General features: G+C 43.0%; 104 protein-coding genes and 2 pseudogenes (2 of these 106 cut by a window edge). 43 read left to right on the forward strand and 63 right to left on the reverse strand.

Annotation, left to right across the window (positions count from 1 at the left end; translation table 11 throughout):
* Positions 1 to 1089 carry the 3' portion of an MATE family efflux transporter gene (locus VTAP4600_RS24475; RefSeq protein ID WP_231897954.1) on the forward strand. The gene continues 330 nt to the left of window position 1, outside the view, so 1089 of the gene's 1419 nt are visible here — the last part of the coding sequence; the start codon falls outside the window, past its left edge; the stop codon is at positions 1087 to 1089.
* Between the two features lie 15 nt (positions 1090 to 1104).
* On the opposite strand, the gene VTAP4600_RS24480 is transcribed toward VTAP4600_RS24475, so the two are convergent.
* A complete protein-coding gene (locus VTAP4600_RS24480) occupies positions 1105 to 2016 on the reverse strand; it encodes a LysR family transcriptional regulator (RefSeq protein WP_102525292.1) in 912 nt (303 codons plus the stop codon).
* Between the two features lie 189 nt (positions 2017 to 2205).
* Between VTAP4600_RS24480 and VTAP4600_RS24485 the strand changes: the two genes are divergently transcribed.
* From VTAP4600_RS24485 to VTAP4600_RS24500, 4 genes are all read left to right on the forward strand, one after another.
* Positions 2206 to 3402, forward strand: a complete 1197-nt coding sequence (locus tag VTAP4600_RS24485) for a glycine C-acetyltransferase (protein ID WP_102525293.1) — start codon at positions 2206 to 2208, stop codon at positions 3400 to 3402.
* Positions 3402 to 4433 carry an L-threonine 3-dehydrogenase gene (gene tdh, locus VTAP4600_RS24490; RefSeq protein ID WP_102525294.1) on the forward strand — a complete coding sequence of 344 codons (1032 nt, stop codon included), beginning with the start codon at positions 3402 to 3404 and terminating at the stop codon, positions 4431 to 4433. Before VTAP4600_RS24485 ends, tdh begins: the two co-directional genes overlap by 1 nt.
* A gap of 300 nt (positions 4434 to 4733) precedes the next feature.
* A complete protein-coding gene (locus VTAP4600_RS24495) occupies positions 4734 to 5834 on the forward strand; it encodes a Fic family protein (RefSeq protein ID WP_102525295.1) in 1101 nt (366 codons plus the stop codon).
* Positions 5835 to 6001: 167 nt separating this feature from the next.
* Positions 6002 to 6787 carry a MipA/OmpV family protein gene (locus tag VTAP4600_RS24500; RefSeq protein WP_102525534.1) on the forward strand — a complete coding sequence of 262 codons (786 nt, stop codon included), beginning with the start codon at positions 6002 to 6004 and terminating at the stop codon, positions 6785 to 6787.
* 51 nt (positions 6788 to 6838) lie between these two features.
* Here the strand turns inward: VTAP4600_RS24500 and VTAP4600_RS24505 are convergent, their stop codons facing one another.
* Positions 6839 to 7396: a PhnA domain-containing protein gene (locus VTAP4600_RS24505; protein WP_102525296.1), complete on the reverse strand. Its 558-nt coding sequence runs from the start codon at positions 7394 to 7396 to the stop codon at positions 6839 to 6841.
* Positions 7397 to 7633: 237 nt separating this feature from the next.
* Between VTAP4600_RS24505 and VTAP4600_RS24510 the strand changes: the two genes are divergently transcribed.
* Entirely contained in the window at positions 7634 to 8125 is a 492-nt protein-coding gene (locus tag VTAP4600_RS24510) for a hypothetical protein (protein WP_102525297.1), read from the forward strand.
* Positions 8126 to 8190: 65 nt separating this feature from the next.
* Here the strand turns inward: VTAP4600_RS24510 and VTAP4600_RS24515 are convergent, their stop codons facing one another.
* The 3 genes from VTAP4600_RS24515 to VTAP4600_RS24525 form a co-directional block, all read right to left on the reverse strand.
* Positions 8191 to 10749, reverse strand: coding sequence for a VolA/Pla-1 family phospholipase (locus VTAP4600_RS24515; RefSeq protein WP_102525298.1), 2559 nt, complete (start codon positions 10747 to 10749; stop codon positions 8191 to 8193).
* Between the two features lie 19 nt (positions 10750 to 10768).
* Complete coding sequence (locus tag VTAP4600_RS24520; RefSeq protein ID WP_102525299.1) at positions 10769 to 12001, reverse strand: outer membrane protein transport protein; 1233 nt, start codon at positions 11999 to 12001, stop codon at positions 10769 to 10771.
* A gap of 278 nt (positions 12002 to 12279) precedes the next feature.
* On the reverse strand, positions 12280 to 13059 hold the full coding sequence (locus tag VTAP4600_RS24525; protein WP_102525300.1) for a M48 family metallopeptidase: 780 nt from the start codon (positions 13057 to 13059) through the stop codon (positions 12280 to 12282).
* Between the two features lie 83 nt (positions 13060 to 13142).
* Between VTAP4600_RS24525 and VTAP4600_RS24530 the strand changes: the two genes are divergently transcribed.
* The 4 genes from VTAP4600_RS24530 to VTAP4600_RS24545 all read left to right on the forward strand — a co-directional run bounded on the left by VTAP4600_RS24530 (position 13143) and on the right by VTAP4600_RS24545 (position 15913).
* Positions 13143 to 13577 (forward strand): hotdog fold thioesterase, encoded by a 435-nt coding sequence (locus VTAP4600_RS24530; protein WP_102525301.1) that lies wholly within the window; start codon positions 13143 to 13145, stop codon positions 13575 to 13577.
* Complete coding sequence (locus tag VTAP4600_RS24535; RefSeq protein ID WP_102525302.1) at positions 13577 to 13810, forward strand: DUF3389 family protein; 234 nt, start codon at positions 13577 to 13579, stop codon at positions 13808 to 13810. The genes VTAP4600_RS24530 and VTAP4600_RS24535 overlap by 1 nt, the downstream gene beginning before the upstream one ends.
* Positions 13811 to 13914: 104 nt before the next feature.
* Positions 13915 to 15603, forward strand: a complete 1689-nt coding sequence (locus VTAP4600_RS24540; RefSeq protein ID WP_102525535.1) for an SgrR family transcriptional regulator — start codon at positions 13915 to 13917, stop codon at positions 15601 to 15603.
* 58 nt (positions 15604 to 15661) lie between these two features.
* The gene (locus VTAP4600_RS24545; protein WP_102525303.1) at positions 15662 to 15913 is read left to right on the forward strand and encodes a hypothetical protein; all 252 of its coding nucleotides are present in this window, start codon (positions 15662 to 15664) and stop codon (positions 15911 to 15913) included.
* 48 nt (positions 15914 to 15961) lie between these two features.
* Here VTAP4600_RS24545 and VTAP4600_RS24550 read toward each other — a convergent pair whose 3' ends face one another.
* Together VTAP4600_RS24550 and VTAP4600_RS24555 are read right to left on the reverse strand one after the other, a co-directional pair.
* Positions 15962 to 17491 carry a winged helix-turn-helix domain-containing protein gene (locus VTAP4600_RS24550; protein WP_102525304.1) on the reverse strand — a complete coding sequence of 510 codons (1530 nt, stop codon included), beginning with the start codon at positions 17489 to 17491 and terminating at the stop codon, positions 15962 to 15964.
* 165 nt (positions 17492 to 17656) lie between these two features.
* Positions 17657 to 18703 (reverse strand): hypothetical protein, encoded by a 1047-nt coding sequence (locus tag VTAP4600_RS24555; protein ID WP_102525305.1) that lies wholly within the window; start codon positions 18701 to 18703, stop codon positions 17657 to 17659.
* 395 nt (positions 18704 to 19098) lie between these two features.
* Between VTAP4600_RS24555 and cutA the strand changes: the two genes are divergently transcribed.
* A complete protein-coding gene (gene cutA, locus VTAP4600_RS24560) occupies positions 19099 to 19422 on the forward strand; it encodes a divalent-cation tolerance protein CutA (RefSeq protein ID WP_102525306.1) in 324 nt (107 codons plus the stop codon).
* Here the strand turns inward: cutA and VTAP4600_RS24565 are convergent.
* A complete protein-coding gene (locus VTAP4600_RS24565) occupies positions 19409 to 20032 on the reverse strand; it encodes a DUF2238 domain-containing protein (RefSeq protein WP_102525307.1) in 624 nt (207 codons plus the stop codon). The genes cutA and VTAP4600_RS24565 overlap by 14 nt on opposite strands.
* 103 nt (positions 20033 to 20135) lie before the next feature.
* Entirely contained in the window at positions 20136 to 20651 is a 516-nt protein-coding gene (locus VTAP4600_RS24570) for a GNAT family N-acetyltransferase (RefSeq protein ID WP_102525308.1), read from the reverse strand.
* Between the two features lie 169 nt (positions 20652 to 20820).
* On the opposite strand from VTAP4600_RS24570, the gene VTAP4600_RS24575 reads away from it, so the two are divergent.
* Together VTAP4600_RS24575 and VTAP4600_RS24580 are read left to right on the forward strand one after the other, a co-directional pair.
* Positions 20821 to 21444: a DNA-J related domain-containing protein gene (locus tag VTAP4600_RS24575; RefSeq protein WP_102525309.1), complete on the forward strand. Its 624-nt coding sequence runs from the start codon at positions 20821 to 20823 to the stop codon at positions 21442 to 21444.
* A 77-nt stretch (positions 21445 to 21521) separates the two neighbouring features.
* Positions 21522 to 21995: a LabA-like NYN domain-containing protein gene (locus VTAP4600_RS24580; protein ID WP_102525310.1), complete on the forward strand. Its 474-nt coding sequence runs from the start codon at positions 21522 to 21524 to the stop codon at positions 21993 to 21995.
* Here the strand turns inward: VTAP4600_RS24580 and VTAP4600_RS24585 are convergent.
* The 7 genes from VTAP4600_RS24585 to VTAP4600_RS24615 all read right to left on the reverse strand — a co-directional run bounded on the left by VTAP4600_RS24585 (position 21984) and on the right by VTAP4600_RS24615 (position 30543).
* Positions 21984 to 22181, reverse strand: coding sequence for a DUF2986 domain-containing protein (locus VTAP4600_RS24585; RefSeq protein WP_102525311.1), 198 nt, complete (start codon positions 22179 to 22181; stop codon positions 21984 to 21986). The genes VTAP4600_RS24580 and VTAP4600_RS24585 overlap by 12 nt on opposite strands.
* 115 nt (positions 22182 to 22296) lie before the next feature.
* Positions 22297 to 23457 (reverse strand): MFS transporter, encoded by a 1161-nt coding sequence (locus tag VTAP4600_RS24590; RefSeq protein ID WP_102525312.1) that lies wholly within the window; start codon positions 23455 to 23457, stop codon positions 22297 to 22299.
* Between the two features lie 220 nt (positions 23458 to 23677).
* Positions 23678 to 24940 (reverse strand): SGNH/GDSL hydrolase family protein, encoded by a 1263-nt coding sequence (locus VTAP4600_RS24595; RefSeq protein ID WP_102525313.1) that lies wholly within the window; start codon positions 24938 to 24940, stop codon positions 23678 to 23680.
* 207 nt (positions 24941 to 25147) lie between these two features.
* Complete coding sequence (gene trxC, locus VTAP4600_RS24600) at positions 25148 to 25582, reverse strand: thioredoxin TrxC (protein WP_102525314.1); 435 nt, start codon at positions 25580 to 25582, stop codon at positions 25148 to 25150.
* Between the two features lie 62 nt (positions 25583 to 25644).
* Positions 25645 to 26910, reverse strand: a complete 1266-nt coding sequence (locus tag VTAP4600_RS24605) for a sigma-54-dependent transcriptional regulator (protein ID WP_102525315.1) — start codon at positions 26908 to 26910, stop codon at positions 25645 to 25647.
* Positions 26903 to 29248: an ATP-binding protein gene (locus tag VTAP4600_RS24610; RefSeq protein ID WP_102525316.1), complete on the reverse strand. Its 2346-nt coding sequence runs from the start codon at positions 29246 to 29248 to the stop codon at positions 26903 to 26905. Before VTAP4600_RS24610 ends, VTAP4600_RS24605 begins: the two co-directional genes overlap by 8 nt.
* Positions 29245 to 30543: an ABC transporter substrate-binding protein gene (locus VTAP4600_RS24615; protein ID WP_102525317.1), complete on the reverse strand. Its 1299-nt coding sequence runs from the start codon at positions 30541 to 30543 to the stop codon at positions 29245 to 29247. The genes VTAP4600_RS24610 and VTAP4600_RS24615 overlap by 4 nt, the downstream gene beginning before the upstream one ends.
* 294 nt (positions 30544 to 30837) lie before the next feature.
* On the opposite strand from VTAP4600_RS24615, the gene VTAP4600_RS24620 reads away from it, so the two are divergent.
* The 3 genes from VTAP4600_RS24620 to VTAP4600_RS24630 all read left to right on the forward strand — a co-directional run bounded on the left by VTAP4600_RS24620 (position 30838) and on the right by VTAP4600_RS24630 (position 35151).
* Positions 30838 to 32178, forward strand: coding sequence for an MFS transporter (locus VTAP4600_RS24620; protein WP_102525318.1), 1341 nt, complete (start codon positions 30838 to 30840; stop codon positions 32176 to 32178).
* A gap of 90 nt (positions 32179 to 32268) precedes the next feature.
* Entirely contained in the window at positions 32269 to 33732 is a 1464-nt protein-coding gene (gene pyk / locus VTAP4600_RS24625) for a pyruvate kinase (protein WP_102525319.1), read from the forward strand.
* Positions 33733 to 34062: 330 nt separating this feature from the next.
* Positions 34063 to 35151 carry a ketoacyl-ACP synthase III gene (locus VTAP4600_RS24630; RefSeq protein ID WP_102525320.1) on the forward strand — a complete coding sequence of 363 codons (1089 nt, stop codon included), beginning with the start codon at positions 34063 to 34065 and terminating at the stop codon, positions 35149 to 35151.
* Between the two features lie 100 nt (positions 35152 to 35251).
* On the opposite strand, the gene VTAP4600_RS24635 is transcribed toward VTAP4600_RS24630, so the two are convergent.
* Positions 35252 to 36388 carry an MFS transporter gene (locus VTAP4600_RS24635; protein ID WP_102525321.1) on the reverse strand — a complete coding sequence of 379 codons (1137 nt, stop codon included), beginning with the start codon at positions 36386 to 36388 and terminating at the stop codon, positions 35252 to 35254.
* 258 nt (positions 36389 to 36646) lie between these two features.
* Positions 36647 to 36955, reverse strand: coding sequence for a DUF1289 domain-containing protein (locus VTAP4600_RS24640; protein ID WP_102525536.1), 309 nt, complete (start codon positions 36953 to 36955; stop codon positions 36647 to 36649).
* Between the two features lie 139 nt (positions 36956 to 37094).
* Between VTAP4600_RS24640 and VTAP4600_RS24645 the strand changes: the two genes are divergently transcribed.
* A complete protein-coding gene (locus VTAP4600_RS24645) occupies positions 37095 to 37703 on the forward strand; it encodes a DsbA family protein (protein ID WP_102525322.1) in 609 nt (202 codons plus the stop codon).
* Positions 37704 to 37756: 53 nt separating this feature from the next.
* Here VTAP4600_RS24645 and VTAP4600_RS24650 read toward each other — a convergent pair whose 3' ends face one another.
* Together VTAP4600_RS24650 and VTAP4600_RS24655 are read right to left on the reverse strand one after the other, a co-directional pair.
* Complete coding sequence (locus tag VTAP4600_RS24650; RefSeq protein ID WP_102525323.1) at positions 37757 to 39457, reverse strand: FAD-dependent oxidoreductase; 1701 nt, start codon at positions 39455 to 39457, stop codon at positions 37757 to 37759.
* Between the two features lie 35 nt (positions 39458 to 39492).
* Positions 39493 to 39678: a YgaP family membrane protein gene (locus tag VTAP4600_RS24655; RefSeq protein WP_102525324.1), complete on the reverse strand. Its 186-nt coding sequence runs from the start codon at positions 39676 to 39678 to the stop codon at positions 39493 to 39495.
* A 153-nt stretch (positions 39679 to 39831) separates the two neighbouring features.
* Between VTAP4600_RS24655 and VTAP4600_RS24660 the strand changes: the two genes are divergently transcribed.
* The 3 genes from VTAP4600_RS24660 to VTAP4600_RS24670 all read left to right on the forward strand — a co-directional run bounded on the left by VTAP4600_RS24660 (position 39832) and on the right by VTAP4600_RS24670 (position 44633).
* A complete protein-coding gene (locus VTAP4600_RS24660) occupies positions 39832 to 40125 on the forward strand; it encodes an ArsR/SmtB family transcription factor (RefSeq protein WP_102525325.1) in 294 nt (97 codons plus the stop codon).
* A gap of 126 nt (positions 40126 to 40251) precedes the next feature.
* The gene (locus VTAP4600_RS24665; RefSeq protein WP_231897955.1) at positions 40252 to 43578 is read left to right on the forward strand and encodes an efflux RND transporter permease subunit; all 3327 of its coding nucleotides are present in this window, start codon (positions 40252 to 40254) and stop codon (positions 43576 to 43578) included.
* Positions 43575 to 44633 (forward strand): efflux RND transporter periplasmic adaptor subunit, encoded by a 1059-nt coding sequence (locus VTAP4600_RS24670; protein WP_102525326.1) that lies wholly within the window; start codon positions 43575 to 43577, stop codon positions 44631 to 44633. Before VTAP4600_RS24665 ends, VTAP4600_RS24670 begins: the two co-directional genes overlap by 4 nt.
* Positions 44634 to 44792: 159 nt before the next feature.
* On the opposite strand, the gene VTAP4600_RS24675 is transcribed toward VTAP4600_RS24670, so the two are convergent.
* The 3 genes from VTAP4600_RS24675 to VTAP4600_RS24685 are packed head-to-tail and all read right to left on the reverse strand — an operon-like array spanning position 44793 to position 47157.
* Positions 44793 to 45719, reverse strand: a complete 927-nt coding sequence (locus VTAP4600_RS24675) for a 5-oxoprolinase subunit C family protein (protein ID WP_102525327.1) — start codon at positions 45717 to 45719, stop codon at positions 44793 to 44795.
* Positions 45707 to 46363 carry a 5-oxoprolinase subunit PxpB gene (pxpB, locus tag VTAP4600_RS24680; RefSeq protein ID WP_102525538.1) on the reverse strand — a complete coding sequence of 219 codons (657 nt, stop codon included), beginning with the start codon at positions 46361 to 46363 and terminating at the stop codon, positions 45707 to 45709. The genes VTAP4600_RS24675 and pxpB overlap by 13 nt, the downstream gene beginning before the upstream one ends.
* A 44-nt stretch (positions 46364 to 46407) precedes the next feature.
* The gene (locus VTAP4600_RS24685; RefSeq protein ID WP_102525539.1) at positions 46408 to 47157 is read right to left on the reverse strand and encodes a 5-oxoprolinase subunit PxpA; all 750 of its coding nucleotides are present in this window, start codon (positions 47155 to 47157) and stop codon (positions 46408 to 46410) included.
* A gap of 748 nt (positions 47158 to 47905) precedes the next feature.
* On the opposite strand from VTAP4600_RS24685, the gene VTAP4600_RS24690 reads away from it, so the two are divergent.
* Complete coding sequence (locus VTAP4600_RS24690; RefSeq protein WP_102525328.1) at positions 47906 to 48838, forward strand: LysR family transcriptional regulator; 933 nt, start codon at positions 47906 to 47908, stop codon at positions 48836 to 48838.
* On the opposite strand, the gene VTAP4600_RS24695 is transcribed toward VTAP4600_RS24690, so the two are convergent.
* Complete coding sequence (locus VTAP4600_RS24695) at positions 48790 to 51471, reverse strand: bifunctional acetate--CoA ligase family protein/GNAT family N-acetyltransferase (protein WP_102525329.1); 2682 nt, start codon at positions 51469 to 51471, stop codon at positions 48790 to 48792. The two genes, VTAP4600_RS24690 and VTAP4600_RS24695, sit on opposite strands and share 49 nt — an antisense overlap.
* 218 nt (positions 51472 to 51689) lie before the next feature.
* Here VTAP4600_RS24695 and VTAP4600_RS24700 point away from each other — a divergent pair, with 218 nt between their 5' ends.
* Together VTAP4600_RS24700 and VTAP4600_RS24705 are read left to right on the forward strand one after the other, a co-directional pair.
* Entirely contained in the window at positions 51690 to 52274 is a 585-nt protein-coding gene (locus VTAP4600_RS24700; RefSeq protein WP_102525330.1) for an SPOR domain-containing protein, read from the forward strand.
* A gap of 170 nt (positions 52275 to 52444) precedes the next feature.
* Positions 52445 to 53437, forward strand: coding sequence for a D-alanine--D-alanine ligase (locus VTAP4600_RS24705; protein ID WP_102525331.1), 993 nt, complete (start codon positions 52445 to 52447; stop codon positions 53435 to 53437).
* Here the strand turns inward: VTAP4600_RS24705 and VTAP4600_RS24710 are convergent, their stop codons facing one another.
* The gene (locus VTAP4600_RS24710; RefSeq protein ID WP_102525332.1) at positions 53438 to 54397 is read right to left on the reverse strand and encodes a tyrosine-type recombinase/integrase; all 960 of its coding nucleotides are present in this window, start codon (positions 54395 to 54397) and stop codon (positions 53438 to 53440) included.
* 101 nt (positions 54398 to 54498) lie between these two features.
* On the opposite strand from VTAP4600_RS24710, the gene VTAP4600_RS24715 reads away from it, so the two are divergent.
* The 3 genes from VTAP4600_RS24715 (at position 54499) to VTAP4600_RS24725 (ending at position 56256) form a co-directional block, all read left to right on the forward strand.
* Positions 54499 to 54861: a DUF3319 domain-containing protein gene (locus VTAP4600_RS24715; RefSeq protein ID WP_102525540.1), complete on the forward strand. Its 363-nt coding sequence runs from the start codon at positions 54499 to 54501 to the stop codon at positions 54859 to 54861.
* Positions 54862 to 54896: 35 nt separating this feature from the next.
* Positions 54897 to 55208, forward strand: a complete 312-nt coding sequence (gene yciH / locus VTAP4600_RS24720) for a stress response translation initiation inhibitor YciH (protein ID WP_102525333.1) — start codon at positions 54897 to 54899, stop codon at positions 55206 to 55208.
* Between the two features lie 208 nt (positions 55209 to 55416).
* The gene (locus VTAP4600_RS24725) at positions 55417 to 56256 is read left to right on the forward strand and encodes an isopenicillin N synthase family dioxygenase (RefSeq protein ID WP_102525334.1); all 840 of its coding nucleotides are present in this window, start codon (positions 55417 to 55419) and stop codon (positions 56254 to 56256) included.
* 219 nt (positions 56257 to 56475) lie between these two features.
* On the opposite strand, the gene VTAP4600_RS24730 is transcribed toward VTAP4600_RS24725, so the two are convergent.
* The 5 genes from VTAP4600_RS24730 to VTAP4600_RS24745 all read right to left on the reverse strand — a co-directional run bounded on the left by VTAP4600_RS24730 (position 56476) and on the right by VTAP4600_RS24745 (position 58650).
* A complete protein-coding gene (locus VTAP4600_RS24730) occupies positions 56476 to 56688 on the reverse strand; it encodes a plasmid replication protein RepB (RefSeq protein ID WP_102525335.1) in 213 nt (70 codons plus the stop codon).
* A 73-nt stretch (positions 56689 to 56761) separates the two neighbouring features.
* Positions 56762 to 56986 carry an RstC protein gene (locus VTAP4600_RS24735; RefSeq protein WP_102525336.1) on the reverse strand — a complete coding sequence of 75 codons (225 nt, stop codon included), beginning with the start codon at positions 56984 to 56986 and terminating at the stop codon, positions 56762 to 56764.
* 66 nt (positions 56987 to 57052) lie between these two features.
* On the reverse strand, positions 57053 to 57220 hold the full coding sequence (locus VTAP4600_RS26050) for a hypothetical protein (RefSeq protein ID WP_172443222.1): 168 nt from the start codon (positions 57218 to 57220) through the stop codon (positions 57053 to 57055).
* The gene (locus VTAP4600_RS24740) at positions 57217 to 57498 is read right to left on the reverse strand and encodes a single-stranded DNA-binding protein (protein ID WP_102525337.1); all 282 of its coding nucleotides are present in this window, start codon (positions 57496 to 57498) and stop codon (positions 57217 to 57219) included. Before VTAP4600_RS24740 ends, VTAP4600_RS26050 begins: the two co-directional genes overlap by 4 nt.
* Before the next feature lie 9 nt (positions 57499 to 57507).
* Positions 57508 to 58650 carry a phage/plasmid replication protein, II/X family gene (locus tag VTAP4600_RS24745; RefSeq protein WP_102525338.1) on the reverse strand — a complete coding sequence of 381 codons (1143 nt, stop codon included), beginning with the start codon at positions 58648 to 58650 and terminating at the stop codon, positions 57508 to 57510.
* A gap of 121 nt (positions 58651 to 58771) precedes the next feature.
* On the opposite strand from VTAP4600_RS24745, the gene VTAP4600_RS24750 reads away from it, so the two are divergent.
* On the forward strand, positions 58772 to 59287 hold the full coding sequence (locus tag VTAP4600_RS24750; protein WP_102525339.1) for a helix-turn-helix domain-containing protein: 516 nt from the start codon (positions 58772 to 58774) through the stop codon (positions 59285 to 59287).
* Between the two features lie 996 nt (positions 59288 to 60283).
* On the opposite strand, the gene VTAP4600_RS24760 is transcribed toward VTAP4600_RS24750, so the two are convergent.
* The 5 genes from VTAP4600_RS24760 to VTAP4600_RS24775 all read right to left on the reverse strand — a co-directional run bounded on the left by VTAP4600_RS24760 (position 60284) and on the right by VTAP4600_RS24775 (position 62458).
* A complete protein-coding gene (locus VTAP4600_RS24760; protein ID WP_102525341.1) occupies positions 60284 to 60496 on the reverse strand; it encodes a plasmid replication protein RepB in 213 nt (70 codons plus the stop codon).
* Positions 60497 to 60569: 73 nt separating this feature from the next.
* Positions 60570 to 60794: an RstC protein gene (locus VTAP4600_RS24765; protein WP_102525336.1), complete on the reverse strand. Its 225-nt coding sequence runs from the start codon at positions 60792 to 60794 to the stop codon at positions 60570 to 60572.
* A gap of 66 nt (positions 60795 to 60860) precedes the next feature.
* Positions 60861 to 61028, reverse strand: coding sequence for a hypothetical protein (locus tag VTAP4600_RS26055; RefSeq protein WP_172443222.1), 168 nt, complete (start codon positions 61026 to 61028; stop codon positions 60861 to 60863).
* Positions 61025 to 61306 carry a single-stranded DNA-binding protein gene (locus VTAP4600_RS24770; protein ID WP_102525337.1) on the reverse strand — a complete coding sequence of 94 codons (282 nt, stop codon included), beginning with the start codon at positions 61304 to 61306 and terminating at the stop codon, positions 61025 to 61027. Before VTAP4600_RS24770 ends, VTAP4600_RS26055 begins: the two co-directional genes overlap by 4 nt.
* Before the next feature lie 9 nt (positions 61307 to 61315).
* Positions 61316 to 62458: a phage/plasmid replication protein, II/X family gene (locus tag VTAP4600_RS24775; protein ID WP_102525338.1), complete on the reverse strand. Its 1143-nt coding sequence runs from the start codon at positions 62456 to 62458 to the stop codon at positions 61316 to 61318.
* Between the two features lie 121 nt (positions 62459 to 62579).
* Here VTAP4600_RS24775 and VTAP4600_RS24780 point away from each other — a divergent pair, with 121 nt between their 5' ends.
* Entirely contained in the window at positions 62580 to 63095 is a 516-nt protein-coding gene (locus tag VTAP4600_RS24780; RefSeq protein ID WP_102525339.1) for a helix-turn-helix domain-containing protein, read from the forward strand.
* Between the two features lie 734 nt (positions 63096 to 63829).
* Here the strand turns inward: VTAP4600_RS24780 and VTAP4600_RS24790 are convergent.
* Together VTAP4600_RS24790 and VTAP4600_RS24795 are read right to left on the reverse strand one after the other, a co-directional pair.
* Complete coding sequence (locus VTAP4600_RS24790; RefSeq protein ID WP_012396984.1) at positions 63830 to 64057, reverse strand: hypothetical protein; 228 nt, start codon at positions 64055 to 64057, stop codon at positions 63830 to 63832.
* A gap of 296 nt (positions 64058 to 64353) precedes the next feature.
* The gene (locus VTAP4600_RS24795; RefSeq protein ID WP_102525343.1) at positions 64354 to 64812 is read right to left on the reverse strand and encodes a hypothetical protein; all 459 of its coding nucleotides are present in this window, start codon (positions 64810 to 64812) and stop codon (positions 64354 to 64356) included.
* Between the two features lie 612 nt (positions 64813 to 65424).
* On the opposite strand from VTAP4600_RS24795, the gene VTAP4600_RS24800 reads away from it, so the two are divergent.
* The gene (locus VTAP4600_RS24800) at positions 65425 to 66009 is read left to right on the forward strand and encodes a hypothetical protein (RefSeq protein WP_145958618.1); all 585 of its coding nucleotides are present in this window, start codon (positions 65425 to 65427) and stop codon (positions 66007 to 66009) included.
* A gap of 874 nt (positions 66010 to 66883) precedes the next feature.
* On the opposite strand, the gene VTAP4600_RS24805 is transcribed toward VTAP4600_RS24800, so the two are convergent.
* The 10 genes from VTAP4600_RS24805 to VTAP4600_RS24850 all read right to left on the reverse strand — a co-directional run bounded on the left by VTAP4600_RS24805 (position 66884) and on the right by VTAP4600_RS24850 (position 77429).
* Positions 66884 to 67036 (reverse strand): YoaH family protein, encoded by a 153-nt coding sequence (locus tag VTAP4600_RS24805; RefSeq protein WP_102525345.1) that lies wholly within the window; start codon positions 67034 to 67036, stop codon positions 66884 to 66886.
* 39 nt (positions 67037 to 67075) lie between these two features.
* Positions 67076 to 68209, reverse strand: coding sequence for a conjugal transfer protein TraF (locus VTAP4600_RS24810; protein ID WP_102525346.1), 1134 nt, complete (start codon positions 68207 to 68209; stop codon positions 67076 to 67078).
* 63 nt (positions 68210 to 68272) lie between these two features.
* Positions 68273 to 69142: a DUF2861 family protein gene (locus VTAP4600_RS24815; protein ID WP_102525347.1), complete on the reverse strand. Its 870-nt coding sequence runs from the start codon at positions 69140 to 69142 to the stop codon at positions 68273 to 68275.
* Positions 69143 to 69144: 2 nt separating this feature from the next.
* Positions 69145 to 69804: a response regulator transcription factor VxrB gene (vxrB, locus tag VTAP4600_RS24820; RefSeq protein ID WP_102525348.1), complete on the reverse strand. Its 660-nt coding sequence runs from the start codon at positions 69802 to 69804 to the stop codon at positions 69145 to 69147.
* Positions 69779 to 71224 carry a sensor histidine kinase VxrA gene (gene vxrA / locus VTAP4600_RS24825; protein WP_231897957.1) on the reverse strand — a complete coding sequence of 482 codons (1446 nt, stop codon included), beginning with the start codon at positions 71222 to 71224 and terminating at the stop codon, positions 69779 to 69781. The genes vxrB and vxrA overlap by 26 nt, the downstream gene beginning before the upstream one ends.
* Positions 71225 to 71381: 157 nt before the next feature.
* A complete protein-coding gene (pntB, locus tag VTAP4600_RS24830; RefSeq protein WP_102525349.1) occupies positions 71382 to 72761 on the reverse strand; it encodes a Re/Si-specific NAD(P)(+) transhydrogenase subunit beta in 1380 nt (459 codons plus the stop codon).
* A gap of 10 nt (positions 72762 to 72771) precedes the next feature.
* Positions 72772 to 74322 (reverse strand): Re/Si-specific NAD(P)(+) transhydrogenase subunit alpha, encoded by a 1551-nt coding sequence (gene pntA, locus VTAP4600_RS24835; protein ID WP_102525350.1) that lies wholly within the window; start codon positions 74320 to 74322, stop codon positions 72772 to 72774.
* 341 nt (positions 74323 to 74663) lie between these two features.
* Positions 74664 to 75947 (reverse strand): group II intron reverse transcriptase/maturase, encoded by a 1284-nt coding sequence (gene ltrA / locus VTAP4600_RS24840; RefSeq protein ID WP_102525351.1) that lies wholly within the window; start codon positions 75945 to 75947, stop codon positions 74664 to 74666.
* Positions 75948 to 76769: 822 nt separating this feature from the next.
* Positions 76770 to 77051, reverse strand: a complete 282-nt coding sequence (locus tag VTAP4600_RS24845) for an HlyU family transcriptional regulator (protein ID WP_102525352.1) — start codon at positions 77049 to 77051, stop codon at positions 76770 to 76772.
* A gap of 9 nt (positions 77052 to 77060) precedes the next feature.
* Positions 77061 to 77429 carry a late competence development ComFB family protein gene (locus tag VTAP4600_RS24850; protein WP_102525353.1) on the reverse strand — a complete coding sequence of 123 codons (369 nt, stop codon included), beginning with the start codon at positions 77427 to 77429 and terminating at the stop codon, positions 77061 to 77063.
* A gap of 240 nt (positions 77430 to 77669) precedes the next feature.
* On the opposite strand from VTAP4600_RS24850, the gene VTAP4600_RS24855 reads away from it, so the two are divergent.
* A complete protein-coding gene (locus VTAP4600_RS24855) occupies positions 77670 to 78905 on the forward strand; it encodes a GGDEF domain-containing protein (RefSeq protein WP_102525354.1) in 1236 nt (411 codons plus the stop codon).
* 73 nt (positions 78906 to 78978) lie between these two features.
* On the opposite strand, the gene VTAP4600_RS24860 is transcribed toward VTAP4600_RS24855, so the two are convergent.
* Positions 78979 to 79917, reverse strand: coding sequence for a diguanylate cyclase (locus tag VTAP4600_RS24860; RefSeq protein ID WP_102525542.1), 939 nt, complete (start codon positions 79915 to 79917; stop codon positions 78979 to 78981).
* Positions 79918 to 80078: 161 nt separating this feature from the next.
* Here VTAP4600_RS24860 and VTAP4600_RS24865 point away from each other — a divergent pair, with 161 nt between their 5' ends.
* The 3 genes from VTAP4600_RS24865 (at position 80079) to VTAP4600_RS24875 (ending at position 83065) form a co-directional block, all read left to right on the forward strand.
* A complete protein-coding gene (locus VTAP4600_RS24865) occupies positions 80079 to 80516 on the forward strand; it encodes a DUF3069 domain-containing protein (protein ID WP_102525355.1) in 438 nt (145 codons plus the stop codon).
* Positions 80517 to 80733: 217 nt separating this feature from the next.
* Complete coding sequence (locus tag VTAP4600_RS24870; RefSeq protein WP_102525356.1) at positions 80734 to 81738, forward strand: OmpA family protein; 1005 nt, start codon at positions 80734 to 80736, stop codon at positions 81736 to 81738.
* Positions 81739 to 81838: 100 nt separating this feature from the next.
* Entirely contained in the window at positions 81839 to 83065 is a 1227-nt protein-coding gene (locus VTAP4600_RS24875; protein WP_102525357.1) for a methyl-accepting chemotaxis protein, read from the forward strand.
* A gap of 74 nt (positions 83066 to 83139) precedes the next feature.
* Here VTAP4600_RS24875 and modC read toward each other — a convergent pair whose 3' ends face one another.
* From modC to VTAP4600_RS24895, 4 genes are all read right to left on the reverse strand, one after another.
* The gene (gene modC, locus VTAP4600_RS24880) at positions 83140 to 84240 is read right to left on the reverse strand and encodes a molybdenum ABC transporter ATP-binding protein ModC (protein ID WP_102525358.1); all 1101 of its coding nucleotides are present in this window, start codon (positions 84238 to 84240) and stop codon (positions 83140 to 83142) included.
* Positions 84233 to 84931, reverse strand: a complete 699-nt coding sequence (gene modB, locus VTAP4600_RS24885; protein WP_102525543.1) for a molybdate ABC transporter permease subunit — start codon at positions 84929 to 84931, stop codon at positions 84233 to 84235. Before modB ends, modC begins: the two co-directional genes overlap by 8 nt.
* A gap of 100 nt (positions 84932 to 85031) precedes the next feature.
* Positions 85032 to 85826, reverse strand: a complete 795-nt coding sequence (gene modA, locus VTAP4600_RS24890) for a molybdate ABC transporter substrate-binding protein (protein ID WP_102525359.1) — start codon at positions 85824 to 85826, stop codon at positions 85032 to 85034.
* A complete protein-coding gene (locus tag VTAP4600_RS24895) occupies positions 85819 to 87285 on the reverse strand; it encodes a cobyric acid synthase (protein ID WP_102525360.1) in 1467 nt (488 codons plus the stop codon). The genes modA and VTAP4600_RS24895 overlap by 8 nt, the downstream gene beginning before the upstream one ends.
* Positions 87286 to 87448: 163 nt before the next feature.
* On the opposite strand from VTAP4600_RS24895, the gene VTAP4600_RS24900 reads away from it, so the two are divergent.
* From VTAP4600_RS24900 to ltrA (VTAP4600_RS24910), 3 genes and pseudogenes are all read left to right on the forward strand, one after another.
* Positions 87449 to 87820: a YgiW/YdeI family stress tolerance OB fold protein gene (locus VTAP4600_RS24900; RefSeq protein ID WP_102525361.1), complete on the forward strand. Its 372-nt coding sequence runs from the start codon at positions 87449 to 87451 to the stop codon at positions 87818 to 87820.
* Positions 87821 to 87929: 109 nt separating this feature from the next.
* On the forward strand, positions 87930 to 88466 hold the full coding sequence (locus VTAP4600_RS24905) for a hypothetical protein (protein ID WP_102525362.1): 537 nt from the start codon (positions 87930 to 87932) through the stop codon (positions 88464 to 88466).
* Positions 88467 to 89259: 793 nt separating this feature from the next.
* Positions 89260 to 90544 (forward strand): annotated as a pseudogene (ltrA, locus tag VTAP4600_RS24910) (group II intron reverse transcriptase/maturase).
* A 107-nt stretch (positions 90545 to 90651) separates the two neighbouring features.
* Here the strand turns inward: ltrA (VTAP4600_RS24910) and VTAP4600_RS24920 are convergent.
* From VTAP4600_RS24920 to nrdD, 4 genes are all read right to left on the reverse strand, one after another.
* Complete coding sequence (locus VTAP4600_RS24920; RefSeq protein ID WP_102525363.1) at positions 90652 to 91311, reverse strand: ATP-dependent zinc protease family protein; 660 nt, start codon at positions 91309 to 91311, stop codon at positions 90652 to 90654.
* Between the two features lie 12 nt (positions 91312 to 91323).
* Positions 91324 to 92508, reverse strand: a complete 1185-nt coding sequence (locus tag VTAP4600_RS24925; protein WP_102525364.1) for an amino acid aminotransferase — start codon at positions 92506 to 92508, stop codon at positions 91324 to 91326.
* A 91-nt stretch (positions 92509 to 92599) separates the two neighbouring features.
* Positions 92600 to 93067, reverse strand: a complete 468-nt coding sequence (gene nrdG, locus VTAP4600_RS24930; RefSeq protein ID WP_102525365.1) for an anaerobic ribonucleoside-triphosphate reductase-activating protein — start codon at positions 93065 to 93067, stop codon at positions 92600 to 92602.
* The gene (gene nrdD / locus VTAP4600_RS24935) at positions 93067 to 95190 is read right to left on the reverse strand and encodes an anaerobic ribonucleoside-triphosphate reductase (RefSeq protein WP_102525366.1); all 2124 of its coding nucleotides are present in this window, start codon (positions 95188 to 95190) and stop codon (positions 93067 to 93069) included. The genes nrdG and nrdD overlap by 1 nt, the downstream gene beginning before the upstream one ends.
* A gap of 282 nt (positions 95191 to 95472) precedes the next feature.
* Between nrdD and VTAP4600_RS24940 the strand changes: the two genes are divergently transcribed.
* Positions 95473 to 96348 carry an endonuclease/exonuclease/phosphatase family protein gene (locus VTAP4600_RS24940; RefSeq protein WP_102525367.1) on the forward strand — a complete coding sequence of 292 codons (876 nt, stop codon included), beginning with the start codon at positions 95473 to 95475 and terminating at the stop codon, positions 96346 to 96348.
* Between the two features lie 25 nt (positions 96349 to 96373).
* Here VTAP4600_RS24940 and VTAP4600_RS24945 read toward each other — a convergent pair whose 3' ends face one another.
* The 3 genes from VTAP4600_RS24945 to VTAP4600_RS24960 form a co-directional block, all read right to left on the reverse strand.
* Entirely contained in the window at positions 96374 to 97822 is a 1449-nt protein-coding gene (locus tag VTAP4600_RS24945) for an FAD-dependent oxidoreductase (RefSeq protein WP_102525368.1), read from the reverse strand.
* 288 nt (positions 97823 to 98110) lie between these two features.
* Entirely contained in the window at positions 98111 to 100543 is a 2433-nt protein-coding gene (locus tag VTAP4600_RS24955; RefSeq protein ID WP_102525370.1) for an ABC transporter permease, read from the reverse strand.
* Entirely contained in the window at positions 100540 to 101217 is a 678-nt protein-coding gene (locus VTAP4600_RS24960; protein ID WP_102525371.1) for an ABC transporter ATP-binding protein, read from the reverse strand. Before VTAP4600_RS24960 ends, VTAP4600_RS24955 begins: the two co-directional genes overlap by 4 nt.
* On the opposite strand from VTAP4600_RS24960, the gene VTAP4600_RS24965 reads away from it, so the two are divergent.
* From VTAP4600_RS24965 to VTAP4600_RS24980, 4 genes are all read left to right on the forward strand, one after another.
* Entirely contained in the window at positions 101216 to 101851 is a 636-nt protein-coding gene (locus VTAP4600_RS24965; protein WP_102525372.1) for an arylesterase, read from the forward strand. The two genes, VTAP4600_RS24960 and VTAP4600_RS24965, sit on opposite strands and share 2 nt — an antisense overlap.
* 154 nt (positions 101852 to 102005) lie before the next feature.
* Entirely contained in the window at positions 102006 to 103205 is a 1200-nt protein-coding gene (fabV, locus tag VTAP4600_RS24970) for an enoyl-ACP reductase FabV (protein WP_102525373.1), read from the forward strand.
* A 297-nt stretch (positions 103206 to 103502) separates the two neighbouring features.
* Positions 103503 to 105395 (forward strand): sensor domain-containing phosphodiesterase, encoded by a 1893-nt coding sequence (locus VTAP4600_RS24975; protein ID WP_102525374.1) that lies wholly within the window; start codon positions 103503 to 103505, stop codon positions 105393 to 105395.
* Positions 105396 to 105502: 107 nt separating this feature from the next.
* Complete coding sequence (locus tag VTAP4600_RS24980; RefSeq protein ID WP_102525375.1) at positions 105503 to 107152, forward strand: ABC-ATPase domain-containing protein; 1650 nt, start codon at positions 105503 to 105505, stop codon at positions 107150 to 107152.
* A gap of 106 nt (positions 107153 to 107258) precedes the next feature.
* On the opposite strand, the pseudogene ltrA (VTAP4600_RS24985) reads toward VTAP4600_RS24980, so the two are convergent.
* Positions 107259 to 108543 (reverse strand): annotated as a pseudogene (ltrA, locus tag VTAP4600_RS24985) (group II intron reverse transcriptase/maturase).
* A 1029-nt stretch (positions 108544 to 109572) separates the two neighbouring features.
* Positions 109573 to 111300: a bifunctional metallophosphatase/5'-nucleotidase gene (locus VTAP4600_RS24990; protein ID WP_102525376.1), complete on the reverse strand. Its 1728-nt coding sequence runs from the start codon at positions 111298 to 111300 to the stop codon at positions 109573 to 109575.
* 316 nt (positions 111301 to 111616) lie between these two features.
* Here VTAP4600_RS24990 and VTAP4600_RS24995 point away from each other — a divergent pair, with 316 nt between their 5' ends.
* Positions 111617 to 113248 (forward strand): ATP-dependent endonuclease, encoded by a 1632-nt coding sequence (locus VTAP4600_RS24995; RefSeq protein WP_102525377.1) that lies wholly within the window; start codon positions 111617 to 111619, stop codon positions 113246 to 113248.
* Positions 113249 to 113366: 118 nt separating this feature from the next.
* Here VTAP4600_RS24995 and VTAP4600_RS25000 read toward each other — a convergent pair whose 3' ends face one another.
* A complete protein-coding gene (locus VTAP4600_RS25000; protein ID WP_102525378.1) occupies positions 113367 to 113873 on the reverse strand; it encodes a DUF1097 domain-containing protein in 507 nt (168 codons plus the stop codon).
* Between the two features lie 226 nt (positions 113874 to 114099).
* Complete coding sequence (locus VTAP4600_RS25005; RefSeq protein WP_102525379.1) at positions 114100 to 115011, reverse strand: LysR substrate-binding domain-containing protein; 912 nt, start codon at positions 115009 to 115011, stop codon at positions 114100 to 114102.
* A 239-nt stretch (positions 115012 to 115250) separates the two neighbouring features.
* Here VTAP4600_RS25005 and focA point away from each other — a divergent pair, with 239 nt between their 5' ends.
* Positions 115251 to 115343: the 5' end (the start) of a formate transporter FocA gene (gene focA / locus VTAP4600_RS25010; RefSeq protein WP_102525380.1), read on the forward strand. The gene runs 1362 nt beyond the window's last position; only the first 93 of its 1455 coding nucleotides appear in the window; its start codon is at positions 115251 to 115253; its stop codon lies off the right edge, out of view.

A 115343-nucleotide genomic window follows, 5' to 3' on the forward strand; every position in this document is an offset into this window, starting at 1 on the left:
GTGGCAACCGCAGATCCGGTGTTTAGATTACTCGGCACACCTGAAGACAGCTTGGCATTGGTTAAAAGCTACATGCTTCCTTTGTACGTGGGCATGTTCGCTTTAGTCGGTGGGTTAATTGCGAACTCTGTGTTAATGGCTAAAGGCATTATGCTAAAACCAACGTTAGTCATGGCGGCTGGTGGTGTAATCAATTTAGTTTTTGACTATCTATTGATATTTGGTGTCGGTCCTTTCCCAGCATTGGAGCTTAACGGGGCTGCGTTGGCGACGGTGATTTCCTGGAGTTGTATTCTATTGTTAATGATTGCCTTGTTAATTAAGGAAAAGTTAATAACGCTTTCTGGGGGCGATCAATGGAGTCACTCGTTAAAGGTATTAAAAAAGATAATGACGATGGCATCGCCGGCAATCGCAGCTCAGCTTTTGAATCCTATTGCCATCGCGTTTGTTACACGGGCTATTTCTAGTCATGGTGACAATGCGGTAGCGGCTTTTGGTATTGTCACTCGGATGGAATCATTGGTACTCACAGGGATTTTAGCCTTAAGTGTTATCTTGACCCCATTTATGGCGCAAAACTTTGGTGCTAACCAGCAGCAACGGATTGATAATGCCATTGCTACTTCCGGTAGAATGACCGTTTACTGGGGAATGGCTTTTTACATCATAATGATAATGAGCGCATCATCTTTGATGCACCTCTTTACCGACAATGATCAAGTTATTCAATACGGTCAACAATACTTTATGATCGTTGGCTTTTCTTTTCCTGCTTTTGGGTTGGCTCTCATTACAACGTCACTTTTTAACGGTGTAGAGCAGCCAAAACAGTCACTCAAAATTATTCTATTTAGAGCCATTGGGTTAACGATTCCTTTGGTGCTGATTGCTAACCAGTTCGGAGTGGTGTTTATTTGGGTAGCGCTGGCGGTTTCAAATGTTATCGCAGCATGGTACGCAGGAAAACAGTTGAATAGATGGTTGGTTGAGAGAAATTCAAGTTTAACCAAGCAAAAGCCAATTGATGATTATCTTGCCGACTTTCGTTGGTTACGCTTCCAAGTGAGTAAAAATTTTAACGGCTGATGGCGTCGAGAGCTCTTATATTTTTAGGTTCTCGACGACAAAGTCAATAAACACTCTAAGCCTTGCAGGCATGTACTTAGTTTGTGCATATTGAAGAGCGATAGCGCCATGATAGTTACTTTTGATTGTCCAATCGGCTAGAACTTCAACGACACTGCCTTCGGACAATGCATCTTTGATCACAAAATCGTGAAAAATACCAATACCTAAACCGCTTTTTACTCCGCTTAGCCTCATTTGAGAATGGTTAACCGCATAACGCCCAGACACCGCGATGGTGTGAAAGTCGTCGTCCTTTAGAAAATCCCAAATGTTGTCGCGGTTTGTTTCTGCCAAATACAAACAATCATGGTTGATGAGTTCGTTTGGTGTATTAGGTTGACCTTTGGACGCAATATACTCAGGGCTAGCACACAGTACCAAATTGGTTTTTGCTATTTCTTTTGATACCAAATTCTCATCGGGTTTGTCGGTTAACCTAAACGCGATGTCGATATTGTGCTTGAAGATATCTATCGCACCATCGGCGGCTCTAAGTTGTAGTTGGATCTCTGGGTATTTAGAAAGAAAAGGCAAAACAAACGGTTGCAGAACTGAATTCAAAAATGCCTCAGGCGCGGCGACCGTTAACGCGCCGGACGGCTCGGTGTGATCCGATGTTGAGATGTCGACGGCTTGCTGCGCCGCATTCACCATTACAACGCTCTGATCATACACTTTTTGCCCAGCTTGAGTGATGATGAGTTTGCGCGTTGTGCGTTCCAACAGCTTAACGGACAGGGCTTTCTCTAACCGCGTAATGAGTTTACTTAGTGCTGAGGGCGTCACGTTCAATTTTCGCGCAGCGGCGGTGAAACTCCCTTCGTTTACGACTAAGATAAATGAAGCTAAGTCGGGTAGTAGCGCAATTAATTTTTGGTTTAGCATCTATTTGTGCCTGTCATTCACTAATGTTTTTCCATGATAAGGCATTATCCTTTTCATTGGGATACTTTATTATCAAATGAATGATTTCAAGCGGCTGATTTTCCCACCTAAAATGTGTGTAATTAGTCGTTTTCCCTACAAGGTCGGCTTTGAAACGACCCACTTAGAATAATTAGGAAGGATAGACCTATGTCTTCTGCATTTTATAATCAGATCCAAGACCAAATTACTGAAGTCAAATCGGAAGGTTTGTATAAGTCTGAGCGTATCATTACTTCGGCGCAAAAAGCCGCGGTAAAAATCTCGACAGGCGAAGAAGTCCTTAACTTCTGTGCAAATAACTACTTAGGCCTTGCGAATCACCCAGCACTTATCGAAGCCGCTAAGCAGGGCATGGATGAGCACGGTTTTGGTATGGCATCGGTACGTTTTATCTGTGGCACTCAAGATTCTCATAAAGAACTCGAAGACAAGCTTTCAACATTCTTGGGTAAAGAAGACACGATCCTTTACACATCTTGCTTTGATGCAAATACTGGCCTATTTGAAACGATTCTAGGCAAAGAAGACGCGATCATTTCTGACGCACTAAACCATGCTTCTATCATCGATGGTGTACGCCTTTGTAAAGCAATGCGTTTCCGTTATTCAAATAACAACATGGAAGAGCTAGAGCAGCAACTTATCGCAGCGAAAGAAGCGGGTGCTCGCCATACTTTGATTGTTACCGATGGCGTATTCTCAATGGACGGCGTAGTCGCGAACCTTCCTGCTATCTGTGACCTTGCAGACAAATACGACGCTCTAGTCATGGTTGATGATTCACATGCAGTTGGCTTTATGGGGCCAAATGGCGCAGGTACGCATGAGTTTCACGATGTTGTAGACCGTATTGACATCATTACGGGCACCTTGGGTAAAGCAATGGGTGGCGCGTCAGGTGGTTACACTTCTGGTAAAAAAGAAGTAATCGACTGGTTACGTCAGCGTTCGCGTCCTTACTTGTTCTCTAACTCGGTGCCTCCTGCAATCGTATCTGCATCTATCCGTGTTCTTGATCTATTAGCGGAAAGTGGCGACCTACGAGATCACCTATGGGAGAACTCCGCGCATTTCCGTACTCGTATGGAAGCGGCTGGTTTCACTATGGGTGGGGCTGATCACGCAATCATTCCAATCATGTTGGGCGACGCAAAAGTTGCGGCAGAGTTTGCCGAGCGTGCTCTAGAGAAAGGCATTTACGTTGTTGGCTTCTCTTTCCCTGTGGTACCTAAAGGCCAAGCGCGTATTCGTACTCAAATGTCTGCAGCGCATAGTCGTGAACAGTTAGATAAAGCAATCGATGCATTTATCCAAGTTGGTAAAGACATGGAGATCATCAAATAATGAAAATTAAAGCGCTCTCTAAGCTTAAGCCTGAAGAAGGCATCTGGATGAACGAAGTCGATATGCCTGAAGTAGGGCACAACGACATTCTTATCAAGATTAAGAAAACCGCTATTTGTGGTACTGACGTCCATATTTACAACTGGGACGAATGGTCACAAAAAACCATTCCAGTACCTATGGTTGTTGGCCACGAGTACGTAGGTGAAGTTGTTGGTATGGGCCAAGAGGTTCGTGGCTTTACCGTTGGTGACCGTGTTTCTGGTGAAGGTCACATTACTTGTGGTCACTGCCGCAACTGTCGTGGTGGACGTACTCATTTATGCCGTAACACAACGGGTGTTGGCGTAAACCGCACTGGCGCGTTTTCTGAATACTTAGTGATTCCTGCGTTTAACGCATTTAAAATTCCCGCTGAGATCTCTGATGATCTAGCGTCGATCTTTGACCCGTTTGGCAACGCAGTTCATACCGCATTGTCTTTCGACTTGGTCGGTGAAGACATTTTAATCACAGGCGCAGGCCCAATCGGCATCATGGCTGCAGCCGTTGCTAAGCACGTTGGTGCTCGTCATGTTGTTATCACAGACGTAAACGAATATCGCCTAGATCTTGCTCGTAAAATGGGTGTGACCAGAGCGGTAAACGTGATGGAAGAAAAACTTGAAGACGTGATGGCAGAGCTCGGCATGACTGAAGGTTTTGATGTGGGCATGGAAATGTCTGGTAACCCATCTGCGTTCAATAGCATGTTAACGAACATGAATCATGGCGGTAAGATCGCGTTGCTCGGAATTCCACCATCGGATATGGGTATTGATTGGAACCAAGTGATCTTTAAAGGTCTTGTGATTAAAGGCATTTACGGTCGTGAAATGTTTGAAACTTGGTACAAGATGGCGAGCTTGATTCAATCTGGCTTAGACTTAACGCCAATCATCACTCACCACTTTAAGGTCGATGACTTCCAAGCAGGCTTCGACGCAATGCGCAGCGGTTTGTCTGGTAAAGTTATTCTTGATTGGGAATAATCTGAATTAAATCCGAACAACGGATGATAAAGTGATTGAATAAAGTAGCCCCGAGAGTTCTTGGGGCTATTTTTTTGTCTGCAATTAATACTATAAAGCCTTCAATCGTGATAACTACTCGCTCAATAGTGATGCTGTCTAAACGTCCTATTCCCCTTACCATTTGAAGGGAACCTGGCACACGGTTCAAGTAATTGATGGGAAAGTTAATTCTAATCGAATCAAATTATGATTTGAAAATATACTATAAAGAAATCATACTGTGATTTGAATATGTTGTTTTCAAATCAAGGACTCGTTATGTGGATCTGGAAGCAGGCAGACTGGCCTAACTTTAGTTGGGATAAAAACACCATCGAACCGATGATAAGACAAACTCGTCTGAATCAAGGGATCTTGCTGGGGAAAATGATGAGTCAGCCCCAAGATGAAAAGCAAAGCATGCTCGATACGTTGCTTGCGAACATCGTTCATTCAAGTGCCATAGAAGGCGAAAAGTTGAACGCCTTTTCTGTACGTTCGTCCTTGGCTAACAAACTGGGCCTAATTGAAGAAAGACCTTTTCCTACTACGCAGCAAACCGATGGACTCGCCGAGATTATGCTTGATGCGGTGAGCAACCTTGATACCCCGCTAACCCTTGAAAGAGTGCTTCACTGGCATGACAGATTGTTTCCTTCTGATTACACCCTGTTCAACCCTGCTATTGGCGGTAAACTACGCGGAGATGCTCCAATGCAGGTGGTATCAGGCCGTATAGACAGACCTGTTGTTCATTTTGAAGCGCCAGGAAGAGACACTCTTGAGCAAGAGATAGAGTTATTCATTCACTGGTTTAATCGTTCTAAAGATGACGTGTCTCTGGATCCATTACTAAGAGCCGCGATTACCCACTTATGGTTCGTGACGCTGCACCCCTTAGATGATGGTAATGGGCGCATCACACGTTTGCTTACCGATTTGGCATTGGCACAAGCTGAGCAACAATCTGTTCGGTTCTACGCCATGTCTGTGGGCATACTGGCAAATCGTAAAAGCTATTATGAAACCTTGGAGCGAACGCAAAAGGGAGGAGTAGATATTACCATCTGGATGGAGTGGTTTCTGAAAACCTTAAACGACACATTTGATGAAGTGTTAAAAGAGATAGAACAGACCGTTTTCAAAACCAATTTTTGGCGTCACGTTGATCAAACCCAGTTAACTGCCGAGCAGGTTAAAGTGTTAAACCGAATGCTAGATGGAGATTTCTCAGAAGGGATCAACACTTCTCAGTACCACAAAGTCGCGAAAGTGAGCAAACCTACGGCGACTCGGCACTTGGCTGCGTTGGTAAAGCTAGGTTGTTTAGAGAAATCGGGCTCAGGAGGGAGGAGTACCCGTTATCTATTGGCTCGTTAATCAAGCTTTCGGTCATATCTTCGGACCAAATGTGACATAAGAACTACCTATAACGACAATCTCGCGACAAATTCTAGATATATTGCGGTCACCTTATTTTGTACAGTGTTCATTAAGTTAACACGCCAATGACACAACTGTAATTCATTAAGGAAAATGCAATGAACTTGAAAAAAACAACGCTTGTAATCTCTTGCCTAAGCGCGCTAACAGCGGGGTCGGCATTCGCAGATGCTAATACAACATATATACGCAATGGCAACATCTATACAAATGAAGGCGCTTGGTTTGTAGAAGCGGGCGGGGCGAAGTCTAGTGAGTTTTACGACGGTCAAGACAAAACCGCGGGATTCTTGCTCAATGGCGGCTACCACGGTGAAGACTTCAATATTGATGCCGCAGGGATCAACTACCGCTTTTATAGCACTCAAAGCCAAATATTCCAATTAAGTACGTTTGTTGCACCAGGAGGATTAGGTTACAGCGCAGATGATGCATCAAGCTTGAAAGGAATGGATAAGCGTAAAATGAGCCTAGATTTGGGGCTTAACCTCGATGTTGTATTAGGAGACGGCACAATTTCGACCTCTATTCGTCGAGATGTAACCGGCGCTTCCAAAGGACTTCAGTCTAGCCTGGCTTACTACCACCCATTTGCAATGGGCAGTGTAGACTTGGTTCCGTTTGTAGGCTTGAGCTATGCCGACAGTAAGTATGTCGATTACTACTATGGCGTTAAAGCGTCAGAAAAAACAGCAAGTCGCGCAGCCTATAGCGGCAAAGGTGGCGCTGCGTACCATTTAGGTTACAAGTTGGTATTCCCAATCAATGAGAACATCAATATTTCACAAACAACCAAGTACACACGTTTAGGATCTAATATTAGTGACTCACCAATCGTGAAGAGCTCGAATCAGTGGGTCACGAGTTTGAGCGTGTCATACCATTTCTAATAGCTAATAAAAAAGGCACCGATAATCGGTGCCTTTAAAGACTAATTGCATTTACTTTTTACGGCAGAACTCAGCGATAACGTACATAGATTGACCGCCGTTTGCTTTACCAGAAACAAGTTTCGGGTCATCACCAATGCTGATGCCACGGATAACAGTACCTTGTTTGATCACTTGGTTTGTGCCTTTTACTGGCAAATCTTTTGTAACTGTTACGTCGTCACCTTTTTTAAGCTCAACGCCATTGATGTCTAATGGTTTGTCATCTGCGGACATACCAATTTGAGCCCAGTTAGACGTCTCTTCTTCAAGGTACATCATTTCTAAAAGGTCTTGTGCCCACGTTTCAGCTGAAAGGCGAGTCAGTTGACGCCATGCCGTCACTTGAACAGGAGGCTCTTGGCTCCACATGCTGTCGTTAAGACAACGCCAGTGGTTCACGTCTTGTGGATCATCGATTTCGCTCATGCATTTGTCGCAAACCATCATGCCGTGGTCAACCGTTAGGTGGCTGTGCGGTGGTACAACAAATGGAGTCAGAGATGTTTCAGCAGAACATAGTTCACATTTAGAACCACAGCGATTAAGGAGCGTCGTTTCAGTAGACATTAGGTCTCACCTTATACATGTATTATTTGCGTGTATTATCCACTTTATCCGTATTAATTAAAGGGGTAGCACGAAATTTGATGCCTTATTAATTGTTTTAGCAGTATTGATGGTCTTTGTTTTACCAAACGGTTAACAGTTTAACAAAACGGCGACAAAACATGACCAAACTAGGATGGTAATAAAACACGAGATTGCTAACGTGTCCGATTAAACTGAACTAATCCAAGGCTCAAAATGAAAAGATACCTTTCTATTTTCCTCTTATTTTCCTTCTCTTGTCTGGCTCAGGAATCTACTGAACCGACCCAAGTGTCTTATTCGGTCGTTGCAGAAACACCTGAAGCGCAAGTTATGATTGAAAAAGAGATCAAGAAGCGCTTTGAACAAAATACCAAGTTAGAAATATCAAATGACGTGTATTGGTCGAAACTGATCATTCTCGCGGCTCCAACCGTCGAGAGTCAAATTAATCCAAAAGGGTGGGTGTTTAGTATTGCTCACGCGAGCAATTACCCGACGGTGATTGTCGCATCTAACGTATTGGGAAATGAAGACCCTAAATTTCAATCTCACGTTAAAGACGTCACCCCAGTTCTGGAATACATGCTGGGAGAGGAAGGGCTATTCACCTACATGAACGCAGCCCACTTAGATGAGTTGTCTGAGCAGAAGCTCAATCTGTTACTTGATTCGGTGATGGAAAACTTCACGTCTAGGTTGCGGTAATATTTAGTTTAGCGGAACTGTGACAAAGAAAAGGAGCCGAATGGCTCCTTTTTGGTTATGACTTATTATTTAGTCGTATCAAGCATATTTGTATCCCCAGCAACCAGCTGTTTACCAAGAGAATTACTGAATGAAACTATTTGTTTATGCATTTCGGCTGTCACTCCACCACCGATAGATACGGCACTCGAATGTGAAGCAGATGAGCTAGCATTGTAATATGAAGCTTGACGCAAATCCGCTGTACCTGCTGCGATGTCGACGGAAACTGTAGATAGCGATAATCCGTGTTTAAGTAACGGGTACGTACCTGCCGCAGGAATCTTTGTAGTATTCGGAATCGTAGTGTCGTTTTCAGATTGAATACCCAAAACAGAACCAGTTGATAGGGTCGATACGTTTACCGGGTCAACTGGAGCTAGTACTGTTTGCGCTGCAAACATGAATCCAGTCAGTGTCGAGTTTACATCTTTAACTTTGTTAGCGTCAGTAGAAATCGAAGTTAGATATGCAGGAACGCACGCTGCACCAGAAGTACTTGCAGGTTTACACGTTTCTGAATAATAAGTCGCGTAGTCTGCAAGCGATAACAATACATTATGTTGAATCGTGTACTTAAAGCTGCCAGATTCTAGCAAGAATGGGGCTATCCCCCCTCCGGCATTTGCGTACGTAGTCGCGCCAAATGCAAACATATTATCAAGTAACGTCACACCAACAGTTTTATTGGCAACAGAGCTCGTTCCCATTGCGGTGATACCACCAATCGAATGGCCTAATAAAGAGACTTTACTTGTGTCTAGTTTATTTAGCACAGTATTCGAGTGGCTTGCCAGTTTACTTATGGCAAACCGCAAACCTAACCCATCCAGTGAGCCTTGACGAATGTTGTCTCTCGCAACAGGTAGATACTTCAAGTTCATGAAAATAGTAGGATTGCTCGGTGTAGTAACAATTGTCCCATTTGCTAGGCCACGCTCTCCATGTAATGGTTGGTCTATAGCCAAGATAGCGTATGGTTTGTTGGATTGAGAAAGAGCTGTCAACGCATGGTTAGCGGCGAAGTTATAAGCAGACTCTTTTCGGCTCGTAATACCGTGTTGGTAGATCATAACGGGGATATTGCTTTCAAAACTTCCATTTAACTCGGGCATTATTAGGACATAGTTGAGATTCTCAACTGATCTTAACTGAGGGAATGGGCTGTATTTAGTCAAAATTCGAGGAGAATCAAGTTGATTACCATTAGATAGCGTGAAGCTTTGTCCGAGAAGTTTTAGTTGTTCACTTTGATCTGTTTGTAATTTAGTTGAATCTATAGACAAACCACTTAGATCTGAAGTCAATTTTGCTTTATCAGCATCAGATCCACTTTTAAGTGTATTTAAAAGAATCGATACACTTGGCATACCGCTTCTCATCGGAGTCTTAGAGAAATTCAGATCTGTTAAATCTCGAGATAAAAAGTGAGGGAGTGACACCGTTCCCTTAAACACTTTCAATTTATAGTTAAAGTTCGTATTTAACCCGCTTAACTGGCTCGTGATCGCTGCTTTTGCTCCTGCAAAGTTAGCATCTTGCACCGCAGTACTTTGACTAGGATCATCAAAGACTCGACGATAGAAGTTATTGGGGTCGGTTGAAAGTTCTGTCTCTAAAGCTACGCCAGCTATATCAGTCATGTTAAAGGTAAGCATTCCATCAATCGTAGTACTTGCGATCGAGTTAGGGTTTGCAGTACCTGTCCATAAGGTAGATAAAGCCTGAGGTGTTACAGGGTGAACTGACGTTACATATGCGTTTTTAACTGCTTCTTGTGTAGTTGCAGTTGAAGACGTTGTAAACCATGAAGAGTAGACAATTTGGTCTTCTGTCACTGAAGAATTGTCGGCAATAATTGATTCTGCTTGCTGCGTTATCAATTGTGGCTTATCTAGCACTCCGCTTTGATCTGTCAATTTAGTTTTTAAAATAGCATAAGACTGAGACATACCGATCGACTTATCATTACTGTCTTTAATCGCACTTGTCAGTGCGAAAATATAGTCAGTTTTTGGCTTTAATCCGGCTTTTAAAGGAACAACCTTAATATTGTTTAATGAGTCATCGGTGGTAACAGTGTAATCAGAATTCACTGTGAGTGTATTAACATGTGTCATGACACCTGTTGTTGGGTTATAGACGACTTCTGCTACCACTACACCGGACAATAATTGAGGGCTTACCTTTACTGTCGGGTTGTTAACTGGATCCGGTACGATTCGATCATCTTTTAGTGTTGTTGTACCTTCAAATTTCAAGTCAATAGAAAAGGGCATGATGGTGCTCCAGCCATCCGCTTCTCCCATTGCAACTTGTGGATTATCTAGACCAGAGCTAGAGCCTGAAGACAACGGAATATTCAATGTTGCATCTGTCGTATCCAAAAGCATAAAGCTTGGCAACGGCAATGCTGCGTCTTTACCATTTAAAACAAAATCAATTTTTGAAGGTTGAGCTAATGACTCTTTGATCGCGGCTTCAAAATTACTGTTCGTCTCACTACCAGTGCGTTCCGAACTATCTCCACAGCCAGCTAAAACAAGCGAGGCTGCGAGAAGTGATAGGGTAAATTTAGAATTCATTTTTATTTCTCCGCTTCACTTAGTTGAAGGTGTAGTTAACTTGAATTGCTGATAAATAAGCTGCACCTTCCGCTTCAAAAGTGGAAGTGTTACCTAGCTTATTCGTTTCAGTAAACGAACCTTCAACGCTATGTACGTAAGCGAAACCAGCGTCAATTGTTGTTGATTCATTGTATCTATATGTCAAACCTGCCGAATACCAATAGCGATCTGAATCTGGGATACTAAGTGTAGCTTCACCACCTTTCTCATCTAAAGCAACGCCAGCACGCCAAGTCCATTTCTCGTTGTGAGAGTAGGTAGCACCGACTGAATAGCGATTACTGTCAGCGTAGTGTTCCTTTTTATAGAAACACTCGCTATTAACACACTCCGAACTTGTCGCTTTAAGTTCTTTAAATTTGCTCCACATAGTTCGTTGAATACTATAATGTGCAGCCCACTTATCGTTCAATTGATGGAATGCTGATAGCTCGGCGATGTCAGGTAGATCGACGTTCAGATTAGCAGTAACTTTGTCTTTTCCTGAATTAATAATGCCATTGCCGTAGTCAGAAAAATCACCTTCGAAATCGAGCTTTATTGCAGATCTATATCCAAAGCCAAATCGGTTATTCTCGTTATATTCGTACAGCGCACCAACATTCCAACCGTAACCAAAGGTTGTACCTTCCATGGAAATTAGCTTGTCACTTGGATTTCCCCCTAATGGTAAATTACCATGGTGGCGGTCAAGCTCAGCCGTCGCGTAAACAAGGTTTACGCCTGCACCGACGCTCAATTGTTCATTAACTCGGTATGCGATATTAGGGTTAAAGTTGACGGAAACCAAAGCAGTGTTACCAGCTAAATCACCGGCAGCGATATCGTCAGGGTAATCAGTTGCGACCCCATAAGTAGTAAACAATCCAACTCCCCAAGCCCATTGATCATTTATTGGGGCTATATAGTAGCCGGCAGGAACTATTTGCATTGGAGCGACATCTTTAGATGTTTGATTTGCTGTTACGTCTTTAACATTTACTTCTGGATCAACAACAGTCAACGCACCAGAAAATTGCGCCGTATCGAACAACGTCATGGCGGCAGGGTTGCGAGCGAGAACACTGGCGTTATCCGCAACTGCGGCTTCCCCCGAGAAAGCGCGTCCAAGACCAGAAGCTGAGTGTTCGGCAACTTGGAAACCAGCAGCGTTAACATTACACGCTAACAGTATCGAAACTGTCAGCAGAGAGCAGTGCTTAATATTCATCCTTGACCCCCTAGGGTATGGTTATTATGTTTTTTAGATTTGTGTTTCACCATTAGGCTACATTCCATACTAGACGAATGTAAATGAATTGTTAAACACATGTTTTAATGAAATATAAATTTTGAGACATTTGATGGGTTTTTATATGCAGGGGATCGTTGAGAGAAAAACAATAAAACCGTTCTATATTAATTAGATAGAATCTATTTATAAATTAAATTATGGTAAGACCAGTATTTTAACAAATGCTGGTCTAGGTTTTACTTATATAAGGGGTGTTATTGGCAGTTTGGAGCTTTTACTTGAGTATTTGGCAGGGTACCTATTCGAGCTTGTAGATCGTTAATTCTAGTCGAGTGAGAAGGGTGTGTAGACAAGAGTTCCGGTGGCTGATTCCCACCCGACTCTTTTGCCATATTCTTCCATAATTCAACGCTTTGGTTAGGGTTGAAGCCTGATTTTGCCATTAAATCTAACCCGACAATATCGGCTTCAGATTCTTGCGTACGACCATATGGCAAAATCACCCCGTACTGCACACCAAGCCCTAAAGCACTCATGGCGGTATCGTGATATTGTTGGTCTTTTAGTACGGCGCTGCTTATTTGAAGCCCCGCGTTGGCAAGTTGGCTACTCGACAGTCTTTCGTTGCTGTGATCCGCTAAAACATGTGCAATTTCATGGCCTATAACAGTAGCAAGTTGGTCTTGATTTTTAGCGACTGACAGTAAGCCGGTGTAAACGCCAATTTTTCCACCGGGTAGGGCGAATGCATTAACTTGGTTGCTATCAAATACCACGACTTCCCATTCTTTAAAGCCGGGTTGAGCTGGAACATGAGCCGTTATAGAATCTGTCACACAACGAACGTAAGCGTTTGTTTTGCGGTTTGTCGATATCTTTTGTTCTTTTTTCATTTGTTCAAAAGACTGTGCGCCCAACTGTGCCATGTCTTGATCCGAAAACATGATCAATTGATTTCGTCCCGTAGGGGAAGTAGAACAAGCAGTAAGAGCGCTAAGCAAAATAGCAGTGGATACGACACGAAAATCAACCATTCGCTATCTCCATATTATTGTAAGTAATTATCCTGCTTTGATTATATATTGAATTGCAACTGGCTTCACCATAAGGAAACCAAATGAGTATCTGGAAAAAAGAGATCGGCTTAGAGATCTTGAATGGCTCATCAAAAAACACATTAATGGAACACCTTGATATCGTATACAGCGAGATAACCGATACCACCATTTCAGCCACTATGCCTGTTTGCTCTAAAACACATCAGCCACTGGGTATGCTACACGGAGGGGCTTCTGTTGTGCTTGCGGAATCACTAGGGTCAATAGCGGCGAACTTTTGCGTAGATGATAACGCCTACTGTGTGGGCTTAGACATCAATGCCAACCACGTAAGAGCCATGCGGAAGGGTTACGTAACGGGCACCGCGTCCCCTATTCATATCGGTGTTTCAACCCAAGTTTGGCAAATAACCATGGTAGACGAACAACAAAGGCTCGTTTGCACCAGCCGATTAACCATCGCAGTAAAACAAAAACGTAAGGCAAACAACTAGTGGTTATTGAATTTAGCGCAGGAAAAATCATCGTAACTCAATTTGAAATCGTGGTTCGCATTACAGGGGATCACCATATCGCTATGCAAGCTCAAACTGACGCGATTTCACTTATTGGCCGAGGCGCGAATGTTATTGCAGTGCAAGGTGCAGAGTCTACATGGTCAATAAAACTAGATGATGAGCACCAACTAAAAGCGGTAGCGGATGCGCTAGGCGTTGGCATAAGGTGAGCGTTTTTTGGCCTAGGCTGTATGTAAGATCATAGAGTTAACTCTACTTAGATGCTAAAATAAGGAAATCGTATATTTATAATTTCTAAATGGATTTCCTCATTATGAGCAGCCCTCGACTTCGTAGCCAATTTGAAACCCTATTTGAGCACTACCAAGGTGAAAATAGCGGCGTACAATTAGAAGAAATTACCGAGGTCTTGTTTTGCACAAGGCGAAATGCACGCATTGTGTTAAACAAATTACAAGAAGAAGGCTGGATAGAATGGCACCCAGCGGCGGGTCGAGGAAAGCTGTCTTCGCTGGTTTTTAAACAAAACAAACAAGATGTCAGCGAAAACTTGGCAAAGCGCTATTTGGAAGAAGGTAAAATAGGCCAAGCGCTTAATGTGTTAGAAAGAGACGCAGGTCGGCTAACGCAAGTAATACAAGACTATCTCGGCCTACAGCATCAAGAAGGTCAACAAGTGGTGCGCTTGCCGTATTATCGGCCACTCTCTATGCTTAACCCACAAAAACCAACTCGTCGATCTGAACAACACATTATTCGTCAGGTATTCAGTGGCTTAACCCGCCTTGATGAAAATGAAAATCTACAAGGCGAGCTCGCACACAATTGGGAAGAGATAAACGAGACACATTGGCGGTTCTACTTACGCTCAGGGGTGAGGTGTCATAATGGTAACTTACTACAGTGTAGCGATATCATTGCCAGTTTAACCGAATCGGCTAAGTTGCCTCTTTTTAGTCACTTAATTGGATTTGAACAGCCATCCCCTTGGGTCATCGACATACACCTTTCTCAACCTGATTGGCATTTGCCCGTTTTACTTGCCGAGACTAAGGCCAAGATTGTTCCTTCAATACACAATCTCCCCGAGAATTTCGATTTGCTGCCCATCGGAACCGGGCCATTCAAAGTGGTAATAAACGATGAAAAGCAACTTATTTTAGAAGCGTTTGATGGTTATTATGGTTTCCGACCGTTACTTGATAAAGTCGAAGTCTGGGTGATAGATGAAGCGTTCTCTACCTTGGTTTACCCGAGCTTACAGCATCCAGTGAAACCTGATAATCATGATCACGAAGAAGTTGAGTTAGATCCCGGCTGTACTTATCTGTTACTCAATAAAAAGAGTGGTCTTGCTCAAGACGAAGATTGGGCAACGTATTTTTGCGCGACCCTTAACAGTATCGCTATTTTCGAATTGCTCCCTAAAGACAAAATCGGAGAACTCGGTTTATTGCCTGCGTATGGCTTAAAGCCAGGATGGTTCCATACTAAGCCGGCAATCAAAAAACTCGATCCTCCTGCACAACGTAAAGTGAACATCGCCTATCACTGTTATCACCCAGGCTTTAAGTTACAGTCTAAAGCCATAGAAACCCTGCTTAAAAGAGATGGACTCGACGTAAACTTCGTTCGTTACGATGTCGATCTCCCCCATGATGCCGAAGTCGACATTTGGATGAAGCCAATGGGAATTTGCAATAACCGCGACGACGGGTTACTCGGTTGGCTATTGGGGTACGGTGATATTGAACGTATGAGCGAAGAGCAGGACTTTGAACAATGGCGAACTTTGGTTAATGAATGGCGTCATTCGCCAAACACCTCTTTCCCTGCGCGCCAGCTAGGCAAAAGTCTTGTCGAAAACAAACAACTGATCCCACAATTTCATTGTTGGTTAGGACTCAGTAAGGATCACTGTGGTTCGTTGCAAAACGCAAAAGCAAACGCACTGGGTTGGTTTGATTTTCATCGGGTATGGGTAAAACCAGACATTAGCTAAAACCTAACGAACCACGAGCGAGCCATTCCAATCCATCAAGCTTTATCGAGTGACTAATATGGCAAGACCAAACAAAAAAGGGCCAACCCAGACGGTTGGTATTTATTGCAGTAAATGCAAACAACACCTCTATAAATACAGAAAAGGCGGAAAAGGGGCGTTGGTTAAGTGTTTCATCGAACGTATTGTCGAAAACCACACTCTGGTGCCGTGTATTTGTCCATCTTGCGGAAGTGAATTTGCACGAGAAACGCTAATAAAAGGTGTACCAGCGTTTAAAATGATTGGCGGTAAAGTAAGAATGAAGTAGTGCCTATCGACTGCCTATATTCTCTCGCAAACAAAAGAGCGACGAACCTTATTGTTTACTCCCCGACAGATAGATCTCCGCCCTTTGACAATAATTAGAAAACGTATCGAGCCAGGTTTTCGCGTTGTGCTGAACCGATGGCACATCAACAATACGTAACCAAGGACTCAAACACGCTTGTTGGTCTTCGGGTTTAGACAACCTTTTAAAGATAACGTCGGAGGGCACTGATTTACTCAGGGCTACCATGGATTTTAGGTAGTTAATTCTAAAATCATCGGCTTGTTGTGTCTCCAAAGCAATATGAGACAGAACAAGGTACAGAAATGCATTATCGACCTGCTGATTAAATCGAGACTTGATAAGGTAGTCGTGAGAAGTGGCAAAGTTTCCTAGTTTAAAGTGCAGTAATGCTAACCAGATATCGGTTTCTTCGCTATGAAACTTAAAGCTATTCTCGACAAGCATTACCCATTGCGCAATCTCGCTCTGATCAAAAGTATCAGATGCTAAAATTTCTCGCGTCAGGTAACCGACGGTGAGTTCACTGACAAACCCTTTGTTGAGTGTTTCATTCAGAACGATATCAAGAGGCCGTTGAAGTGACTGCTGTAGGTTAGATGATGCTTCTTTAGGTTGTTCCAACTGGGGTAACTGAAAAAACTTAACTAAATCTTGGCCAATTTGTTGAACACCATTAATCAATCGATTGGGATCAAGCTGATACGACGCACGGTAAGCTAACTTTCCATTTTGGTCGTAAACAATATCAACGATGGCATTAAGTCGCTGCTCTGTCTCACTGTGGGTCAATTTAACATTGAGTCGATAATCGCTAGAAATGATGTTTCTAGCGCCTGGCCAATATCGCCCCTCACCAATCGGTGCTAAGAAATAGTCTGGTGCGTCTTGATTAACAATATTGGTGTAAGGATAGTTAACCTGCTGCTCAAGCAGGAGTATCTTTAATTCTTTGCGGTAGCGGCGCGACTCTTTATCGCCGACTTCAACTTTACTCAATAGCAACTCAACCACGGGGATGGTGATGTTTGATGTGGTTGCCGTAGGTAAAGCAGTTTTCTCGCCTGAAGAGAATAATAGCCAACCGATTAGTGCAAAACACGCGATTAAGGCGAGCAGATACATTGAATGGATCTGCTTTAAGTTTACATCGGCTTTAGCAACCAAAGAGATCGGTGTTTGGTTAGAGAGATCTCTTTCGATCAGTTGAACTTTATCTTGGCTAAAAAAATAGCCTTTTTTGGGATAAGTGACGAGCAGTTTGTTCGGGTCAAGGTTCGGTGCATGCTGTTTGAAGAGGGCTCTGAGCGTACTAATACGATTAGTTAGGACATTACGAGAGATATATTCACTTTGCCAAACCTCAGAAATAATCTTATCTGCGGATAAAGGGCTGCCCACATGCGACAACAGTACCTCAAGCAATTCTATCGCTCTTGGTTCTAGCTCTATCTGGACTTCATCGCAAAACAATTGTTTAAGTTCAGGGTTGTAAGTGAGGCTATCAAGGGCGATCAGCTTTCCCGTATTTCTTGCTTGAGTTAAAACGTCATTCATAGAGAGTTAGCAGAATAGTAGTGATGAGTATAAGAATAGATGGATATACATGGGTAGGGTGAATGTTATCAACTATAACAACAAAAATCATTTTTCATTATGAGCATTACCCAGACTCAGTGAACTTGGGTAATGCTGTTATTGGGTCAATACGGCCGCAACACGTTACAGTGAGGCTGGCTCCAACCAATTGTTTGCGCTTAACACTACGGCTTTATCATTGTCTTCTTCAATTGCTAAGTGCATAACTGCGAGGATATCAGAACCATTTAGCGACGTAGGCTTTGTCAACAAAAGAGTGTGGTTTTGAGTTACGACTCTGGACATAGCCAATTTAGTCGCTGGATCTAAACTAGTGCCTTGAACGTACGTTAAGCAAGAGTGCGCGTCTGCAGGAATCATTTGCTTTGAGATAAACATTAATGTGTCCGCTTGCTTGCCTTCAATGGTTGCGACGATAGAGCAATGGCTTTGACCTGAATCCACAATGCTCGCACGGATAGATAAGCTGTCTCCATCATTGACGAGTTGATACTGGTTGTACTTAGATGGGATAGAGTAGTCCGTCAAGGTTTGCCAGTTGGTAGTAGAAATCGACTGAGTATTCCAATCGTCCGTTTCAACTTTGAAAAGCAAACTATTTGGAATCGTCGTTAAGGGATTAGCACTTCCGGCAATCGTCAAACCTATGTCTTGAAAGACCAAACCATACTTAGCACTGAATGATTCGGACTGAATCTGAGAACGATGAATGGAACTCAATGAGCTAAGACGGGAATCGGCATATCCACTATGGGTATCATATTTAATACCGCAGCCATCGTACTCATTACACAAGTACCCAAAAGTATCGATACTGTGAGAGTTTTTAGAACCACCAACGGTTAATTCACTTTCAATGGTTAAGTGTTCAGCTTGGCCAAGTTTTGAGTGATCCGATACGCTCATTACCATAAATTCATGGTTACCATCTTCTTCGACAGCAAAAGCTGCGCCCAAGTATTTGGCGTTACTTTGACTATTTCGTACGATATCACCTTCGTCTTCAGCAAGGGTTGATAAATACAGGCCTTGAGGATATTTAGATTGCTGGAGGTTTGGTTTGGGTTTGATCTTATTGGCATCAACTGACGGGCCATTAGAACCGCCACAACCAGTGACTGTCGCCATTATCATAAGAAACGCGGAAGACTTAAATGAAGAAGTTAGCATGTAGATCCTAATTAAAATGAGGTTTAAAAGTGGCCAAATGTCAGCCCAAAATGGCTTAGCCTGTTTGAGATGGCACGGACTTTAGACCTAAGTGATGGGGGACGCAAAAAACAAAATCACATTCAAAGAAAATAAATCTTAATTTATATTTAACCATCTGTATTTATGGAGGAAATTTACTATTTCCGTTAGGTGGTCCATGCCGATTATTTTACTAAATAGAGTGCATTTTCTATCAACAGTTTTGGTTAAATCTCAAGTAAACAATGGTTCTCGAGGATAGGCTCAAGGTGGAAGAGACGTTATAATCATTATTGTCAGTAGATCTGAGGCGCTAAAGGCCGTGCCTAGCAAACAGGGTGAGATATATTTTATTAGAGTGAAGAGGATTCAATGTGGGCAGTCATCAATGCTGTACAGTACTAACGACTTGTAATAATCAACAGACGGAGAAGAATCTTATACATGCACTACTGCAATTGAAACTCGTCGCGTGTATCCAGGTGATGCCAATTGAAAGCCATTACCTTTGGAAAGGGGAAGTATGTTGTGACAACGAGAAACTCTTGATTATGAAATCAACAAGCGAACGGTTTGAGCAACTCAAACAAGAAATTGTAAAACTGCACGATTACGATGTTCCGCAAATCGTGCAGTTGCCCATTACAGCGGGTTTGACTGAATACTTAGATTGGGTTCAATCGTCTACCGATAGTTAACTTCTCTTGCCATCGATTTACTGTTGAAACTAAATAGGGCGAGGGCAGTGATGGCGCCGAGTGTGTCGCATAGCATATCTTTTTGGGCATCCCATATATCACCTTGAGAGCCTAAGAATGCGATGCCTTCGTCGCCGCCGGCTAACTCGGCATACCACCACTCAATAATCTCATAGCTTGCAGCCACACTCATTAACGCGAACAGGCCAAACATGGATGCCAAAACAGCGTTACAGTGTCCCTTACGATATAAGTACTCGGCAATTGGGTAGGCATAAAATCCAATGGAGAAATGAGCAACTCGGTCGTAGTGGTTTCTCTCCGATCCAATTAGGTCATTAAACCAATCAAAAGGGACTTCAGCAAAGGTATAGCGCGCTCCTACCGTGTGCATAACTAACCAAACAAACATCAGGATATAAGCGGTTTTGCTAAATTGAAACTTAGAATGAGTAACGATGATCAGTGTAAAAACGGCGAGAACAGGAATGATCTCAGCAATCCAGACCGCCCAAGACATCGGGTTTATCATCGAAAAAATCAAAACCGCGACATACATGCCGCTTAATGATAGTAGTGTGGGGTTCTGTTTTATACTTAGCTTTTCCATTTTTCATCCTGATGAATCATGATTGACTGAATATAGTCTCCCACACAATCGAACGGTGTACAATTGATATTTTGAACGCATCTACATTAGGCGAACTTGAGGATTACGTTCGAATCCAGTAACGGGCAATATTTGATTCGAATTCTGTAGAATAAACAATGGTATCGAGCTTTCCACCGTTACGTTCAATCACCTTTCTTGAAGGAAAGTTATCTTCGTCTGCGGATATCAAAACGGAATCGATGGACAATTGGCTTGCCATTTTTAGCCCTAATCCGAGCATGAGGGTAGCGTAGCCTAAGTTGCGATAGGCCGGAGCAATATCATAACCAATATGGCCGCAAAATTTTTCTAGGATAGGTGTGCTAATGTTATGTCTGATCCGAATAACACCGACGATACGAGAGTTTGAATCACACAGCCATCTATGGCTGCATGGGACATGTTGAGGCCGCAAATTTTGCCCTTGTTCTTCATCTTCTAGGCTTTTGATGTAACGGGAAAAACTCTCATTGGCGAGCGAATAGTAGTCAGCATTATCGGGGTCGTTGTCTGCCAAGTCGTAATAGAAGTCCAAAAATTGAGATTTTTGTTCCATACTCGGTATAACTAATTCCATGCAACCTCCTAAACATAACTAACTGATTTATTGTTATAAAAATTATTCTGTCATAGATTAAACCCCGTTACAAACTCAATTATGTGATGCCAATAGCTGAAACAAAAGTGACAAACGAGCCGTAATGGCTTTGAATAGTAGAGAGAATAAACTTATATAATAGAGCACTATGCCCGATACCAATCTTGTAAGCAGTCAAGACTCTCACATTGAAAACCCGTTAGTATGGCCAACGTTGGAAGTACTGCGTAAGCAGACCAGCGGCTGGAAGGTGCACACTTTGTGCTCCCATCTAGCGGAGTTAGGCTTTATCCCTTTTTTAGACGACAGCCCTGAAAAAGATCTGTTCAAAAGAAATTTCTTGATGATGAACGCTTTGTATCAACTACAGGATTTTATGTACCCAGATGCGTGGATACAAGTACAAGCGATGGACATTCAAATGATGAACGCAGCCGCTGCGACGGGGCATAGCATCGATTTAGAAGACCCTCTGAGGGATTACTACACCTGCTGGAGTAACTACGAAGCTCAAGATGGAGAAGTCAAACGCCTGCTGAACGAATTCTGGACTCGTTATCAGCACCATGTTGGCAGCTCAAACAACAAGGATATGGGGAGAGAAAAAGCATTAAGGTTATTAGAACTCGATAGTGATGCAACTCGGTTAGAAATCCGAAAGCAATGGCGTCGTATGGCCTTGAAGTGGCACCCGGATCGAGACGGTGGTAATACCGACAGATTTAGAGTGCTTTGTGAAGCTTGGAACGTGTTACGCGATGAAAAATTCTAACCGTCAATGACCTAAGCATTTCTTATTAGAAGCCTTTACGGTATTCTTCAAGCATAACTTTACTTGTGAGATATCCCGTGGAAAAAGTTGCTATTTTAGTTGATGTGCAAAACGTCTATTACACCTGCAAAGAAACTCACCGAAAAAACTTTGATTACAACACATTTTGGCGCCAGGCAACTCAAGGGAAAGAAGTCGTACAAGCCTTTGCTTATGCCATTTCAAGTACTCAAGAGAAGCAGCGCCAATTTCATCATATTTTGCGTGGTATCGGATTTAAAGTGCAACTCAAGCCTTGTATTCAACGTAGTGACGGCAGTACAAAAGCAGATTGGGATGTCGGTATTGCTATTGACGCAATTGAAATTGCACCAGAAGTTGACACTATCATCCTTGTATCAGGAGATGGCGATTTTGATGTGTTAGCCAGAAGAGTAACAGAAAAGTACGGTAAGCGTTTTGAAGTGTATGGTGTGCACGCATTAACGGCTCAATCTTTAATAGAAGCCGCTACGCAATACACACCAATAGAAGGCGAATTACTGCTCTGATGGCGCTTCGCTTTCAATGTTCTCAGTTTGTTCTGTCTCGACAGAAGCCGATGCAGCCTCTTCTAACTCCATTTTAGCTCGGTCAGCCTTAGATACATACTTTGGCTTGTTGCTAGTGTGCAGTTTAGAGTTCATCTTCTTTTGTTTTTTCTTAAGGATCTGGTTGATCTTCTTTTTACGGTTCATGTCAGTACTCGTCAAGACAGTCAGAATTTACAGAGCGCGCAGCTTACTGTTATTTTCACAAATTAACAAGCTCGGCACATCAAGGGCACTGAGTTAAGTGCCCTTATTTATCTCGTTACTCCCCAGCCATGACGGTCGGTTGATGGTTTAAGCTTGCGAGCAACATGTAAATGCTGGTGGCTAACAATGCAATAAACAGATACCCCATCAATCCTTCTGCGCTATTCATAAACTGATTCGCAACGATAGGTCCTGACACAGAGCCAACGCTGTAGCTGAACAGCATGACTTGAGTCGCCGACACGATGTTGCTTTCATGTAATTTGTCGCAACCCAAGTTGATAGCAATTGGGTAGAGCGCAAATGTCGCCATACCAAGAAGCGCCAACGCAAACGACAAAATCACTTCACTGTTTGATACGGTGGTTAAACCTACGGCAAATACTCCAACTAAGCAGAACAGCGCCATTAGTAGGGTACGAGCAATGTGCTTTAACAGCCAAGTGACGATAGGTTGCACTATCATGCCACCCAAGATCACCAATGCCATTAAGCTACCAATGTGCGATGTTTCGATATTGCGTTGCTTTAATTCAATCGGCATTAGCCCATAAATCGCCCCCAACACTAAGCCAGACACTATGCAGCCAATTAACGCCGCTTTGTTCATCTTCATAATTTGACGAAGCGTTAGGCTCTCATGACCACTTGAAACCGGGTTCACTGTTTTAGCCGCAAACAGAATAAGGATCGCTACGCCAATTAGGCTCACAATAGTAATGAACGGAGCATAACCATGTACACCGATAACGTTGATACCAAGCTGTCCTATTGAAGAGCCACCGTATAGCGCAGCCATGTAAATACCAAGTCTCTTACCTCGGCTGGTTTCATCACCGGTCAATAACCAAGACTCGACAATTACGAAGACTCCTGCAACTGCGATACCAGCAACGAATCGAGCAAACAGCCAAATAGCTTCTACTGGAAATAGCGGCTTAACAATTACGGTAACGGCGAGCACAACCAGGCAAAAAATAAATGATTGGGTGTGCCCCAATTTACTGACCAAGCTTTCAATGCAAACAGCGCCTACAAGTAAACCAGCATAGAAACTGCTCGCCAACCAACTCGCGAGATGCGTGCCCATGCCATATTGTTGAAGCATCAATGGGATCAAACTCATTAAGTATCCCGTCGCCACTGCGAATAAAGCAAGAGCGAGAACAGGTACAGTGATCGTATTTTGAGTTTGATTGGTTAACGTATTTTCCAACGCTGGAGCCTCCGAAAGTGAATAAATTTCAACGTATTTCGGGGCGAATATGAGGCTTAGACGGTAAAGAGTACAACGAATAATATTATTGTTTACGACAAAAATAATTTATCGAGGGAAAAGGGAAATGAGCTTAAGAATTGGGGGTGGTTTTGCAGGCAAGATAGAAAGATTAATAGAGAAGGGAGCACAAGGATGCCCCCTCAATTACTGAACACATTTAAAGCGCGTAACTCGCTAGCGATTGCTTCAAAATCTGATTTGCGATGTATTTATGCATTGCTGTAGTCGGGTGAGTTACCCCCCAAAATACATACTTGTCAGACCCATGATAAGCACAATCATTGGTCAAGCTGTGGCGATAAAGGTAATCCAGAGCATTACTACGATTGATGTTCATACAGGCATCACTAGAATTTTCGAAACCAAACTGTTTGGGATCGTCTGTGATTTGGCCAAACATTTTGTTTGCATCAACTAACACGACGTTGATGTCTTTGCTTTGGTAGTAGCGAGCTTGTTCATGGATAAACACGTTAAACTTGTTTATCTTTGCTCTGACGTTTTCGATCTCTTGTGCGGTTGAATACTTAAATTGCGGAGCTCGAGTCGCGTCAGGTAAGGTTAAAAGCAAAATGTTAGTGGCTCCTGAGTCTGTTAACCGGATCATTGCGCTACTGAAATCCGCTTTTACATCAGATACCTCTCGGTTGTAGTTCATAAAGTCATTAAGGCCAAACTCCAAGGTAAAGAGGGTATTTTTAGGCTGGTAGTTTTTGGCCATTTTCATATAGGTTAGATAGGACGTTACTTGATCGTAAATACCGGTAAGCGCGACGTACTGGTTGGTGCCTGCAGCTCCACCAACAGCCCAATTATAAAGCGGTATATTTTTAGCTCGAGCGACGTATTCAGTCCAAACTAAACCATTTGAGAATCGCCCCAAAAACCAAGAATCTCGGTTTGGGAATAACCACTGAGAACCATTGAACATATTGCCAGTGTCTGAAAGGCTGTCCCCAAACACGACCATTTTGTTGATCATCTCAGGCTGGAATGCATGGTCGTTTGTCCAAATAGAATGGTTGTAAGACATTCTGTGATCCGCAGCGTAATAACTTATGTCTGCGGCTTGGTTGTCGACGTTTAAGGTTTCATCACAACGCTGTTTGATCTGCGTTTGTGGGGTATTGGTATAAAACATGTTTTTGAACGAAATTGAGGAATACCAATAGCCATCCAGCGTAAAATCGCTGCCATCTGGGTTTTTAGCCCATTCCCATGTCGTCGCAGGATCATCATTATTGAAATGTGTTCTGTACCAGCAACGAACATAAGTATATGTCTCTGAACCCTGAATACTACTGACTTCAGCAGCAGTGATGGCTTCAGGAGTAACGATATTATCTCTATTTTCTAAAGCTATGGCATTGAAAGAAAAAGTCGGGATCAGAGCGGAAAGTAACAATAATGATTTATTCATAGTATTCATCTTATAAAATCGAGCCAACAGTGACAGTGTAGAGTATTTGCTCCACTCATGGAAGGCGTCAATATATTCGTATACGGCTCACGTTATAGATGGTACGAAGATCGAAAAATAAACAGAAAGAGGGAAAAGAGAATAGAAACTGAACAAACGTTGCCTAACACACTGAGTTATCAGGCAACGTAAAAGGGACGTCGTGGATTATTTCGAGATAGCTTGAGAAAGCCATTCGTTGAACTGAGACTTAGGAAGTGCTCCATTCAACATATCTACGCGTTGCCCATTTTTAAATACCATTATGCAAGGAATACTACGAATCTGATATTGTGCAGCTAATGCTTGCTGAGCCTCTGTGTCCACTTTAATAAAACGAACATTGCCTGATTGCTCTTGAGCGACATCCGAAAAAACAGGCGCAAATCCGACACATGGGTTACACCAAGGCGCCCAAAAATCTATCACCACCGGTTGCTCGCTATTTAGTAATGCAGAAAGGTTGTTTTCTGTACCCTCAATAGGTGCACCGTCTAGCAAAGAAGACTGGCAACGGCCACAGGTAGCAGATTCTGAAACGCGCTCGTTAGGAATGCGGTTTAGCCCTTGGCAAGAAGGGCAACGTGTGTTGAAACTGGTCATATACTTTCTCTTTTTATTATGTATTTTCGACAGCTGTGCTGTTCCAAAGAATCATATCAAAGCTAACCCCGAGTTTTGAAATTATCTTTGTCTATGCCATGCTTTTTCATTCTAAGGTAGAGTTTCTTTCTCGGCACTTGCAAATAAACAGCGACGTCATTGACTCTGCCTGAAAACAGAAATAACGCATCTTCAATCAGTTGTTTTTCGTAGCCGTCTACCAAACAATCTAACGGGAGCTTAGTCGCTTCCTCATGCTTAATTCGGTCTTGACCCGCGAGTTTAATGATACCAATCGCGTAAAGCTCTGCGACGTTACGTAGCTCTCTCACGTTACCCGGCCAACTGTGATTTCTTAAGCTCTGTAAGTATTGAGAGCTGACCTCTGGTATTGCTTTTGCCAGTTTATTGCAGCTGATCTTTAAGTAATAATGAAACAAAGTCGCAATGTCATCAGGACGAAGCCTCAAAGGTGGCACCTCAATGATGCCTTGGCTTATTAGATAATACAGTTCTGGATGTAATTGCTGGTTTTGAATCAAGGATTCGGGATCTTGTCTAAAGAGACCAATCAGCCTAATCTTATTTTTCGTCAAGCGCTCTTGCCGCAGTAAATACTGAGTAAGATGTTGCTGTATTGATTCATCTAACTTCTCTAGCCGACTTAGAATGATGGTTCCAGAATCGATGGCATCGAGTTGTTGGTCAAGTTGCTCAATATTGGTAACTTGGCTGCCTTCTAATTCGATAAGTGTGCCTGAATCATGAGTCTCATTCAGTTGGTGGATCAAATACGCAATACTGCGTCTGCCTACTCCAGATTCTCCCGTTATCACAACATGGCTTCGCAACATGGCAAGCTGAGCAATATGCTCTCGTATATTCTCCATTTGAGCCGATTTACCAATTAACTCCTTCTTTATCGATTTGTCCAAATTGCATTTCTGTTGAACAAATAATTGGCGGCGACCCAAGTGTTTTTTTATCAGTTCGAGTAATTGGCTCGGGTTTATTGGTTTTTCTAGAAAATCATTTGCGCCGATCTTTACAGCTTCTACGGCCATGGGTATATCGCCATGTCCTGTGATAACGATAACGGGAATATCGCTATCAATAGTTTTGATAATTTTAAGCAAATCCATACCGTGCATCTGGGGCATGTACATGTCGATTACCACGACTCCAGACCAACGAGTATCAATATGGTGGCAAGTAAGCGTAGGATCTATCAAGGCTTTAGACTTTAAGTTTGCGATAGACATTAAATGTGAATACGAATCTAAAACATCTTGGTCATCATCGACGAGTAGTACGGAATAATCAGACATGAGGGAACTCCAAAACAACCATCGCACCTTTGTCTATGGTGGAGGCCAAATAAATAGAACCGTTATTTTTTTCAATCAGTGAGCGACTGATACTGAGACCTAGACCCAAGCCAACTTCTTTTGTTGTAGTGAAGGGCGTAAACAACTTTGCGATGACTGAGGGCCTAAAACCGCACCCCGTATCGCTAATGAAAATAAGGTGGCGATCTACGTTATTAGCGTTAGATATCGTGACTGTCCGTTGTTCTACTTCTAGTGTTGCATCTAATGCATTAACGAGGACATTCACTAACACTTGCTCAATACTGATCGCATCGGCATAAATCATTGGGTCTTCATCAATGATGTTGACTATCGCGGTTTGTTGGCGCTTGGCCCGAGTTGAAATCAATAGCTCTGCTTGTTCTATAACAGACACGAGCGATATCGGACTAGAGGGGGATTCATTTAAGGGTTTTTTAGCGAAATGGCGCAAATTATTGATGATCTTACTCATTCTTGCCGCCATCGCTTCCACTTGTACAATGGCATGGATTGCGGAATCTGGCTGATTTAATTCAAGCCCTAATTTGGCACTAAACAGGTAAGTATTTATCGAAGTCAGCGGCTGATTTAGCTCATGTGCCATGCTTGTCATTGTTTGGCCGACCACGGCCATTTTAGCGGCTTGTATCAGTTTACTTTGTGTTTCCTTTAAATGGCTTTCTGCTTGTCGTCTAACATCCACCTCTTTCTGCAGATCCTGGTTTGCTAATCGTAACGAGTGAGTTTTTTCCATCACTCTTTGTTCTAGTAAATAGTTGGCGTGAGCTTGTTCGGTAATGTCCGCCACCGTGATCATTATCTTACTCGTATTTCCATGGGCAAAAACCCGTAAATAAAAACGTAGATAGTGCGGATAGGACTCTGTACCTAACGAAAGCGTAACGCTATCGGCGCCATTAAGGGTCAACTTTGCACTGTTAACAAAAACGCATTTTAGTTGTGTACTTTGTTCGGCAGGTAACCATTCCCAAATAAGACCGGTATAACTGAATTCGCCATCACCAAATAGCTGCTTTGCACTAGAGTTAACCGACTCAACATGGCCATCCAAATTACACGTAATCAAACAAGCGTGGGTATTGTTGATTAGATTCAACGCGTTCGTACGCTCCATTTCCTGCATGGTGTCATACAAAATGTGCAGCTTATCGCTAAGGCGCGCGATCTCGTCTTTGCCATCTATGGATATTGGTTTTTCCGACTGATTATAGGTAATCGCATCGATGTTGTTACTCAATGCCGCGAGCCTGCGTACGATGCGCCGATTAATGAAGTAATAGGTCAAAAATAGGCTGATCAATATCGACAGACTAAAGCAGACGACGAGAATATGGTTTCCGTAATTAATCATCGCAGTCGTATCTTGTTTAACCAACCTAAATTGGGTGTCGGTGACTTTAACTAAGTTCGCAATACGGCCGTGCAACTTATTAAGAGAATCATTTATTATGGTTTTTCTTTTCGTAATACTCTGTTCAAGCGTTACTTTTTGTTCCAGTTTCTTATGTAAACTGCCATTCGTTGCTAACAAGGTAGAAAGCTCATTTAACAATTGTTGATAAGCAATAGCAGATGGCTGACTAAAAATCGGCTTACTTCTGAGTAATAACTCTTCGACTTTGTACTGTATGACTTTCACACCGTTATCTACTTGACTTAAATGCTTTGCTGTTAACACATCTTCCGTGAGTGCTATTAAGGTTTCCTCATCATCGAGTAGAGTTTGAATAAGGTTCCAATGCTCGAGCAAAACATCAAACGAATGACCATGAACATCGCGTTGAAGTTGCCATTGAACTTCTTGCCTCAATGGTTTGAGTTCTGAGCTAATGTCCTGATGAATCCACTGAATTTGCTCCTTAAGAAGATCCAACTGCCTTGTTAAATCAATGCTTTGAGAAACATCTCGGTAATAGCTTTCTATGATGACGGAAAGTGAGAAGTAGTTACCTTGTAACGATAATGAGTCACTGCTATTGGATAGGCTAGTTAATGTAGAGTTGATAAAGTTCAACTCGCTCTGTACCTGATGCAGGTTAGCTTGTAATTCTGATTTGGTTTTCGTTTCAGAAACTTGGTTAGTTAAACTTCTAATTTGTGCACTTCTACTTTCTAACAGAAAACTCGCATTGTATGAGGGTAGGCTACTACTAAAGAGCGAGCTCACTCTTCTATCCAGGCTATTCCATGTTCCCCATGCCACAACGCTAACGATCATTAATAACAATGTACTTGTCGCAAAGGCGAGCACCAGTTTTGTGCCGATCGTATGGTATCGAGAGTTGCTCATCATTGATTGACACTTCCGTTAAGCTGTTTAAGCAACGCGTTTGCTCTTGTCTGATGTTCATTAAGCTCTGATCGTATTTGGTGTAGCCACTCTTCCTTGCTTGCCAAAAACTGTGCATTTCCTTGTACTGAATTGTCGCTTTGTAGCTCTGCAAATATCGCCATCTTTTGATCAAACTCATTCAATGAAACAGGCATCATAAAAATATGCTCTTTTGCTTGCTGTATGAGCAGCAATTTATCGGGATCAAGTTGAAAACGTTGCTCTGAATTAATGATCGCCAGCCAAGTATCACTGAGAAACGCTAATCTCTTTGTTATTGCAAGGTCAAAAAGTAAATTGATGCCGACTTCACGGCGCATCAACGTATCGACATCTAAGGATACATGTGGGTTTTTAACTAACTGATCGTCGGTTATTGAGTATTTTGAAAAACTATTTTTCAACATTTGTGATTGGATTTTATGAGACAAAAGCATTTCTACGAAAGCCAAGGCGTGTTCATCGTTCGTGGTTTGCTTGATCATACCAACGTAGGTCGGCATTAAGGTAAAGTCTTTGTCGTAGCTGAATCTGACGTAGTCCAGTTTACGTTGCAAAATATGAGCATAGCTGTCTATTGTCGGCCCTACACCTAGTCCGCCACGTGAGATTGTGTCACTCACCCCGAAACTCCGAGACGAAATAGTCGCAAAGTTTGCTGCGACGTTTAGTATGATTTGCCAACCCTGATTCCAGCCATATTGCGCTAAGATACTTTCAAGCATCATTTGTGTCGTCCCAGATCGCGATGGCGTACTCATGGTAACGTGACCAAAATAAATAGGATCAATTAACGACACAAATCCTTGCGGTAATGGCAGCTGGTGGCTATCAAAATAATCTTGATTCCATACAATACCGGCCCCTGAGTAACCAATGGTTACAACCTTATTCGTTAAAGGAAGAACATACGGCATAAGCCATTCTGGCGCTTTGAACCTCCTTGGCATATCGACCAGTTTATTTGCTTTAATCAAATGGCTCATTAGGTAAGGTGAAGACGTCAATATCAAGTCAATGTTATCTATATAGCTCTTACTTAATAGCTGAATACTCGAAGACGTCCTTCTGTGTATTATCTTAACTTCCAGATCTTGATGGATTTTATTGAATTCAGAGACCAATGGCAGCAGTGGTTCTTGTGAAAAAGTAGTGAGAATCACTAATTGCTCTTTTTTTGCGTATGCCGATGAGAAAAAGCCCATACCAAAAATGAATAGCAAGGACGAAAGATAGCCATAAATAAGCCGCTTCATTGCACAAAACCCTAATAAATGTGCGCCCCTTCAAAACTCGAATAGAAACCACCAAAAAAGTATTTTTTAAGTTGAGTCATTCGTGACGCATGTAAAACATCGAGAGTTAGAATTCTATCAACAAATCCGATGAATCCGAGCGCTTGTTTCCCATTTTTGACCCATAACGAAAGCCAATATGAGTCATTTTTGTCTCAAAATGACATTTTTAACAATAGTGAGCAATATCGACATACTCAATCCGTCAACAGAACACGGCCAAGCAGTGGCCTATACATTTGAATGGAGAGCGATATGCTTAATTTCTTTAAAACCCGTACAGACCTTCCGCTTTCGGATGGTTCAACGGACGCAATGCAGTCCCGCTTTAAGCGGTATCAATGGCAAGTATTCTTAGGTTTGGTTTTTGGGTACGCGACGTTTTATGTCGTTAGGATGAGCTTAGGTGTTGTAAAAAAACCGATGCTCGATGCGGGTATCGTTTCGATTGAAGAGCTTGGCATCATGGGTTCGGCTTTCTTCTTCACCTATGCTATCGGTAAGTTTTCAAACGGCTTCCTTTCTGACTATGCCAATATTGGCCGGTTTATGTCGTTTTCTCTGCTGTTATCGGGCATAACAGCCATCGCTATGGGCTTAAATACCACTGCGTTCTTCTTTGTATTGCTTTGGGGTCTCAATGGTTGGTTCCAGTCTGTTGGTTCTGCACCTTCTTGTGTGTCTTTGTTCCAGTGGTTCTCTCCTAAGCAACGTGGTAGTCGGTACTCGATTTGGGGTGGTTCTCGCAATATTGGAGAGGGGATTACTTGGGTTCTAACAGCGACTCTAGTGAGTTACTTCGGTTGGCGTGCTGGTTTTATTGGCGCTGGTATTGCGGCGATTGCGGCGGCACTTTGTATGTTCTTTGTACTAAAAGATCGCCCTCAGACTTATGGACTTCCTGATGCTGCTACCGCATTCGGGGAAGAAACAGAAATCAAAAAGTCAAATGACCCAGATGCAACTCGCAAGGCACAGTTGTTCATTCTTAAGCAACCGACAGTATGGTTAATTGCAGCCGCGTGTGCGTGTATGTATATCTCTCGTTATGCCATGTCTTCTTGGGCGGTGCTTTATCTCCAAGAAACAAAAGGTTACTCGCTTATCGACGCTGGTTTTGCTATGTCTACTTACCCAATTGCAGGGCTAGCCGGTGCAATCTTATCAGGTATCGTTTCTGACAAAATATTTAATGCTAACCGCCATATTCCAACGCTGTTATACGGATTCGCAAACATCGCCGGTATGTGTTTGATGTTCTTTGGTCCTGATAATCGCATGGTTGATGCTGTTGCGCTTGGGCTAATTGGTTTTGCAATCGGTGGGTTGGTCGTATTCCTTGCTGGTCTTACTGCTTGTGACTTGATGCCAAAAAATGCAGTTGGAGCGGTGAAGGGCTTCATTGGTTTGTTCTCGTACATGGCAGCATCTGGTCAGGAGCTAGTTTCGGCTTCTCTTATCAAAATAACCGAAGTTGATGGCGTTCAAACCTACGACTTTAGTCAAGCCCAATATTTCTGGCTCGCAGCAGGGGTGTTATCCATGATTCTTGCCACTACAGTATGGAACGCTAAAAAAGTAACCGACGTCAATTGATTTTAACGTAAACATCGAGCAGGGGCTTCGGTCTCTGCCGATTACCATTTTTAACTCCCTTTTTTAGTTGTCGTTAATAGGATCATCATGATGTGCAAAACCAAAATAGTAGCCACTCTTGGCCCGGCGTCACAAAGCCCTGAAATGATCAGTAAGCTAATCAATGCCGGTGTCAACGTAGTAAGACTTAACTTCTCTCATGGCACAGCCGAAGAACATATCGAGCGCGCTAATATGGTGCGCCTACTCGCGGCAGACATGAACAAACATGTTGGTGTTCTTGTCGACCTTCAGGGACCCAAAATTCGTATTTCGAGTTTCAAAAACAACGCCATACACTTAACGCAAGGCGATACATTTTATTTAGATGCGAAACTCGATGCCACTGCTGGGGATAAGGAGCGTGTGGGATTAGATTTTCCAGATTTAATTCAAGATCTTGAGGTTGGCGATACCTTGTTGTTAGACGACGGGCGTATTCAACTAAAAGTAATACAAGTTAACAAAGAAGAGCAGTGGGCCAAGACGAAAGTTCTCAACCAAGGAAAGCTATCAAACCGTAAAGGGATTAACCTACTCGGGGGTGGGCTTTCCGCGCCTGCACTCACAGAAAAAGATAAGCAAGACATTGTAACTGCATCAAAAATAAAAGCTGACTTTGTGGCGGTTTCGTTTCCTAGAAACGGAGCAGATATCGAACATGCGAGAGCTCTGTTACACAAGGCTGGTTCTGATGCACAGATTGTCGCTAAAGTAGAACGAGCTGAAGTCGTAGAGAGCCAAGCTAACATGGATGACGTGATTAACGCCTCCGACATAGTAATGGTTGCTCGTGGTGACTTAGGGGTTGAAATTGGCGATGCTCGCTTACCTATTGTACAAAAACAACTGATTAGCCGTGCAAGGTTTTTAGGTAAGCCTGTTATTACAGCAACTCAAATGATGGAATCTATGATTGAAAACCCACTACCAACCCGCGCTGAAGTGCTCGATGTTGCTAATGCGATTATCGACGGAACGGATGCCATCATGCTTTCTGCTGAATCCGCGGCAGGAAACTACCCAGTTGAAGCGGTTGAAGCGATGGTACGAATTGCGAAGGGTGCAGAAGAAGAACAAACTTGTGCTCAAGGATGCTGGGATCAACTGCAGCATTTATGTAGTGATGCTGGTAAAAGTTTTGCGCTTTCTTCCATGATATCTGCAACGAAAGTGCATCAAGACCTTGGTGTCGCGATATTAACGCAACTAGGCGAAACCCCATTGCTAATGTCACGTTGCCGCAGTAACGCGGTGATCTGGGCCTTATCTGATAACACGACCATCCTGAATCGACTTACTATTTTACGCGGTGTAATACCCAAATACTTCAGTGCTAGCCCTTATAAAGATGAAGCGCTAGCCAAGCAGGTTACAGGAGCACTTCAAGATGAGGCTAAAAAGGAAAATATCCAGTCAATTCTAATGACGCAACTAGAATCCATGGAAGGCGTGGGCAGTATTAATGTGTGCTGGCTTATTGACGTACCTTCAGAAAAGCTCGTCGCAGCTTAAAAGCGGCAGATTGTTTCAAACGATGCCGATTGAAGCAATTTTCCAACAGTCATGGCATCCATTTGGCTTTGTATTTTAAGTCTAAGCAATCACTCCCCCGTAGGTGATCTGTCCTTGCTCCACGAGGAATTCGGTCTGCATTTCGATGTAGACCATTTTTTTGTGTGCTAACCATCACGAAGCAAACGTTTACGTTTTATTTGGTACGCAGTTTCGGTAATCTGTTTAGCACTATTCGTTATCTTTATCTGTTTTTCTTCAGTAATATCTAATGCTACGCGATTCAGATCAGAACAACACACTATAAAAACATAGATCAAGAGAGGAACTATGAGCCGAGTTTTTGCAGAAATTACAGGTTGGGGCAAATGCCTTCCACCCGCTGCACTTTCAAATCATGACCTAGGTACGTTCCTAGAAACGTCAGATGATTGGATTCGTTCTCGTACGGGAATTGAAAGCCGTCGTATCAGTCACGTTAACACATCAGAGCTTGCAACCGTCGCTGCTAAGCAAGCTATCGCTTGTGCAGGAATTAATGCAAGTGACATCGATTGCATCATCGTTGCAACGTGTTCTCCAGACACTTTAATCCCAAATATCGCATCTAAAGTGCAAGCCAACTTAGGTATTCGTACTGCTGCTTCATTTGATTTGAACGCGGCATGTACTGGCTTTGTGTACGGGCTTGAAACCGCAACTCGACTTATTCAAGCCGGTAATTACCGCAACGCGTTGGTGATTGGCGCTGAACGTTTATCGTTCTACATTGACTGGACACAGCGCGACACGGCTGTCCTGTTTGGTGATGGTTCAGGAGCGGTGGTACTTAGCCGTACTGAAGAAAAGCCAGTTGGCCTTCAAGAAGCCCAATTAGGTTGTGATGCTAAAGGACGTGATATTTTAGCGGTTCCTGGATATGGAACCGCAATGGATCGCTTTGCAGCAGACAACGGTTACTGGGATTTCAACTTCGTCGGGAAAGAAATATTCAAACGTGCTGTTAAGGGAATGGGCGCCGCAGCGCATCAAGTTCTTGAACGCTCGCAACTGAGCACAGACAAAATCGACGTTGTCATTCCGCACCAAGCGAATATTCGTATTATTCAAACCTTGTGTGATTTTGCTGGTATCGAACAAGAAAAAGCTTTTGTTAACATCCAAAAGTACGGCAACACCTCTGCAGCTACAGTGCCGATCGCATTATGTGAAGCCGTAGAGCAAGGACACATAAAAGCAGGGGATAACATTCTTACTGCTGCATTTGGCGCAGGCCTTACATGGGCTGCCGGACATATAAAGTGGGGTGACAGGGTAACAGCTGTCGCTGAGTCTGATGCCCAATTACCACCTTGTGAGCAAAGCGCATTAGAATTGCTCGATCAGGCAATCACACATTGCAAAAATCGCCCTGAGTAATATTCAAAGATAGCTTACTAACCTTTCACCTTCTTTAGGTTAGGCAATACTAAAAAAGCCGCGATCGCGGCTTTTTCTATTTAGCAGGCCACAACTGATGTCAAGTTTGCTGGGTATGTGAGCGATGCGGGTAATTAATTACCGCGTAGATCAGACCCATATTGATGACCAAAAAGCCTATTAACTGAACCATACCCCAGCCCTCAATGAGTATTGACGGACCAAACGCCGCACCCACAGTCTGAGCAGTAACGGCAAATCGAATCGTTGTTCCAGAGTGATCCGCGTCTGTAATCGCCCCCATCAACAGAGGTAAGATTAAATTCCATAAAAACATAAAGGCAGAGACGGAAACTATATACCCCACGACTCCGTTAATGTTAAACAGCGCTGCTATACACAATACCTGCGCAGAAACTGCCGAAAATAAGACAACTCGAGCGAGTCTATGACTTATATTGGAAACATATACTGAAGAAGATGCTCCAATAAGGCTAAATATGGTGCCTAATGCCAATATGTTACCTTGCTGTTGCCCCGTAATGTTAATTGAAGCACTGATCTGGTTAAGCGAAGCCCAAGTTGCAGAGTGTGTCATTAAAAATACGAATAGTGCGAGTAAACAAACAACCAACAGTGGGGTACTTGGTTTGGTTCCTAGATCATCATTGCTTACATGCACCTTAGGTAATCTAGGCAACGCGTATAACAAAGCGGATAGTATTGCCAACAGCAGAAAGAAAGCATGGACACCAAATTGAGACGTTAAAGACGGCATAATAAAGAATGCAGCGGCACTGAATATCATTTGGGTCGCAATGGCTTTACCAAATGCAGCACTAGGTCTGTCTAATTTGGATAACGCGTCATAGGTAAACATTGTAATTAACCCAGCGCAAATCCCTGCGCCGACTCTTAATCCATAGAAGTACGCAATATCCTGGCAATAGGCGCTAGTAACATGAAACAAAGCGAGGGCGATGATGGTTGTTCGTTCGTTGATGACGAGAAGGGATGTCTTCTGAATCAGCAGATATAAGAATGGTGCGATGGCAAAACCGAGCAATTCAATAGTCGCCAGACGGGTCATTGTTTGTTGGCTGGCATTAAATTGAGTCGTAATCGTTTCTAAGTAACTCGGGAGCAACAAGAATACGCTGGTTGCAATTGTCATCTTAATGCTGGCATTTAGCCAAGGGTATCGGCGCAAATCAAAACTCCCTTGTATATCGTCCATGAATACTATTTGAGTATAAGGTCAATGACACGGTTGTCGCATCGTTATTTTTCATTGATGCATTATTATTAGCCTTAGTTACGACGCTTTACAACAGGGTCATGCAACAAAGAAAACCTCGTCCAATGAGCAGGTAATTGAGTTGCCAAAAAATCATAAACTCACACTGAGCGTTGGCATTACCTTCTAAAAGGTCTTCGCTCTAAAATGCGCTTAGTTAGAAAAGCCAAGGGAGTATCATGCTCCCTTACTTTCTTGTTATTGAATCGGTAAGCGAGATAAACACTTCCTACACAAACAAGGATCACCTTTTTTCAGATCAGAAGTGTCACGCTTTTCCAGTTTGAAGCACCAGCAAGTTTCATTTCCGGCGCTGATGTCACATTGGGCATTTTCACCACATTGCGGGCAGACGTGCGAGCTTAATTCACCAGATAAAGCTTTCATCGCGAGATCTCGCTCTTGCTCAGTCACATGCTGCCATTGAACGATTTCATCTATCGTTCTGTAGCACCCACTACAAATACCGCCTTCATTTTTACAGGCAGCCACACAAGGTGTTTTCACTGAATTATCCATTCACTATCGAAATTTGGGGGCACTATACCAAGCCTTAGAATCATTTGCTCAAAAATCGACAAAGAAATCCCCGTACTAGATTGGTACACTGGACGTAGAGGCCCAATGTCAAACCAAGGAAAATAGAATGTCTACTTCAATAAAGCTCTATTACGTTTACGACCCAATGTGTTCTTGGTGTTGGGGCTATAAGCCCATTTGGGAGCAGATTGAACAAGCAGTACATGACAAAGTGGACATTAAATACCTATTGGGCGGCTTAGCACCAGATTCAGACATTCCGATGCCGTTAGAAATGCAGCAGCAAATCGCTTCCTACTGGAAGAAAATCGAAAATTACTTAGGCACCCAGTTTAACTACGATTTTTGGACAAACAACACACCACGACGTTCAACTTACCCATCCTGTCGAGCAATACTTGCCGCTCGCTCACAAGGTAAAGAAATTGAATTGTATGAGGCGATTCAAAAAGCTTACTACTTAGAAGCGTTGAACCCGAGCGACGATCAAGTGTTGCTTGAGTTGGCAGATAGGATAGGGCTCGATAACAGCAGGTTTAGTCACGAGTTTTTGTCCGATACCACTCAGCAACGCTTGCTAAACGAAATATCGTTCGCACGCTCAATTGGCGGTAACAGCTTCCCATCACTATTTGTAGAAAAGGGCGGTGTTATTACGGAGCTTTCAATCGATTATCAACATTCTGAAAATACAATACGCGCGATCTTAAGTTAACTAAGGAACCAAAAGGCCCTTAGTTAACTCATAAGCACGGGCTACAATAACAATTACGCCTGAGCAAACTTATAAGTGCGGTAGCCACCAATCATATTTCGTGCTCTAAAGCCGTTGTTAACTAATTGACGATATGCTACGTGACCGCGTAACCCAACTTGACAGCAAATGACGATTTCCTTGTCTTTGGGCAGTTCATCCATACGCTGACGAAGTTGGTCAACAGGGATGTTAATAGCACCTTCAATACAGCCGTTCGCGACTTCGCCTGGCGTACGCACGTCGATCATGATCTGATAATTACTTAACGTATCGACGTCATGATAGTGAATGCCTTTTGCTGTGTTATTCATTAGGTTGGTTGCCACAAACGCAGCCTGATTAATCACATCTTTTGCACTCCCGTAAGGAGGAGCATACGTTAGTTCAAGGTGCTGTAATTGCTCTATTGTCATTCCAGCGCGTTGGGCTACTGCAAGAACATCAATACGTTTATCGACTCCATCTTTACCCGTCGCTTGAGCACCTAAGATTTTCCCGCTGTTTGGTGCATAAATGAGTTTTAAAGACACGATTTCTGCGCCTGGGTAGTAACTCGCGTGGCTTGCGGTGTGCACGTAGACTTTTTCGTAATCAATGCCTTCTTTAATAAGTTGTTTTTCATTCTTACCGACAGAGGCCACCGCCAAATCAAATATTTTACATATTGCCGTGCCTTGTGTTCCTTGATAGGTTTCATTTCGACCTAGCATGTTGTCTGCAGCCATTCTGCCTTGACGATTCGCCGGGCCAGCAAGAGGAACTAATGTTTGCTCACCCGTTACAAAATCTTTCTCTTCAATAGCATCACCGACCGCATAGATTGCGGGATCACTGGTTTGCATTTGCTCATTGGTATAAATTCCGCCTAATGTGCCGATCTGCAATCCAGCTTCTATAGCAAGGCTGGTTTCAGGACGAACACCAATTGCCATAATTAAAACATCAGTGTCGAATGAGTCACCATTATTTAAGCTGAGGGTCAACTGGCCCGTGAGGTGTTGATGATCAGTACTTTCACCTGAATCAACACTGGCAATCGACGTATTTGGCTGAAATTCGATAGACTCTAATGCTACACCTAATCGTAAATCGACACCTTTGTTCCGAATTTCGGCATGAGCATAACCGGCCATTTCTTTATCAACAGAAGTCATTACTTGGTCAGCCATCTCTACTAACGTGGTTTTGATTCCAAGTTGGTGAAAGGCTTCCATCATCTCTAGTCCAATAAAGCCACCACCCACGACAGTCGCGTGTTCTGGTTTATTCATTTCTAAAGTACGTAAAATTCTATCCATATCGGGAATATTACGCAGGGAATGAGTAAGCGGGTTATCAATTCCTGGTATCGGTGGAACAATAGGCGCAGCTCCAGGGCTTAACAAAAGAAAATCGTAATTTTCAGTGTACTCAGAGTTATCTAGTAAGTTCTTTATCGTCACTGACTTGTTTTGTCTGTTAATACCGACAACTTCATTCATAACACGAACATCAACATTAAAGCGTGCTAGGAAACTTTCCGGTGTTTGTAGCAATAGCTTGCTACGCTCTTGAATGTCTCCACCGATATGGTACGGCAAACCGCAATTGGCGAAGGAAACAAAAGGGCCACGCTCAAACATGATAATTTCTGCATCTTCACTTAAACGACGAGCGCGAGCAGCGGCAGATGCGCCACCAGCAACACCACCAACAATTACAATTTTGGTCATTTCACGATTACTCCGATATTAAATTTCTTGGCCTATCACTGAAAACCGAGCTTTTTTAGTACAAAAGCAGCGGGACATAGGCCGGTAAAAGCGCTTTGAATGAGGTTCACACCGACAAAAACGGTTAGCCATACAAATTGAGGACTAACGAAGGCTGTTAATACTATCGACAGTATTACCATTGATCCTGCTAAAACTCGAATACCATTTTCTAATTCCATGATTATGTCCTCCATCAATCTTACTTAACTATATTTAACTAAATTAGATTTGTCTAATAAAATATTAATTAGTTAAGGTTTTACTAATTAATATTTGACACCCACATCTAATTTAATAATATCTAAATTAGATGTGACAAGTAAGGTGTCTATATGGAACTGGAAATCATGAAGGCCAATGCTACTGAAGTGGCAGAGATCTTGAAAATAATGTCTCACCCAGACCGGTTGATGGTGCTATGCCAACTGGTTGATGGCGAAGTTGGGGCGGGGCAATTACAAAGCCAATCGCCACTAAGCCAATCTGCATTTTCTCAGCACTTAACGGTATTACGAAAACACAAATTGGTGAAGGTACGTAAAGAATCTCAACAAGTCTTTTATTCATTGGCAGACCCAAGAGTCGAAAAACTCATTACCAATTTACATGACGTATTTTGTAAATAGCGCCACGGTTAACTCAAACCATTTAGTCCACTTCTGGCGACGTAACAGCCTCTGGGTGTACTTATAAGAGATAGGATCTGACACTAAAAATGAATTTCGCAAAATTGAACTTGGCAAGGAGGCAAAATGAAAAAGGCGACTAATCAAGGGTTTGTTCATAAAGTCATGAACAGCTACTTACCACCGATACTCATTGTGTTGGCGCTTGTTGTCGGTGGCATCTCATTATGGTTAACGCCGAAGGAAGAAGATCCTCAAATCATCGTTCCTATGGCTGATGTACTTATTCAAGCGCCAGGTTTGAGTGCCAAACAAGTAGAAAACCAAGTAACAGAACCCTTGGAAAAGTTATTAAGCCAAATTGATGGTGTGGAAGATGTGTATTCCTCATCAATGGAAAATGGTGCACAAGTCATTGTTCGATATTACGTAGGAGAGAGCCGAGAAGGCGCACTCATCAAACTGTATAATAAGATCTACTCGAATCAAGATAAGATCCCCCCGTCGGTCACCAATTGGGCAATAAAGCCTGTTGAAATAGACGATGTTCCTATCGTTGTCGCATCCCTTTATTCAACCCAACCAGATAATATCTCGACCTACGAGCTACGCCGGATTGCACAACAAGCAACGCAGCGTCTAAAAGCACTCGACAGCACCAACATCGTAAAAGTATTTGGTGGGCAACCGCGCATCATCGAAGTCGCGCTTGATCCTAGTGCGATGGCGAGCAGAATGACGACCATAGATGACCTCCAGAATGCATTTAAACTCAGTCATCAAAAACAAAGTGCCGGGATCACTCATCAAGCTGGCAACGTCTTCCAACTTGAATCAGGTCAGTTTTTCAATGACGCATCTGAATTGGGCTCTCTTGTCGTAAACGTCGTAAACGGTAAGCCGGTTTATCTTCGGGACGTTGCGCTCATTACCGATGGGCCGAGCGAAGCAGAAAATGACACTTGGTATCAAAAAGGGTCAGCCAGCGGACAAGTAAGTGAAACCCATCCCGCGGTTTTTCTCTCCGTCGCCAAACAAAAAGGCTCTAATGCTGTATCAGTCGCCAAAGACGTACTGGCCGAATTGGATACACTTAAAAGTGAGCAACTACCAGAAGGCGTAGAAATCGACATTATCCGTAATTACGGACAAACCGCCGACGATAAAGTATCAAACTTAGTGTCTAGTTTAGGTATTTCAATTCTAACCGTTGTGGTCTTTGTCGGTTTATTTTTGAACTGGCGAAGTGCCTTGGTCGTAGGGATTGCAATACCAATTAGCTACGGTGCAGCGCTAGGCATGGATTTAGCTTTTGGCTACTCGATCAACCGCGTTACCTTATTTGCGCTTATATTAGCGTTAGGCCTTATTGTTGACGACCCGATTGCAAGTATTGATAACATCGAGCGTTACCTAAAACGAAAAGACCTCAGCCGCACAAAAGCAATTGTCTTAGCAATGGCGGAGATCCGCAGCGCGTTATTGATGTCAACTGTGGCCATCGTTATCGTGTTTACTCCAATGTTTTTCATTACGGGAATGATGGGCCCATACATGGCGCCGTTAGCGTTTAATGTGCCTATCAGTGTGGTATTCAGTACGGTCGTTGCGTTTATGATTACGCCTTGGTTGGCCAAGAAGATCCTGAGATCCGCCCAAGATCAAGGTGAATATAATGTTCAGACGACTTTCTTATATAAGATTTACAAAAAAGGCTTAACGCCGTTGCTTGCGAGCCGCAAGAAAAGCTGGATGTTTTTAGGTGTGGTCGCATTGCTGTTCATCTCGGCTGCAATGTTACCGGCAATGAGGTTAGTACCACTAAAGCTATTACCTTACGACAACAAAAATGAATTCCAGTTGGTATTGAATATGCCCGACGATAGCAGTTTTGTGAGTACGTCGAATGCCTTACGTGATTTCTCTGCGTACTTGGTGAATGTACCAGAGGTAGAATCTGTCTCTGCATTTTCAGGCTTAGCGTCACCCATGGACTTTAACGGTATGGTTCGTCATTACTTTATGAGAAGCCAGCCAAGCCAAGGGGAATTGCGAATTGTACTGGCGGATAAAGACCGAAGAGAGATGCAGTCTCATGGCATTGTTACTCGGCTAAGGACTGATCTTGAAGCCATCGCACCGGGCTACAACGCCCATATACAGTTAGTAGAAGTACCTCCGGGCCCGCCTGTTATCGCAACATTGACCGCCGAAGTGTACGGCAAAGAAACCACAAGCTATGAACGCTTACAACAGCAAGCGAAAATTGTGGTTGATAGACTCAATAGGGAAGAGTTCGTATCAGAAGTCGATAGCTCAGTGCAAGGGAACACCCAAGTTTGGCAATTTGTGGTCGACCGTGAGAAGGCCGCGCTTTCGGGAATTTCAGTTGCCGACATCAATCGGACAATTTCCGCAGCTAATCAGGGTTTCGTGCTCGCCAACTTAAAAGCAGAGCGTGAGCTTGAGCCATTGCCTGTAAGCGTTAGACTGCCATCGAATGAACGAGACAAGTTAGATAGCTTATTGGCACTGTACGTTCGTGGTCAAGCGGGTATTACTAAGGTTTCCGTTAATGGTGCGCTAGAAGATACACCACAACCTTTGGTTCAAATTTCTGAGTTGGGGCAGTTTGAAGTTCGTGACCTAGATCAGCCGATTTACCATAAGAATCTAAAGCCTGTTGTTTACGTCTACGCCGAAAGCGTTGGACGAGTTCCCGGTGAAATCATTGCCGATGTGTTGTCGGATCAAGATCGAGATACACAGCCTGACCATGTGCGAGTTCCAACATCTGAGCGTACCTATTTCAACAATGGCGCAGGCGATGGCTGGAGTGTAGACAAAGACATAGAAGTTGTTTGGTCTGGGGAAGGCGAATGGAAAATCACGGTAGACGTGTTTAGAGATCTCGGTATTGCCTATGGCGCCGCGTTATTGGGTGTGTTCATCGTTATGTTGATACAAACCGGATTACCAGCGGTTTCCGGCATTATTATGTTGGCCATTCCGTTAACGGTGATCGGAATAATGCCCGGTTTTTGGGTATTGAACATGATGGGAAGCGATATTAATGGCTATCCAAATCCTGCATTATTTACGGCTACGGCCATGATTGGCATGATTGCGTTGGCCGGGATAGTGGTTCGTAATTCCTTGGTATTGATTGAATTTATTCATCAGTCACTGGCTGAAGGAAAAAAACTTCAAGATGCACTAATTGAAGCCGGAGCAGTAAGAATGAGACCCATCCTATTAACGGCAGGAACCACATTGTTAGGAAACATCGTAATTACATTAGACCCTATTTTTAACGGCCTAGCATGGTCAATCATATTTGGTATTACCGCATCAACGGTATTTACATTAGCGGTTATCCCCATTGTTTACCATTTAGCGTATCAAAACGTTGAAGGCCATGGTTTACCCGTTCATAAGGAGGAAGAAGCATGAAATCATCAAAACTAACGTTAGGGATAGGGCTATTTTCACTACTGGGTGTTTTGTTTCTCTATATGGCTGGGTTCTTTACCGCAAAGATCAACCCACAAGAAAGTGCTCTCACGCTGTCTGCTAGCGAGATTTCAGCTCTAGAGACAGTCGAGCTGCAATCTTCAGTTCATAACCAATATAGGCAATTTACAGGGACCGTAGTGGCCGATCAAAAGGCTTCACTGTCTGCCTTATTAACGGCACAAGTTGCGGAAACTCTGGTTGACGCGGGAGCCAGTGTCACTAAAGGCGATGTCTTAATGCGCTTAGAAAGCGATGATCTGGATGCTCGAGTGATGCAGTCAGAACAAGGGCTTTCATCTGCCCAAGCGCAACTGAACGCCGCTCGTAAGGAATACCAACGAGTGAGTGAACTGGTAAACAAAAAGCTGTTACCTCAATCAGAGTATGATCGAGTAAAAAGCCAACTGGACACCACTACCGCCAAATATAAACAGACTCAAGCCGCCGTGCGAGAAGCGGAAACCACATTTGGGTTCAGTATAATTACGTCTCCGTTTGATGGGGTTATTACCACTAGGCCAATTAACCAAGGAGATACCGCAGGCCCAGGGACGTTATTGGTTACCCTGTATAACCCAAAAACACTACAACTTGAGGTAAACATTTCGGAGTCATTGATCAACGATATTCAAATTGGCACCGTATTGCCGTTCGAATTGCCGACGTTTGAAAAATCCGGAGCCGGAAAAGTGGTTGAAATTGTACCAGCGGCAGACTCTACCTCTAGAAGCTTTTTGGTCAAAATTGCTCTAGAGGGAATAGACAAGGTGTACCCTGGTGTTTTTGGTAAAGTATCGGTAAAAAGTGAAACTTTACAGGCATTACATTTACCGGAAGAGGCTGTCTATCGCGTAGGCCAACTTGATTACGTCAAAGTACTCAAAGAGGATCAAGTTCGAACCCAATTAGTGCAGCTTTCAAGCAATAACATCGTCCGAAAAGGCGTTGAAGTAGGGGACGTAGTCATACTAAATCCATTAGATATCCATTAACTCAGATAAACGTTTGTACAAAACTACGTTCTAAAAAAAGCGTTCAGTTATCATAAAACTGAACGCTTTTTTGTTGTGACTTCCGATCACATAAGGCTCAATAGGTGATTAGTCACGACAAACCGTTGGTCGCCGAAAGCGGTGATCTATCAACCAGTACTAATAGCCAAAAAACCTTGCCCACTTACACCAAACCTTTTGTAAACCTTCTCTATCACCTTGTGCAAAAAATACTTTTTGCCCCGGCTTTGCTTGTGCTAAACGCGGTAAGTCGATTCGAGCAACACAACCTACCTTCGGATAACCTCCTAATGTTTGCCTATCATTTAACAAAATGATGGGGTGGCCATCTGGTGGGATCTGGACAGCGCCTAATGCAATGCCTTCTGAAAGACAGCTTTCCTTGGGGGTGTCTAATGCCGCTCCTTCTAATCTATACCCCATACGATTAGAAGATTGGCTAACCATATACTCACTTTCGTACAGCGTCGATTTTGCAGCATTGCTGAAGGTTTCAGCTTGATATGACTCAATAAGACGAAGTACAAGTGGCAAGTTATAATCCGGCGTGAACCTAAAGGTGACATGTCTTTGTTTGGCTTTCGTTTCGTGTTGGTGAAAAGGAATGAGATCGCCTGCGTTTAAGCTTTGCCCATCACAATTAAGCCCGCCAAGTTGATCTCGCTGGACGGTAGAACAGCTCCCATAATGCTCAGGCGCTTCAAACCCTCCTTTAACAGCCAAATAGGATCTAAGTCCGTTACGTGGTAACGAAAAAGACAGTAGTTGACCTTTTTTGGCGACAAAAGAGGACCAATTAAGGACCGGTTTGCCGTCCAGCTTGGCCTGTAAATCGCCCCCACATATCGCCAGTCGGCATTCGTGGTGAATAAAGAAGGCCGCTTGCCCCAATGTAATTTCAATAACGACGCTGTTCTTCGTATTTTTTAAGAGAAAGTTAGCCCAACTGTAAGCATAATCATCAATGGGGCCTCCTTGAGTTAACCCCAATTGACTATGTCCAAAACGACCAAAGTCATGGATAAGACTTAACTGTCCAGGTTTTATGACTTCTATAAGTCCCATAACTTACCTCCCAATTCATCAAATTCCTCTCTTTCGATGGCACAAAAAGACACCGTATCACCAATACTAAACGGGCTTATTACATCTCCAGTAGGGTTGTAAAGCGCAATTGGGCAGTTACCTATTATATTCCATCCTCCGGGAGAACTTTCTGGGTAAACCCCCGTTTGGTTTGCCGCTATGCCAACACTGCCAGCAGGGACAGACAGGCGAGGTGTACTATGCCGTGGTAAAACAAGCTCTTTGGGCACTTCAGCTAAAAAAGCGAAACCAGGGGCAAACCCCATCGCACAGACATGGTAAACATGATTGCCATGAAGCTCGATAACGTCATCGGTCGACAAACCGCTCTCTTGTTCATAACGCTTGAGATCGGGGCCTACACTTTCGTGATAATAAACGGGAATTTCAATATGATGAGCAGGTTGTGTTGGAGGGTATTCAAGCTCTCGTTTAACGATGGTGTCGAGCCTAGCGATCATTTCTTGTTCTGACATAAGAAAAGGTAGGTAATCAACGAGAATATTTGCGTAAGAAGGGGTCACATTCATTATGACATCCATTAGCTCTAACCTAATGGTGTCGGCAATGTGCCCAATATGTAAAGAAAACTTGGGATCAATGCGATCGCCAAGCTGAACCATGACACTGCATTCTGCTACAGGATCAATACGAAAAGATTTCACATCTAGCCTCCTAAGCTCTTTAGCCCTTGAGAGATTCTTTGCACCATCGCAATTGAGTCAGCATTGTCACCATGGACACAGATAGTATCTGCTTCTAGCATGATCTTCGCACCGTTAAGGCTCGTTATGCTGCCATACTGGGCCAATTGAATGACTTGATGGTAGATATCATCTTGCAAATGATGTACCGCTTTAGGATGAGACCTCGGAAGCAGTAAACCATTATCTTGATAAGCACGGTCAGCAAAGGCTTCAAACAATAAAGGGACGTTAAACTGATCGGCAAGGTCAAGGTAACGGTTGTTATTAACACCCGCTAAAATCATTACAGGTAGGCCAAAGTTTTCCGCGGCGGCCAATATGGCAACAAAAATCGACTCATTACTCATCATGTCGTTATAAAGCGCACCGTGTGGCTTAATATATTCGACTTTGCAATCGTACATTCTTGCCATCGCGACCAGTGCGCCAACTTGATAGATGACGCAGTGAGTAATTTCATCGTCTGAAAGGGGAATACTTCGCCTGCCAAAACCTTGTAGATCTTGATAGCTTGGGTGAGCACCAACCATAACGTCGTGTTGTTTTGCTAATAGGAGTGTCTTCGCCATGATATCTGGGTCAGAGGCATGAAATCCGCACGCGATGTTCGCCATGTCAACCCATGGCATGACGTCCTCATCCATTCCCATAGACCACAGACCAAAGCTCTCACCCATATCGCAGTTAAGTTTTAATCTCGATTTATTGATCGTCACTTTATTAATCATCCGATTACTGACATTGCTTTCATTACATAGAGCTTAATCATTCGAGTGAATAAATATTAGTCGAAGATCTTAAAAATATGATACTTGTTGCGAAAACAACGTTTTTGAACAAATTTTAGACCCTAATTCCACAAATTGTAGTCAAATATACGAAACTCAACTCATTATGTTTTTACTCAGCTAAGAGCGAACCTTTACGTGAACTCACCACTTTTTGAAGGGAACTGTTTTACAAATGGTTGCGAGCAATAAATTTGAAAAAGGACTGTATTGGTTCTTTTTTGATCTAAATCGACATTTTCACTAATAATTGGATTTGTTACTTCCTATAACAATTTGAGCTGCTAGAATATGCGTGTTGCTTATTTTTAGAGGTTAAAAAACATTTTTTTAACTACTCTAACTCAAGTCGTTAATCAACCGATTGTGGAGATTGCTCATGGAGCTCGCGCTAATCATCACTTTTATCGTTGCTGCAGTAGTAATGGTAAAGAAAGAGATGACAGGAAAATAACTGTACAGATCTAAGTTCATTCACTTTTATTTTACTTTTTATGAACTTAATCGAAAGAAGTCAGCTTAGGCTGGCTTTTTTGTTGCCTATAGAAAATGTCAAAAATGTTGGTTAGCTATTTTTTGTGTCTGTAGGTAAGCAAGATCTTGTGTTACTAGTTCAATAGACGCATTATCAATCAATGAATCTCTCGCCTTAAGCCAAAGGACTGTTTAAGTGAATAGCCCAATTACATTAGAAGCATTGCACATTCTAGACGCAATAGACCGAAGAGGCAGCTTTGCATCTGCAGCAAATGAGTTAGACAGAGCACCGTCCTCTTTAACGTATCAAATACAAAAACTTGAACAAGAATTGGATCTCAATATATTCGACCGTTCCGGTCACAAAGCCGTTTTTACTGAAGCCGGTAAATTGCTGCTGGAGCGTGGCAGAGATCTATTGAGTGCAGCGCAGGAAATGGTATCAGATGCCAATATTCTTGCCCACGGGTGGGAACTCGACTTAACAATTGCTCACGATGGCATCATACCGATCAGTTCTTTTTTTCCACTTGTAGAGCACCTAGGGGCAATTTCAAAAACCAGAGTCAAACTACAAGAAGAAATACTCGCCGGGAGTTGGGAATCTCTAATATCTGACCGCTCAGATTTACTTATTTGTCCGATGCCAGAGAGCGTGCCCCAAGATATGAAAGTGGTCACCATTGGCAAAATGTCGATGACTTGGGTTGCCGCTACCGACCATTACATCCACAAGCGTAAAGGCGAGTTCGATATGGAGGCCAAAAAACGATATCGGGCGATTGTTATAGCAGATACAGCAAGAGACACTCCAACGCTTAGCCGAAATATCTTGGATGACCAACCCCGCTTGACGGTTACCAGTTTTCCTTCGAAAGTCGAAGCCCTTGTTGCCGGGCTAGGCATAGGAACAATTCCGACTCACGTAGCTGACAAACTAATAGAGCAGGGCGTACTCACTAAAATCATTGACTCTGAAGACGCTAATATCGACATCGTATTAGCGTGGCGACGAAACAAAATGGGCAAAAGCAAATCTTGGTGTATTCAATACATGAAAGAGCATTGGAAATTAGATTACACGTTTAAGGGCAGTCTCATATCCGCTACGCCATCTTCAAATTGAACGTCCAGTTCAAACCCTAACTTCTGTGCCAACATAAGCATTCCACGATTTGTTGGCATTGTCATACCTGATAACTGCTTAGTACCACGCTGGCGACAGTAATCGATGACCTTCTCCATTAACACCCGACCAAGACCTAGCCCTTTTAAATCGGAACGTATTAAGACGGCGAATTCAGCATCGATATTTTCTGAATCGGCCAACGCTCGTGCAACACCAATAATGACCTCTTTACCTTGCTTTTGTTGGGTCGCCACAAAGGCCATTTCTCGGTCATAATCTATTTGGGTTAAATTGGCTAAGGCTTCATGATTAAATTCACCGACGTCACTAAAAAATCGTTTATACAAATCTTCTTTCGAAACACTCGAAATGAATTCTGCATGGATGGGTTCATCTTCAGGCAAAATAGGGCGCAGTAAAATCTCACTGCCATCTTTCGCGATCACTTTTTCTTCAAATTCGACAGGGTATGGCCTAATTGCCAAACGTTGATGAGCATGACCTTCATAAGGTTGCAACGTCAGATCTGCATCTATGATTGTAAACTCATTGCCATTCGCCAGTACTGGATGGATATCCAGTTCCGCTATTTCAGGGCAATCAATAACGAGCTGAGAGATTCGAACGAGAAAATCACTTAACCCTTCGATGTCCATCGGGTTCGGCAATTGTTGCGGTCGTAACTTACCGCCTTTAATCGCACGGATGATGAGATAACGAGCCAGTGTGGTGTTCAAGGGAGGAATCGCAACGGTAGCGTCGAGCGCTTCGTTCCACTCAGATCCACCTTGTCCAAGCATAATGACGGGGCCAAAGACCGCGTCATTATGAACTTTTACACGAATCTCTTGGCCACCAGCACGGCTAGCCATACCCTGAACTAACAAACCATGAATTCGAGCTGATGGGTAAGTCAGGGAAACTTGGTCAAGTATACCCTGAGCCGCATTGGCAACTTCAACACTGTTCCTTAAGTTCAGCATCACTCCGTGAACGTCGGACTTATGAGCGATATCGGGAGAGCGCACCTTAACCGCAACGGGGTAACCAATGCCTTCGGCAATGTGCACAGCTTCACTCACTTCGCTTGCTATCCATGTTGGTAAGACGGTAAAACCGTAATGCTTCAACAGTGGCGCATTCTGATGAGTGTCCAAAATGACGCCTCCATCGGATAACTGTTTATTTATCCAGTCTTTTGCTTCACTGACTTCCTCAACCTGTATTTGGCCGACGGATACGGGGGTTTCCATTAATTGTTTTTGATTTCTCCTGTATTCCACCAAGTGCATAAACGCGACAACCGCACTTTCTGGCGTGCGATACGTTGGTATACCGGCGTGGGTAAACAAACTTCGGGCATCACGAGTTGTGTGCTCTCCTGACCAGTTTGTTAAAATATTGAAGTGACGATGCCGAGGGTGACGTTTAATACAATCAATAATGGCCTGTGCCGTTTGTGTTGAATGCGCGATAGCAGAGGGGCTGTGCATGATAAGAAGTGCATCGCAATCATCACTATCCAACACTGTATTAATACAGTCAACATATCGGGCGCTGCTCGCGTCCCCGATCATATCGATAGGGTTACTGCCGGACCAACTTTCAGGTAATTGCCTATCAAGCTGTGCGATAACCTTATCTGATAGCTCAGCCAGTTTTCCTCCACGCTCGAGTAAGGTATCGACAGCCATTATTGCAGGTCCGCCGCCATTGGTAATAATGGCAAGCCGTTCGCCCCTTAATGGTACAGAGTGAGTTAAGGTCTCAACGGCTGCAAATAACTCATGGGTATTGTTTACTCTCAACATTCCAGAGCGGCGTATCGCAGCATCATATATCACGTCTAAACTTGGGGTCGCTCTAGTGTGGAGCAGTGCCGCTTGTTGACCTGCTAGGGTTCGGCCACTTTTTAGCACCAAGATCCTGCGGTTTCGACTAGCCGCTCGGGATGCAGAAATAAACTGTCTCGCGTCTTTAATTGCGTCGACATACAGCAAGATGGCGTCGGTTTTGCTGTCTGTACACAGATAGTCGAGTAATTCTGCAAAATCGATATCCGAAGCATTGCCCAGTGAAATAAAGGCTGAAAAACCAATGTCTTTATCGTTTGCCCAATCCAATATGGTTGTACAAACGGCCGCAGATTGTGAAATAAAAGCAATCTTACCTCGTGACGCTGTCACTGGAGAGAAAGACGCATTGATGTTCTGCCAAGGCAACATAATCCCTAAGCTATTGGGACCCAAAATTCGAATATTGTGTTTTTTCGCAATGGCAAAGCACTCTTGTTCAATACTTTGACCGGATTCGGCCAGTCTATGCATATCAGACGACAGAATGATCACGGCACCCACACCTTTTTTGGCCAGTTGTTCAAAAATAGAAATATTTCGACTGGCGTGAGTGCAGAGAACCGCAAGATCTGGGACGATAGGAACCTGCTCAATAGAGGCATACGCAAGAACACCACAAACCGATTTATACTTTGGGGTAACAGGTAGGATTGCGCCTTGAAATCCGCCCTGTAATAGGTTCTTCATTACTATTTCGCCGGAGCGGTAAGGTTGAGTAGAAGCGCCGACAACGGCGATGGAATTCGGCTTAAGGAGCTTATTCAAACTGTTCATTATCTACCCTTGCGCTTGGATGTTGGTTACTCAGTCTAAAGCAATAGTCATGTACACTAATCGCTCATATTTTGGCAATGTGATCAATAACTCGTAATAATCACAAGATAATGTGGGATAAGTCACGAGATAGTCTAGAATTTACTGACTATGTACTTGATTCTGGAACGATCAATGGGCATGATTTGACAGAAATTCATCTAAGCGTCGTGTGACTTATGAAAAAAATTAGCATTATAGGGTTATCCGTTCTTTTAACAGCGTGTGCCTCTGATACGTATGAAAAAGGTGTGACTAGCGAGTCTTACAAAGAAGACTACAAGGTAGACACTATTGCTCAACCGATTACGGCTAAAAGTGAGTCGATGATCAAAGAAGAGTCGGTTATGGCTTCTGAATCTGCAGCGACGATGAAAGCAGCACCGGTCGCTCAAGAGAAAAAACCGGTTCAGCTCGCTCCTCAAACCGCAAAGAAAAAGATCAAGATAGTGCCGCCAACCAACGAGCAGATGAAAAAGAACCCTCGTTACGGCTACACAATTCAAGTCATCGCATTAGACCGCGAAAGTAAACTGAACGGCTTTGCTAATAAACTACCAGACGGACAACCAATCTGGGGTAACTATAAGCAAGTTAAAGGAACAAATTGGTACACCATTCTTTATGGTGATTACGCGTCAAGAGCCGAAGCAAAAGCCGCTATCTCTACGTTACCAAAAGAATTTCAGAAGCTTAAGCCATTTGCGAAAAGCATCGACGACATCAAGAACTCTGATTACCCATCAATGAATAAATTGAAATAGGGCCATCAAGTTAGGACAAAAGGGGCATTAGCCCCTTTTTCATGTCTGTTTGATGGGTATGTAATCAGTCGCATCCAAATTGGCATCGTTTGACATGATTTTTACTGAATATCGGTGTTGAAACCTATAGACTGTTTTTAATCACGTTTTTTCATGGAAAGAACCTCGCAATGAATCAAAAGAATATCTTACTGCTTTGTGGCGGTGGATCTAGCGAACATGAAGTATCGCTAATCTCAGCAAATTATCTCCAGCAACAGTTGTCTTTAACTCCTTACTTCAATGTAATCCGTGTTGAAATGAGTAAAACTGACTGGCGACTAGAGAACGGCCAAAAAACTGAACTTGATATCGCACATTCATCTTTAAAAGGTGACAACCACAACTTCCCAATTGATTACATCGTGCCGTGTATTCACGGTTATCCTGGTGAAACAGGGGACGTTCAATCACTTTTCGAATTGGCTAAAATCCCGTACTTAGGTTGTGGCCCTGAAGCAAGCACTAATAGCTTCAACAAAATCACGTCAAAACTGTGGTACGACGCGTTAGATATCCCGAACACACCTTATCTCTTTCTTTCTGAAAACAACGACGAAGCGCATCAACAAGCGCATTCTGCATTTGAGAAGTGGGGAAAGGTTTTTGTTAAAGCCGCTTGCCAAGGCTCATCCGTTGGTTGCTACAGTGTCACTTCAAAAGATGAATTAGACGACGCAGTTACTAATGCATTTGGTTATTCAGAACAAGTACTTATTGAGCAATCGGTTAAGCCTCGTGAATTAGAGGTAGCCGGGTTTGAGTATCAAGGTAAGCTCTTTATTAGCAAGCCTGGAGAAGTGATTGCACCAGAAGGGATGTTTTATAGCTACGAAGAAAAATACAGCTCCGACAGCCATTCTTTAACAGAAATCGAAGCTAAGAATCTTACTCGCGACCAAATCGACCAGATCCAGGAGTTCGCTTATAAAGTCTTCAAGCAAATGAATCTAAAAGATCTCTCACGCATCGATTTCTTTTTAACGGAAGATGGTCATATCTACCTAAATGAAGTGAATACATTCCCTGGGATGACGCCGATTTCTATGTTCCCTAAAATGGTAGCAAACCACGGAATTGTGTTTAGTGACTTCCTAAAAGAAGCGATAGACTCGGCCTTATAGTTAGTCCCATGGCTTAATTAACGTAAATTTCATTATCTCTTGCTCTGCTGTGTTCTTTCGCCCTAAATACTGTGCGGGCATAGCAGGGCTAAGCCATCGACCAAAATCTTTGATATCTTGAACGTTGTACCCTTGAGAAGCTAATTCACGGGCGGCTCCAACACGAGTCGATTGACCAGAAAACTTGAGTTCTTCAGGTAAACCCAATAAATCGCTCGCTCTACGAAAGATCCGATAGATGGACGAATCATTGAGTGCTCCTCGATACAAATTCTCATGTTTATCAATCCGACAAAAAACACACCCCTCAACATTCCCAGTTAACGCCATCCATTTACGAAGAACCTCACTTGCCCGTGCACTTAGCTGATATTGTTGGTTTCCAAGTAAAAGTTTTATTTCATTTTCACTACTGATGTCACTATGAGTAAGATGTTTGAGCTCGGAGCGCTTCATTGCACATTCAAACATCAATGAGTAAATGGCTAAATCACGTATGTCTTTTGTTTCAACGGAATGACCTAATAGATCAAAAAGTGCATCTAAATGGTCACAAGTAAATGCGTTCGCACTGCGTGCATCGCCAGATTTTTCTAAGCGAAACTCTGAGAGCGTTAATTTGATTCGACGATGGTTGGTCGGTTCAGGTAGAGAGTGTAGGCGGTGAATGGCGCCAATTGTTAACGCGTAACGCCTAATTGAAGAATACTTACGCTTACGCCCTTCATTTTCCAAGAAGATCCGCACCGCAGACACTGACGCAGGCAAACTGTTCACTTGTTTTAACTGGCAAAATTGAACGAAACGGTTCCAGTCATTAACCATCGACTTCAACGAATTACTTGAATACATCCCATGGGTTAGGTTATCTAACACCTTGATATCTATCGGCTGAGAAAAAGTTCGGCAACTCTGGGCTAATTTTTCTCTATCTGTGATCAAAGGAATGTTTTTCTTCATAATTAGCGCACTATAACCATTAACATTAAGCAAATTCTACTTGATAAACGTCAATTTACAATTATTATTAGTAGTAAGAATAAACTAAGAGTTGCATGCTAATGGCTAATACAATGCACCGTGGTTATACCATACAGTCATCTAACGCTAATCCTGATGTTTGGCAAGTTCGTATAAAGAACAAAGTGTTAGCTGGTAACCTTGCGGCAGTCAAAAAAAGTGTTGATTGGTGGTGTGATACCGCGTCTCTCATTGACCCTAAAGAGTTCTCATCTCTTGCATCTAACCGTCCAGCTTCTGGTGGTAGCACAGAAGAAAATTACAATGGTTACAGTTTAAAGAATGATACAGGCGCTGCAAATGCTTGGTATTGCTTCTTTAATGGACGATTAATTAAAGGTGGCAAGATCGCAATCCAAAAACATATTGATGCTCACTTGGCGGCAGTCGCTAGAAAAGGCTAAAATAGGCAAGTGACTAACAAATAGAAAAGAAATTTATGAGCCTGGTATATTCGACTGATGTCGGCAGAATTAAACAAGAAGAACCGAAACAAGAACGCGTTAAAGGCGATGGTATCGTTCGCATCCAGCGTCAAACCAAAGGCCGAAAAGGCAAGGGCGTCTGCATTGTTTCCGGATTAGATCTAGACGATGCACCTCTCAAATTGTTAGCCGCTGAGCTTAAAAAAGTATGTGGCTGCGGTGGTTCAGTAAAAGACGGGACGATTGAAATCCAAGGTGACGCCCGAGACAAAATCAAAGCCCACTTAGAGAAAAAAGGCCACACGGTAAAATTGGCCGGGGGCTAAAGTTAAGTGAACAAAAAAGCCAAGCAATCCGCTTGGCTTTTTTTGTAATTGACATCAGTAAGTCTTTCATTACGAATCGTGTTGATAATGAGAGTTATTGGACAACAATGAAGCACTCGAACAAAAACATTTCATTAATATTTGATTTACATCGCGCCCAATTTTAAACTTCGACTTTAATACCTACATCATAATAAGAAGTAAAGTCATGAAATTGGAAACAGTCGATTACCTAGCTGAAGACGCTGCCGAGCAATTCGTAAAATCACTCCGTGAAACCGGATTCGGTGTTCTAAAAAATCATCCCGTACCTAAAGAACTTGTTGAATCAATTTATTCAAATTGGCATGCATTCTTTACGACAGAGCGTAAAAACGAATTTTTATTTAATTCTGAAACGCAAGATGGTTACTTCCCACCAAGTGTTTCGGAGGTTGCTAAGGGACATGCTGTAAAAGACATTAAAGAATACTTCCATGTTTACCCTTGGGGTCAGATCCCGGCCGAGCTCAAAGAGCAAATCTTAGATTACTACCAAAGAGCAAACGCATTCGCAGAAGAGCTTTTAGGCTGGGTAGAAGCGTATGCACCTAAGGAAATTCAAGAGAAGTTTTCCGTGTCGTTGTCTGAAATGATAAACGGAAGCGAAAAAACACTGTTACGCGTACTGCATTATCCACCGATGACAGGTGAAGAAGAACCAGGTGCGATTCGAGCTGCAGCACACGAAGACATTAATTTGTTAACGGTTTTGCCTGCCGCGAACGAACCAGGTCTACAAGTGAAGAGCAAAGATGGTGATTGGTTAGACGTACCATGTGACTTTGGTAACCTGATCATCAATATTGGCGACATGCTACAAGAAGCTTCTGCGGGGTATTTTCCAAGTACAACGCATCGCGTCATAAATCCAACGGGTGGACGACAAGATCAGTCAAGAATCTCGTTACCGTTATTTTTACACCCAAAACCAGAAGTTGTCTTATCTGAAAATTACACAGCAGACAGTTATCTAATGGAACGTTTACGCGAACTAGGCGTAATCTAATAGTCCAGCAACACAAAATACAGCTAATAGTCAGGACTTAATCTTTGATTAAAGTAATGATTATTAGCTATTTTATGGTAAATAGCCGTTATGGTTAAATAGCTAGGGTTAGAGGGGACAACTAGATAACGCAATCATAGAGGCAACAACTCCACACTTCACTACATATAATTTAACATAATATACATAATGCGCACTAAGGTGTTGGTTGTTTTATGGCTAAAATCGAACTGTAACCTGCTTAAATCCTATCTTCTGTGCGTTTTCTACCGCAGCATCAATACTTTTAAAATTCCTATCACCGCCTCGCTGAGCCTGTAAAACGTGTTTGTCACATAACAATAAATAGCTTTCACTCATTGGGGCTTTGATGACGGTTACTTTTTTCAAGTTTCCGTTATCAAACAATAACTTCAAATCTTTAATTTGCATAATCAAATCTCTATTTTGATTGGTTGAAATTAAAAAAAATGCTCGATAAAAATACCGAGCAATAAAATGATACTTAAGCGATTGATTCAATTTTAAGGTCTGATTGATCAGATTTAGGTTTTGATTCGCGGATGAAGCTCAAAATCCCTTGCAAAGACTCAATTTCACCATGCATGTGATCAATTAATTCAAATGAAAGTTCCTTGGGACATGCTCCAGTTCTTAAAAAAACAGATATGTTGGAAATGCCATTTAACTTACTTTCTGCGTCCGAGAACGTGTATCCTTTGATTGTCATAGTCAACTCCAGTTTAGTTGGTTGTGATAAAGCCCGTAGCTGCCTACCAGTTACGGGCTTTTCTTCTTAGTTTGAAGGAGAACCTTCTATAAGTTCGTATTCAGCCCCTTCGAGAAAATCCTCAATAGCGGACTTAACGTCCCATTCAGCTTTACAAGTATAAAACTCATCAAGCGTTGGAAAATACAATTCAATCATGCTTGGTGAATGTCTCTGGATGTAGACCTTAATCATAATTCGAGCTCCATTGGTGTGATGATTTTTCCGTATTTTTTCAATTCCACAGAACCGAAATTATTAACGACATAAGAAGAGCTATGAAAGGTATAAAATCCTGCTTCATAAGGTGGTTGACCTTCTTCGAGTTGAACCTTAGTTAACGTTGGAAAGCGACCTTGCAGATACACATAAGCGTCTTGCTCATAAATAGTGCGTGGTGGCTTTCCCTCCTTCCCTGGCATTGTTCGAGATGTGGTTTTGACATCTTCTTTAAACACTTCAATTTTCAACATTTTTAATTCCTATGCGTATGCTTTAAAAGGTAAAATATTAGTTTCTGCTACGACTGGCATTTTGTACCAAGACGGTATTTGTAGGGGGTTAATCTCAATGACTTCAGAGCGTTTAAGAGTCGGACACATACGGCTAACATCGAACTTCTGACCAATATCAATACCAATAGCTTTCAGGCGGGCTTTGTGCTCGTAAAACTGACGAGGTTTCAATATTTGTCTCAAATCAGAACCATGCTGCCACATAGTAAAGTAGCTCATAGTTGTATTGGCTTTACGCAAGGTATCAACAGAACCTGAAGCTAACAGTTGGTGGGCAATAGATTGATGTTCATCATGTGATATTTGTATAGTCTTCATGGCGTTCTCAATGTCTTGTAAGTGGTGGTGAAAATCTTGTTCGGTTACGTTGCCGTAGAATTGTAAGTTGTGTCGTTTCAATAACATTTGTCTTAGACTGTGCTCTTCACGTACAACGCCGAATGATTCGCAATATTCAATTAATTTAGTGACATACTTTAAAACTTCTGGTGCAACTCCTTGTTTTGTTCTTTGGGTCTTTAATAAATTTCTTTGCAATTCAACCGCTTTCCTATACAGCTTATCCATAATCCAAGTGGAACCTTCTCCCCAATTGCACGTGTTTCCATCAGGGTAAAGCTTAGGCTTACGGCCTCGACCAATTTGCATAGAAGAAAGCCCACGGATAAACGATTGTTCCTTGCCCTTGCCTACAGCATGATTTCGAGTCCAGTCAATCAGTGTAATTTCAGCGCCATTACCTATCAAAGATGATGCTTGACCATCAGATGATTGACGATGAGAAAAGCGTGTGTTTTTAGTAAATGGTGGTAAGCCATAAAAGCCTAATACATGATTGTAAACAGCGACGCATTCATCAAGAGTTTGAAGCCCAAAAAGATTATCCACACGTTGCCAGCGCGAAGGATTCCCCTCTACTCGAACACGAGTACCATCACAACGAATCGTAAGCTTTGTACTAAAAGATCCTTCGAGAACCTTTTGATTTACCGATGGCGGTAACTTCTCACCAGTTTCTAATTCGACCCTTTCAATAACATGACGACCCACGAGTGGTAAATTCCCCTCATGGTGATCTTGTTGCATGAAAAGCTGGTCAATAAAAAACAAACGAGAACCCTGTCAAGAATCAATACAGACATTTTTATGTATGTACATGGATATAAATGTATGGCTGAATAATATGACATATAAAAGTAGGTGTAAACTTAAATTTAAGTAAGGTTTTTAGATGGATTATGTAAATATGAGTATTGGTAGCGTTCTTAAAGACAGACGAATCGAACTAAATGTCAAACAAGAAGATATTGCGGAACAGATGAAAGTAACGGTACAAACCGTAAGTAAATGGGAAAGAGATATTACTGAGCCCAAAGCGAACCAAGTTTCAAAGTTAAGCCAAATTCTTAAAATTTCAGAGAAAGAAATTTGCCAAGGTACAATCGATAAATCTGATATTAACGACCAAGAATTCATAAGAAGAGTTGGTGTGTTAATGAAGCATGTACCCCATATAGAAATGCTATACGGAATGCATGAATACATACCAGATCAAGAAGGATTCTTAAACATGCTTGCAGAGGCTTCTGAATTTCCATATGAACTCTTTGAACAAGGAAGAATTGAAAGCTCAAAAGAACAACTTGAATGGGCTGAAAACGGGCAAATACAATTTAAAGACGAAAATACAAAGACACTTTTTATCGAACACCATAAGCGGATAGTAGAAGGGAAAAAAATCAAGTAGTGCGGAATTCCGCAGTTAGTTGGGGTGTAACAGTAACCCCAACTTGTTCTGATAACATTTCGATTACAAGTGACAATTTTGAAGATGGCCTTTTGAGGCCATTTTTAATGGCCTCTCCTATTTCCTTCTCACCCTCCTTGCTCAGTTTTCGCCGTCGTTGTTCGTCGTCAGTCGTCGAGTCTTGATAACTGATAGATATAAGGGTTGCAGTTGCAAAACGCCCCTTTGGTGCTGTGATGCTCTGCAAGGGTGGTTCTAGCAAGAAGGAAAGGAAGTTTGTCGGGGTGTCATAGATTGGGGGCGCTTCGCGCGTATCGGGCAGCTTGGCCGAAGTGACCACGTCAGCGTGGGTGTTGTGCCCTTATCCCTACGGGAAAGGCAATATTAAAAAATGGCATTTAAATGGTGTGAATAAGAATTAGCTTAGTAAAGTTTAAATCAAGTCGACGATAACAACTAGGTTATCCACAGCCGTTGCTTTCTATCGTACTTGGCGATAATAAATTTACAGGTATAATAGTTAGGTCTACTATCAAGTAGATACAAAAAAGCCCTAAGCGTTGGGCTTAGGGCTCCTAAATACAGGAGGCCTTATCGAAGACCTAACCAATCTGCTATTAGCAGTAGCTACCGTTATTGGTACAGTAACAGCACTAGTCAAAGTTCTCAAAAGCAAAGACTAGATATCAAAGTCCGATTGAGTTGCCGCTCTTTCGGACTTTTATTTATTAGAATGCAATGTTGCCCTCTAATAATTCACAATGTTATTTTATGCACACACTACAAGAAACGCCAGAACTTTCTAGTACCTCATAGTATTGGGGCAATTATTTGTATATTGGTGCAGTTAAAAAACTAGCTTAGCTGACGCATTACAGGATTTATATTAAAAGAGCCTAACGGCTGCGGCCAGTGCTGGCGCAATGGTACTGCCCGCCACGCTTTCAACATAAATCTGACCACATAATGCGCACTAAGGTGTTGGTTGTTTTATGGCTAAAATCGAACTGTAACCTGCTTAAATCCTATCTTCTGTGCGTTTTCTACCGCAGCATCAATACTTTTAAAATTCCTATCACCGCCTCGCTGAGCCTGTAAAACGTGTATGTCACATAACAATAAATAGCTTTCACTCATTGGGGCTTTGATGACGGTTACTTTTTTCAAGTTTCCGTTATCAAACAATAACTTCAAATCTTTAATTTGCATAATCAAATCTCTATTTTGATTGGTTGAAATTAAAAAAAATGCTCGATAAAAATACCGAGCAATAAAATGATACTTAAGCGATTGATTCAATTTTAAGGTCTGATTGATCAGATTTAGGTTTTGATTCGCGGATGAAGCTCAAAATCCCTTGCAAAGACTCAATTTCACCATGCATGTGATCAATTAATTCAAATGAAAGTTCCTTGGGACATGCTCCAGTTCTTAAAAAAACAGATATGTTGGAAATGCCATTTAACTTACTTTCTGCGTCCGAGAACGTGTATCCTTTGATTGTCATAGTCAACTCCAGTTTAGTTGGTTGTGATAAAGCCCGTAGCTGCCTACCAGTTACGGGCTTTTCTTCTTAGTTTGAAGGAGAACCTTCTATAAGTTCGTATTCAGCCCCTTCGAGAAAATCCTCAATAGCGGACTTAACGTCCCATTCAGCTTTACAAGTATAAAACTCATCAAGCGTTGGAAAATACAATTCAATCATGCTTGGTGAATGTCTCTGGATGTAGACCTTAATCATAATTCGAGCTCCATTGGTGTGATGATTTTTCCGTATTTTTTCAATTCCACAGAACCGAAATTATTAACGACATAAGAAGAGCTATGAAAGGTATAAAATCCTGCTTCATAAGGTGGTTGACCTTCTTCGAGTTGAACCTTAGTTAACGTTGGAAAGCGACCTTGCAGATACACATAAGCGTCTTGCTCATAAATAGTGCGTGGTGGCTTTCCCTCCTTCCCTGGCATTGTTCGAGATGTGGTTTTGACATCTTCTTTAAACACTTCAATTTTCAACATTTTTAATTCCTATGCGTATGCTTTAAAAGGTAAAATATTAGTTTCTGCTACGACTGGCATTTTGTACCAAGACGGTATTTGTAGGGGGTTAATCTCAATGACTTCAGAGCGTTTAAGAGTCGGACACATACGGCTAACATCGAACTTCTGACCAATATCAATACCAATAGCTTTCAGGCGGGCTTTGTGCTCGTAAAACTGACGAGGTTTCAATATTTGTCTCAAATCAGAACCATGCTGCCACATAGTAAAGTAGCTCATAGTTGTATTGGCTTTACGCAAGGTATCAACAGAACCTGAAGCTAACAGTTGGTGGGCAATAGATTGATGTTCATCATGTGATATTTGTATAGTCTTCATGGCGTTCTCAATGTCTTGTAAGTGGTGGTGAAAATCTTGTTCGGTTACGTTGCCGTAGAATTGTAAGTTGTGTCGTTTCAATAACATTTGTCTTAGACTGTGCTCTTCACGTACAACGCCGAATGATTCGCAATATTCAATTAATTTAGTGACATACTTTAAAACTTCTGGTGCAACTCCTTGTTTTGTTCTTTGGGTCTTTAATAAATTTCTTTGCAATTCAACCGCTTTCCTATACAGCTTATCCATAATCCAAGTGGAACCTTCTCCCCAATTGCACGTGTTTCCATCAGGGTAAAGCTTAGGCTTACGGCCTCGACCAATTTGCATAGAAGAAAGCCCACGGATAAACGATTGTTCCTTGCCCTTGCCTACAGCATGATTTCGAGTCCAGTCAATCAGTGTAATTTCAGCGCCATTACCTATCAAAGATGATGCTTGACCATCAGATGATTGACGATGAGAAAAGCGTGTGTTTTTAGTAAATGGTGGTAAGCCATAAAAGCCTAATACATGATTGTAAACAGCGACGCATTCATCAAGAGTTTGAAGCCCAAAAAGATTATCCACACGTTGCCAGCGCGAAGGATTCCCCTCTACTCGAACACGAGTACCATCACAACGAATCGTAAGCTTTGTACTAAAAGATCCTTCGAGAACCTTTTGATTTACCGATGGCGGTAACTTCTCACCAGTTTCTAATTCGACCCTTTCAATAACATGACGCCCCACGAGTGGTAAATTCCCCTCATGGTGATCTTGTTGCATGAAAAGCTGGTCAATAAAAAACAAACGAGAACCCTGTCAAGAATCAATACAGACATTTTTATGTATGTACATGGATATAAATGTATGGCTGAATAATATGACATATAAAAGTAGGTGTAAACTTAAATTTAAGTAAGGTTTTTAGATGGATTATGTAAATATGAGTATTGGTAGCGTTCTTAAAGACAGACGAATCGAACTAAATGTCAAACAAGAAGATATTGCGGAACAGATGAAAGTAACGGTACAAACCGTAAGTAAATGGGAAAGAGATATTACTGAGCCCAAAGCGAACCAAGTTTCAAAGTTAAGCCAAATTCTTAAAATTTCAGAGAAAGAAATTTGCCAAGGTACAATCGATAAATCTGATATTAACGACCAAGAATTCATAAGAAGAGTTGGTGTGTTAATGAAGCATGTACCCCATATAGAAATGCTATACGGAATGCATGAATACATACCAGATCAAGAAGGATTCTTAAACATGCTTGCAGAGGCTTCTGAATTTCCATATGAACTCTTTGAACAAGGAAGAATTGAAAGCTCAAAAGAACAACTTGAATGGGCTGAAAACGGGCAAATACAATTTAAAGACGAAAATACAAAGACACTTTTTATCGAACACCATAAGCGGATAGTAGAAGGGAAAAAAATCAAGTAGTGCGGAATTCCGCAGTTAGTTGGGGTGTAACAGTAACCCCAACTTGTTCTGATAACATTTCGATTACAAGTGACAATTTTGAAGATGGCCTTTTGAGGCCATTTTTAATGGAAAAAATAGTATCGATAGAAAAGTAAACGCCATTTAATTTGGAGCCCTTCCCCGTCGAAACGGGGCCCCTTCCCAAATGTAAATGGCCTCTCCTATTTCCTTCTCACCCTCCTTGCTCAGTTTTCGCCGTCGTTGTTCGTCGTTGTTCGTCGTTGTTCGTCGTTGTTCGTCGTTGTTCGTCGTCAGTCGTCGAGTCTTGATAACTGATAGATATAAGGGTTGCAGTTGCAAAACGCCCTTTGGTGCTGTGATGCTCTGCAAGGGTGGTTCTAGCAAGAAAGAAAGGAAGTTTATCGCGGTGTCATAGATTGGGAGCGCTTCGCGCGTATCGGGCTGTTTGGCCGGAGCGACCATATCAACGTGGAGTTGTGCCCTTATCCCTGCGGGAAAATGCGAAATCCGCACAAGAGTACACTATTAAAGATAGTGTACTCTCCTTCTCCTCCTCGACCTCCTTGCTCAGTCTTCGCCGTCGTTTCTCGTCGTCATGCGTCGAGTTAAATAGGGGCAAAAGCGCTTGACCGGAAGGAAAGGAAGTTTATCGCGATGTCACACGAAAACAAAAAAGTCCGGAAAAACCGGACTTAGTTACATGTCATTATTGGGATAACGACAAGAGAACCTTATAACACATCAGCCAAATCCGCAGGAAGTGGCTCTAAATGTAATATCCCAGTATTATTCATACCCCTAGCCTCCATATTTTCTCGCATATTCGTCAAAACTACTTTTTCAATATGTCGTTCGTTGCCTTCAAAAAGCAGAATGCTATTAGGTTCTGGAATTACAGACAAAAAAACATGTGACCAATCTTCGCTGCCTTCACCTGATAAAACAATAAATGTATACATATAATAGACCTCTATAAAAACACATATATGGAGGTTAAACTTCAACAAATCAATGAGTTGGATAGACCAAATTGGAATAAAGAAATGGTTGCTTATTAATGCGCATTACAGGATTTATATTAAAAGAGCCTAGCGGCTGCGGCCAGTGCTGGCGCAATGGTACTGCCCGCCACGCTTTCAACATAAATCTGACCACATAATGCGCACTAAGATATGTAAGAGCGAAGTTGTAATGTCACTATTTGTAAAGTTAAAATGTCCCTTTAACTCATCACAAAAAGCTTCTGAATGCTCAGTTACTTTTTAGGACGTTTTAAATTTGTAAGTCTCTCTACCAATACCACGGTTGGATCTTCGTGTGTTAGCACTTCTACGCAATCCCAATCACTGGCAATGACATAAGACCATCCGCCAACTGTATTTAATTCAAAACTCAATGGGCTTTCATGGGTCCATTGGTGACCGCGCACTTTGAAACAGTTATCTTTCGGGTTCTTAGATCCCCACATCTCAAGTAAACCATGCTCGTCCAACACTCGATGTCCGCCAATTTGTCGAAATTGAATTTCATACACAGATTCAGTCATTTCATGGAACACCGTTACTGTAAGTTGTATCTCATCAGAAAATCTTAGATCTCGATATTCATACCGTGTATCTTGACCTGACAGATACCAGTTCTGACAGCCGTAGACGACAGATAATACTGAGATATCACCTTCATTTATGAGTGTTTCCCATCGACTAAATTCCATTATTCACCTTAGTAGCACGTGTTGTTGTTAATAATATCAAGTTAATAGTACAAAAACTGTCTTTGTTTGTAGTGAATATAAACAGGTTTTGGCCACCGGTTAACTAACTCGTTAAAGTTTAAACAAACCAACTGCAACGCTGGCTAAATTAAGAGACACTGTCACAAGCTGCAAATACTGCCCCTTAGCGAAAAACTTTACGGTAGGTGTTTTAGTATTTGATTGAAGGTACTTTCAAGTGACAGGATCACTTAACTGAAGAATTATATTATAGGTAAGCAACACAAACTGAGCACTATTTCTTGCTTCTCCTATAATTTAACGACCAAACGTTAAGCGACATTTGAAGTTAAGATCTCACTTATGAACGATAGATTGTATAACCTCTAGGTATATTATGAGCCAGTTAATAAAGTTAATCTATAGTTGAAGTTTTGATTCAATTGACGATTTGAGCTCTAATAGATAATTGCATCCCTAATGATGACGGCACCTGTAGCGATCCTGTATTAACCTCACAAAATTTATAATTATACTTATTGATACAATATGATAGCATGAGCTAATAATGATAATACACTCAATAAAATTTCAAGCTAGCTGGACACATTTATGAAACGAACAATCTTCCATATATTGGTGCTTGCAACCCTCTCTGGGTGCGCATCCGTTTCTTCGGAGAATCTGAAATCAAATACTTACACAACGGAGAAATTAACGGCGGAAATGCGAAACGATCCGCACTCTTGGATGAAGACGCAGTTTGATATCTACAATGATAGCCCGAACAATAAAGCATTCGCTGTTTACTGGAAAGGAAACCGTGCTCTTAGCTTTGCACACGCGACCAATAAGCTTGATCTTGAAAAAGCTAAAACCGAAGCATTGAGACTTTGTAATATCAAGTCAGATAAGAGTAACACTTGTACCATTGACGCGTATTCCGAAACCGAAGAACCACTCGCTTCAAATCAGAAAAAGCTACCTCCAGAAGTTTCTAGTTACTCCGATCTCGATAAGCTAAGTGAATTTGATAATACGAATAAGCACGCGGCAGTCGTAGGCAATGAACTTGGTATTTTGGGTTTTTCAACTAGTGATGTTTCGCAATCAATCGCGGAAGAAACCGCTACAATGGAGTGCCTAAAGAATACCCACTACAGCATCCCAACTTGTTACATAATAGATTCCAAATAATAATTGAGAACAACATAGGATGCTCACCAGTTACGTGAGCTCCGTTCCCCTACCTTTCGTAATCTCTACAAACAATTACAAACCATTACAAACTTTCCACATAATTTTATTAATGATTCTGTAATTATACTGCTGTCCGAATATGTTGCGTCTGTGAACACTAATTTCATGTAATGTAACTAATTGGGTATATCAATTCGTATCGTCAATCGTGAGTTCATCCCCTTTATTGAACTCTTGTTGATCTCAATGATACTGGTGTCCAGCTCCACATATGTAGCTGGGCCATTTTTCTAAACGCACCTAAACCCCACAAACGCTTTCTTCAACTCCAACCTCTGTCACGGCATAAACTCAACCCCGCGCATAGTTACAGTGTCATAATTATTAACGCTCACTCACGTCTAAACTTACCCCACACCCGAGGTGTAATTAAATTACATATTGTGGATAACCTGTGCGCAAACAGCCCACCCATCACATATTCACTCTATGATGGCTAGTTTGTTTGACTAAATCCCTTATAGTATTGCTACTGCTAGCGAGCTAACACAAATAGTAGAAATTCATAAGTTAATGATATTTAACGATATTTTAAAACTGTAAGTATTATATACCAATAAGTGTGTGCTTACTTTCTTATATGGCTCACTATGTCACAAATCTTCCGCGTAACTTTTTCTCTAAGTGGTATTTGGCACTGTAATGACGTACGACTCCCCTATATTTCTAAATTGGTTGTTAATTCATTATTGGCCGAATAGTGGTATTGAACTTGGTTTAGCCAAATGTGGGGATTTGTGGTTGGATAAAGGAGATTAGTTATAGTGCACTAAAGATACAAAAACAGCGCTCATTTGAGCGCTGTTTTAAATTAGCTTTCTTTCTTGTCACTTTGCTCTTTTCGAATATCTTCAGCAACAACTTTGATGGCTTGAGCTGTACTCATGCCCTCTTCCATTAATTTTTGAATTCGTTCAACTGCTTGTTGCTGTTCTTCATGAGATAAGCTTATATCTTGAAACATTTCGGCCTCCATAATTGGAGGCCGAGAATAGCGAATATTTTAGTAGTTGGAAAGGAAATTAATATACACACCCATTGAATTTTCATTGGTATAACTTGCGCCAATGTCTAATGTGATGATATTTAATGGTGACAGCCCGATACCTGCAGTGATAGTCCCATCATCATTGTCGCTGGCTAAGTTAGTATAGTAACCCGCCCTTAGCTGCATTTGCCTCATGATGTCGCCCTCAATACCAACGCGAAGCATTTGAGCATCGTCGTCGACACCAACAAATTTCTCACGCTTTAAAATATCGTAATCAACACTAAACGCAAAATAGTCGCCAACGATACCCGCACCAACCGTATAGTTAGGATCTAGCTTATAAGTATCCCCTATTTTTACATCACGCGTCCCTTGAGTCACCGTGTATTGTTTCGTTTCTATTTCTCGACCCATTATGTTCATAGCAGAAAACCCAACACGCCATGGTCCATAAAACCATACTGCACCTGCATCTAAATTAAATGCAGTTTCACCCGAAGCAGAATCAAGTATCTTTGAGGTATCAAAATCGGAAAAAGAAGAGTGAGACGCAATGCTGTAGACCCGTTGAATTTTGGGTGATACACCAAAGGACATATGCTGACCAAATACCGTGTAGTATTTAGCAAAAGTCATCCCAAGTTCTGATACACCAATCCCCAAAACTTTTACGAGTGAATTATCAAGGTTTTGAGCTGACGTAGGCTGGCTTGTATCCATATCAGCAGTTACATAGGATTCTGAGTAGATTTTTCCAAATACATTCATCGATACAAATGAATTAGGAATAGCGAATGCAATCGTACCACCAACATCAAGGGCTAACTGATCTCCTTGTAGGCCGGCAATGGCAGCCGCAGCTTCGCTTTCGTTACTTGCTTTTCCTGCGGTATCGATACTTCCGAGCAGATCCCCTTGATCCGTATAGGAAATACCCAGCCCTGGTAAGATCATGCCGGCGTTATCGTTTCTACGATAAAGTGCTGCGAGCGCGGGGTTGTAAAATGGCGCAGTAAGAAAGTCCGCTGATACAACACCAGTGCCACCCATTGCGTCACCTCGGCCATCAACCGAATAGTTTGCAGCAGACACTGACGTTGCTGTTAGTGCAATTGCGATAGACGCTGATAATCCGATTTTATTCATAACATAACCGCCAATAGTTCCTTTTCTCTTATATCGGCAGTAATTATCGAACCTTTAGCACTATTAATCTATAGATATGTCGTAAGTTTTGCTAATAACTTGCTGATCTTCTACAGAAATCGCACCTTGCCACCTCTTATGTGTGATTGAAATCGCTAAAACATAGCGATCAGGCTCTAGATCTCGGAGCGGAATTTGGCTCGGGTAATCACTTTCATACTCCTGGCTCCAAATTTTTTGATATTGACCATCTAGATAATCAAATACAGAAACATTCATGACTGGTAGTGGACAGTGCCTGTTAAGTAAGCCTGTTTTTTCTACTTTCCATACACCTTTAGCTTGCCAGCGTAGAATTTCTTTTGATTGCGGTTCCGCCATGACAATCCATGATTTCCACGGTTCTCCCTCTAGAGGGGTAACGGTGACCTGAAATAAGCCACTACTCAATCTTGAGTTTAAGCTGTATCTTTTTTGATAGACGAAGTCACTTTTGTCATTATTAGATAGGCGTTCAAATTCAGTGTCCGATGACACTTTACTTTTTGGCCATCGAGTGAATCCAATCGAATCAATTTCTTGGCGAGATAATACATCAATGATCACACTCGACGCCTGTCGCCCCGGTGATTGGATCACTTGCCTACGAACAACCAACTCATCTAACCAGTCAGGCAACGGTTTTTTCTGCAAAGATTGACCGCAGTCTTTTTCTAGCGACTTTACAAAAAACTTATCGAGATGCTTCGCAACATGTTCATCAGGAGACTGTTGCCACACCTGAACGATACCTTTGAAGGCACCGTCCAAGTCGTCTTGTAACAGTTGTTTATGCGCATTAGTTAATGCCGTTTGCTGCTCAAACCAAGGAATATTGTCGCCCGCGACGACAGTACTACTAAGAACAAAAACCAATGCAATCAAACGTCTCACGACTATCCCTTCATTTTGTAGCCGACACCGCGTAGGGTTTCGATTTCTATGCCAGTCAATTTTTGTCTTAGCTGTAAGACATGGGTATCAACAGTACGCGTCGTTGGGAAGTGGTTGTAACCCCAAACATGATCAAGCAACTCATCACGAGTAAACACTCGGCCAATATTGGTTGCCAAAAACAAAAGTAAATCGAATTCGGTTCTTGTCAGTGTTACTGATTCTTCATTGAAGATAACATCACGAGTTTGGGTATCAATCAATAGATTGCCGATATTGACACGATGCTCTTCACTTTCATCTGATTCAGGTGCACGTAGCTGCGCACGGATTCGCGCAAACAATTCCGCTTCGGCAAAAGGTTTTGTTAGGTAATCATTAGCACCGGCATCTAAGCCTGAAACTTTGTCTTTTATAGAGACCAATGCCGTTAATAGAATAACAGGGACTTTTTTTATCTTTTTCCATTCCGGAAGGTGACTAACAGAGTCTCCATCAGGAAGCTGACGATCCAATACAACGAGATCTACCTTCTCCCACAATGGTGCGACTTCTGCGATTGTTTCTGCATGTAAGCATTCATAGCCAGCTTGTTCCAAGCTTACCAATAACCCATCGGCTAGATTTTTGTCGTCTTCAACTAGAAGCAGAGTCTGTTTCACAAGGTATCTCCAAAATAAATGTTGTTGGCGGGCCTTCTAATGACATTTTGCCCCCCATACGCTCAACCATAGATTCAACTATCGTTAAGCCTAATCCTAAACCACTCTTACTAACAAATGGCTTTCTTACGTGTTTCCAATCTTTTTTGCTTAAGGTTCCGCTGTCTATGACCTCAAAGCGTACTTTATTACTTTGAATAATTACTTTCAGTCTAACCGGAACGGCACCGTATTTAACGGCATTATTAACCAAGTTATCAAGACATGTCCCCAACCAGTAGATATTTACTTTAATGGCGCTATCTTGTTCAATTTGGATTTCAACCGGAGTGGAAAGTTCCTCATAACGATACTCTAACCACTCATTTACTGATGGTAACCATTCCGTTGCTAGTTGATTGTTATCTGATTGTAAATAATCTTTACTCGCTTCCGCTAATTGCCGAAGTCTGCGAGAATCTTCACATAAGCGACGAAACTCATCGTAAACCGTTTCAGGCAATCGCTCAAATTCTCTCCTAAAGCCCTCAACCGTTAGTGATAAGCTGGCTATCGGTGTTCTAAGTTCATGGGTAAGTATTTGCAAAACTAACATTCGGCTGCGCATTTCTTCCCGCTTATTATTCCAACGAGAGGTTGCCCACGCCGCTAATATAACAACGTTAAATAGAACGAGCCCGATCATGATGTTCAGCAGAAGATCGGAATGATCTTCAACCTCCCAACAAATATTGCCGCTCTTGACGTAACAAATAGAGGCTTCTTTATCTAAGGTTGCTCGTAAATTTGTTTTATTTAGGAACTCACTCCATTTTTTTCGCTCAAATAAAAGATATTTGTCGCCCTGCCTTAACCATAGATCGTCTCGGTGAATGAACATATCTGAGCCGGATATCAAGGCACTTAGCGCACTGTAATCCATATCTTGTAAGCGACCGAGTAAGCTTTCTGGCTCAGCGGCTGGTCTTTCTTTGATGTGCATGTAATCTTTCAGTTCATCATAGAGGACCGGATACTTTTCAGCATAACGTGCAGCATAAGTACCACCGCCGGGATGAATGAGCGCTGAACGAGCAAACCATTTTAGAGGCAGCTTCGTCCCTTTACACATAGCGCGCGTAAAGACAAGTGGTTCGGTAATGAGTGGGCTTAGAGGCAATTTTCCTTTACAAGTTTCAGCCAAACTATAAAGGCGCTGCACGTCTCTTAACGGGTAGTCAGCCGTTTGAGGAAGCATACTTTCAGGAGCTAATAGCTTATTGGGAAAATCAGACTGGATAATTCTTGTATCATAAGAAGCAATTGCCGGAGAGTTATCAAATAGCGCACGAAACGCATCAATACGTTCAGGCAGGCTTTCAGCTTTGGCAACGTTTGTGATAGACGTTAATGTCACCAACAAGATCACTTTATATAACAAACTATTGCCGTTCTCTTTCTTATAATCTCAATGCATTAAATATAACATCAAACTCTGTGGTATGCACCGATGCTTAGGTTAACGTAACGTCATGATGGTAAGTTTTAGGTAAAAAAAAGGAGGCCAATTGGCCTCCTTCGTCACTCTGTGCTGTTATTTAAAGATGAGAAGAGATATTAACGCAACTCTCTTTCGCATCACCGAACAACATTTGAGTATTGTCTTTAAAGAACAATGGGTTCTGGACACCTGCGTAACCTGGGTTCATTGAACGCTTAAATACAATAACATTTTCTGCATTCCAAACTTCAAGAACCGGCATTCCTGCAATAGGGCTCGTTGGATCTTCAAGAGCTGCAGGGTTCACAGTATCGTTCGCACCGATGACAAGTACTGTATCAGTCTCGGAGAAATCTTCATTGATTTCATCCATTTCTAATACGATGTCATAAGGTACTTTGGCTTCCGCCAACAATACGTTCATGTGACCAGGTAAGCGGCCCGCTACAGGGTGAATACCAAAGCGTACTTCAACACCTTGAGCGCGAAGCTTCTCGGTAATTTCATGCACTGGATACTGAGCTTGTGCAACGGCCATACCGTACCCTGGAGTGATGATCACTCGCTTAGAGTTTTTCAGCATGTCTGCCACATCTTCAGCATTGATTTCTCGGTGCTCACCGTAATCCTGGTCACCGTCGCTTGTAGCAACTTCTTGACCAAAACCACCCGCAATAACACTGATGAAAGAGCGGTTCATTGCTTTACACATAATGTAAGACAGAATCGCACCAGATGAACCTACTAGGGCACCGGTAACAATCAACAAATCGTTCGCTAACATGAAACCAGCTGCCGCTGCAGCCCAACCTGAGTATGAGTTCAGCATTGAAACAACCACTGGCATATCTGCACCACCGATTGAAGCAACCAAATGGTAACCAAATACAAACGCGATCAAAGTCATGACGATAAGTGCGAACATGCTGCCATCAGCATTCACATACTGAACTAATAGGAACGCTGATATAACAAGCGCAGCTAAGTTCAATTTGTGTTTGTGAGGTAGGTTCAACGCAGATGAACTGATCACACCACGTAATTTACCAAACGCAACGATTGAACCAGTAAACGTTACCGCGCCGATGAAGATCCCCAAGAATACTTCAACTAAGTGGATAACATGTTCAGCATGAGTTGCCGCTTCTGGCGCGTCAATGTAACTGTTAAAACCCACTAGAACCGCTGCCATACCCACAAAACTGTGAAGAATAGCAACCAGTTCTGGCATCTCAGTCATTTCAACTTTTTTGGCGTAGTGGATACCAATACCACCACCGATCACCATCGCGATGATGATCCAAACAACACCTGAAGAATCTGGCCCAAAGATAGTTGCGATCAAAGCGATCGCCATACCAGCGATGCCGTAATAGTTACCTGCTCGCGCAGATTCTTGCTTAGATAGTCCCGCCAGACTCATAATAAAGAGAACGGCAGACACAATGTATGCGGCTTGTACTAATCCTGCAGACATTTGTTACTCCTTAGTCTTTACGGAACATTTCAAGCATACGTTTCGTGACCGTAAAGCCGCCGAAAATATTGATGCTTGCAATTAACACTGCGATGAACGACAAGAACGTGACAACGCCACTTCCTTGACCAATCTGTAGTAACGCACCTACAACGATAATGCCAGAAATAGCATTAGTTACCGACATAAGCGGTGTATGCAGTGAATGTGAAACGTTCCAAACAACATAGTAGCCAACCACACACGCCAATACGAATACCGTAAAGTGGGCTAAAAAGGCTGCTGGAGCAACCGAAGCAATCCAACCAAATGCACCAATACCTGCCGCTAGGCCGATAAACTTTTTAACTGGTGACGTTGGTTCTTCAACTTTCGCTTCAACCTTTACAGGTTGTGGCTTGATTTCAGGTTGAGCGGATACTTGGATAGGAGGCGCAGGCCAAGTGACTTCACCTTCTTTAACAACAGTCACACCACGTAAAACAACGTCATCGAAATCGATGTTAATGTTACCGTCTTTTTCTTTACAAAGAAGCTTAAGAAGGTTGACTAAGTTAGTACCGTAAAGCTGAGAAGATTGAGTCGGTAAACGACCGACCATGTCGGTATAGCCGATGATCTTCACGCCATTCGGAGTAGTAATAACTTTGTTTGCTTCAGTGTAAGCACAGTTACCGCCATTCGCTGCCGCAAGGTCAACAATGACACTACCCGCCTTCATCGAATCTACCATGTCTTTGGTGATAAGCTTGGGAGCAGGTCGACCGGGGATCAGTGCAGTCGTAACAATGATATCAACATCTTTGGCTTGCTCAGCATAAAGCTCAGCGGCTTTCTTGTTGAAGTCGTCCGACATTTCTTTCGCATAGCCATCACCAGCGCCAGTGTCCTCTTGGAAATCAACTTCCAAGAACTCGGCACCCATTGATTGAACTTGCTCTTTCACTTCAGGACGAACATCGAACGCTCGAACGATCGCGCCTAAGCTACCAGCAGCACCGATAGCGGCTAAACCAGCAACGCCTGCGCCAGCAACCAGTACCTTGGCCGGTGGAACTTTACCAGCAGCAGTAATTTGCCCGGTAAAGAAACGACCAAACTCATGTGCAGCTTCTACAACAGCGCGATAACCTGCAATGTTAGCCATTGAACTCAACGCATCTAGCGCTTGAGCACGAGAAATACGAGGAACCGCATCCATCGCCATGACGTTAATGTTCTTGCTAGATAGCTTTTCCATTAACTCTGGGTTTTGTGCAGGCCAAATGAAACTAATTAGGCTTGCCCCTTCTTGAATCAGTTCAATCTCATTAATCGTTTCTGCTTCGCCGGTAAGCGGGGCATTAACTTTAAAGATTACATCCGATTTCCATACATCTTCTGTCGATACGATAGTCGCACCGGCAGCTTGAAATGCAGCGTCGTCAAAACTGGCAAGAACGCCAGCTTGTGTTTCAACTGAGACGTCAAATCCCAATTTTAATAACTGCTCAACCGTTTTCGGCGTTGCAGCAACTCGAGTTTCACCTACGAGTATTTCTCTAGGCACACCAATTTGCATAGTTATTCCCTACTATTGGCACAAATGAATAGTCTGTTTTTATCTAAGGTTGCAGGTAACTTCAAGCTTTTTGTAAGAAAAATACAAACTTTCATTACATATAACCAAATTAACGGTGGATTCTCGCTTCTAAAGCGTTAAATGACAACATTTTCAGAACTAAGCAGAGGTCAAACCAGACCATTTATCGCTCAAATTCTGCCTGATAAATTAGCGACTTAACAAAATGCTCACTAAACCAACAACAATAGATACTCAAATTCAATACAAACATCGAGTAGGGTGAGGCGTCTCCGCCTCATCCCTCTCACAGAACCGTACGTACGGACCTCGTATACGGCTCATGCACATTTCCATTCAGCATAATGGCTGAACACATATCCTGTCCTAACGTGTTTATTATTCACTAATCCAAGGTCGTTAAACCATTGATTTGGCATCGAGTAACTGGCTAATGGACTCGCAGCATTTCTCCAACTATCCATACAGATATACCTGAATGACCCTTCGTAACCTAGCTGTCTTAGCCTGCGGTGGAGTCGGGTCGGTTTTTTCCATAATCGTAATTGGACGCTGCGAAGTCTTCGCCTTAACCACGCGGCCAGTTTCTTAAACTCCCTGTTGGCATTCGCTATTCGAAAGTACTGGCTGAACCCTCTCAGAAGTGGATTCAGTTGTTTAATGACTTCTAACAATGGCTTACCGCCATTGCGTCTTGTCACTCGCTTCAACTTTCCTTTGAACGTCGACATTTTCTTTGGCTGAATACGGCTATAATGGCTACCGATTTCTATTCCAAGGAATTTCACACCTTCGCCGCTGTGCGCTATGTGTGATTTGGTTTCGTTCACCGTTAACTTGAGCTGTTTTTCCAGGACCTTCGTTGCCTGTACTTGCGCATTTTCTGCACCTTTACGGCTGCGACAGAAGATCAGTATGTCGTCGGCATAACGGACTATTCGATGTCCTCGCTTTCGCATCTCTTGATCAAACGCATCCAGATAGATGTTCGCTATCAGTGGGCTTATTACTCCACCTTGCGGACTACCTATCTCGGTATGCTGCCACTCTCCATCAACCATTACGCCACTTTTCAGGAACTGTTTGATGAGCTCCAGTACGCTACTGTCTGTGACTCGTTTCTTAATGCTTTTTAGAATAAGCTCGTGGTCGAGCTTATCGAAGCACTTCGATAAGTCCATATCTACGACGTGTTGCATTCCGTATCGACGGATGAACATCGTCGCTTTGTTTATAGCATCGTGACAACTTCGATTCGGTCTATACCCAAAGCTGGATGGGTGAAACTGCTCTTCGAAGATTGGGGTTAATAGATCATTTAGAGCTTGTTGGACAACTCTATCCCGTACTGTTGGGATCCCAAGTAATCGCACCCCACCATCATCTTTCGGTATTTCTACCCGTCTGACGGGTTGAGGGGTGTATCGCTTGGTTTTGAGTTCCAGAAGAAGTTGATCTAGGTTATCACTCAGATTTTGGGCGTAGTCGCTTAGGCTCTGCCTATCTATTCCGGCCGCGCCTTTCGCTTTCCACACTTTTTTAAATCCTTTATAGAGTCGCTCTTTGTGGAGCAAGTGACCATATAAACTGTAGTAAACTCTCAACTTTTTCCTTTAGATTGTGTGCCGTGTGGGGACAAATGCTCTCTCACAGTGTTGGTGTATTTCACTCCACTCTCTAGCCTTCTAGCTCAATGGCAATTTACTAGAGTGAGTCAGAGTTACTCCCTTGTACGGTTTCTCGCTTCAGTGCTTTGCTTTCACAAAGACCGAGACGGAATACCTCGATAGCTAATCAACTTGTATACCACTGAAAAAAAAACATCTGCTCATCACAGACTTAAAATGTACTTCATCCCTTCGCAACACCAGATTGCTTTTGGCAAAATGTTGTCCCATCAGACGTGTTACTGATGGTCAGCTCAGTTTTATCCTCCACACCATTACTGGGCTTCACCGGCCGAGCTTTACTCACTACTACGGATTCATCTGCCACCTCGCACCAACATAGATCTTGGCTCTCGCCTTGAGTTTATGCTTCCGACGTTTGCTCGGATGTGGTGTCAGGCTTCCCCAGTTACTGCACTGGCTCCCTGTTAACAATGCCACCCTCAAGCACAATCTAGGTCTGATTGAGTATCGGGCTTCACGCTATTTTGCACGCTTACCCACCTAAATTGCCGAATCAGGTTCACTTTCGTTGTGTACTGTTAACTTCCTATCGCTTCCTTCAAACCCTGCCGTTGGCCAGCAACGCCCTTGCGATTCGGATTATCTTCCCCTCAATCAGGGTGATTTAGGCTTCTTTCAGCCTAATGGGTTTGCCAGCTTCGCTGGGCAAACAAAAAGAGCCATTAGCATATCGCTAAATGGCCCTTATTAAAGTGATGTTAATCAACTCGATGTAATGCGTGTTTGGTTCAATGCCTAAAAAATACCATCGCCCATCTGATCGATAAACAGCTGCGATTTTTTTAGCATAAACTCGTTGGCGTCAGATTCTGAACTAAGTACATCAGAGCGGATAAAAGTATGTGTTTTCACTTCCCCCTCCCCGAACTCTTTAGTAATGCGTCCGGCAATACGAAATTGGCCGCCCTCTGCGCGTGATTCTTGATAAATCAAGTAACCTTTGTACTCGACGGGCTCAACATCTTGTTTACTGTCAGCCGCTTTATTTCCGCCGAAAAAATAGGAAAATAAACCCACAAAAAATCCTTACTTGAGTCGTTTTTTATCTAACAGCGGCAATTCATACCACTCCAATTCGTCGTCATCATGGCGCGAAGGCTTACTAAACACAATAGGTAGATCATCATCACGTGTACGTCGATCGTTCTGTATCATTGATTCCGCGGCGATGAGCGCCACTTCAACCTGCTCATTTAGAACGACCAGTCTTTCCTCTGGTAACGCAGATAAAAAATCGATATCGTGACGAATGTATACTGGTCTTAGTTGATTTAGCGCTATACAAGCCAAATCTGCCAATTGCTCTGAGTCAAACCTATCCGTATATTCGAGCAACGCTAACTTAGCCCCAACAATTGTTTCCATATAATTGTGTACGTCTACGCTAATCTGCATGTTTCGCTTCCTCATGTCACTTATTATGGAACAATCTTTGATAATGCTAGGTGGAAAACAGGACGGAAAGAAGTTCATCTGTCCTTACTTGTGGCTTTAATCATCATATTGGTAACAATTCTAATAATTTTTCAATTAAGTTTAGCAAAACACTTGGAAATTCCAATAATAGACGTATCCTAAGAAGCTCAACTTCCTATTCTTTATATTTATAGTAAACCCCCTATCTTTGTGAGTTCGATGCTAAGTACGTTAATCAATACGAATTTTCTAAAATTTCTAATGCCTATCTTACTGACATGCCTCAGTTTATTCGCTATAGATGCCTTAACAACGTTAGTCGTTGCAAATCTGGGGATGGTGAGCCACCTTCCCTACATTCTCTTTTCTATTACTCTCATTTTGGGCCATAGCTTTAGCCAAGGTCGAATGGGAATGATCGCAATTGCGATGATGGTCGCTTATTTTTTTATTCAAGAACGTCTGCAAGTTCCATTGAGTGTTGGAACAACCAAATTGGAATTCTCGCTGCTCGCTTTCCTGTTACCCGTCGCTTGCATGGTTGTGTACGCATTCCCTAACCGTCGTTTTTTCTCCATTTCAGGGCTTGGCTACTCAATCCTAATGTTACTCTTTCTCGGCTGGGCATATTTGACGGTCGACCACTTTGCAGAAAACGGAATGGACACACTTTGGGATGGGATTCTATTCTCTATTCCAGAATTAAGTCGACTCCCCTTTCTCGCTATTTTGTACAGTATCATATGCGTTGGCATTGCAGCGATTATGGTATTGAAACGAAACGATGCGCTCGATAACGCCATCTATAGTTGCTTACTCTTTTCAGCCATTACTTTTGGCGGTTTTCAAATTAGCTACATTTCGGCCATTCTTTTTTCTCTTGCCGGTGTGATGCTTATCTATAACGTCATTTCAACCAGTCATAAGCTGGCTTTCATCGATCAGTTAACCGAGATACCGAGTAGACGAGCGTTGGAAAACGAAATGGCTCATCTAGGTCGTAAGTACACTATCGCTATGCTTGACGTAGACCACTTCAAAAAGTTTAACGATACCCATGGCCATGACACGGGCGATCATGTTTTAAGATTAGTGGCGAAAAAGCTGCGAAAAACCACTGGCGGAGCCAAAGTCTATCGATATGGCGGTGAAGAATTTACTGTCTTGTTTAAGGGGAAGTCTGCCTCCCAAACGATTGATCACTTAGAAGAGCTAAGGGAAAGCATCGCGCAATATGACATGATCATCCGCGATAAAGAGCAGAGACCTAAAGATGACAAGCAAGGCACTCAAAAACGCGGAAAAAAAAGCACAGAGAAGACAGTGAATATTACGGTAAGTATTGGTGTTGCCGACAGTTACGAATTAAAAACACCGACCAAAGTAATTAAATCAGCGGATGATGCACTGTACAAAGCGAAGAAAAAAGGCCGTAACTGCGTTGTTACTTCTTAACCCAAACTAGTTCGCAACGGTATTCTCGCGCGGAGTCAGCAAGCGATAATAAAATGATCGCTATCATTGGTGATTACCGACCTTTATTTGATACGAATCGATTACGACCATTTTGTTTCGCTTCATAAAGTAACACATCGGCTTGTTGGAAGATGAATTCAAGCGATTCGTTGCCTTTGGGAACGAAACTGTACACCCCTTGTGACGCGGTCACGAAGTCAGAAACAGACGATTTCTCATGGGTAATAGCGAGTTCTTCAATGGCGCGACCAATTCGTTCGGCTTGCTTTTCTGCATAATCGACACCCGAGTTACTTAGAATAACCACGAATTCTTCGCCACCATAACGCCCAACAACCTCCCCAGCACGAACAAAACTGCTATCTAGTCGAGAGGCTATCTTCTGTAAACACTGATCGCCTTCTATGTGGCCATAGTTATCGTTATACAACTTGAAGTAGTCGACATCTAATAACACAACCGTTAAAGGAAGCCCGTGCCTGCCATGCCAAGTCACCATCTTAGCCAGTTCACTGTCGATGAATCGACGATTATAAATCCGGGTGAGACCATCCTCGTTGACTTGTTGCTGTAAATTAGAATTCACGCTTTCCAATTTAGCTGTTACCGCCTTTAGCTCTCTTCTCATATCGGCTATACGCTGCATTGCTTTGAGTTTCGCACTCAAGACCATCTTATTGACGGGCTTTACTAAGTAGTCATCCCCCCCCATTTCGATTGCTTTAGCGATCATTTCAGGTTCTTCATGGCTGCTAAGGAAAATGATAGGCACCCAATCTTTAAAACGAGACCGAATCTCTTGAGCAACTTCAAAGCCGTCCATTACTGGCATTGATATATCGAGCAGAACAAGCTCTGGATCGAACGAGGTATAGACTTCCAGTGCTTGAGCACCGCTTTCAACAACCTCCACCGTGTGGCCTAGTTGCTTTAGACGTATACCCAGTTGCATTCTCTCTAATTGCAAGTCGTCTACCAGTAAAATTCGAATAGAAGTATTTGATATTTCCATATATTGTCTTTGATCTTCCCTATGCCATCTAAGCAATATAGCATGCTATTTGTCCTTTAACCCAATAGAAATGAATGAATTGGTTGACTTTTATTGCCAGTTTCATAGCATGTCTTTTTTGAAAGAAGTAGGACAACACCATGTCAGAAGAAATCCAAGAAACGGAACAAAAAGTAGACTTAGATACAGTCTCCCCTGAACTTAAGAAAGTCATTGAGTTTGACCAAGTTCCAGAAGCAATGTACTACATGGTAACGTCCATTCATGAAGTTTCAGAAGAAGCCGTGCGTGAAGCATGGGATAGCATGCCAGCGAGTGCACAAAATGTTTTGGACAACTTTGAGCAGTTCCATGCGCTTATTTCCGTAAGCCAAGCTTTCGCTGGTGTGAATGTAATGGAAGAATTTCCAAAACTGAACCTGCCAGAAGACATGAGCGACGAAGAAAAAGAAGCTTACCGTACTCAATTGCTAGACCAAACGCTGCATAATTGCGTTAAAGACATGGCTAAGCAAATGAAGAAAGCCCGCCGAGATGCAATTTTAAAACGTGACTTTAAAGAAGTTTTCGCTAAATAATTGCTAGCAACGAAAAACCATTAAATCCGCTCATTTTACGAGCGGATTTTTTTTTGTGTTCTTTTTGCTGAAACACGAACGTATCATAATTGAGAAAGCATGGATAATTGGACGTGATTCACATAATCAATAATTGAATTACAATGACTTAGTTCTCATACTCCACGAGTACTACAATTACAAAAAAGCAACAATAATCCAAAGTAAGGATACAATTATGAAAAAGCAGTTGATCGCGCTGTCTGTACTGGCGGCAATTCCGTTTACCGTTTCTGCAGAATACTATTTAGGTGCAAAGGTAGGTAGCTCTTCATTGAAAAACAGCTGTAGCGTCTCTGAGCCTTGTGATGATGGCAGTGTTGGTTTCGGTGGGTTCGCCGGTTATAAATTCAGTGACATGTTCTCTTTAGAAGCTGGCTTCGATAAAATTGGCGATTTCGAGTCTAACTTCTCTTCAGGTAAAACGGCAAAAGGGGCATTAACCTCATTAACTATGGGTCCGAAGTTCGGTATTCCAATTAATGAATCTCTAGGCGTATTCTCTAAGTTTGGCCTTGGTTACACGAATTACGACGTCATTGATGATGACTTAAACGTTATGGCCGCATTCGGTTTGGAGTATGGGATCTCACGTGAGTGGAAAACTCGACTCGAATATCAAATTTTGGGCGGAATCGGATCTGGCGATACCGGCGGCCTAGCAGCTCACCTATTTAGCATAGGTTTAAGCTACCACTTCGGTAGCGACGAACCCGTTGCGGCAGCCCAAGCAGCGCCAGTTGAACCCCGTCCTGCCGTCGTAGCAGAAGAGCCAGCGCCAGTCGTTTTAGCCGCCGCTCCAGTCGTTGTAGCGCCTAAAACCATCACCTTTCAATCTAAGAAAGGGGTAGGCCTTTACGAGTCAGGCAGCAATAAGTTAAGTGAAGCGGGTTTACACCAATTTGATGAACTCGTCACGCTTCTTACTACCTACCCGCAGTCTAACGTAACGGTAACCGGTCACACTGACAGCAGTGGTTCAGCTAAGTTTAACCAACAACTTTCTGAAAAGCGCGCTCAAGCAGTCGCTGACTACCTTGTTTCTGAAGGCGTTGACTCATCGCGTATTAAAGTTGAAGGTGAAGGTGAAGCTAGCCCTATCGCTTCCAATAAGACCGCAGCAGGTAAAGAAAAAAACCGCCGTGTTGAAGTGACCATCGAAGAATTTTCTGTAGAAGAATAGGTCACAGCCTTCAAACTATATAACGACTCTTTATAAGGGTCGTTTTTTTTTGATCTATAGTTAATTAATAGCACGTACTCCAACCACATATAGGTAAACAATGAAATCTATTAACTCGCTCTCAATTAAACAAAAAATCATGATTCCAGTCATTTTCATCATCTCTTTGTTTGCAGCTGTGGTTTTTATGGGGATCAGCAACCTCAATGAGCTTAGTGCTGAACAATTGACCAACCCGGGTAAAGCCATCGCCGATGTCACTAGCTCCATGACTGTCGGAGTGATCACGGTGATCGCTATCTCCTGCATTTTTCTATTTCTGATTCTTAATTGGGTAACAACACCAATAAAGGAGCTATGCAATACTGTTGAATCCCTGAATAGTGCGAAACTCGATCTAACTAAACGAATTCCAGAGTCATCAAACGATGAGTTAGGTTCGATTGGGGCTGAAATTAACAAACTGCTTGATTCAATGCAGAGCTCGATGACTCAGGTAATTATTACCTCAAATTCTGTTCGAGCCGAAATGGAAAATATCAAAAGCCTTACTCAAGGCATCGTTATGTATGTCTCTAGTCAACAAGGAAATACTGACCATATATCCAGTTCAGCACTGCAAGTACAGAGTATCAGCGACAACGTCAGTCATAATGCAGTCAGTGCCTCTTCGTATAGTAGTGAAGGCATTAAACAACTCGGGGAAGCGACTTCTTTGCTTAATCAAACCTCATCTTCGTTACAAACCTTGGAGTCGCAAATTGACCAAGCTGGAGGCGTGATTAGCAACCTAGACTCAAACGTTACTAATATCGTGACTATCTTGGGTGTAATCGTTGAAATTGCGGAACAAACTAATTTACTTGCTCTAAATGCTGCGATCGAGGCCGCTCGTGCTGGTGAGCAAGGTCGTGGTTTCGCAGTGGTTGCTGATGAGGTCAGAGCGCTCGCAAGTAAAACACAAGAAAGTACTGACAAGATTCAAAAAATGACTGATGAGCTAAGAAAGGCAACACACGAAGCTGTAACTGCCGTAAACGTAAGTTGTAAAACAAGTGAGGAAACGGTTCAATTGTCTGGCCTAACACTCGATACACTGCAATCCGTTACGCAATCTGTAAACTCAATGGCATCGAGTGCTCAGGAAATTGAATCATCATCAGAACAGCAAACTCAGCTAGCAAGTGATGTAAGTAACCATATGCAAACGGTGCTTGATGGCAGTTATCAGATGATAGAAATGGTCAGTAGCGCAGAAAATGCATGCGAAATGTTAGCAACTCAATGTGAAGAACTGGATGCTTTAATGATCAAGTTTGAAGTTTAGTTTAATGTTTAATGCGTAATCCGGATTCAGTATCAGGTAAGGGGGGGACTCTTACCTGATTCGTTTTCACCAATTCAACTCACTCGAATCATATCTTTTTGTGTCACACTCACGCCTTTAATTTGAGCATAGACCAACTGCCCAACTTCTAGTCCTAGATCGTCTACCGCCCATTGAGTTAAATTCGCACTCAGCACTCTGTTTTGATCCAATCTGAGTTTTACAGAAACGCTTTGTTTGTCCTCGGATAGGCGGTGACTCTCAATCGCACAAATGGTGACGGGGATGATGTTACGTATCGACGTTCGTGTCGGTAACTCACAGCTTATCGATACATCATTGGCTCGTACCTGAACACGTACAGCCTCGCCTATGCGACCCTCGACTTTCTGTACCCAAAGAGCCTTATCTTCCGTTAAACTCAGTTGGGTCAAAGCATAAGTTGGATGCTGAGCATGTATGCTTGCTTCGAATACTGAACTTTGCTCTGAAAAGGATTGCCAAGGACGCATAGCATCCGATCCCCACACCTGTTCCAAAGAGCCGCTGGAATCAATACAGCCGTTAGATAACAGGATCATGTGATCTGCTAAGCGCAGAATTTCGCTGATACTGTGCGTAACATATAAAATGGGGATCTCGACTTCTTTCGCCAATCGCTCTAAATACGGCATTACTTCTCGCTTACGAGGTAAGTCTAGCGACGCCAAAGGCTCGTCCATTAACAACAAATCCGGATTGGACAAAAGCGCCCGACCTATGGCTACACGTTGCTTTTCGCCTCCAGATAGCTCACTTGGCTTTCGCTTAAGTAACCCGTCTATCGATAATAGTGAAGTCACATGAGAAAATAGTTCGAGATCCGTTTTCTTTACGCCATAAAGCAAGTTGCCTTCAACGCTAAAATGCGGAAACAACCTCGCATCTTGAAAAACATACCCAATATTTCGTTTTTCTACCGCCAGATTTATGTTCTGGTTTGAATCAAACACACGATGCCCATTGATATCAATAATCCCGGTATCCGGATTTCTAATACCACAAATACTATTTATTAGTGACGTCTTGCCTGAACCTGAACGGCCAAATATCGCGGTAATACCCTTAGAAGGCAACTGCGTATCAATGTTCAACAACAAGTCTCCTAGTTGCTGCTTAATGGCGATGTTAATCATTGTTGTTCCCTACTCCTATCCACCTATTCATACGAGAAGAGAGCCATTCCGATCCAAATAATGAAAGCAGAGCAACCAGTATCGAGATAACACATAAACGGGCTGCATCCATTTCGGCACCGGGGGTTTCTATAAAGTTATACATTGCCAAAGGTAGTGTTTGAGTTTCTCCGGGAATATTAGAGACAAAGCTAATCGTGGCACCAAACTCACCAAGGCTACGAGCAAAGGCCAACATTACCCCTGTAACAATGCCGGGTAACGTTAAGGGCAGCGTGATCGTAAGAAACACTTTTATAGGGGACGCACCAAGCGTTCTTGCCGCTTGCTCCAATTTTTCATCAACGTTTTCTAGACTCAACCGAATTGCGCGCACCATAAGAGGCAGTGCAACAATGGCCGAAGCTAAAGCCGCTCCTTTCCAGTTAAACGCAAACACCACGCCAAAATGGTCATACAGCCATTCACCAATCATCCCTCGTCTTCCCATCAAAACGAGTAACAGATAGCCGATGACCACAGGAGGTAACACCAAAGGCAAATGAATAACGCTATCTAATAGACTTTTACCAACAAACTGTTTTCTTGCCAACAACCAAGCAAAAAACAGGCCTACCGGCAGCAACCATATAACGGAAGTCATGGCGACTTTTAAGCTCAAAAACAACGCTTGTTGTTCAAATTCAGTCAAGTACACGGTGCTCTATAATCCCTATTAACCCTTAAAACGGCGCTCTGTACGGTGAAGAGCGCATTAACTCGTCCTTTTCGCTCTGCTGATGAGTGGACTCTCAATTTACGGGTACAAACCCATGTTCAACGATCATGCCTTTGCTGCGAGAAGACAACAGAAATTCCACTAAGGATCGCGTTTCAGCTTTATCATTCAGCTGTACCAACGGATACTCGATATCATCATACGACCCTGACGGAAACTCACCCAGCACCATGACACTGTCACTTATTTTTGCGTCCGTTGCGTACACGATACCCAAAGGTGCTTCTTGTCTTGCGACTAACGTGAGTGCAATGCGCACATTATTTGTCGGCGCTAAGCTGTTCTTTACAAAGTCCCATATGCCTTGGTGTTTTAGAGCTTGCTTTGCATACATTCCAGCGGGTACGGCATTGGGATTACCGATCGCAAGGCGACCACCATTTAGCTTATTCTCCCACCACGACGGATGCAGCATCTCATCCACCTCATAAGAAAACTTGGTTGTGTTTTCTGTATTTGGTGCAATTACAACCAATTTATTACGCGCTAAAACGTTTATCGCTGTTTTGTCAATGAGACCTTGGCTAACGAGGTAGTCAGCCCATTTTGTATTTGCCGATATGTACAAATCAGCCGGTGCGCCTTGTTCGATTTGTCTCGCTAGGGATGACGATCCAGCAAAAACCAATTGTACTTCGATACCATGGGTTTGCTCGAACTCAATGGCAATATCGGACAGGACATTCGTCATTGAAGACGCCGCAAGTACCCTAACTTGAGCGGCACTAGAAAAAGACACGAGTGAAAGTATCAAGCCAAGACAGGTAAATTGAAGTCTGCTCAATTGAATAGAGGATCGGCTACGCATAGAGTTCCGGCCACAGTTTGTTTAGGTCTAACGATTCTTCAAGCGCGTCAGCAATTCTATCAATTCCGTCTTCTTTCATTTGTTCAAAGTCTACTTTTTCTAGCTTGCTAACCCCCGCCCATTCCATGATCAATTCCGTGGCGCTCGGGAGTTCAAACACACCGTGTAAGTATGTACCGAAGATCTGATTGCAATCACTGATGGCACCATCTTTGGTCTTCTCTTCACCAAGAGATATTGGTTGTCGCTCATCGACCGTTGTCACACCAGCATGGATTTCGTAGCCCTGTACAGATACCGTCTTCTGATTCAGCGTCAACTGGCCAGCCACTTGCTTTAATTGCTTATCAGACTGCAACGTCGTATTAAGAGCCAAACACCCAAGACCATCACTGGAGCCCGCAGGGCCTTCAATACCCTCAGGATCATTAATGATCGTCCCCAGCATTTGATATCCACCACAGATCCCCATAACTTTACCGCCAAAACGTAAATGACGTTGGATGTCTTTATCCCAACCTTGCTCACGTAAAAACGCCAAATCGGCGCGAACGGATTTAGTTCCAGGAAGAATGATGAGATCTGCGCCCTGAAGCAACTCGCCTTTACGTACATATTCAAAATCTATCGACGGGTTAAGTCTTAAAGGGTCAAAATCCGTATGATTACTAATACGCGTAACCACGGGGACTTTGATTTTAAATAAAGCGTCATCATTTTTAATTTGATCTGCGGTTATGGCATCTTCTGCTTCTAAATTAAGGCCATGTAGGAATGGAATCACACCAATTACGGGCTTACCTGTTCTTTCTTCTAACCAATCAAGCCCTGATTCTAGTAGTTTGATATCACCTCGAAAACGGTTAATGACGAAGCCTTTAACCCTGGCCTGTTCCGTTGGTGACAAAAGATCGAGCGTACCAACCAAATGAGCGAAAACACCACCCCGATCAATATCGGCCACAATAATGACTGGAACGTCCGCTTTTTCTGCAAAGCCCATGTTCGCAATATCATGCGCTCTTAAATTAATTTCAGCCGGGCTGCCTGCCCCTTCAATCATAACAGACTGGAAATTGGATTTAAGGCGACCAAATGAATCCATCACACTATCCATCGCGACTTTTTTATAATCATGGTAGCTCGTCGCTTCCATATTACTTAACGCTCTGCCCTGAATAATAACCTGAGCGCCCGTGTCTGAATTTGGCTTTAGCAGTATAGGATTCATATGAACTGTGGGTTCCACATTACACGCTTGGGCTTGAACGGCTTGAGCACGCCCTATTTCTCCACCATCTGATGTTACCGCACTATTCAATGCCATATTCTGAGGCTTAAAAGGGGCAACCTTTATCCCTTTTCTGGCCAACACTCGGCACAATCCTGCCACTAAGACACTTTTCCCGGCATCCGACGTCGTTCCTTGCACCATCAGTGCTTCAAATGGAGTATACATAGGTAATTCATTTACTTCTTATTTCTAGATGATGCGTAATAGTATCCTCATACCACGATAACCCCAACCGTTAATGAACCAAAAATGAATGCTCTACTCAGTAATCATTCAATTAACTCGGTGTTTAATAGACCTAACTTAAACAAACAACGAGAACAACAACATGAAAACACTTTGCTACTCAATCGCTGCTGCACTTATCATCGCCCCTACTTTCGCGCTAGCGAAAGATGACCACCATCAAAAGGGTAATTTCCACTACACGGGCCCAGTTGAAACAACCTCGGTTAGCGCACTTTTAAAAGACACAAGCATGTTCACCGAGCAAGAAGTGGTCATCGATGGCCACATCGTACGCCAAATCAGTAAAGATACTTTCGTCTTTAGCGATGGTGAAGCAGAAATACAAGTTGAGTTAGATGACGACATAAACTTGACTGAACCACTCACGGCCGAGTCAAAAGTTCGACTATTTGGCGAATATGAAGGGGGAAACACTCCGGAAATTGAAGTTGATCACATATCAATATTGTAAATATCCGTTAAACTCCGTTCTTTGATAGTAAATGGTCTGCTTTTTGCAGGCTATTTACTATGTATGTATCTTTGGCGGTCTGCCAAGACATTGAATGGATGGAAATATTATGTTTGGACGTGCCCAAGCTGTGGCGTTACTAGGACTTGCAGCACTTAGCCCTTTTGCGGCTAACGCTAACAATTTTAACTATACTTCACTGGAAGTTAGGATTGGTGCGAACCCAAGCACATACGGTGCTGAAGGTAAAATGGCATTCACGGAAAACACCTACTTTATTGGACGCTTTGATTCTAATTTCGAAAGTGATTACGATTTAGCTGGTGGTATTGGCTTTAATGGCCCTGCAACGCAATTCGCTGATATCTACGGCCACATTTTGCTACACAACATTAAAGATTCAAGCGATAAGTTCGTCGGCAGTGATTTTATTCCTGAATTAGCATTTGGTATGCGTGCATGGGTTATTGACCGTATTGAAGCAAATTTCATGATTGGACAGTTAGTGTACTCAGATGGTTCTGAAACCATCTACAGCATTGGTGGTCGCTTCCATTCAACCGATCAGCTTTCTATTGGTGCTAACCTTGCCGATCACGGTGTTTATGGACCACAGCTTCTGCTTGGCGCAAGGTTTATGTTCTAACAATTATCGAATTGTGTATATAAAAAGACCACTGATATATCAGTGGTCTTTTTTTGTTTGCCCAGCGAAGCTGGCAAACCCATTAGGCTGAAAGAAGCCTAAATCACCCTGATTGAGGGGAAGATAATCCGAATCGCAAGGGCGTTGCTGGCCAACGGCAGGGTTTGAAGGAAGCGATAGGAAGTTAACAGTACACAACGAAAGTGAACCTGATTCGGCAATTTAGGTGGGTAAGCGTGCAAAATAGCGTGAAGCCCGATACTCAATCAGACCTAGATTGTGCTTGAGGGTGGCATTGTTAACAGGGAGCCAGTGCAGTAACTGGGGAAGCCTGACACCACATCCGAGCAAACGTCGGAAGCATAAACTCAAGGCGAGAGCCAAGATCTATGTTGGTGCGAGGTGGCAGATGAATCCGTAGTAGTGAGTAAAGCTCGGCCGGTGAAGCCCAGTAATGGTGTGGAGGATAAAACTGAGCTGACCATCAGTAACACGTCTGATGGGACAACATTTTGCCAAAAGCAATCTGGTGTTGCGAAGGGATGAAGTACATTTTAAGTCTGTGATGAGCAGATGTTTTTTTTTCAGTGGTATACAAGTTGATTAGCTATCGAGGTATTCCGTCTCGGTCTTTGTGAAAGCAAAGCACTGAAGCGAGAAACCGTACAAGGGAGTAACTCTGACTCACTCTAGTAAATTGCCATTGAGCTAGAAGGCTAGAGAGTGGAGTGAAATACACCAACACTGTGAGAGAGCATTTGTCCCCACACGGCACACAATCTAAAGGAAAAAGTTGAGAGTTTACTACAGTTTATATGGTCACTTGCTCCACAAAGAGCGACTCTATAAAGGATCTAAAAAAGTGTGGAAAGCGAAAGGCGCGGCCGGAATAGATAGGCAGAGCCTAAGCGACTACGCCCAAAATCTGAGTGATAACCTAGATCAACTTCTTCTGGAACTCAAAACCAAGCGATACACCCCTCAACCCGTCAGACGGGTAGAAATACCGAAAGATGATGGTGGGGTGCGATTACTTGGGATCCCAACAGTACGGGATAGAGTTGTCCAACAAGCTCTAAATGATCTATTAACCCCAATCTTCGAAGAGCAGTTTCACCCATCCAGCTTTGGGTATAGACCGAATCGAAGTTGTCACGATGCTATAAACAAAGCGACGATGTTCATCCGTCGATACGGAATGCAACACGTCGTAGATATGGACTTATCGAAGTGCTTCGATAAGCTCGACCACGAGCTTATTCTAAAAAGCATTAAGAAACGAGTCACAGACAGTAGCGTACTGGAGCTCATCAAACAGTTCCTGAAAAGTGGCGTAATGGTTGATGGAGAGTGGCAGCATACCGAGATAGGTAGTCCGCAAGGTGGAGTAATAAGCCCACTGATAGCGAACATCTATCTGGATGCGTTTGATCAAGAGATGCGAAAGCGAGGACATCGAATAGTCCGTTATGCCGACGACATACTGATCTTCTGTCGCAGCCGTAAAGGTGCAGAAAATGCGCAAGTACAGGCAACGAAGGTCCTGGAAAAACAGCTCAAGTTAACGGTGAACGAAACCAAATCACACATAGCGCACAGCGGCGAAGGTGTGAAATTCCTTGGAATAGAAATCGGTAGCCATTATAGCCGTATTCAGCCAAAGAAAATGTCGACGTTCAAAGGAAAGTTGAAGCGAGTGACAAGACGCAATGGCGGTAAGCCATTGTTAGAAGTCATTAAACAACTGAATCCACTTCTGAGAGGGTTCAGCCAGTACTTTCGAATAGCGAATGCCAACAGGGAGTTTAAGAAACTGGCCGCGTGGTTAAGGCGAAGACTTCGCAGCGTCCAATTACGATTATGGAAAAAAACCGACCCGACTCCACCGCAGGCTAAGACAGCTAGGTTACGAAGGGTCATTCAGGTATATCTGTATGGATAGTTGGAGAAATGCTGCGAGTCCATTAGCCAGTTACTCGATGCCAAATCAATGGTTTAACGACCTTGGATTAGTGAATCTTGAACACGTTAGGACAGGATATGTGTTCAGCCATTATGCTGAATGGAAATGTGCATGAGCCGTATACGAGGTCCGTACGTACGGTTCTGTGAGAGGGATGAGGCGGAGACGCCTCACCCTACTCGATGTTTCTAACGTTTGCGCATTTTTAACAAACTTTGGCTTCTATTTCACTTTTGGTTGTACGTATTCTTTTGACACATCGACAACTGCAACGTCGTTGAAGAAACTTCTGCCTAGCAGTACCGGATGATCCAAATGTGAGCGATCCGTTAACGTAAATGGTGTTTTTTCCTTCAGTTCACCAATTTGAACCCAACCTAATACCACCGGACGGCGATCAAACTCTTCGCTGCTTGCTTGCTTAATACGTACCCAGCGCTCGACAGGAACTTCAAGCACCTCACTTAACGTATCGTCATGGCCAATTTTAAATTTGACCCAATCTTTGCCATCGCGTTCAAAGGCTTCTAAATCGACCGCGCTAATCGATGAGGTGGTTGCTCCAGTATCAACTCGCGATTTAAAGCTCTTATCTAAGCCAGGGAAATAGACCCACTCGCGTTCACCTAAAATTAGTTTGCCATCGGCAGTCGTTAATAAAGCGGGTTTTGGTTTAACGACTGGTTTAGGTTTTTCTACTTCGGGAGTGGGTTTTACTTCCGGCTCATCCACTTCTACTTTTGATTCAGGTGCCACTTCGGGCTCAGCCACTTCTACTTGCGATTCTGGTTTTTTGTTATCTGTCGTCGTGGTATTTGTATTAGCACATGCGACTAGGCTTCCTGCCATCAACGCCACTAACAGTTTTTGTTTTGGTGTCATTTGCTGTCTCCGTTATTGGGCTACGGTATGAATTGCATTTGCCACGTATGGAATGTCCTTTTCAGACAAACCTGCGATGTTAATTCGGCCATCACCTACGCCATAAATGCCGTATTCCTCGCGTAATCTTGTCATTTGGTCACTGCTAAAGCCTAGCACAGTAAACATACCCTTATGGGATTTGATGAAATCAAAATATTGATTATTGTGAGTATTATTAAACTCTTGGCAAAGATGACTACGTAGAGTAACAAGGCGCTGTTGCATTTGAGACAACTCCTGCTTCCAAATAGACGTTAACTCATCACTTTGCAGTACCGTTTTAACCAACGCTGCACCGTGATCGGGCGGCATAGTGTATGTCGCTCTCGCTAACTGCAACAATTTGCCTTTCGCGTTTGTCGCTTCTTGGTTATTTTTTCCAATCACGATGGCTGCACCAGTGCGCTCACGATACAAACCAAAGTTTTTGGAACAAGAGGTTGTAATCAGCATCTCTTCAACGCTGTTAGCCATGTGACGTAAGCCTTGAGCGTCTTGTTCTAAACCATCGCCAAAACCTTGATACGCGATATCAACAAATGGAATAAAGCCCTGCTTTAACGAAAGCTCAGTAACCGTCTTCCAAGTGGCAAAGTCAATATCAGCACCCGTAGGGTTATGGCAGCAACCATGAAGCAAGACCACATCTTTCGGCCCTGCCGTAGAGATATCCTCCAACATGCCTTGAAGATCGACTTGTTTGGTCTCAGGGCTAAAATAGCGATAATGACGAACTTTGAGTCCCGCCGCCTCCATTACAGGGCGATGGTTTACATAACTTGGGTTACTTAACCAAACCGTGGTACCGGGCTGCGCGACGTTCATTAGATCCCCTAACATACGCAGCGCCCCACTGGCTCCTGGTGTTTGTATCGCCGCCACGCGAGACATGGCAGAGGTGCCTGAAAGTAGAAGATCAACCATAGACTGATTGAACTCTTCGCAACCGGCTAGGCCAACATAAGCTTTGGTTTTTTGAGTCTGAATAACTCGTTGATTGGCCAGCGCCACCGCTTCCATTATCGGTGTTTCACCTTGGTTATTACGGTATACGCCAATGCCAAGATCCACTTTTTCGTTACGTGGATCATTGCGATATGCCACAGACAAGGACAAGATTGGATCTTGCTGTGGTGCAGGAAGATGAGAAAGCATGAAAGTCACAACCCTTTGAAATTCAATAATGAAGTTCAAATTAACACTGTCGTTGCAAAATTCGAAGGGATTTTTATCTGTTCTACGACTTTTAGAGCTTAAACGTGTGGATTACTTGATTCGAGCTTCCTCGCCAGTCTAGGCTAGGGTCTGCGAGATCACGTTCAAATTTTCCATCCACCAGCGTATCGATAAGGTCAACGATTTGTTTCTGTACTTGATCTAACTCAGAAAGTAGATACCCAGTCCATAGCCAGATGTCTTTACCTACGCACTCTCGGCGAACACGCTTTACCAATTTCAAGATGCCAGTGACATTATCTGGATGCAAAGGATCGCCACCAGAAAGCGATAAACCACGTTTGGGGATTCGAGTATCGTTGAGATCGGCGATGATTTGATCTTCTAACTGTTGTGTAAACTCATGGCCTGAACAAACAGACCATGACGCTTTATTATAGCATCCTCGGCATTGGTGAACGCAGCCCGAAACAAACAGCGTGCTGCGTGTTCCCGGCCCGTTAACAACATCAATAGGATGATATGTAAGATAATTCATTAAAGGTGTTTCACTCGACGAATCACTTCTTCTTGTTTACCAAAGTTAAATGGGCGCGCGTCGGGGCTGCCTAAGTAGCCACAAACTCGTCGAGTTACTGAAACTTTCGTTGAGTCATGGTTACCACATTTCGGACAAGTAAAACCTTTGCTTGTACACTCGAATTCACCGTTATAACCACACTCGTAGCATTCATCTATTGGCGTATTCGTTCCGTAATAAGGAACGTGAGCGTAGCTGTAATCCCACACATTTTCTAACGCTTCGATGTTGCGCTGCATGTTTGGAAACTCACCGTAGCAAATGAAGCCACCGGTTGAAATTTCAGGATACGGTTTTTCGAAATCAATTTTATCGTATGGGTTCACTTTCTTTTGTACATCAAGATGGAAACTGTTTGTGTAGTAACCTTTGTCGGTCACACCTTCAATCACACCAAATTCTTTTGCATCAACACGGCAGAAGCGGCTGCACAAGTTTTCGCTTGGTGTGCCATATAAACTGAAGCCGTAGCCCGTTTCTTCAGTCCATGCATCAATGTTCTTCTTAAGATACGTAACTATGTCTAACCCTTTTTGGCGCAAAGCTCCGTCGTCGTATACGTGTTTCTCTTTGCCATAAAGCGCGGTAACCATTTCGTGAATACCAATGTAACCCAATGAAATTGATGCTCGACCGTTTTTAAAAATTTCCGCGACCGAGTCTTCAGCGTTCAAACGAACACCACACGCACCTTCCATATAAAGAATCGGCGCGACACGAGCTTTAACGTTTTCTAGGCGAGAAATTCTGGTTTCTAGCGCACGACGAGCAATGATCAGTTTTTCATCGAGCAGTGCATAAAACGCCTTCTCATCGCCTTTCGCTTGAATCGCAATACGCGGTAAGTTCAAACTCACGACACCGAGGTTGTTACGACCTTCATGAATTAGCTCACCATTTTCTTCGTAAGTACCCAGGAAACTACGACAGCCCATTGGAGTTTTAAATGAACCTGTAATCTCTACAACCTTGTCATAGTTCAAGATGTCAGGATACATACGCTTAGACGCACACTCTAACGCTAACTGCTTAATGTCGTAGCTAGGATCACTTTTACGATGATTTAGGCCATCTTTAATAGCGAACACCAATTTAGGGAAAACCGCCGTTTTACGATTTTTCCCCAAACCTGCGATACGGTTTTTCAAAATAGATTGTTGAATAAGACGCGAGCCCCAACTGGTCCCTAATCCAAAACCAAACGTGACAAATGGTGTTTGACCATTCGCGGTATGAAGGGTATTTACCTCATACTCTAGGGATTGGAATGCGTCGTAGCATTCTTTCTCTGTACGAGACATAGCAAACGCTTCAGGATCGTGAATATCCCACTCACGCGCCACTTTAAGATGCTTTTCGTAACTGGTTAAAACGTAAGGCTCTAACACTTCATCAATACGGTTGATGGTAGTACCACCGTATATATGGCTGGCAACTTGCGCGATGATCTGCGCCGTAACGGCGGTCGCCGTAGAAATTGACTTAGGCGTATCAATTTCTGCATTACCCATTTTAAACCCATGAGTCAGCATGCCTTTTAGGTCGATAAGCATACAGTTAAACATTGGAAAGAACGGTGCGTAGTCGAGATCATGATAGTGAATATCGCCGTTATCATGAGCTTGAACAATGTCACGTGGCAAAATGTGAGTTTTTGCATAATGTTTAGCCACGATCCCTGCGAGTAGATCTCGTTGAGTAGGGATTACCTTTCCGTCTTTATTCGCGTTTTCGTTAAGTAGATCGGCATTACTTTGTTCAATCAAGCCTTGAATTTCTTGGTTTAGTGCGCTTTTCTTCTCGCGAGCCATATCGCGGTCATGACGGTACTCAATATACGAACGAGCAAGTGCTTTGTAGTCACCTTGCATCAGTTCATTTTCTACCATGGTTTGGATTTCTTGAATGTCGACTTGCTTGCAATCACGAACCTTGTCCTGAACCGCAATAGCAACCTGAGCCGCGTATTCGGCTACCGTACTATCTACGTGTTCCGCAGCGCTTTCTACAGCGGCAACAATACGCGCTCTTTCGAACGGAGCTTGAGAACCATCCCTTTTGATTACAACAGTATTGACCATTTTTTCCTCACCCTCAGTAGTAAAGGTTTTCACCCTATATTGTGTACATATAACGAACAGGCACTATATGTTGTGGCGTATTAAACCAAAAACACACTAGAATTGGTATTGATGTAGATCAATAAATACCGAGGAGCGATTAAGATCAAGTCGATCTTAGTGGGGTTGATCCCACATTTGGATGACACAATGAAAACCCGAATTTTATTCAAGATTTTGTGTTCTTATGTGGGTATGCTTGCGCATAATCTGGGGATAAGAATGTGACTAAAGAGAGAATTGATGCGCCTACTACTTCTGATAATACTTGCCACGATGTCGACGCCCCTTATCGCGTCTCCGCTCACGTTTACTACATGGAACATTGAGTGGTTATCCACACAGCCAAACTCGAAGTTCAAAGCGAGCATAAGAAGCGAACAAGATTATCAATTATTGGCACATTATTTCGAACAAATATCACCGAATATATTGGCATTTCAAGAAGTGAATGATATTGCGGCGCTAGAAAAAATAATGGGTGACGAACACTACAATATCATTTTTTCAGAGCGCGCTATCAACCCCAAAAGACAGTTCGATGGGATTAATCAATTTACCGGTTTCGCGATTGATAAACGGCTTACCTTTAAGAATCAAACAGATTTAGATCTACTGCCATCTTCAACCAGTAAGCTTCGTTTAGCGACTTACGTTATTGTACAAACCGAAAACGATAAACCCTTGCACCTACTCTCTCTTCATTTGAAAGCAGGATGCAATGGTGCTAAGAAAAATTCTCACGCATGTACCATCATTAACAAACAAGCTAAAAACCTAAACGCTTGGCTTAATGAAAGAGTCTCCAAGGATGAGTCATTTATTATAGGCGGTGATTTTAATCATGACTTGTCTTATCCGAATGATTGGCTTTGGCAAGTGCTCTCTAAAGGAGTGAGCGATAACATAAAACTGGTGACTGACACAACAAAGGCCAACTGCGTTGTTAAATCAAAAAGGAGTCGCACTCAAACTCATCAGTATCGCCATCTTATCGACCATATCATTGTTAGTGCCGACCTTAAACCACGCGATACGATGCAAACGGTTTACAGCAAACAGCACGTGCTAACAGGACAACTCAGTGATCATTGTCCTATCAGCGCGCGTATTCATTAACCCGATGGATACGGCATGTGGGTGATTAGTTGGTTTTTGGGATCTGGGCAAGTGCTACGGGATAACCTCTAAGCCGAGCTAAGTCCTCTGCTTTTTTCTCAACTTGTTTCGCAGCCAAGCTAAGCGTTATTTTGTATTCCATTGGCAACACGTCTTGCTTGATAATCAATCCATTGTTTACCATATGGTCAACAATTTTGTTCGAGGCATCCAACGCTGAAGAGCCTTTCACCACTTCCATCCTCGCATAGCTCTCACCAGAAAACGAAACATCTGCCGCCCTTAGCGTGACATTGTCACCTGGTATCTGCTGGGCACCAAATAAGGGCTTGCCTTCACCAAGTGCTTGTGCAAAGTCAGGAATGAACTGTGCCATGTGCTCTATCGCGTTGTTGGTTCTTAATTCAAACTCAGCCGTTGTCCATCCCTGCTTAACCTTCCTATGGAGAAGACTCGGAAGCTCGGGTTGAGAACTGTGAGTCGAAGAGGAGACCAAACCATCACGGAACAAAGTAATATCTTCCGTCATACCATGTAATTGAAAGGTACCGTTTGGGTAAGGTGTGAGTTGCGCCATCCCTTGAGGTGTCCCTCTAGGACCATGGAAAATGACTTCAGGCCACTCTTGATTGCACTCAGCCCATTGCGTTACGTACGCCGCTTTAAACTCCACCAGCCGCTGTCTCGGAGCTTGAGCCCAATCGTCAACCACACCCGTTTCAAAGCCACACGCGTTGATCAAGTAGTCGAAGTGGCTTTCAGCTTGCTGCCCATTCGCTTGAGAAAACTTAATGCGCCACTCGGCGCCGATTTTTTCAATCTCATTGACGGCCGTGTTGAGGTGAAGTTGACAATTACTGAGTTGCTCAAGTGCAAGGTTCGCACTGGCCGACAACCTAAAAACACTCCATCCATATTCCTGTACCGCCACAACCGGATACTTAAGCTTCTCAAGGTTGGCATGTTGAGAAAAAGGGATCATCCAGTCATCAAAAGACTCGGGGTTAGCCGGTTGTATCTTTTTCTGCAGCGCTAACAATTGCTCTTTAGTGTATAGGCGATAATAATTGCTCGGATCCCCAAGAACTTCATTACTGTCATCCTGATCGACCAAAGTTTGATAAGACGCCTTAACCACTTTTAAGCGAGGTATTATTGCGTCGGCTTCACCAGGATCACTTTTAGGTACCGCTATAACCGTCGGTCGAATGTTCAGCGTGTGCTTAAACAGCTTTACCGTATCTATCGATTGTCGCAGTAATGTAAGACACTGTTGTTCAGAGATCTCGCGATACAAATTACCGCCCGCATGCAAATGGCAAATTGGCGGGCCACTCACCAAACTCGTGTTTCGTTCGAATACCGTTACATTAAGGCCCATCTCGGCCAATGTAAGTGCGGCTGTTGCGCCAGAAATACCACCGCCAACAACCGCGATTTCTATTGGTTTTATTTGATCACTTACCGTAGTCATAATTGCTCTAATCAATTTTGATGCTCAAGCATTTTACTGTCTTATTTGTCTGATTAAAATCGCATTTTTATTGTGTCTTTAATATTTATAATTTTCACAAAATAATATCAAAAAACACTTGACGCATTGCTGAAAAAACCAATTTTTTACTGCGTGTGAATAACCCAATTGCCATAACATCCGCCCTATCGGGCTTGTAAGCCTGTCCAGCGTTTTTTTGAAAAAAGTTATCCAAATATTTATCCACCGTTTTTGTGGATAACTCGCAAAAGATATTCACAATAGAGCTTACGCATCTTTGTTCACAGGGATTAATAGACGTTTAATCAGTGTGTTAAGTACGATTGCTAATGTTAAAAAGGAAAGCATAGGTAGGGATAACCACAACCAAGGATGCAATCCTGTAGAGAGTTCAAACCCCCAATGCATGATACTCGCGACACTGGCCTCAGAACCAATACTTGCGACGATGCCGGCAATCAAGGCAATAGCCCCATACTCAAACCAGATGGTCCGAGTGATCCGTGCTTTAGATGCCCCCAAAGTACGATAAAGACGAAACTCTTGTTGCCTTTGACTTAAACTAAGTCGTAATAAAGTAAAAATGAGCATCACGCCAGCGGCGACTCCGAGTGCAGCCAATACGGTTACCGCCCATACAATTTGTTCTAGCAGAGTTTGAATTTTGCTACCGATGCTCCTGACGTCCAGCAAACTTACAGTAGGATACTGCCTAGCAAGATCATTGAGAAATTGACTCTCTTGCTCGACTCTAAAACTGACTAGATTAGTCGCAGGAATGTTCTCTAGTGCATCTGGAGTAAAAATAAAGTAGAAATTAGGCTTCATTTCACGCCATTCAACCAGTCGAATCGTATTCACAACTGCCTTGACCACTTGGCTATTAATGGTGAATGTCAGCTCATCACCAACAGAGATATCAAGCGCACTAGCAACTTCAGACTCAACAGAAACGCCATTTTGGGCGGTCCATTGACCTTCTAGCACTTCGTTATAGTCAGGCAAGCTTTCTCCCCATGTGAAGTTCAATTCACGACTCAGTGCATCGGTGTTTTCTTCTTCGGAATCCGCTTCCACATTATCTTCTGCAGGCTGACCATTGATTTCCGTCAACCGGCCCCTAACAATGGGATAAGCCTCAGAGCGATTCAAACCTTGCGCATCAATGGCTGCTAGATACTGCTCAGATTCGTAGGGTGCAATATTGAGCGCAAAAACGTTAGGCGCATCCGCTGGTAACGCGTTTTGCCAATCCTGAAGAAGATCTGTGCGTACTAACCAAATAATCGCTAGCAACATCAAGGATAAAGATAGAGCGCCAAGTTGAACTCCAGTTGCAACTTTATCGCGGCTTATGCGGCTCATCGCTAATTTCATAGAGGTCGTCAGCGGGAATCGGTGCACGAGTTTCAAAACAACAAGGCTAGCTCCGGACAATAAGAAAAATGCGACGACAACTCCAACAAAGACAAGCCACACGAATATATTGTCGCCATAGCCCCAAAGCAAAGGAATGACTGGAACGATTAACAAACCTAACCACTTTTTATCAAGCGAAGTGTTGTTGTTTTGCATCACGCTCATCGCTGGTGTGTGTAATAAATTGATGAGCGGTAATCCAAGAGCTGGCACCGCGACGACAAGACAACTGCCTAATGCCACTAAATATGGTGCGAGACCATAACTGGGTAGCGGTTCAGGTAATAAATCGGTCAAAGGAAGCCTAAGTAGCACTTCTAACCCACTGCCTAACGCCAGTCCTGCAATAGCGCCAATGCTAAAAAGAAGCCCTACCTGAATAATAAGCCACTTTCTGATCCATCGACGACTAGCACCTAAGCTTTTAAGCATAGCGACGGTTTTGCGTCTACTGGCTACATAGTGCTGGCTGGTGAGCACCAAGGTTGTCGCGGCCATTAAGATCACAATGGCAACCGTTAGTGAAAGGTATTGCTTTGTTCGATTAAAGATATCCGATGTCCGGCTTTGATTGTCCTCGGACATCCAACGATCACTCGCGGTTAACGGCGTGTTTTCTTGTAGGTCATCTAACCCTGCTTTGTCACCTTGCAGGAACAAACGATACTGAACACGGCTACCGAGTTGAATCGCCCCAGTTTTATCTATATCCGAGCGATGAATAAACGCGGTCGGCATTTGTTGAAAAGGATTAAAAGCAAGACCAGGTTGCTGTTTGATGGCTCCGGTAACCGTAAAATCGGCATCGCCAATAGTGACCACGTCACCTTCGCGAGCATTAAGTTGTTCAATAATTCTTGGCTCAAGCCAAAGTTCACCTGGTTGCACCCGAGTCGCCAGCGTATTTTGGCTTTCTAGCTCCATTTCACCTTGTAACGGGTACAGACCATCTACCGCTTTAACCGTAATGAGCTGCATACCTTCGTCGCTAAATGCCATTGTGGTAAAACGCGTCATTTCAGTTGACGTAAATCCCTGGTTTTCAACTTGAGTTAATAACGGTTCTGACAATGTGTTCGCTGACACAAACACCCTATCCGCCGTTAGTGCATCTTTTCCTTGCTTAACAATGACCTGTTCAAGCCTATCTGCCAATGCTGAAAGCGCAAAAATACTGCCGACGATCAATGTCAATGCCGCAACGATCGGCCACAATTGCCCGAGTCGGATTTCTTTAACGCTCCACATGAACAAGGGTTTGATACCGGAGTTTGGTCTCATTTCGCTTCCTCCAAAACACCGTTATTCATATGCAGCACTCGATCACAACGCTGAGCTAAGTCATTATCATGCGTGACTAAAATCAGTGTTGTGCCATGCTGTTGGTTCAATTCAAAAAGACGTTCTATGACATTGGCAGCGGTATGCTGATCAAGATTCCCGGTAGGTTCATCTGCAAACAGTATTTCGGGGTTGATCATAAAAGCCCGAGCTAACGCAACGCGTTGCTGTTCTCCACCAGAGAGCTGGGTAGGTAAATGATCCATCCTCTCTCGAAGGCCAACCGAGCTCAGTAGCTGTTCTGCTCTAACAGTATCTTCGCTTTCACCACTTAATAGGCAAGGTAGGGTCACGTTCTCTAAAGCCGTTAATGTTGGAATAAGTAGAAAGCTCTGAAAAACAAACCCTATGGATTTACTTCTCAGCGCAGCTCTCTCTTCGTCATCCAACCCCATTAAAGGTTGACCTAATAGAGAGATTTCACCTTCACTTGGTAGGTCTAAACCTGCTAATAACGTCATTAAAGTCGACTTACCCGCCCCAGACACACCGACGATGGCAACACTCTCACCCTTTTTAACATCCAAATTTACGCCTTCAAGGATTGTTAAACGATCCTGATTAGTCGTAACATGTTTAGCGATTGATTTGGCTTTAATAACGGACGTGCTCATGATTCGATTCCTTTCGGTACTGACTTTTTGTTTTTTTATATTCATTAATGTATCAACTGCGCAAGCAACTACCAATGAAAATACGATACTAGTATTGGGCGACAGCCTCAGTGCAGGGTATCAAATGAAACCTCAACAGGCGTGGCCTCATCTATTATCGCAGCAGTTAGATGAACAAAACCTTAACACCAGAATAATAAACGCTTCTGTTTCCGGTGACACAACGGGTAATGGCCTCGCAAGAATAACCACACTACTTGAATTACATAAACCTAACTGGGTGATCATTGAACTTGGTGCCAACGATGGCCTTCGCGGCTTCCCACCAGCACGCATTCAAAACAACCTCGCTTCTCTTATCACGAAAAGCCAAGACGGTGGCGCTGAGGTCATTCTTATGCAAATACGAATTCCACCTAATTACGGCAAGCGATATAACCAATTATTCAATAACCTTTATCCGACACTGGCCGAACAATTTGAGGTGCCTCTGATTCCATTCTTTCTCGAACATGTCATTACAAAACCTGAATGGATGATGAGCGATGGCCTACACCCTAAAGCGGAGGCTCAGCCATGGATAGCTAACTACATCGGTGAACAAATTTTACCATTCATAAAAACAGCAAGTTAACTGTTCTAGCTCAAGGCATCAAAATATTTCAGCGTATATGCTTGGGTAACGTTATGTACCGATTAAATAGATACGATCTTCGGCTTTTTTTGGATCACTGTTAATTTCATATTAACCAAAAAGCGAAATCGTATTGGCGAAAGGACTGAGTTTTATGCTTATTGAGCCCGTAATTAAAGGAGTGGTCGCCCGCTCTGCACATCCATTTGGCTGCCATGCTGCAATTAAACAACAAATCGAATTCGTAAAACAAGCCAAGCCTATTACAACACGCCCCAAGCGCGTTCTTATTATTGGCGCGTCGTCGGGGTTTGGGTTGGCATCCCGCATAGCGCTTACGTTTGGCGGCGCAAACGCCGATACAATTGGCGTATCATCTGAAAAAGGGCCATCCGAAAAAGGAACCGGTTCTGCGGGTTGGTATAACAACATATTTTTCAAACAGGAAGCCGAAAAAGCAGGCCACACCGCCATTAACATTGTTGGGGACGCCTTTGCTGCGGACACCCGAACTCGCGTTATTGAAGCCATTGAAACGTACTTTGAAGGTGAAGTTGATTTAGTCATATACAGCCTTGCAGCAGGGTTTCGCCCTAAGCCAGATAGTGAAGACTTTTGGCAATCCACCATCAAGCCTGTTGATAAAGACGTGTCTGGTGCGACGGTCCTACTAGATACCGATACTTGGGTTGAATCCCATATATCTCCAGCATCTCAACAAGAATTAGATGCAACGATTAAGGTGATGGGAGGCGAAGATTGGGAAAGCTGGATCGACACTCTTATCAATGAAGAATCCATCGCACATGGCTGCAAAACGGTGGCTTTTTCTTACATCGGTTCCGAAAAGACCCACGCTATCTACTTAGACGGTACACTAGGCCAAGCCAAAATTGACTTACACCAAACAAGCCATGCGTTGAATCTTAAACTCGCCCAGTTTGGTGGTGGTGCCTATGCCAGTGTCTGTAAAGCACTAGTGACGAAGGCTAGCGTATTTATTCCCGCTTTTACACCCTATATCCTTGCTCTCTTCAAAGTAATGAAAGAAAAAGGAACACACGAAGGTTGTATAGAGCAAATGCAACGTTTATTTCGTGACAAACTGTATTCCGACGGCCGAACGCCTGTTGATGCAGAGCGCCTAATTCGCATTGATGAGCTAGAACTTGATGCAGATACGCAGCATAAAGTTAAAGTACTAATGGACGACATGAACGCGAATAATTTCGCTCAAATTGGCGACTATCAGGGCTATAAAGATGATTTCATGGCCCTTAACGGTTTTGGGCTTGAAGGTGTCAACTATACAACCCCCGTGCCGTTTGAGGTACTCAAAGAGCTACAACCTTAATTTTTAGCCCAGATACTGTGCAGTTTTTACACACTTTTGCTGTGCACAGTATCAAAGTTGCAACATTTCTCTATTCCTCGCAATTTAATTGAACTTAGCGTTGTTGTTCTGTCCATCCGAGTCTTATACTTAAGAAATCATTGAAACTGGTAATGGGTTTCGATTTGTTTAGAGCGGTTTGATGTTCAGAGTAAATTCTTCAAACCCTTCATTATAAACACCTCAGCAATGGTAAATGTTCGAACCCATGCGCTCTTCAGGGACGAAGAGTCATACCGATCAAAGGAACAATAATGCATGCCAAAAGTAGTAACAAGCACCATCGAAGTACCTCAATATATGCTGAATGGATGGCAAAATATTGTCGATCTAATTGCAACACTTTCAAATGTTCCCTCTGCCTTGATTATGCGAATTCATGCTGAAAGCATAGAGGTTTTAGTTGGTAATCAATCGCCCGAATCCCCCTACAAAAGTGGCAATAGCGAAACTTTAGGTAACGGCTTATATTGTGAATCCGTCATCGAAAGTAACGCGCCTCTTTGCGTGCCAAATGCCTTAAAAGATCCAAACTGGAACAATAATCCTGACATCAAACTGGGCATGATTGCCTACTATGGGATTCCAATTAATTGGCCAAATGGCGATTGCTTTGGCACGATTTGCATGCTCGACAGACAAGAAAACCACTTCGAGTCGACATTTCGTGAGTTACTTGAATCTTTCCGCATATCGATTGAATCTCAACTCGCTCTTTTGTATCAGCATGCTATTTTGCATCGCTCAAATAAAGACTTAAAACTTCGGGTAAAAAGCCGAACTGAAGACCTTGCTAACCTTAATTTCTCCTTATGTGCAGAAATTGAAAAGCGAAAAGAAGCCGAGCAAAAAGTCGCCTATCAAAAAACGCATGATTCGGGAACCGGGTTCATCAACCGTAATGCCCTGATACAAGAAACTGCTCCAATATTTGAGCGCATTCAACATCACCATTCATCTCTGGTTTTTGTTCATGTTGGTTTTACAAACGGACGACGGCTTCAAAACAAATTTGGTTACGATGTCTTTGACAATGTACTGCGTGAATATCGCAATAGAGTCGGCCCTATAAAAGCAAGACAGTCGATCACAGCACGTACATCCACGATTGACTTGGTGATAGCCCTAGAGCTAGACCCTAATGAAACAGACATCGAGCAAGTATGCAAAAAATTGGTTGATATCAGCCATTCAGATTTTTTTGTTGGCGATGAACCGCTGCACTTACATGCGTTTGTTGGTGTGGCTACCTCCTCAGATAGCACTAACCCTGACGAAATGCTCAAACACGCAGGGGAAGCCATGATCGCTTGCCGCGACACGGGTAAAAAATACGCTTTCTATGCCAACACCAATGCGACTTCGCCCTCTACCAATCAACTCGAGAGCTACTTATTAGAAGCGGTGAGAAGTAACGATTTAATGCTCTACTTTCAACCCAAAGTTTCGCCTAAGAGTGGTAAGTGGCTTGGTGCTGAAGCATTATTGCGTTGGAATCACCCGGTTTTGGGGCAAGTTTCTAACGATTCGTTGATACAGCTGGCTGAACAAAACGGATTGATTTTTGAAGTTGGCAATTATGTGTTGCGAACGGCAATCGAAAGAGCCAGCGAATGGACCCAATACGTCAAAAATTTCAAAATAGCGGTGAATGTATCAGCCATGCAATTACGCGACGTACATTTTGTTGAGCAGGTCGAACACCTACTTGAAACATACCACTTGCCCCCACGCTATCTGGAAATCGAAGTCACAGAGTCTAGCTTAATTGCTGACGAGTTCTTGGCTGGAAATACCTTACATGCGTTGCATCAGCTGGGAATCACCCTATCTTTGGACGATTTTGGTACGGGGTATTCGTCCTTTAGCTATCTTAAAAAGTACCCATTTGATTGCATTAAAATCGACAAAAGCTTCATCATTCAGATCACTCGGAGCTCGCAAGACAGAGAGATCGTTCGCTCGATCATTAATGTCGCCAAAAAGCTTCACCTAAAAGTCGTAATGGAAGGCATTGAAACTGCTGAACAGGAACAATTCATCCTAGATGAAGGTTGTGATTACGGGCAAGGTTACTTGTACGGCAAGCCAATGAATTGCCAAGTTTTCGAACAAAGCTTAATTTCTAGAAACTATAACGGTTCCACATAGCTGAAATCGCCTGTTATTAATGAATTAGAGTAACTATATTTTGCTTATAGGGCGCGGGTTTTCTATAATCTTCGCCCAACTTCCTATCTAAGTAAAAGTAGTGCCCTATGGATCTATTGATCGCAACTCTCAAAAAATTGGAAAAACAGAATTATCGCGCCTATCAACAAATCAAAGGAAGTTATGATTTTGGCGATTTTGATCTTCACATAGATACTACTCAAGCCGACCCTTATGCCCCAGCCTCTCGTCTTAGAGCCACTCGTGCATGGTCTTTAACTGGGTTAGATTGGCTAAAAGACACATCCCCTGCTTATCAAATTGCCGCTAGAGACTTTATTGCTCGCGCTTTTTGTCATTTTGCGAATCAAGAAAACAGTGTGTTCATGTCGTTAAGTGGCCAAACAGTGTTGGATCAGACCTGCGTGCTATTCACGGAGCATGGTATTGAACTTCGTTTTCGTGTCGACTTACCGGCAGATGGTCGCACCATATTGGGCAAACGTGCCATCAACGTACTGTCGTTCCATTTACCTAAGTTCATCCGCAAAGCCACGATAGAACGCGAGCTTGATATTGCTGCACTAAAGAAACACTGTGAAGCCATTGAAGATCAAGTCGCACTTCGTGCCCAATTAGACGAACATAACTTAGTTTCTTTTATTGGAGACGGCAGTATTTTACCGCGTTTTGCTGGTAACAGTGACCTACCGATGAAAGAAGCCGTCGCGTTTCAGTCTCCGGACTCTTTGGCTGTTGGATTAACGACTCCCAACTCAGGCACTGTTCGTGGCTTAGGCATTCCAAAAGGCATCACTCTAATTGTTGGTGGTGGCTTCCACGGTAAATCGACATTATTGAATGCAATTGAACGCTCTATTTACAACCATATTCCAGGTGATGGCCGCGAACTTATTGTCAGTAATGTAAGTGCGATGAAGATCCGTGCTGAAGACGGTCGTTGTGTTCACAATCTTAATCTATCAAATTACATCAACCACCTTCCACAAGGTCGCGATACTGAAGATTTTTCTACACAAGATGCGTCTGGCTCAACATCACAAGCCGCTTGGTTACAAGAATCTCTAGAGGCTGGCGCTAACAGCCTTCTCATTGATGAAGATACGTCTGCGACGAACTTTATGATCCGTGATGAGCGTATGCAAGCGTTGGTGTCTAAAGGTGATGAACCTATTACGCCATTAGTTGATCGAATTGGTCAATTACGTGATGAACTGAGTATCTCGACCGTGATTGTTATGGGAGGGTCTGGTGACTATTTAGACGTTGCCGATACTGTGATTCAAATGCATGATTATCAAGCGGTAGACGTCACTGAAAAAGCAAAACAAGTCATTGCTCAACATCCTTCGCAACGCCTGCAAGAAGCAAGCGAAACACTGAATACCTTCGCTCCGCGTCAGTTTAATCCTGGTTGTTTGCAAGCCATATTAGCTGATGGTAAGTTCCGCGTGAATGCGAAAGGCAAAGATGGATTACGCTTTGGTAAAGAGCAAGTCGATATATCTGTTTTGGAACAGCTTGAATCGGCAAACGAGATCAACGCAATTGGTTGGGTTTGGTTCCAGATGGCACAAATGACAGGCTGGCTAAACGAACCAGCACAAGACGTTGCTGCTCTTTTAGACTCTGATCAGTGGTACGTAAACATGCCAAACCATGGCGATATTGCTAAACCAAGAACGCTGGATGTTATGGCAGCACTTAACCGTATGCGTAAAGCGCAATTTAAGTAATCTATCCAATTTCTGGATAACATTTATTACGCGCAACATCGAGTAGGGTGAGGCGTCTCCGCCTCATCCCTCTCACAGAACCGTACGTACGGACCTCGTATACGGCTCATGCACATTTCCATTCAGCATAATGGCTGAACACATATCCTGTCCTAACGTGTTCAAGATTCACTAATCCAAGGTCGTTAAACCATTGATTTGGCATCGAGTAACTGGCTAATGGACTCGCAGCATTTCTCCAACTATCCATACAGATATACCTGAATGACCCTTCGTAACCTAGCTGTCTTAGCCTGCGGTGGAGTCGGGTCGGTTTTTTTCCATAATCGTAATTGGACGCTGCGAAGTCTTCGCCTTAACCACGCGGCCAGTTTCTTAAACTCCCTGTTGGCATTCGCTATTCGAAAGTACTGGCTGAACCCTCTCAGAAGTGGATTCAGTTGTTTAATGACTTCTAACAATGGCTTACCGCCATTGCGTCTTGTCACTCGCTTCAACTTTCCTTTGAACGTCGACATTTTCTTTGGCTGAATACGGCTATAATGGCTACCGATTTCTATTCCAAGGAATTTCACACCTTCGCCGCTGTGCGCTATGTGTGATTTGGTTTCGTTCACCGTTAACTTGAGCTGTTTTTCCAGGACCTTCGTTGCCTGTACTTGCGCATTTTCTGCACCTTTACGGCTGCGACAGAAGATCAGTATGTCGTCGGCATAACGGACTATTCGATGTCCTCGCTTTCGCATCTCTTGATCAAACGCATCCAGATAGATGTTCGCTATCAGTGGGCTTATTACTCCACCTTGCGGACTACCTATCTCGGTATGCTGCCACTCTCCATCAACCATTACGCCACTTTTCAGGAACTGTTTGATGAGCTCCAGTACGCTACTGTCTGTGACTCGTTTCTTAATGCTTTTTAGAATAAGCTCGTGGTCGAGCTTATCGAAGCACTTCGATAAGTCCATATCTACGACGTGTTGCATTCCGTATCGACGGATGAACATCGTCGCTTTGTTTATAGCATCGTGACAACTTCGATTCGGTCTATACCCAAAGCTGGATGGGTGAAACTGCTCTTCGAAGATTGGGGTTAATAGATCATTTAGAGCTTGTTGGACAACTCTATCCCGTACTGTTGGGATCCCAAGTAATCGCACCCCACCATCATCTTTCGGTATTTCTACCCGTCTGACGGGTTGAGGGGTGTATCGCTTGGTTTTGAGTTCCAGAAGAAGTTGATCTAGGTTATCACTCAGATTTTGGGCGTAGTCGCTTAGGCTCTGCCTATCTATTCCGGCCGCGCCTTTCGCTTTCCACACTTTTTTAAATCCTTTATAGAGTCGCTCTTTGTGGAGCAAGTGACCATATAAACTGTAGTAAACTCTCAACTTTTTCCTTTAGATTGTGTGCCGTGTGGGGACAAATGCTCTCTCACAGTGTTGGTGTATTTCACTCCACTCTCTAGCCTTCTAGCTCAATGGCAATTTACTAGAGTGAGTCAGAGTTACTCCCTTGTACGGTTTCTCGCTTCAGTGCTTTGCTTTCACAAAGACCGAGACGGAATACCTCGATAGCTAATCAACTTGTATACCACTGAAAAAAAAACATCTGCTCATCACAGACTTAAAATGTACTTCATCCCTTCGCAACACCAGATTGCTTTTGGCAAAATGTTGTCCCATCAGACGTGTTACTGATGGTCAGCTCAGTTTTATCCTCCACACCATTACTGGGCTTCACCGGCCGAGCTTTACTCACTACTACGGATTCATCTGCCACCTCGCACCAACATAGATCTTGGCTCTCGCCTTGAGTTTATGCTTCCGACGTTGCTCGGATGTGGTGTCAGGCTTCCCCAGTTACTGCACTGGCTCCCTGTTAACAATGCCACCCTCAAGCACAATCTAGGTCTGATTGAGTATCGGGCTTCACGCTATTTTGCACGCTTACCCACCTAAATTGCCGAATCAGGTTCACTTTCGTTGTGTACTGTTAACTTCCTATCGCTTCCTTCAAACCCTGCCGTTGGCCAGCAACGCCCTTGCGATTCGGATTATCTTCCCCTCAATCAGGGTGATTTAGGCTTCTTTCAGCCTAATGGGTTTGCCAGCTTCGCTGGGCAAACAAAAAAGGAGCTTAATTGCTCCTTTTTTTATTCTGATTGAACTGAGTATCATAAGCCTGTCAACGGCACAAAATACACTAGTGCTGACCACGCAAAAACCCAAGCTACAACCATAACCGTATCGAGTAAATCAGTACTCCACATGGCATCCTCCAACAATTCGTGATTTCCAAAATAGGTCACCAACGGCAACCTATCGATTTCGAATCATCTCTCATTGTTAATATAGCAATATTCGTACCAATTTATTCATCTAGTTTAAGGCGTATTTTCCCACAATGTTAAGCACCGTTTACTTTGAGTGCTGCCAAGGGATGGGCTCTCGTTCGAATAGATCAGGCGTACTGCGTAATAGGTCGATAAAACAGTCCGCCATCGAGTACGTCGTGGTTCCTTCCCCTTCCATATTCAAAATGGCAAAGTACCCTTCTTTTCCCTTCATTGTGTAAGCCGTAGAACAACCACGGTATAGGCTATCACTTTGTACAGCATTCCAGACTCCGCTTTGTAGGATCGAGAGGTCGGTAACTCTTTCACCCATCGGTGCATCTGGCCGATATTGAAAACGAAGATTATGAGTATAAGGGTAACTGCCTGAGCCCGTACCATCAACGCCGTTTCCCGTCGCATTGTTAATCGCACCTTCCAACATCTGCTGTAAGTCGAGACCTCGAATATCGTAGTAACCCACCGGAATGGCAAACGGCAAGATTTTACCTGCTATGTCATCGACCGTAATGTTACCGGCTGACAGTGAGTTGCGAATTCCGCCCGCATTGTGAACTGAAAATTCAACATTGTAGTCCGATTTATTCATCATTTTGACAAACGACTCAGCGACCAGTGGGCCTAGCTGGCTGGGTCCCTCTTCGTCGGGTATGCGAACGTGCCTTAAATTGACCGGTGAATATCCGATTATTTGCGATTTAATTTCATTCACTCGAGGGCGGTATTTATTATCGAGAATCGCTTTTACAGCGGCATCTTTGGTACAGCGCACCACGTTAGGGTGTGCATAAATTTGCTGTTGGATTTGTTCATAAAGATGATCGTCCACCAGCTCATCTAAGCTTGCATCCATGCCCAACCTACGACCAACGAGTAATTCGTTACGTCCTTCAAAGCGCGTTACCTTGCCGTCTTTGTCAAAATCAATTTCGCAGTGCCCCATAAACTGAGCATAACACCCGGCTTGCACAATTCGAGTCTCGTTCACTGTAATGCCATACGCATCTTGCATCGGAAACCCCAGCTCAGTGAAATCGCCTTGTAACTGATGAGAATGGCCACCAACAATTAAACTGATACCATCAATCGCTTTTGCTAGTTGTTGATCGTCATCATAACCAAGATGACTTAGAAGAATGATTTTATTAATGCCAGCCTTGTGAATAGCCTGTACTGTTTGCTCGGCGACCATCGTTGCATTAAGAAACGGTGTATCGCTATCTGGGTTAGAAATTGCTGCCATTTTATCTAAAGACAAACCGAATAGTGCAACAGGCTCACCGTCGACATCAATCGTTAACCAGCTACCCACGCCATTGTCGGCTTGATAACTGTGTAAATTCGCCTTGGTCGACAACGGATTCTTTTTATGAGACTGCTCAGCAGACAGATCCCAGTTACTTGCAAGCATTGGGAACTCAACTCTATCGAGAAAATCAGCAACAGGTTCATTCCCCATATCCAGTTCGTGATTTCCTATTACCATCGCATCAGGCTTAATCGCATTAAGCATTTCAGCGTTGGCTTCGCCTTTGAATAGCGAAAAATACAATGTCCCTTGAAAACAATCGCCAGCGTGCAAAAACACAAATTTTCTATTCGCTTGCTTGGTTTGGTTTCTTAATTGTTCGATTCGATGAGCGATACGAGCAAAGCCGCCCACACTGACAAACGGTGACACTTGCTTGCCGTTGACACACAAGTGGAGCTGCATCGTACTTGGTTCAAAATAGGAGTGGGTGTCGTTAATATGCGCGAGCGTTAGCGCGGCAGGTTTGTTGATTTTATTCATAGTATTTTTTTCTTTTTATATTATTTATCATTCTGATTTCATTGTTAGTTTATCATAGGTCACATTTCGTGACAGTTAAATGACACTCCCGCTCCTCGCTTTTCCCTCAAATACAATCAATGCTCAACCTAGCCCACGCTATTCATCACTTGATGTCGCCTCTATGCGTCGTAGTTGAATGGCATAATCTGTACAATAAACAACCAAAAACTTCGTCTTATTTACTTCTAAGTACCTGTTATTTAATAACTGTGATCAAGAAACCGCTCAAGTTACCCAGACTCATATATGCTTAGTAATATACGGAGGTTGTTATATGCAGTTAGAGCGTATTGAAATTTCAGGCTTCAGAGGTATCAGAAGACTTTCTCTTGGCTTCGATGAGCTCACGACCTTGGTCGGTGAGAATACATGGGGCAAGTCGTCCTTACTCGATGCGCTAAGTGTAGCGCTCCCAAGCAATTGCATTCCATATCAGTTCGTTATTCAAGATTTTCACGTAGACTACTCCGCGTCACAACCTCAGTCGCAGCATCTGCAGATAGTATTGAGCTGGCGCACGAGTAATGATAACGAAGAACTAGCCGGGCGATATCGAAAAATTAAGCCCGTATGGACACAAGATGAAGACGGTGTTAAACGTATTATCTACCGCTTAAGTGCCACCAGAATCGACCATAAAGTCACAACCAAATACGTTTTTCTGGATCAAAACGGAACACCTCTCCCCTTGCACCACTGCCACAAATTTGCAGAAGAATTAATGGCTCTTCATCCGGTAATACGATTACGAGATGCACGACGCCAAAACCGAGACGAACTCAAAGAGATCAACAACTCTCGGGCTGAGAAACGCATAGAAAACACGACTAGACGTCTGTTTGCAAGCCCCGGTCATGTCAATAAAGGTGAGATGCGCAGCAGTTTGCTCTCAATGCAAAACCTGGTTGAACATTACTTTACGGTGAACGGACAATCTCGCAGTAACCCTCGTAGACAAAGGGACCGAATTTTCTTCGGTAGCTCCAATACCAATAAAAATGCGCTCAGCCAAATGGCAGAGAAAGGCAATAATAAACAAACTCGCCTCTTACTGATGGGGTTGCTCAGTGCGTTTATACAAGCCAAAGGCCCTTATGATCTAAGACGCTGTGCACGTCCGATTTTGATCATAGAAGATCCTGAAGGGAGACTACACCCAACCCACCTAATTCGAGCATGGAGTATTTTTCAATTGCTTCCCATGCAAAAAATACTAACCACTAACAGCGGTGATTTATTAGGCGCCGTGCCCTTATCTTCCATTAGGCGGTTAACACGTCAATCCGATAAAACAGTGGCATTCTCTATTCCCCCTAAAAAATTCGGTGATGATGAACTTCGTAGAATTGGCTTTCACATACGATTTCATCGCTCTAGCGCGTTATTTGCTCGTTGCTGGCTATTAGTCGAAGGAGAAACTGAGGTATGGCTGTTTAACGAGCTTGCTCGTTTATGTGGTTACAATCTCGCAGCCGAAGGGGTCCAAATCATTGAATTTGCTCAATCAGGCCTTAAATCCTTACTCAAAGTTGCGCAGGCCTTATCGATCGATTGGCACGTCGTTACCGATGGTGACCCAGCTGGCAAGAAATATTCTCATACCGTCCGTACGATACTAGGCAACGATCAAGAGAGGCACCGTTTAACCGAATTACCCGATAGAGATATCGAACATTTTTTGTATACGCACGGTTTTGAACCGTTTTTCCGGGAGCTTGTTCGTATACCACTTGATCATCCCATTCCGGCTAAGAAAGTCATCGCAAAGGCACTTAAAAAATACGCGAAGCCAGATTTGGCACTCGCTATTGTCAGCCACTGCGAACAACAAGGGCAGGAAGCGGTACCAATTTTGATTCGCTGGACGCTAAAGCGTGTCGTCAACATGGCAAACGGAAATACATAAGTTTGAGGCAATCAGATAAGCAGATAGGCAGATAGGCAGATAGGCAGATAAAATATATAGGATTAAGGCACTATCAAAATAATTGATGGCCTAGATGACCATCAATTATCGCAGGAGTTTATTGAGTGACTTTCGGTTTGATTTCTTTGGCATCTGACATCACAGAAACGTCTGATTCCGTCACCCATTTATGAACGTACAAACCGCTCGCCTTCATCAGGTAGCCAAACAAGCCCCCCACAAGTAATGATGGAATAACTAACTGCCAATTTGCGTCTGCCGCGAAAGTAGCGCACGAACCGATAAAAGTACCAGGAATGTAGCCAAGCCATGCCTGCTTCGCTTGTATGCACATGAAAAATGCGACCAATGCAGTAATGACGTAACCCAATATATCAAGAGAGACAAAAGAAGAGCCTTCAATGATCACCATTGCCCAAAATACACCAGACAAATTTGTTAGCATGCTAATGGATAGCCCTTTTAGACCATCATTTGGCGAAGCAAAATAGCTCGTACAGCCAAGAAAGCCTGCCCAACTGATCAACCCAAATGAAACTGCAACCCATCCCCATATTCCAGAAAGGATACCAGTGGTAATTGCAATGGCTAAAAGTACACTCATACGATGTTCTCGATAACGATTCAAAACGAGATAATAGCGTTAGGAGCGACTCATACCGAGACGCAAATCACACATAAGAGTAATTGATACTTTATGTTTGCATAGATTTGAGAACGCAAACGCTTAAACAACCCTGCAGGTTATCGAAGTTCCAATTAATAAATGACAAAACCAGCACAAGGCTGGCTCCATCGAAATACAAGCTTTATGGATATACAGGTTAAAACTAGCGACGCAAATTATTCATACGACCTTTCATCATTCTTAATCCTTCTCTTTTTATACAGTCAGCTAATGGATTTTCAACCATATCTGCGCGCCATATGAATGACAGAGTTCGATCCATTTTCAGTTCAGGTACGTTAAGTTCAACCAATTCACCACTAGCAATGAACTTTTCAACATCCAGAAAAGGTAAACAGCTCAGGTATGACCCATTTGCAACCATGCTACGTAAGACCGGAACGTGTTCGTATTCACGCCAAACATCGAGATCGGAAATAAGATTATTGATGTTGCTGTCAAACACTGTTCGAGTACCAGACCCCTGCTCTCTCAATACCCATTTGGCCTGCTCTAGTTGCGCTAAGCTGACCCTTTCACGTTGTGCAAACGGGTGATGAGCAGCCGCCACAACGGTTAGGTGGTCACGACACCACTCTTCTTGATTCAAACGGTTGTCGTCACAGCGACCTTCGATAATGCCAATATCATATTTATAATCTACGACATCTTCTATGACCTTCGAAGTGCTTTCCACATTTAAAGAAATTCTCATTTCCGGAAAATCATTATCAATAATACTGATAAGGTCAGGAACCAAATGCTCGGCAGGTGTTTGGCTGGCACAAATTCTGATTTCTCCACTCAACAAATGCTGATCGTAGAACCCCATTTCAATTTGTTGTGCATCTTGTAGCAGCTTCTTAGCTTTTGGTCTTAGCCACACTCCCCAATGGGTTAATGTCATACGCTTACCTTGTCTCTCAAACAGAGGCCGGCCTAACATTTTTTCCAATTGAGCGAGAGACATACTGGTAGCTGATTGTGTTAACGCAAGTTTATCAGCAGCTTGGCTCACACTGCCTGAATCTGCGACGGAATCAAATACGGCAAGTTGTTTCAAGGAATATCTCATCGTCTACCCACACAAGAACCACAAAATTTAATATGAAACTTATTTTACCTTGTTTTTTTTACTTATCAATAAAACTGATGCTGTTCTTTAAAATAATCAATTTTTCTCTTAGGTCGATCCTGCGTATTCTGAATTTGAGCCGCAAAACCTAAGCAACACCTTACATAAGAAAAGTAAACCAATTATGCAGGCTCATTCTATAAAGGAGATATTTATGTACTTGAGTCAGGGGAGCAAACATGTCCGCGTCTAACTCACAATTCAAACCTTTCATCGCCCCATACGAAATGATGGGAGAAGCTGAAAAGTTTGCACTGAGCAAAACCAGCAAA

Origin of the sequence: Vibrio tapetis subsp. tapetis (genome assembly GCF_900233005.1) — a bacterium.
GTDB lineage: Bacteria > Pseudomonadota > Gammaproteobacteria > Enterobacterales > Vibrionaceae > Vibrio > Vibrio tapetis.

Excerpts from the sequence above, each read along its gene's own strand:
- VTAP4600_RS24780 (WP_102525339.1), top strand. The coding sequence starts at position 62,580 with ATGGATTATGTAAATATGAGTATTGGTAGCGTTCTTAAAGACAGACGA.
- VTAP4600_RS24485 (WP_102525293.1), top strand. The coding sequence starts at position 2,206 with ATGTCTTCTGCATTTTATAATCAGATCCAAGACCAAATTACTGAAGTC.
- VTAP4600_RS24870 (WP_102525356.1), top strand. The coding sequence starts at position 80,734 with ATGAAAAAGCAGTTGATCGCGCTGTCTGTACTGGCGGCAATTCCGTTT.
- pntA (WP_102525350.1), bottom strand. The coding sequence starts at position 74,322 with ATGCAAATTGGTGTGCCTAGAGAAATACTCGTAGGTGAAACTCGAGTT.
- nrdD (WP_102525366.1), bottom strand. The coding sequence starts at position 95,190 with ATGGTCAATACTGTTGTAATCAAAAGGGATGGTTCTCAAGCTCCGTTC.
- VTAP4600_RS24605 (WP_102525315.1), bottom strand. The coding sequence starts at position 26,910 with ATGTCTGATTATTCCGTACTACTCGTCGATGATGACCAAGATGTTTTA.
- VTAP4600_RS24610 (WP_102525316.1), bottom strand. The coding sequence starts at position 29,248 with ATGATGAGCAACTCTCGATACCATACGATCGGCACAAAACTGGTGCTC.
- VTAP4600_RS24520 (WP_102525299.1), bottom strand. The coding sequence starts at position 12,001 with ATGAATATTAAGCACTGCTCTCTGCTGACAGTTTCGATACTGTTAGCG.
- VTAP4600_RS24505 (WP_102525296.1), bottom strand. The coding sequence starts at position 7,396 with ATGTCTACTGAAACGACGCTCCTTAATCGCTGTGGTTCTAAATGTGAA.
- VTAP4600_RS24850 (WP_102525353.1), bottom strand. The coding sequence starts at position 77,429 with ATGCAGATTAGCGTAGACGTACACAATTATATGGAAACAATTGTTGGG.
- VTAP4600_RS24920 (WP_102525363.1), bottom strand. The coding sequence starts at position 91,311 with ATGACACCAAAACAAAAACTGTTAGTGGCGTTGATGGCAGGAAGCCTA.
- pyk (WP_102525319.1), top strand. The coding sequence starts at position 32,269 with ATGTGCAAAACCAAAATAGTAGCCACTCTTGGCCCGGCGTCACAAAGC.
- VTAP4600_RS24955 (WP_102525370.1), bottom strand. The coding sequence starts at position 100,543 with ATGAGACCAAACTCCGGTATCAAACCCTTGTTCATGTGGAGCGTTAAA.
- VTAP4600_RS24795 (WP_102525343.1), bottom strand. The coding sequence starts at position 64,812 with ATGGAATTTAGTCGATGGGAAACACTCATAAATGAAGGTGATATCTCA.
- VTAP4600_RS24790 (WP_012396984.1), bottom strand. The coding sequence starts at position 64,057 with ATGTATACATTTATTGTTTTATCAGGTGAAGGCAGCGAAGATTGGTCA.
- VTAP4600_RS24740 (WP_102525337.1), bottom strand. The coding sequence starts at position 57,498 with ATGTTGAAAATTGAAGTGTTTAAAGAAGATGTCAAAACCACATCTCGA.
- VTAP4600_RS25005 (WP_102525379.1), bottom strand. The coding sequence starts at position 115,011 with ATGAGATATTCCTTGAAACAACTTGCCGTATTTGATTCCGTCGCAGAT.
- VTAP4600_RS24555 (WP_102525305.1), bottom strand. The coding sequence starts at position 18,703 with ATGCTAACTTCTTCATTTAAGTCTTCCGCGTTTCTTATGATAATGGCG.
- VTAP4600_RS24565 (WP_102525307.1), bottom strand. The coding sequence starts at position 20,032 with ATGGAAAAGCTAAGTATAAAACAGAACCCCACACTACTATCATTAAGC.
- VTAP4600_RS24980 (WP_102525375.1), top strand. The coding sequence starts at position 105,503 with ATGGATCTATTGATCGCAACTCTCAAAAAATTGGAAAAACAGAATTAT.
- VTAP4600_RS24595 (WP_102525313.1), bottom strand. The coding sequence starts at position 24,940 with ATGAATAAATCATTATTGTTACTTTCCGCTCTGATCCCGACTTTTTCT.
- modC (WP_102525358.1), bottom strand. The coding sequence starts at position 84,240 with ATGATTAACATCGCCATTAAGCAGCAACTAGGAGACTTGTTGTTGAAC.
- VTAP4600_RS24960 (WP_102525371.1), bottom strand. The coding sequence starts at position 101,217 with ATGAGCACGTCCGTTATTAAAGCCAAATCAATCGCTAAACATGTTACG.
- VTAP4600_RS24990 (WP_102525376.1), bottom strand. The coding sequence starts at position 111,300 with ATGAATAAAATCAACAAACCTGCCGCGCTAACGCTCGCGCATATTAAC.
- VTAP4600_RS24900 (WP_102525361.1), top strand. The coding sequence starts at position 87,449 with ATGAAAACACTTTGCTACTCAATCGCTGCTGCACTTATCATCGCCCCT.
- VTAP4600_RS24645 (WP_102525322.1), top strand. The coding sequence starts at position 37,095 with ATGTCTACTTCAATAAAGCTCTATTACGTTTACGACCCAATGTGTTCT.
- pntB (WP_102525349.1), bottom strand. The coding sequence starts at position 72,761 with ATGTCTGCAGGATTAGTACAAGCCGCATACATTGTGTCTGCCGTTCTC.
- VTAP4600_RS24995 (WP_102525377.1), top strand. The coding sequence starts at position 111,617 with ATGCAGTTAGAGCGTATTGAAATTTCAGGCTTCAGAGGTATCAGAAGA.
- VTAP4600_RS24660 (WP_102525325.1), top strand. The coding sequence starts at position 39,832 with ATGGAACTGGAAATCATGAAGGCCAATGCTACTGAAGTGGCAGAGATC.
- VTAP4600_RS24810 (WP_102525346.1), bottom strand. The coding sequence starts at position 68,209 with ATGAATAAAATCGGATTATCAGCGTCTATCGCAATTGCACTAACAGCA.
- VTAP4600_RS24805 (WP_102525345.1), bottom strand. The coding sequence starts at position 67,036 with ATGTTTCAAGATATAAGCTTATCTCATGAAGAACAGCAACAAGCAGTT.
- trxC (WP_102525314.1), bottom strand. The coding sequence starts at position 25,582 with ATGACCAGTTTCAACACACGTTGCCCTTCTTGCCAAGGGCTAAACCGC.
- VTAP4600_RS24510 (WP_102525297.1), top strand. The coding sequence starts at position 7,634 with ATGAAAAGATACCTTTCTATTTTCCTCTTATTTTCCTTCTCTTGTCTG.
- VTAP4600_RS24530 (WP_102525301.1), top strand. The coding sequence starts at position 13,143 with ATGAGTATCTGGAAAAAAGAGATCGGCTTAGAGATCTTGAATGGCTCA.
- VTAP4600_RS24765 (WP_102525336.1), bottom strand. The coding sequence starts at position 60,794 with ATGACAATCAAAGGATACACGTTCTCGGACGCAGAAAGTAAGTTAAAT.
- VTAP4600_RS24725 (WP_102525334.1), top strand. The coding sequence starts at position 55,417 with ATGAAATTGGAAACAGTCGATTACCTAGCTGAAGACGCTGCCGAGCAA.
- VTAP4600_RS24800 (WP_145958618.1), top strand. The coding sequence starts at position 65,425 with ATGAAACGAACAATCTTCCATATATTGGTGCTTGCAACCCTCTCTGGG.
- VTAP4600_RS26050 (WP_172443222.1), bottom strand. The coding sequence starts at position 57,220 with ATGATTAAGGTCTACATCCAGAGACATTCACCAAGCATGATTGAATTG.
- VTAP4600_RS24620 (WP_102525318.1), top strand. The coding sequence starts at position 30,838 with ATGCTTAATTTCTTTAAAACCCGTACAGACCTTCCGCTTTCGGATGGT.
- VTAP4600_RS24630 (WP_102525320.1), top strand. The coding sequence starts at position 34,063 with ATGAGCCGAGTTTTTGCAGAAATTACAGGTTGGGGCAAATGCCTTCCA.
- VTAP4600_RS24615 (WP_102525317.1), bottom strand. The coding sequence starts at position 30,543 with ATGAAGCGGCTTATTTATGGCTATCTTTCGTCCTTGCTATTCATTTTT.
- modA (WP_102525359.1), bottom strand. The coding sequence starts at position 85,826 with ATGCGTAGCCGATCCTCTATTCAATTGAGCAGACTTCAATTTACCTGT.
- VTAP4600_RS24480 (WP_102525292.1), bottom strand. The coding sequence starts at position 2,016 with ATGCTAAACCAAAAATTAATTGCGCTACTACCCGACTTAGCTTCATTT.
- VTAP4600_RS24525 (WP_102525300.1), bottom strand. The coding sequence starts at position 13,059 with ATGGTTGATTTTCGTGTCGTATCCACTGCTATTTTGCTTAGCGCTCTT.
- VTAP4600_RS24675 (WP_102525327.1), bottom strand. The coding sequence starts at position 45,719 with ATGGGACTTATAGAAGTCATAAAACCTGGACAGTTAAGTCTTATCCAT.
- VTAP4600_RS24545 (WP_102525303.1), top strand. The coding sequence starts at position 15,662 with ATGGCAAGACCAAACAAAAAAGGGCCAACCCAGACGGTTGGTATTTAT.
- VTAP4600_RS24730 (WP_102525335.1), bottom strand. The coding sequence starts at position 56,688 with ATGCAAATTAAAGATTTGAAGTTATTGTTTGATAACGGAAACTTGAAA.
- VTAP4600_RS24650 (WP_102525323.1), bottom strand. The coding sequence starts at position 39,457 with ATGACCAAAATTGTAATTGTTGGTGGTGTTGCTGGTGGCGCATCTGCC.
- VTAP4600_RS24585 (WP_102525311.1), bottom strand. The coding sequence starts at position 22,181 with ATGAACCGTAAAAAGAAGATCAACCAGATCCTTAAGAAAAAACAAAAG.
- VTAP4600_RS24760 (WP_102525341.1), bottom strand. The coding sequence starts at position 60,496 with ATGCAAATTAAAGATTTGAAGTTATTGTTTGATAACGGAAACTTGAAA.
- VTAP4600_RS24670 (WP_102525326.1), top strand. The coding sequence starts at position 43,575 with ATGAAATCATCAAAACTAACGTTAGGGATAGGGCTATTTTCACTACTG.
- VTAP4600_RS24770 (WP_102525337.1), bottom strand. The coding sequence starts at position 61,306 with ATGTTGAAAATTGAAGTGTTTAAAGAAGATGTCAAAACCACATCTCGA.
- VTAP4600_RS24925 (WP_102525364.1), bottom strand. The coding sequence starts at position 92,508 with ATGCTTTCTCATCTTCCTGCACCACAGCAAGATCCAATCTTGTCCTTG.
- VTAP4600_RS24875 (WP_102525357.1), top strand. The coding sequence starts at position 81,839 with ATGAAATCTATTAACTCGCTCTCAATTAAACAAAAAATCATGATTCCA.
- VTAP4600_RS24940 (WP_102525367.1), top strand. The coding sequence starts at position 95,473 with ATGCGCCTACTACTTCTGATAATACTTGCCACGATGTCGACGCCCCTT.
- VTAP4600_RS24945 (WP_102525368.1), bottom strand. The coding sequence starts at position 97,822 with ATGACTACGGTAAGTGATCAAATAAAACCAATAGAAATCGCGGTTGTT.
- yciH (WP_102525333.1), top strand. The coding sequence starts at position 54,897 with ATGAGCCTGGTATATTCGACTGATGTCGGCAGAATTAAACAAGAAGAA.
- VTAP4600_RS24895 (WP_102525360.1), bottom strand. The coding sequence starts at position 87,285 with ATGTATACTCCATTTGAAGCACTGATGGTGCAAGGAACGACGTCGGAT.
- VTAP4600_RS24700 (WP_102525330.1), top strand. The coding sequence starts at position 51,690 with ATGAAAAAAATTAGCATTATAGGGTTATCCGTTCTTTTAACAGCGTGT.
- VTAP4600_RS24575 (WP_102525309.1), top strand. The coding sequence starts at position 20,821 with ATGCCCGATACCAATCTTGTAAGCAGTCAAGACTCTCACATTGAAAAC.
- VTAP4600_RS25000 (WP_102525378.1), bottom strand. The coding sequence starts at position 113,873 with ATGAGTGTACTTTTAGCCATTGCAATTACCACTGGTATCCTTTCTGGA.
- VTAP4600_RS24855 (WP_102525354.1), top strand. The coding sequence starts at position 77,670 with ATGCTAAGTACGTTAATCAATACGAATTTTCTAAAATTTCTAATGCCT.
- VTAP4600_RS24750 (WP_102525339.1), top strand. The coding sequence starts at position 58,772 with ATGGATTATGTAAATATGAGTATTGGTAGCGTTCTTAAAGACAGACGA.
- VTAP4600_RS24495 (WP_102525295.1), top strand. The coding sequence starts at position 4,734 with ATGTGGATCTGGAAGCAGGCAGACTGGCCTAACTTTAGTTGGGATAAA.
- VTAP4600_RS24705 (WP_102525331.1), top strand. The coding sequence starts at position 52,445 with ATGAATCAAAAGAATATCTTACTGCTTTGTGGCGGTGGATCTAGCGAA.
- VTAP4600_RS24865 (WP_102525355.1), top strand. The coding sequence starts at position 80,079 with ATGTCAGAAGAAATCCAAGAAACGGAACAAAAAGTAGACTTAGATACA.
- VTAP4600_RS26055 (WP_172443222.1), bottom strand. The coding sequence starts at position 61,028 with ATGATTAAGGTCTACATCCAGAGACATTCACCAAGCATGATTGAATTG.
- pxpB (WP_102525538.1), bottom strand. The coding sequence starts at position 46,363 with ATGGTTCAGCTTGGCGATCGCATTGATCCCAAGTTTTCTTTACATATT.
- VTAP4600_RS24715 (WP_102525540.1), top strand. The coding sequence starts at position 54,499 with ATGGCTAATACAATGCACCGTGGTTATACCATACAGTCATCTAACGCT.
- VTAP4600_RS24550 (WP_102525304.1), bottom strand. The coding sequence starts at position 17,491 with ATGAATGACGTTTTAACTCAAGCAAGAAATACGGGAAAGCTGATCGCC.
- VTAP4600_RS24965 (WP_102525372.1), top strand. The coding sequence starts at position 101,216 with ATGATTCGATTCCTTTCGGTACTGACTTTTTGTTTTTTTATATTCATT.
- VTAP4600_RS24655 (WP_102525324.1), bottom strand. The coding sequence starts at position 39,678 with ATGGAATTAGAAAATGGTATTCGAGTTTTAGCAGGATCAATGGTAATA.
- fabV (WP_102525373.1), top strand. The coding sequence starts at position 102,006 with ATGCTTATTGAGCCCGTAATTAAAGGAGTGGTCGCCCGCTCTGCACAT.
- VTAP4600_RS24635 (WP_102525321.1), bottom strand. The coding sequence starts at position 36,388 with ATGGACGATATACAAGGGAGTTTTGATTTGCGCCGATACCCTTGGCTA.
- VTAP4600_RS24540 (WP_102525535.1), top strand. The coding sequence starts at position 13,915 with ATGAGCAGCCCTCGACTTCGTAGCCAATTTGAAACCCTATTTGAGCAC.
- VTAP4600_RS24905 (WP_102525362.1), top strand. The coding sequence starts at position 87,930 with ATGTTTGGACGTGCCCAAGCTGTGGCGTTACTAGGACTTGCAGCACTT.
- VTAP4600_RS24710 (WP_102525332.1), bottom strand. The coding sequence starts at position 54,397 with ATGAAGAAAAACATTCCTTTGATCACAGATAGAGAAAAATTAGCCCAG.
- VTAP4600_RS24665 (WP_231897955.1), top strand. The coding sequence starts at position 40,252 with ATGAAAAAGGCGACTAATCAAGGGTTTGTTCATAAAGTCATGAACAGC.
- VTAP4600_RS24975 (WP_102525374.1), top strand. The coding sequence starts at position 103,503 with ATGCCAAAAGTAGTAACAAGCACCATCGAAGTACCTCAATATATGCTG.
- VTAP4600_RS24515 (WP_102525298.1), bottom strand. The coding sequence starts at position 10,749 with ATGAATTCTAAATTTACCCTATCACTTCTCGCAGCCTCGCTTGTTTTA.
- VTAP4600_RS24735 (WP_102525336.1), bottom strand. The coding sequence starts at position 56,986 with ATGACAATCAAAGGATACACGTTCTCGGACGCAGAAAGTAAGTTAAAT.
- tdh (WP_102525294.1), top strand. The coding sequence starts at position 3,402 with ATGAAAATTAAAGCGCTCTCTAAGCTTAAGCCTGAAGAAGGCATCTGG.
- VTAP4600_RS24695 (WP_102525329.1), bottom strand. The coding sequence starts at position 51,471 with ATGAACAGTTTGAATAAGCTCCTTAAGCCGAATTCCATCGCCGTTGTC.
- VTAP4600_RS24570 (WP_102525308.1), bottom strand. The coding sequence starts at position 20,651 with ATGGAATTAGTTATACCGAGTATGGAACAAAAATCTCAATTTTTGGAC.
- nrdG (WP_102525365.1), bottom strand. The coding sequence starts at position 93,067 with ATGAATTATCTTACATATCATCCTATTGATGTTGTTAACGGGCCGGGA.